The sequence below is a fragment of the Carboxylicivirga agarovorans genome (assembly GCF_050589845.1).
Lineage (GTDB): Bacteria > Bacteroidota > Bacteroidia > Bacteroidales > Marinilabiliaceae > Carboxylicivirga > Carboxylicivirga agarovorans.
This window is the reverse complement of record NZ_JBNGPA010000004.1, coordinates 1-115,343: the sequence shown is the minus strand read 5'-3', so window position 1 is coordinate 115,343 and position 115,343 is coordinate 1. Positions and strand designations below refer to the sequence as shown.

Below are 115,343 nucleotides of genomic sequence, written 5' to 3'. Positions count from 1 at the left end.
GGCCTCGTCGGGTACTGCTTTAACATCGGATCAGATACGATTGATCGCTCGCTTTACCAAAAACATTACTATCATCTATGACGGTGACCCTGCAGGATTAAAGGCCTCTCTAAGAGGTATTGACCTGGTTCTGGCTGAGGGTATGAATGTTAAGATCCTGCTTTTACCTGACGGTGAAGACCCCGATACCTTTGCCAAAGAGCGAAGTGAAGAGCAGCTCACCGATTATATTGAAAAGCATCAGCAGGATTTTATCAAGTTTAAAACATCCCTGTTGCTGGCCGACGCTCAAAATGATCCGATCAAAAAGGCCCAGCTTATTCAGGATATTGTACGAAGCATTTCGATCATTCCCGATACAATAACACGCTCGGTATATGTAAAAGAGTGCAGCACACTGCTTAAGGTTGATGAGCGGGTTCTGATGCAGGAAACCGGAAAGCTTCAACAGAAGAAACAGGAAGAAGATTTCAGACGTAATACGCCCCGTCCCGGAACACCACCACCGCAGCAGGCGCCGGTCAGCGCAGGAGCACAGCAATCTCCGACACAGGTGGCAGGACAAAGCACACCATCAAACCCTCTTGAGCTTGAAGAACGTGAAATCCTGCGTTTTATGGTCAAGTTTGGCGAACGTCCTGTAAATCCGCAGGAAGAAGAGTCGGTGACAGTGGGACAGTATATTTTACACGAGTTAAAGCAGGATGACCTGTTAAGCGCCAATCCGCTTTATAATAAAATGATGGAGGCATATGATGCTTCAGGAGCCAATGCCCAAACACCTGCTCTGAAGTTTTTTGTCAATAACTCCGATCCTGATCTGAGTAAACTGGCATCTGACCTTATCGGAAAGGAACACGATCTAAGTCGTATCCATAATAAGTTTGGGGTAGTAACACATGCCGAAGAGAAGCTGGCCGAATTAGTGCCCAAAATAGTGATGGAGCTTAAATGGAAGAAGGTAAAATTCGTTATCAGAGAAAAACGCCAGCAGTTGCAGCAATTAGAAGTCTCAGGCAATATGGAAGAAATGATGGAAGTAATGCAGGAGCTCACTACATGGCAGCAGGTACTGGCACACATATCTAAAGAGTTGGGTGGACGAACAATTGTATAACAACTAGAACTAAACATATGCAAACATTAAATCACACTGATAAAGAGGTTATTGAAGCTATCATATTAAAAGCCAATATTTGTTTTGTTGGCGTGGTTGACCCTGATAACAAGCCCTATGTACTTCCAATGAACTATGGATACAAAGACAATGTTATCTATCTTCATTCGGCTCCTGAAGGGCGATTAATTGATATCGTGAATAACAATCCTCATATCTGTATCACCTTCTCAATTGATAATGAGCTGGTATTTCAACACCCGGAAGTGGCATGCAGTTACCGCATGACATCAAAAAGTGTGGTTGCCATGGGAAAGGTTCAGTGGATAGAAGATATGGATGAGAAGCGTGAAGCCCTTGATATTTTGATGAAGACCTATAGTGAAAAGGAATTCAAATATAGTGACCCGGCTGTGCGCAATGTGAAGATGTGGAAGGTGCCGATTGACGAAGTGACCTGTAAAGAATTTGGTGCTCCTCATGATGAGTACAAGTTAAAGCGAAACCTGGACGAACTAAAAAAGCATCCGGGTACAAAGTAAAGATGATTGTTTAGAAATAATTGTACCGGCATCTGTATAACCGGGAACTATTGTATATTAGTAACTGATTACTAAAACTTAACGAATAAAGAATGAGAATCTCACACTATCTTCTTCTTATTGTAATAGGATTTTCTACACTAGCTACTGCCCAAACTAATGAATTTAAAGACTATAAAGTAGTTTACAACCAGGGGTTTAGTAACAATAAGTCAACCAAGGACTTTAGTTTTTCTGATGATTCAAAATGGATCATCAGTAAGAATGGTAAACCTGGTAAATCATTAAAGTGCCTTGGTTCGGGAGACTATAAGAGCCCGCATGAGGGACCTGTTGTGGTTGCTGTACTAAATGACTTTGAACTAAGTGATTTTGTTATAGAAATGGATGTGGTACAGAATGGTAAGGATTTTAGCCTGCTCGACTTTTGTATCTTCTTTGGGATAAAGGACACGGAGCATTATTGCTATGCCCAGGTGGCCAGTAAAGCCGATAAAAAAAGTCATAACGTGTTTATGGTAAACGGTGAAAAACCAAAGCGGGTAGGTACGGTCAAAGATAAAGGTGTTATCTGGAAGATGAAGGAATGGCAACACATTCGTATGGAACGTACGCTGGCCGATAAGCAGGTGAAAGTTTACTTTAATGGCGAATTAGTGCTGCAATGTACCGATGAGGCTTTTGAATCAGGTCATATTGGTTTCGGTTCATCAAACAGTGCACTTAAGATTGACAACCTTAAAGTAAGTGCTAAAACCTTTGAAACAAGTTCTAAATCATTCTTCGAATAAATACTAAACTATGGCCCTCAATTATCTTTGGATAGCGTTTTTTCTGATCGCCTTTATTGTCGGGCTGGTTCGGCTGATCTTTTTCGGCGATGTCGATGTGTTTCCAGAGATGATGAATGCCACCTTTGATAGTGCCAAGACCGGTTTTAATATTTCACTGGGACTGACCGGCGCTTTAACGCTGTGGATGGGGCTCATGCGCATAGGTGAAAAAGGCGGGATGATCAATGTGATGTCACGGTTAATCGGACCTTTCTTCAGTCGCTTGTTTCCCGAATTACCGAAGAATCATCCGGCCTATGGGAGTATGATGATGAATATAGCTGCCAACATGCTGGGACTTGATAATGCCGCTACACCTGTTGGACTGAAAGCAATGCAGGAGCTTCAATCAACCAATAAAAGCAGTGATACGGCGTCCAATGCGCAGATAATGTTCCTGGTGCTTAATACCAGCGGTCTGACAGTTATACCCATTAGTGTGATGGCAATTCGTGCCAGCGAATTGGCCGTTAATCCATCTGACATATTTTTACCCATATTATTAGCTACCTTTTTTAGTACAATAGTTGGAATCGTTGCCGTTTCAGTTGTGCAACGTATTAACTTGTTTGATAAGGTGATATTAGCTTATTTGGGAAGTTTTTGTTTGCTTATAGGGGGATTTATCTACTACCTCACCAGTTTATCAAAAGATGAGGTAAATACCGTTTCCTTACTTGGTGCAAACCTTTTGTTGTTTTCTGTGATTATCACTTTTATCCTGATGGCCATCCGCAAAAAAGTAAATGTATATGATGCATTTATTGATGGGGCCAAGGAAGGATTTAATATTGCCATAAAGATCATTCCGTTCCTGGTTGCGATATTGGTTGCTGTAGGTGTTTTCAGGGCATCAGGAACAATGGATTTTCTATTGGAAGGATTTCGAATTATGGCCAATTTTATAGGTATTGATAATCGTTTTGTTGATGCTTTGCCAACGGCCTTTATGAAGCCATTAAGTGGTGGAGCAGCCCGTGGTATGATGGTAGAAGCGATTCATACGCACGGTGTTGATTCGTTTGCCGGGCGGATGGCAAGTACCATTCAGGGCTCTACAGATACAACATTCTATGTATTGGCTGTGTATTTTGGTTCCGTTGGCATCAAGAAAACCCGCCATGCCTTGTCTTGCGGTTTAATAGCTGACTTTGCCGGAATTATCGCGTCCATACTACTAGCTTACCTCTTCTTTGGTTAAGGTTTTCCAAATAGCATTTTCTCAGAATCCCCATCGGTCAATGGTGCTAACTTATTGATGAAACATAATATTGTCTTGATAGAGGATGACCTTCGTTGAATCTGATTAAAGTATTTTTGTTGCTTTAATAACAAAGCATGGACACAACTGATTACTTTAAATTACAGACTAAAAAGGACATTTTATACCTTAAACTTAAAAACCGCTGGAACAAGCAGGTGGCTGAGGCAATTGGAGACCGTTTTAAAGAGGAGTATGCCAAAGCAGTTGATTGATTCAACGGTTTACCTTTTTATTCTTTAATTGAACTGGCACCTGAGTTTAAACCTGTTGACGAAAAGGTTAAAGAGCTCATGAGTTTTGGGATGAAATATTCCAATACCCATAACCTGGTCCGCTCTGTACAAATAATGCCTGATGCCTTGCAGAGAATTGGTTTGCAAGATGCTGCCAAGAATGCCAATCATGACGGTTTTCGCATTGTTGTAGCTTCTTTGGAGGAAGGTCTGAAGAAGATTGAGGAACTAAAATCACAGTCCTAAGCTTTGTCAATAAGTGCTTAATGGTAGACATTGTCATGCCGCTGAAACAGTATAAGTGTGCAATGGGGCATGATCATTATAAGGTATTGCACCTGTCGCCAATTAACGACACCTGTTGTCGTCAGTTAGCGACTGTTCACGTCGTCAGTTAGCGACGCAGCAAAAGATAGTACTGTTATCACATGATAAATGGATAAGGATGATGACTGTTAGGCATGTTGACTTTAATGCAATGGAATAAATACAAATACACTAAGCCTGATACGATGAACAAAACACTTTTAACCCTGCTGATTTTCTTATTTTTGCACTGTTTATCCTATGCGCAGGATGAAACCAAAAGATTGAAAATAGTAAGTATTCATGCCGGACCTGCCATGAGCAGCTTTATAAATGCAGAAGCGCCTCATAAAACGTTTATTTTTAGTGAGGACTATACAATTCCGGCTATAAATCCTGAAAGCCTCGAACATGACTACGATGTTAACATGTGGCGCGATGCGAGGCTCAATTTAGTTGCTGGTATCTCATTTGAATATTTTATCAAAGAAAGGTTGTCTGTTGCTGCATCTCTTAACTACGAGGGTAAAGGCATTCATATTGAAGATACCAATACCGATGTTCTGACACAAGACACATACACACAGGTTCATAAAAGCGCTTATGACATTGAGATCAATAATCAGTACCTGACACTGCCGGTTTTTGCGAGATGGTATTTTGGGGGTAGTAACTTGTTTTATGTGCAGGGCGGTATGTATATGGGGTATCTGCTTAAATCGGAAATTGACATTAACATTCTTGAGGGCGTCGCGTCCAATTACTATTCTGATGGGTCACCGACTTTAACAAATGCAGATGAAATAAATGTAATGGAAATGCACGTTTATGGAGAAGATGAGGACAAGGATTATACTAATAACTTCGATGTTGGATTGAATCTTGGCGGTGGACTTAATTATCCGCTTGGTGAGCACTTTTACCTCAATGTTGATCTGTCAGTTTGCCTTGGACTCATACAGCTGGATAAAAAGAATGATAACGATTATGAAGTGACCCCATTACCCTGGGGCAGTGGTTATACCACAATGGTGCGTTCGGCTAATTATTACGGGCTTAATTCAAAAGCCAAAAATATAAGTGGTGCATTAACAGTTGGAATAGGCGTAAAACTATAAAATATGGGAACAGATTACTTTTATAACACCTATAACAAAAAAAATGACGAGGAGCTTAAGCAGCTCCTGGATAGTAATGATCATACTAATGATGCTAAGTTGTGTGCTATTAAGATCCTTGTTTCGAGAGGTCATGCTGAAGAAGAGTTATTGGTGAGGGAAAAGAGTATTAGAGACGAAATATTCGATAGGCGGAGCGATATAAATTACCGTGAACGCTATGATACCGGTGGAGCCAGGTTTGGAGCGTTAATATTGGACGGTATTGTATTAAGCGTTGCCGGATGGTTTATTGAGCTCTTTTATTTTGTTGATTCTGTGGTATTATTAACATTAATTGGAATTATTGAGGTTCTACTTCCTTATGCCTATTCAATTATTATGCATGGATATTGCGGGCAAACGATTGGAAAAATGGCTGCCAACGTAAAAATATACGACAAGTCGGAAGAAAAGAAGATTACATATAAACAAGCTCTGTACAGGGAGATTGTTCCACTGGGCTTGATTGGTTTGTTTCAGCTCATTTCGCTACTGGGCTTATTGGAAAATACTGAATATGTGTTGTATGCGGCGTTTTTTGTAATGGCAATAGCACTCACATGGTCAATCCTGGAAATAGTAACAATGCTGTTTGATTCGAAAAGACGTGCATTACATGATCATATTGCGGGAACAGTAGTTCTTAAAATCCATTCGCGATAAATGATAAAACAAAAGCCACCAAATTGGTGGCTTTTTAATATTTCTTAAGTCAACTTCAGGTTTATTTCTGTAATGCTTCTGCACCACCAACAATCTCCAGTATTTCGGTTGTAATAGCACCCTGACGTGCTTTGTTGTATTGTAACTGCAGTTCACTCAGCATTTCGGTAGCATTATCCGTGGCCTTGTGCATTGATGTCATGCGTGCACCGTGTTCAGAAGCCAAAGATTCAAGCATCACCCTGTAAAACATTGTTTTTAAGGCATCGGGTATAACCGTTTTGATAAACGTAGGTACATCCGGCTCAATAATATAGTCTGTTACCATTGCCTTGGCATCTTCGCCGCTTGGCAGCTCCATAGGCAAAAATTGTTCGGCCCGCATTATTTGTACAGCGGCATTTTTGTATTCGTTATAAACAAGCACCACCTTGTCATATTTCCTGCTTCTGAAAGCTTCCATTAATTCGCTGGCAATTTCACTTACGTTTTCAAAATTAACGTGCGAATACAGCTCATTATGGTCTTTGACCACGTTGTAGCCATGGGAATTAAGGAGTTTCTGCGCCTGTTTACCTATTGCTAATATATCAACGTTGTTGAGAGCGTTCTGAAGCTTAAAATCAACCTTGCAGAGTCTCTCGACTTCTTTGATGACATTAGCATTGAAAGCTCCGCAAAGACCCCTGTTAGATGAAATGGGAACGATCAGGATTTTATTCGGCTCACGTACTTGTGACCACTCCAACTCAAAATCCTCATCCAATGAACCAGACAGTTTATAGATGATGCCAGCCAAACGGTCAACATACGGACGTATGTATGAAATATCGTCCTGCGCCTTTTTGAACTTGGCAGCCGATACCATTTTCATGGCACTGGTAACCTGTCGGGTTGTTTTCACCGAATTAATGCGAATACGTATGTCCTTTAAACTTGGCATAAGCGCTTACTCTTCGATTAGATACTTGTGAGCCACATCGCTGGCTATTGCGTCCAGTTTTGCTGTTATATCTTCGTTATATCCACCTTTTTTAATGTCTTGCAGTAGCTCAGGGTGACCCATGGTCAGATTCTCTGTGAATTCTTTTTGCCACTCCTTCACTTTATCAGATGGTACATCTTTCAATAGTCCTTTTGTACCACAGTAGATAAGGGCTACCTGCTCTTCAACCTTTACCGGCTGATATTGAGGCTGCTTTAATAATTCAACATTCTTACGCCCCTTATCCAAAACCAGCATGGTTGCCGGGTCCAGGTCAGAACCAAACTTGGCAAAGGCTTCCAGTTCACGGTATTGAGCCTGGTCGAGTTTTAAGGTACCAGCTACTTTTTTCATTGGTTTGATCTGTGCACTACCACCAACACGCGATACTGATATACCCACGTTAATAGCCGGACGAACACCTGAGTTGAATAAATCACTCTCAAGGAATATCTGACCATCGGTAATGGAGATAACATTGGTTGGAATATACGCAGATACGTCGCCAGCCTGTGTTTCAATGATAGGGAGTGCTGTCAATGAACCACCACCTTTTACGAGGGGACGAAGAGACTCGGGTAAGTCGTTCATCTGCGCGGCGATTTCATCTGATTCAATGATCTTGGCAGCACGCTCCAATAAGCGGCTGTGCAGGTAAAAAACATCACCCGGATAGGCTTCACGCCCCGGTGGTCGGCGCAAGAGCAAACTCACCTCACGGTACGATACAGCCTGCTTTGACAGATCATCATAGATAATAAGAGCTGAACGGCCAGTATCGCGGAAATATTCACCAATAGCTGTTCCTGAGAATGGTGCGTAAAACTGCATGGCCGACGGATCGGCAGCAGGAGCAGACACTACTGTTGTGTACTCCATAGCACCATGTTTCTCAAGCGTATTAACAATCTGAGCAACGGTACTTCCCTTTTGACCTACTGCCACATAAATACAGTATACCGGTTCGCCGTCTTCGTAAAAAGAGCGCTGGTTAATGATGGTGTCAATGGCGATGGCAGTTTTACCTGTTTGTCGGTCACCAATGATCAGCTCTCGCTGGCCACGGCCAATTGGTGTCATGGCGTCGACAGCCAAAAGGCCGGTTTGTAATGGCTCTTTTACCGGCTGGCGATAAATTACCTGTGGAGCTTTACGTTCCAAAGGCATTTCATAGGTTTCGCCCTGTATTGGTCCTTTACCATCAATAGGTTCACCAATGGCGTTAATAACACGACCAACCATGCCTTCGCCTACATTAATAGAAGCAATACGCCCGGTACGTTTTACTAAATCGCCTTCTTTTACGGCCTGTGATGAGCCAAACAGCACTACCCCAACATTATCCTGTTCAAGGTTAAGCACCACGCCCATGCATGATTCTAACTCAACTAATTCGTTGGCTTTAACATTGTTGAGTCCAAAAACACGGGCAATACCATCACCCACCTGCAAAACAGTTCCTACTTCTTCCAGGTCAGTCGACGTTTGGAAGCCTGCAATCTGTTTTTTTAATAAATCCGATACTTCAGCCGGTTTTATCGTATCCATCCGAAAATCAATTTAGTACGTTTAACTAAGCAATTGCTTTTTTATTTGTTTCAACTTTGAGCTCATACTGGCATCAGCCATTTTACCATCTACTTTTAAGATGAATCCACCCAGTAGTTCTGGTTTAACTTTAATAGTAAGCTCAATGGGAGACTTAAACTGGTCTTTTAAAAATTGATTGAGCACCTCTGTTTGCTTATTATCAAACTCAATAGCTGTAAATACAGTTATTTCCTTGATGCCTTTCTCGTTTTTATACAACCAGATAAACCGCCTGTTGATATCTTCAAGCAGAACTTCGCGATTGTTGGCTATTAATAAGTCCAACAGGTTTAGCGTGCTTTTCGCTACTTTGTTGTCTAAGACAGAGTGAAAAGCGTGCTTCTTTTGCGCAGGTTTAATAACAGGACTGTTGAGTAAGTCTGTGAATCCTTCTGCATCTTTGCAATAGGACTGTATCAGGTTAACGTCCTCATAAATGCGCTCCAACTCTTTTTGCTCTTCAGCAAGTTTAAAAAGAGCCCTGGCATATCTGTCTGCTATTAAACTTCTGTTCATCCTCTTTTAATTCAGAATGTTGTTCAACTTGTTTTTAATAGTGAATATCACTAATTAAAATTCACTTCCTGCAGGTACTTGTCAATGATCGCCTGCTGCTTATCGGTTGATTGTAATTCTTCTTCCAACAGCTTGCTTGCAATGTCAACAGAGAACTCCGCAACTTTTTCTTTCAATTGAAGGATAGCCTCATTTTTTTCCCGCTCAATTTGAAGACGTGCAGATGCAATAATCTTATCTGCTTCTTCCTGGGCCTTGTGCCTGGCATCATCCAACATTGATTGTTTTAATTCCCGCGCTTGTTTGATCAGTGTGTCACGCTCTGCCTTGGCTTCGTTCATTATCTGAACTTTAGTAGCATTTAAATCTTCTACTTCAGCTTTGGCTTTATCGGCTGCTGCCAATGCAAACTCAATGGTCTCTTCACGAGACTTTACGGCTTGCAATATTGGTTTCCAGGCATATCGCCTTAGTATGAAAACCAGGAGCCCAAACGTTAGTGCTGACCAAAAGACTAAACCGGGATCTGGTGATAACAATCCCATAATCGTTTCGTTTTAACCTTTCATCAAAGCAACTACAATCGCAAATAGTGCAGCACCTTCAATAAGGGCAGCAGCAATAATCATCGCCGTTTGAATTTTAGAACTAATTTCTGGCTGACGTCCCATAGCTTCCATAGCACTTTGAGCAATTCGACCAATTCCATATCCGGCTCCAATAATGATCAAGCCTAATCCGATTGTGGTTAATGATAAACCTTCCATTGTATTACGTTTAAAAATATTAACTATTAATGTTCTTCACTGTGTACAGCCATGCCAATAAACAGAGCTGATAATAAGGTAAATATATAAGCCTGCAATACTGCAACTAATAATTCCAACATAAACATCATCAGTGACATCAGAACTGACACAGGAGCGATGGCAACTGATTTCATCACGAAGATGAGTGAGAATAAACTCAGGATAATGATATGACCTGCTGTAATGTTAGCCAATAAACGAATCATCAGGGCGAATGGTTTTGTGAACAAGCCAATAAATTCGATCACTGATAACAATAGCCTGATTGGCACCGGTACGCCCGGCATCCAGAATATATGCCCCCAATAGCTTTTGGAACCGCTAAAGTTGGTTACAAAAAAGGTAATTAATGCCAATACCAGGGTTAATGAAATATTACCGGTCAGGTTACTTCCTCCCGGAAAAAATGGTACCAGACCAATGAGATTATTTATCCAGATAAAAAAGAACAGGGTTAATAGAAATGGTAAAAACCTGTCTGCCTTATCCTTTTCAATCTGAGCATAGGCAATATCATCGCGAACAAATAAAATAAGGGGTTCAACAAATGACTGCACGCCTTTCGGAGCGGCAGGTCCACCTTTGTATCGTTTCGCTGCAGTGGTGAATAACCATATGATTATAATAATGCTTAACCACATGGACGCCACATTGCGCGTGATTGAAAAATCAAGGGGTTTCTCATTTAAAACAGCGTGATCATCATCGTACTTAATAGTTCCCGAGGCATCGGTTTTGTATATTTTTCCGTGATATAATTTGTAGTATGAATTACCTTTTTGAACCAGTTCTTCTCCATGATGAAAGGCAGATGACATAAAAACATGAAGACCTTCATCAATTAAAATAACGGGCAATGGAATAGTAATGTGTTTCTCTTCACCATCACTTTTATAGGAAATAACGTGCCACTCATGTGAATCAGCAATGTGGTGCATGATCATTTCCATGGGGTCGAACTCATTTTCAGAACTTTCGCCATGTTTGTCGGCGGCCAAAATGGTGTGAGTAAAAGCCCAAAAGGCCGTTAGTGCAATAATTATTCTGATATTCTGCATCAAGTGATTGTGTGCTGTTTTACTTTCTTATTTCATTAAGCGAATCTTAACGGTCATATCTACGACCAGAAGCGCGAAATAGTTCATTAAAAACAATAGTACTTCTCTTTTGTTTTCGCCGGAGGTTGGATTTAGAAAAAGAAATAAATATCCGAAAATAAAAAAGAGCTTTAACGACATTAAAATCAGGAATATAAAGCCGCTTTTATCGGGGTGTTTTTTTTGAATGAAAACAAATAGAAAATAAAAAAGAAGGTAAAGTCCGGTTAAAAATATAAGTCCGGAGCTTACCTTCTCGTATGTTATCTGCAGGCTATTACCTATTAAATACGTTCCACTTCCTAAAAGAAATGCCACTATTAAATAAACAAATGCCGATCGGATGATTGTAGTAGAAGTATTACTTTTTGGCATCAGTGCCACCAGCTATTGGTTGAGTTACTTTATCGTCCATTTTACATGTTCCTGTAAATATAGCTCCCGGCTCAATTGATAACTTACTGGTTTTAACGTCGCCATGTAACTTGCTCGATGCTTTAAGAGATAGAAGTTCTGTTACAGTTAACTTCCCATCGAAGGCACCATAAATGTCACAATTGGTACATTTTACCTCACCAGTAACCTGGCCGTTTTGCCCAATCAGAACTTTTCCTTTAGAGATAATATTACCTTCAATGGATCCATCGATTTTAATATCGCCATTCGTTTCAATATCTCCTTTGATCTTAGTACCCGGACCGATCATGTTGGGTAACTTATTTTCAGGTTCGAAATTTTTAGCCATTTTCCAATTGTTAGTTTTAAGAATAAAGCAAATATACAATAGTTCATTAGTTTTTAGGCAGAAGTGCTTAGTTAAATTTAAAGTCAGGCATCAGAAGTTTCGCTTTTATTTGTAATGTCAATAGGTATATTGTGAGTATAATCAGAAGGATAGTGTTTAATGACTGATTAGAATTGGCCAGAAATTTTAGCTATTAACCAGTACTTTAAGCTTTTGAAGTTGCCGCTCTTTATTTACCTGTCTAAGGTTGCGCGCTGTTGCTGTATAGTAGGTGTGTTGTTCAATAAAATCATGTTGCAGTCTGTTCCATTCATCAATGGTCATTTTTCCATTGTGCAGGTTAAGTTCTTTGAACAGGTTGTCTGATATAGATATAAAGTCGGCTCTGCCCAGATAATCAAGGTCAGCGTCTTTCATTATTTTCTCCAAATAGTTTTTAGGTCGTTGACCAACTCTGGTCACATTAATGAGTTCAACTATTTGATCGATCTGGTAGTCGTGGTAATGGAAATTGGGAAGAAGCTCCTTGCTGAAGCGAATACTATTATCTTCATGATTGTGGTATTCAACAATAAAACCGATGTCGTGCAGCAGTGCAGCGGTTTTCAGAAGTAATAGGTCTTCAGAGCTGACCTTTTCACCGCGGGCTATGATTTCGATCTGGGTTAAGACGTCCTGCGTGTGAGCTTTGTTGTGGTAGAACATGCTCTCTTCCAGTTCGGTTTCCAGTTTGTTCAGAACAAACTCCTCAAGATCACCAAAGCGAATGTGTTGTAACTTGACCTCAAATTTTTTGTTAGGGAAAATGCCGTGTTCATCTGTACATAACTCCGATTTAATTCTCTTTACAAAATACATATCTGTTTCCCCTTTATATTTAATTGGCATCTTTCCACGATAATCACAGTCGAAAAAGTCTTTTATCAGTTCATAGGTTACACCTGTAATGTTTATCATGCCTGCCGTTCCCGAACTTTCCATTCGCGATGCAATATTAACAGTGTCCCCCCAAATATCGAACGATACATTTTTGCGACCTATTTCACCCGAGATAACCGGTCCGGTATGAATGCCTATCCTTAATTCCCAAAAACCAACCTCACTGTTTTGTTGAGCTTTACTGTCTTGCATAAACTTCTGCATTTCAAGCCCTGCCAAAACCACTTCAACAGGATTGGTGCGATTAATGTTTGGTATACCACCTGCACACATGTATGCATCACCAATCGTCTTTATTTTTTCAATATTGTACTTTTCAACCACGCCATCAAAAAAGAAAAAGAAGCGGTCAAGCTCATCGATTAATGTTTCAGGGTTAATGTGTTCAACGATTTTGGTAAAACCCTGTATGTCTGCAAAAAGAACAGTCACCTTCTTGTATTTTCTTGACCGGATACGAGCTTGCGCTTTCACTGTTTTGGCATTTACGCCTACGGTTTTCTCCCTGGCTTTCTGCTTTATCTTAAATGCTTTTTTAAACTCCTCTTCTATGTTGTGTGTAATTTTCCGTATGCGCTGCCTGAACAGGATGACGAACAACATGAATCCAATAAAACTAAGTATGACAATGCCTGTAATATAAAACAAGGGGTGTTTCCATACAGGGAGATCAATTTGTATGCTTGCTTCTTTTATTTGACCATCGGGCAATTCAAGTAAAAATAAATAGTTGCCCTCTTTTAAGTTGAAAAAAGCAGCTGAGTTACGCGCAGTCCATGGACTCCATTCTTTAGAATACGGAACCAGGCGATACCTTGTTTTTGATAAATTAATGCTGTCGCTGTACCAGTGAAAGGCAAAGGATCTGTTTTGTATCTGTATAAAATTATTTTCAACAGCGACTTGCTCATTATTTGGTGTTTCAGCCATTATTTTGATGGAGTGTGCTTGTCCGAGGCTATTTTTTGGGAACAAAAATAAGGGGAGTACGTATACAACCGCGAATAATAGATTTTTTTTGAAAAGTAAGAAATATGATTCTTTTATGTTGATGTCTCCCTTCAGCATAATTTATTAGGTATCAATGCTTGCTTGAAATTAGAATCAAAAGTACTATATTTATTCCGTTAATAAAGAACATTCAGGAGAGCTTTTTATGGACACATCAAAGAACACAATTCTGGTTCCTTACGATTTTACCGAGGTAGCAAACAATGCTGTTCAGCATGCTATTAAGGTTGCCGGTGAGCTGGATGCAAACATTCATTTGCTTCATATTGCAAAAAAAGAAGAACAAATAGCTGAACTTGAAGAGAAATTAGCTAATGACGCTGCGGAAATTAAAGAAAAGTGGGGAGTGCTACCTTCTACTTCGGTAAAGGAAGGTACTATCTTTAAAACGATTAATTCCGTAGTTGAAGAATTGGAGTGTTTGCTTGTAGTTATGGGAACGCATGGAATGAAAGGCTTGCAAAAACTGACAGGTAGCTGGGCGCTTAAAGTGATCGTAGGGTCAAAAATTCCTTATTTGGTTGTACAGTCGGCACCAAAGCGTGAAGATTATCAAAAAATAGTTTTCCCAGTTGATTATAAGTCTGAAAACAAAGAAAAGCTGAAGTGGATACAATTTATGTATCAGTTCTCAAAACCTAAGGTTTACATTTATGCTTCGGCAACCAAGGAAGGTATTATTGATAGCCGAACGAAAGCAAATGTTGTTTTCTCTAAGAAATATCTGGAAGAGAAAGGTATAGATTATGAGTTAGTATTGTCTGAAGGTGATGCTTCTTTTTCACAGGAGACCATTCAATTCTCTGAAAAGATCGATGCTGACCTGGTTTTGGTAATGACAACGCGCGACATTGCGTTCCACGATTATGTGCTTGGAGCCTATGAGCAATACATTATTGCCAACAGCGCCAAAATGCCGGTTTTGGTCATTAATCCGAGAACCGATTTAATGAAATACGGTTACGGAGGTTTTAGTTAATGATAAACTATTAGTTATATATCAAAAGACGATCTTAGCAGGTCGTCTTTTTTTGTTTTCATGTTTTTTTGATACAATTAAAATACTTTTGTGTATAACTCGTTTAATGTAAAAAAGTAATTGTCCATGGATTTGGTTTTTGCAACAAATAATCAGCACAAGCTGGAAGAAATACAAGCATTGCTTGGTGATACAATTAAAGTGTTAAGTTTGAAGGACATTAATTGTACTGATGATATACCTGAAACAGGAACTACCCTTGAAGCTAATGCTTTGCAGAAATCAGACTATATTTATTCGCGGTATAAAATCAGTTGCTTTGCTGACGATACAGGCCTTGAGATAGAGGCACTTGATGGTGAACCAGGGGTTTATTCAGCCCGTTATGCCGGCACTGACAAAGATGCCGAAGCAAACATGCAAAAAGTATTGGAAAAGCTGGAGGGTGTTAAAAACAGGAATGCCCGTTTTCGAACTGTAATCTCTTTAATAATGGATGGTAAGGAGTTTCAGTTTGAAGGTTATGTGGATGGAGAGATTTTAAAAGAGAAGTCGGGTAGTGAGGGATTTGGTTACGATCCGATTTTTAAACCTGAAGGCTTTGATGTTTCTTTTGCAGAGATGGATTTGGAGGAGAAGAATAAGATTAGTCATCGTGGAAGAGCAGTTGTTAAATTGATAGAGTTTTTAAGGTGAGGTTTGTTAAGTTACTGATAAGGAATGACTATGTGATAATTGCTATTGCGGTTATATTAACCTATTGGCCCATAAGTTTATGTGTTGCCTCTGTAAAATGGGATGCAATTAATATCTCAATTCCCTGGCGATATTATATAGCTGGATCGTTACAGGATTTTAGTTTGCCTTTATGGTATCCCAATCAGAATTTAGGATTTGCTCAATATATTGACCCGCAATCTTGGTATTGGCCATCTTGGATCTTAAGTATATTTGGGTATACAAACTTAACATTTCACCTTGAGTATGTCATTCATCTTGTAGTGGCGGCAGTAGGTGTTTATCATTTTTCATTATATAAAAGAATTTCTAGGAGTTCGAGTATAACAATCGCTATTGTATATAGTTTAACAGGTTTTTTTATAGGTCATGCACAGCATTTGGGGTGGATCGTTAGTGCAGCCTGGACTCCAATAGTAATATTACAATTTATTAAATTTACTAATACATTCTCTTATAAGCATCTTCTAGGGACAAGCTTGTCATTGTACTTATTAACAACAGGTGGTTATTGGGGATTCATAGTGAGTGTTTATTACTTTCTTGTTATTGTTTTTCTATATAGGTTATATTTACTACTTACCGTTGAAACAGATTATCAAGCTAAGGTTGGGATTTTTATAAAGCGTTCATTACTTCTTGTATTTCTAAATGTTCTTACAACAAGTCTCGTTCTTTATTCTGTTCTTTCAAACATTAATTTAATAGAGAGGGGGCAATTAGATCTTGAGCAACTTCTGTATGGATCTCTTTACCCCGTTGACTTCTTGTCTTTTTTTGCTCCAATAGCGACCTATGTTGAAAGTTTTTCTTTTTGGAAGGGTGATATATCGCTTATTAATGTTTTTATTGGAACTTTTTCAATACTGATTATTATATATAGTCTACTGTTTAATTTTAAGTTATTTAAGAAGCATTGGAAACTTACCTTGTTAATCGCATTTAGTTTTGTTTTGGCAATGGGAGAGTCATTGCCAATAAGAAAAGTGTTTGCATTGTATGTGCCATTATTCGATTTTTTTAGATTTCCTTCATTATACAGGATGTTTGCAATAATAGGCATTTCATTATTGTTGGGACATTGTATCGATCATATCACATCATGGAGACTGTTTTCAAAGTTTCTTATTTACGCGGTTGGCAGTTATGTTATTGGTATAATTACCATAGTTGCGATTCATTATGAAGAACTTATAACCTTTATTTCTCAAATAACTCTAAAACCAAGTGAGATGTCACTTGAGTTTTTGTTTATTATTCAGTTCTTTATGTCCATTGCTTTATTGTTGCTTTATTTGTTAGTGACAAAAATGGCTGGAACAATTAATAAATCTACTCTGTTGAAAGCTTTTCTGCTAGCTGAGATCATGTTTGTTTCTCAATTGATGTTTCCTCATACCGTTGTTGATATTAGACAAAATCCTCTTGATATTTTTTCTAAGATTAAAATAATTGAGTATGACAATACGAAGAATCGTCTTGATAAGATTACTTTAAATGATGTTGAGAAATTGAGTAGAGAACATGTTAAATATGGATTAAATAAGGCGACATACATGGGTGTAGTTTCTTATTGGGCATATACTCCATATCAATTCAAAGGTTATACAGAACTAGAGAATGATTCTTTAATAGAATATATAAAGAATAAGCCATTCGTATATGTTAGTGACGATAATGAGGCTGTACAATCTGATTATTATAGTATTGAGACCACTGTTGATTCCAATCGATTTGGATTTATTGTTCAGAATATGCGTGATAAACCATTAAAATTGAATCTTTCACAGAATTATCATTTTGGATGGCATTGCTATGTAAATAATGAAAGAGTTTGTATAAGCAGGAGTAATATAAGTTTGATGAGTATTGAACTACCTTCGGGAAGAAGTGACGTGCAATTTATATTCAAACCCGATTATATTCATATTCTTTTTGTTCTATCTGTACTATGTTTCTTGTTTCAATTGTTTTTCTACTTTAAAATTTAAGATTAATGATTCGTTTAATTACTATTCTATTTCTGTTTTGTATCTGCTACATAACGTTAGATGCACAAGTATGGAAAAATCATCAGGCAATGAATTCAGCAACATCGATAGCTTCAAGTGAAAGTAGGGTGGTTGTTGGAACTTCATCGGGCATTTATATATATTCCTTTCAGTCTAATGAAATGATAACCTTAAATAAGGCATTGCCATTGAATGATGAAAAAGTGACTTCTGTTGCATATGCAGACGAGTTTGACTACTTTATCATAGGATATTCTACTGGTAATATTGATTTGTTAATTGATGACTCTATTTATAATGTACCTGAGCTATCATTGTACCCCTCATCAGGTTCAAAACAAATAAACGACATCTTAGTGAATGGCTTATATGCCTATTTGTCATCTGATTTAGGACTAATTAGGTTTGACTTGGAAAAGCAAGAAATATACGAAGTTTACCCTATTGTAGATCAAAATGTGCTATCCTTAAATGAGGCTGTAATATTTAATGATAAGATATATGTTGCAAGTGATGATGGAGTGTTTTATGCTGATGAATTTCATCATAATCTAATTGATTCTAAATCATGGAAACAACTGGTGCTTCCTGAAACAAAAAGTAATTCTTACAATACAATTGAAAATATAGGTGATAATTACTTTCTGGTTAATTGTCAGTTAACCAATGGTAAGGACGCTACATTTAAGGTAAATGATTCTGGGTATGAGATATTTGAGACAAATATTACTGATATTGCTAATATTGTATCAAATGAAAGTGTTTATGTGATTGGTGACAGTAAATTGCAGGTATTTGACCAAGATTTAAACCTGAAGGATACAATTGTTACATATGTTACTGAAACTGGTATTATTGAGAATATTTATCCGTTTGATATAACTGTATCCGATGGATATTCATTTATATGTGATAATAATTATGGACTTATATGGAAAAATGATATTGATAAAGTTATCATGCCCGATAGGCCGGAAGCAAACTTTAATATTCATATGTACTATGATGAAAGATTAATTGTCTCAACAGGCAGTTTTGATGGAAAGACTGATATCCCTGCGCATTGGTATTTTTATTCTGAAAGCTGGAATACCACCAAAACCGAGTCTAAAGTTTACGATGTTATTAAAACAACTGTTGATAAAGATAATAAATCAAAGATATATGGAGCGAGCTGGGGTTATGGACTTATAGAATTTGGTAATGAAGAGATTGTTTACAATGAAAGTAATAGTCCTCTTCGAAAATTTGATGACTACCTTATTTGGGTCGGAGGACCAGCTATGGATAGTGAGAATAATCTATGGATGACAAATTCCTTAGTAGATCGTCCTATTCATGTCAAATTGGCTGAAAAGAGTTTAGATGAAAATAATAAAAATGCTGAATACCCGGGGTGGTTAACTCTTGACTATCCAGGAATTGTGACAAATATAAATGGAGGAGAAGGTAATTTTCTTCCTGATATTTTTGTGGATAGTAGGGATTACAAATGGATTAATGTATCGAATAATGGCTTATTCGTGTTCGATACAAATAATACTCTTTTTGATTTTCAGGATGATCAATATCGTGGACCACTCAATAATTATGTAGATAAAGATTCTCGTAATAAAGGACAACTTATGCTTTGGGATGAAAATCGTACTGTGATTACAAAAGTTGTTACATGTATAGTAGAAGATAAAAACGGATATATCTGGTTGGGTACGGATGTTGGTGTATTATTGTATTACCGTCCATGGGCTATTTTTTCTGAACAATATCCAGTAGCAAGCCGGATAAAAGTGCCTCGAAATGATGGAAGTAATCTGGCCGATTATTTGTTAGATGGTGAACGTGTTACTTGTATTGCAGTAGATGGTGCCAACCGAAAATGGATTGGAACTGCTAATTCAGGAATTTACCTTGTTTCAGAAGATGGACTAAAAACTTATAATACGTTTAATGTGGATAATAGTCCTTTACCTTCAAATTCAATAACCAGTATCGCTATTTCCCCAAATTCGGGTGAAGTTTTTATAGGAACTGAAAATGGGATAGTATCATATAGGGCAAAAGCCACGGAAGGAGATAGCTCATTCAAAAAGGTCTATGCCTACCCTAATCCTGTCCGTCCTGATTATTCAGGTGAGATAACAATAACTGGCCTAATGCAGAATAGTATTGTTAAAATTACAACTGTAAGCGGTAAACTGGTTCATGAAACCACTTCGTTGGGAGGCAATGCATACTGGGATGGAACCAACTTTTCTGGTGAGAAAGTTAAAACAGGTGTTTATCTGATTTATGTTAGTTCAAGTGATGGAACCGATTCAGATGTGATAAAATTATTGATTGTGCGATAGAATTAGGTGGTTTTTCTTGCCCAATTAACCATACAAAACTAGTTTTGTAACACGGTATTAAACCTTACATCACATCATTTTTTTTAACCTATCTAACGTATCGGTATGAAGAAGGGCTGGGTTATTGCAACCATTTTTATTAGTTGTGCACTTTTAGTTTACATTTTATTCCAGGTTAATCGTGTAAAAAGCTACAACAACGATCTGTCGTTAGCGGCGTTGCCCTCAGATGCTGCGCTTATAGTCAAGGCTAACAGTCTTGGCTATATACATCAATCATTGTTTCACACGGTAGAATTCAAGGAAGAATTGAAACAATCCAATTTAGTTGCAAAACTATTTGGGATTTTTGCCAATTTAGACTCGCTCTCAACAACCGACGGAGATGCAATTTTAAAGCATTTAAGCAAATTACCGTTTTATTTTTCAGTTCATGCTCAGGGGAAAGAAAGCGTGAATCCTTTCTATATGTTTGAAATACCTAACAGGAAGGAAGAGGCAAAAATAAAGCGCTTTATAAAGCAACTTAATGATTCAGGTTATGATCTCAACGAGCGAAAATATAATTCAAAAATCATTTATGAGATAGGAAGTGGCAGGAAACAACTTTTTATTCATGTTGATAATGGCTTGTTATTGATTAGTTCGTCTAATTTGTTAATTGAGTCATCCATACGTCAACAGCAAAGGACCGAGAGTTGGGTTGATAGTGACGATTTTAAACAGATTTACAAAACAATAGGAGCAGGTTCAAAGCTAAATGTGTTTGTTAATTTTAAGGAACTACCTGCAGTTATTAAACCGGTCGTTGAGAAAGTAGGCCGAAAAAGGGTTAATCAATTGCATGAGCAAAGTTATTGGGCCGAATTAGATGTTGAGATCGAAGAACAGGCCATACTACTCAATGGGTTTATGAGTTCAACTAATAAAGGGCTTGTAAGTCAGCTTTTGGCCGATGCTCAACCGCAGCGTTCAAGGATGCATGATGTTATACCAGGTCATACAAGGGCTTATATTACCGTTTCTGTTGGTAGCGGGAAGGAGCTTAAGCAAAGGATAAGTAAATTTCATCTTGACAATAACGTGGGAGCTTCTCTTGACAGGCTGAATGCCAGCTACCAGAAAGAATTTGGGTTTAATTTTAAAGATGAACTATTCAGTCAGCTGACCGGTGAACTCGGGCTGGCTTATAGCGATTATAACCACCTTCAACCCAAAGCCAATGGAGCACTTATTTTAAAGATGAAAAGCCGGTCCACAGGTCAAGAGTTGCTATTGGAAATGCTCAGAAAGCTACACAGGCAAGGCAACTCTCCAAAACTGTTAAAAACCTACAGGCCTGATGCAGAGATGAAATTTAACATTTATCATGGATTTCCCGATGATATCATGAAACATCTGTTTGGGGATATGCTACCCAAGGTGCCACAAGAATTTATTTCCTTTTACGATGATAATATCATATTGGCCGATGCACCTGTATTAATAGAACAATTTATCTATAGCAATATGCTCAATAAGACCCTGAGTAAGAGTCGAGCTCATCAGACTTTTTTGAGTAATTTCTCAAGCAGGGAGAATGTATTTATCTTTTGCGAAACAGCTCACCTGGCACCTTTGTTGGGTAAATTCTTCAATCCTGTATTAGGTGATGTTAGTGAATCTCAAAAAGAAGCATTTGGTAATTTCTATGGAATTGGGGTGCAATTAAGCGGAACAGGTCAGATGATTTATACTACTTCTTACCTGCAATACATGCCTATGCGTGAATCAGAACCGCGCACCGTTTGGCAAAGCTTACTTGATTCAACAGTAATCATGAAGCCAACGCTGGTTAAAAATCACTACACAAAAGAGCGTGAGGTAATGGTACAGGATGAAGCAAACAATCTTTATTTACTTAGCAACAGTGGTCGTGTTTTATGGAAAAGGCCTCTTGATAGTCCTGTTATGAGTGAAATTGTTCAGGTAGATTATTATCGGAATAATAAGCTTCAGTACCTCTTCAATACCCGTAACTCGATCTTTTTAATAGATAGAAATGGTAATAATGTTGCTAAGTTCCCCGTAAGGTTACCTTCCGCGGCAACGAACGGAGTGGCTGTGTGTGATTACGATAACAACCGGAAGTATCGCTTGTTTGTAGCTTGTGAAAACCGCCGTATATACCTGTATGATGGTCAGGGAAATAAAGTGTCAGGTTGGAAATTTGGAAAAACAGATGGAGAAGTGACTTTACCTGTTCAACATTTTCGTTCAAATGGAAAAGACTATATCGCTTTTGCCGACAATAAAAGGAACTACATCTGTGATAGAAAGGGTAATGTAAGGGTCAAATTAAGTAAACAGTTTGTCAGAAATTCAAATTCGGCGTATTTTATAGAGAACGGAAATAAAAGCAATGATTGTTTGGTGACAACCGATAATAGCGGAGTTGTTAAAAAGATCATGTTGAGTAATGGTGTAGTTAAGGATTTTGATGTGTTTGATGTTGAAAATGAGCATTGCTTTAATTTATTTTCAATGAATGGCAAAAACCATTATTTACTATCAGAACCAAACAGCTTGGAAATTAAGACAGCTGACGGCAGTAAGGTCTTTGATAAGGATTTTGATGAGGAAATTAACCTGAATATTGACAGGTATCAATTCTCATCTCATAATATCAAGTTTGGAATATCTGAAAAAGACAATGGCAATATTTATTTATTGAATAATGATGGTAAAATGTATAAAGGCTTCCCGTTAAAGGGTAATTCGCGCTTTAGTATTGGATTTTTAAAGTCTTCAGCCTCAAGATTCAATCTTATCGTAGGAGGTTCTGAAAACTACATTTACAATTACCAGGTTGATTAATTATTAAAGGCATGAAGAAGTTAAGTTTAGGCGTATTGGGATGTTCAAATCACTTTGTTAAACGAGTGGTTTTGCCTGTTATGGCATTGGATAGTGTTGAGGTGTATGCCATAGCATCCCGCAATATTAAAAAGTCGGCCGAGCTGGCACGTCAGTTCAATATACCAAAGTATTATGGCGATTACGAGGCCTTGCTGGAAGACAAGTCGATAGATGCTGTATATATTCCCCTACCTAATCATATGCATTTCGAATGGGCCAAAAAAGCTGCTTTGGCTGGTAAGCACATTTTGTGTGAGAAACCAATGTGTATGAATGCTGAAGAAGTTCAGGAGCTGGTAGAGTGCTGCCAGAAAAACAATGTTATCCTGACAGAGGCCTTTATGTATAAATTCCATCCTCAATGGATCAAGGTGAAAGACATAATCAGGACCAATAATATTGGTAAGATCCAATACATCAATACTGCATTTTCTTACAATAATCCTGCTGCATCTAATATCAGAAATATCAAGGAATATGGGGGAGGGGCATTACGTGATATTGGATGTTATGCTATTTCAGTCCCTCGTTTTTTACTTGATAAGGAACCGCAAAAGGTCGTCAGTCTGGTAAGTCGTCATCCCGATTTTGACACAGATATGCTCACATCCGCCATTCTTGATTTTGGTTCAGTCAGAGCTACGTTTAATGTTTCTACATGTGCCAATGCCTTTCAAAGGGTCGACATTGTTGGGGCGGCAGGAATGATAACTGTGCATCTTCCATTCAATACTTATACTGATGTACCTGCGAAAGTAACTGTTGAAACAGCGATTGGAACGCGAATCGTCGAAATCGAGGCTGTTGACCAATATGGTCTGATGGTTGATGGGTTTGCCCACAATATTATTGAAAAGGTAACGCCGTCTAATGATGAAGATGACGCCATTTGCAACCAAAGAGTGCTTGATGCCATCATTCGTTCATCAGAAACAGGAAAATGGGAAACAGTCAGCTAAACAGATTTTTTCACATTTTTTAAAGAACCTTGGCACGAAAAATGCGTAACACCACCTGGATGTAAATTAGGGTGTTATGAAGAAAAGGGTCAACTATAATATTCTGGAGCTTAGCAGCAGAACACAGTTTATTCCTGCAAAGGGTTACGATAAAAAGATTGAACTGATTAAAATTAAAAAGAGTTCAGACTTTGACTATAGCTTTCCGGTGTCGGGTCAGATGGCCAATGACTGGTGGGAACAGCTTTCGTGGAATAAAGATATTCTAAAGAGCTTCCTGGCCTATCCTGAGGTACATTTCTTTGTTGCCATGCACGAAGGACAAATAGTAGGTTCCTTTGATCTTATCGTGTTGCCTGATCGTCAGGTTGAGATCAAAAATTTCGGTATTATTAACGAATTCATTGACTTCGAAATAAGGGCTATGTTTCTTTCCAAAGCCGTTGACTATTGCTTTCAGTTTGAGCCTAAACGCATATTTTTTCATGCAAGTGATTTTGAAAAAATGGCTGCTATCTCTAATTATTTATCACAAGGATTTATCATAAGCACCTTTGATAAGGAGTTGTGTGAGGAATGTAAGGTGAATGAGCAAACTAATTTGCAATCGAATTTTCTTATTAACCTCAATTAGCATTCATTGGTAATTCTAACCATTTGATAATGGTTGGTTTAATGCCATTATTCTTGATAATCTGGCATCGAATATACCTTCCATGCATACACCTGTCAAATACGCTCATTAATGAAGGCTTAAATGGGCATATTTTTCTAGGTTAAACTGTTGCTACAATGTTGTTAAAGGTTGTTTTATCACAAAATAATGACCTTTAAGTGATGCTATCTTGCAATTAACGTAAAATAACAAAACAATTCTCTGTTTTTTCCGTACTAGCACTGACGTGTGACGTTAGAATTATTTCTATCTTGTCAAAGTTTAAGAAGTATGCTTAGGCGCTTCAGGCAAGAAGTGTGAAAATCGTTGGAGAGATGTGGGAAAAATTTCCATGTTCTTTCTACTTTTGCATTTCTTTATTTAGTTTAGAAAAATTGATTAAGTAGTAAGTTTAACACACTACACAGTATGGATAAGAATAAAGAAAATCATGGTTTTTTAGACTTTGCATATCAAATGTATAAGACTATGAAAACCAATGAAATTAATTTGGTTTACGAAGGAGAAGTAACACAGGAAATTACTAAGACCTTTACGTCAATAACTGAAAAAAGTCTTGAGAAGAGTCAAGAGTCCAATTCGGTACAGCGTAAAGTTTTTAATGTAATGGTGGAGTGTCTTCAGAACATTAGCAAACATGCCGATTCTCTTGATGAAAACGAAAGTGAACGTCGGGGAATAGTGATGGTAAGTCATGGCGAAACGAGTTATAACATTATAACTGGTAATGTTATTAAAAATGAGAAAGTGCCTGAGCTGCAAGCAAGTCTTGAGCAAGTTAACAGCTTGGACAAAAAAGGCTTATCTGAGCTTTATAAAAAGCAGATGCGCGAAGGTAAGATCTCTGATAAAGGTGGTGCCGGACTTGGTTTTATCGACATTGCTAAAAAAACCGGTAGTAAACTAACTTACGAGTTTAAAAAACTAAACGAAGAAGTGAGCTTTTTTATCTTAACATCAACAGTAAAACGAAACTAATCTGACAAAAAAATGGAAGTAATTAATATTGCGGGAACAGACGATACACCTAATGTAATTCTGGATAAAGACAATGCCAAGTTTGAGATCTCAGGACGATCATTACCTGAGGATGTTAACATGTTTTATGAGCCAATCCTTGAATGGATTGATGGTTACGCTGAAGCACCGGCAGATAAAACAGAGTTTCATTTTAAACTGGAGTATTTCAACACTGCTTCTTCGAAAGTGATTCTTGATATATTATTGAAGTTTGAAGAAATCGTTGAAAATGACCACGATGTTGTGATCAAGTGGCATTATCACGAGGAGGAAGAAGACATGCTTGAAGCAGGTGAAGAATATGCTGATATTGTTGAAATACCTTTCGACTATATTTCATACACCGACTAAGACCCCAATACCCAAACATACTTTGAAATTTAATTTATGAGTGAAGAGATTCTGAAAGCACTGATGCAGCTGTTTGGTTTAATCGCCAAACAGGATGGAGGTGTTGAAGCGAATGAGACAGAATATGTAAAAACATTCCTGAAACAACAGCTAAATGCTGAGGACGTTGAAGAATACTATTCGCTCTTTCTTAAATTTTCGAAAGATTCAAAACTTGGTAAAGAAGAACCTGAAGGTAAGGTTAAGTTGACTTCAATGAAGGATTCCGTGAAAATCCTCGGAATTTGTAAGAAGATCAACAAGAAATTGAATAAAGAGCAGAAGGTTGTTGTACTTCTACGTCTTTATGAGTTGGTTAATGCCGACCGTAAATTTACCGAGCAACGGATGGCCATTATTAATACTGTGGCCGATGTATTTAAATTGCCCAAAGAAGAGATTGAAGCCATTGAAACCTATACGGTAAATAATGAACTCGCTCAACTCGATTTGGACGATGTGTTAGTCGTTAATCATCAGGTGCCTGAACTAACTCATGCCAAGCATATTCAAACCGGCGAACTCGACAGGAATGTGCTGATATTAAGGGTGAAAAGTGCTGGCCTGTATTTTGTCAGATATACAGGTGAGCAGGATATTTTCCTTAATGGCCTGCTGATTAACAATCGACGTATTTATCTTTTCCCTAAAGGTAGTTTTGTAAAACTACCAAAGGGACAACCGGTTTATTATACTGATGTTGTATCGCACTTTATGTCGGACTCATCGGTCTCAAAGATTTCCTATGAAGTTAAAGGGGTAGGATTCCAGTTTAAAACCGGGGGTATTGGCTTACGCGATGTCAATATTTCAGAAGAACAAGGCAAGCTGATCGGAATTATGGGTGCCAGTGGTGCCGGTAAAACAACTTTGCTAAATGTGTTGTGTGGTAACGAAACACCAACAAGCGGCGAAGTACTGATCAATAGCTTTAACCTGCATCATGAGCGTGACAAAGTAGAAGGTGTTATCGGTTATATTCCTCAGGATGATCTATTGATTGAGGAACTGACAGTATACGAAAACCTATACTATAACGCCAAGTTGTGCTTTAAAGACAAGGATGAAAAAGAGATTGAGGAGATGGTTAATAACACCCTCATGAGCCTTGGATTGTATGAGCGTAGAAACCTGAAAGTTGGTTCGCCGCTTAACAAAATGATCAGTGGCGGGCAGCGTAAGCGATTGAATATTGCCCTGGAATTAATTCGTGAACCCGGGATCCTGTTCGTTGATGAACCAACATCGGGATTGTCTTCACGTGATTCTGAAAACGTAATGAATTTGTTACGTGAATTAGCGCTTAAGGGCAAGTTAATATTCGTTGTGATCCACCAGCCATCATCTGATATCTACAAGATGTTTGATAAGATGTATATTCTTGATACAGGTGGTTATCCGGTATACTATGGTAACCCAAGTGAATCATTGATATACTTTAAACGACTTGATGCTCAGATCAACAGTGATCAGGGGGAGTGCGGGACATGTGGTAACCTCAACCCTGAGCTTATATTCAATATTATCGATGCCAATGTCATTGACGAGTACGGTAATTACACTAACAAGCGTAAAACATCGCCGGAAGAATGGCATGACCATTATAAAGAAAATATAGAATTGCCACAGGTAGAGCAGGTGACGTCAACGCCTCCCAAATCCTTAAATATCCCGTCGTGGTTTAAGCAGTTTTTCATTTATACACTTCGTGATTTCAAATCGAAAATAAGCAATACGCAGTATATTCTGTTAAACCTTCTTGAAGCGCCGTTCTTAGGATTTATACTGGCATATCTTATTCGATATATTGTTGATCCTGAGTCTGATATTTATATTTTCCGTGACAATGAAAATATAGCCCCTTATATCTTTATGGGTATTATTGTGGCTCTGTTTTTTGGTTTGATCATCAGTGCTGAAGAAATATTCAAGGACGCTAAAATATTGAAGCGCGAAAAGTTTCTGAACCTGAGCCGCTCCAGTTACCTGGCATCTAAAATTCTGATATTATTTACAATGTCAGCCATTCAAATGACACTGTTTGTGTTTGTGGCCAATAGTATTCTGGGTATTAAAGGCATGAATTTCGAGTTTTGGCTGGCTCTGTTCTCAGTATCTGCTTTTGCCAATATACTTGGCCTTATCCTGTCAGCGTCTTTTAACTCGATTGTTACCATTTATATACTTATTCCACTGGTAATGATTCCGCAGATGGTGTTGGGTGGAGCCATGTTTACTTTTGATAAGCTGAATAAAGATTTTACAAGCGTCGATAAAGTACCATTAGTGGCCGAGGTAATGCCTTCCCGTTATATCTATGAAGGACTAATTGTGCACCAATACAAGCATAACAATTATAAAAAGAACATTTTTGATGTAGAGTTACAGCACAGTAGTTCTGACTTTAAAAATGTCTATTACCTGCCCGAGCTTGAAGAGGTTATTGATGCTTGTCGTATAGGAGACAAAGAGAGTGCAGCGTATGCAAATGATCTTGGCTTATTGCATAACGAATTATCAAAGGAGATGGAACGCGTTCCATCAATCACCTTTAAGGCGCTTGACAAACTAACGGTTGAAAACTTCAATGAAGATGTTGCCCTGGAAACTAAGAACTACATCCAGGAGTTAAAGAATCATTACAGAGATATATTTAATACGGCCGATAATACGATTGACCGTTTCTTATCAGAGAATATCAGAAATAACAGAGAGCGTTTCAACGCCATAAAAGATGCCTATTACAATGAGAGTATCTCTGATATTGTGCGTAAAACCTTTGATAAAAATAAGTTATTACGCGATGGAAATAAACTTATTCAGGTAGTAGACCCAATTTACCAAATACCTGAACCCGAAACAGCTGTTTCGTTCCGTACGCACTTTTTTGCACCGCAAAAACATTTCGCAGGTGTTTTCTATGATACATTATGGTTCAATATTACCGTAGTCTGGTTATTGACTATTATGATGTATGTCGTGCTGTATTTTGATTTGCTAAAGAAAGGAATGGACTTCTTTGGGGAATTAAAACTGATTAAAAAGTAACCTTTTACTAAATAATTGAGTATAATTGCTTCAATCGAAATTAAAAACGTACTAAAATGTTGAGAAAATTTAGTTACCTAACCTTGATGGTTGCCGGAATTTGTTTAATGTCAGCATGTTCTGGGTCATCAAAAAAGAGCAGTGAATCTGATGAGTTAACACTTTCTGCACCAGCTGAAAGCGGAGCTCTTGAATTATCAGAAGAAGTAATGAGTGATGTAATTCAGAATATTTCATCACCGGTTGAGATGGCTTCAATAATTAAGGCTACAGGAGTTGATTTCTCTCAAAAAATATTAAATAGCACCGACAAGGTTGATGATTACAACACCAGCTACAAGCGTGCGCTTAACCTGGGTGTTTATAGTGCTGACCTTGGTTATATCAATACCTTTGACAAAAACAACATTGTTGTTTCATACCTGGTATCTATTAAGTCTTTGGCTGAAGGTATTAAGGTTGGTCAGTTCTTCGATTTCAATTCATTGAAACGAATGGCTACTAACAATAATAACCTGGATTCGTTGATGCAGATTTCTATCTCAAGCTTCAACCAAATGGACTCATACCTACGTAGCCAGAAGCGTAGCAACGTATCGTCTTTGATTGTTACAGGTGCATGGATTGAAGGTTTGTACATTACAGCCAGTGTGATTGAGGAAACCAATGATGAGAACTTGATTAATCGTGTTGCTGAGCAGAAAGATATTATCGACATCATCGAAATTATTTTAAAGAACTATAGCGGAGATCCTGATTTCGCACAGTTGGCGGAACACATTGGTAAACTTAAGCAAGCATACAGCGGCGTAAGCATTACGACTGAAATGGGTGAGGCTAAAACAATAGAGCAGGATGGTAAATTAATTATCGTACAGGATGAAGTAAGCCATGTGGAAATATCTCCTGAAGATGTAAATGCTATTGTTGCTGAAATCAAGTCATTAAGAGAATTCATTGTGTCGTAAGTCAGAGTATTTGAAAAAACCTTATTTTTGCAAATGTTCTTGGGGACCAATTAAACTGAAAAAGATGAAAAAATTAATTTATAGCTTCCTGGTTCTTTTTTTAATGAGTGCTTTTAGTGCATCGGCGCAATGTGGCGATGACTTGCTTAAGCAGGCGTTGAAAGAAATGGGTTCAAGCCAGTATATAAAAGATTTTACCGTTGAAATGGTAAAAGAAAAGAAAGATACTAAAACCGGATACGTTAAATTTTCTGTTGTACTAAACAGTAACACTCAATACAAGTTTAACATTGTTAACGGGGCTTCAAATGCTGAAAAGATGATCATGCAATTAAAGCAAAATGAAAAGCTTATCAGTAGTAACTTCCACAATGGTAAAATGTATGATGAGTTTCAGTTTGTTTGTCGTAAAACAGGTGTTTACCACTTGTATTTCTCATTTAAAGGCGGACAAGAAGGGTGTGCAAAGTCGGTTCTTTCGCTTGTGAAGCAACTCTAGGATACTAATTACCTTATATAGTAAAGCCGTTCATTAATGAGCGGCTTTTTTGTGTAATGATCTTTCCTGCTGTCATGTCATCAATATGACCTGTTCGTTTGTGTCAATCATTAGCCTGCTTTGATTGATGTTCCATGATTTTACAGAAATGGCCCCCTGATAAATATCAAAAAAGAACCCGAAAGAGAACAGAAATGCTCGCGAAGAGAAACAAAAATGCTCGCGAAGAGAAATGAAAATGCTCCCGATGATATTTGTAACAGGTCCTGATGTTTTTATAAAGAAAAAAACCGCCCCGTAGATAAGGGCGGTATATCACTTTAATTTGATGGTATACGAATGAAATGAACATCCGCGTTTGTTGTAGAAGTGGATATTACTAAAATAATGAATAAATAACTGTTAAGCCAGACATTACAACAGAAACCATTGTCATTAGCTTGATCAGGATGTTTAACGACGGACCTGAAGTATCTTTAAACGGATCACCAACAGTATCGCCAACCACACCTGCATGATGCGCCTCACTACCTTTTCCGCCATAGTGACCTTTCTCAATATATTTCTTGGCATTGTCCCAGGCACCGCCAGAGTTGTTTAGCATTACAGCCAGTGTAAAACCGGTTACCAAGCCACCCATTAACAGGCCAATAACGCCCGCTACGCCTAGAAATAGACCAACAATGATAGGAACAGCAATGGCTAAAATTGAAGGAACCAGCATTTCACGTTGAGCACCTTTGGTAGATATAGCTACGCATTTGGCATATTCAGGCTTACCTGTACCTTCCAGTATTCCAGGTATCTCTCTGAACTGACGGCGTACCTCTTCTACCATTGCACCTGCTGCACGACCTACAGCTTTCATGGTCATGGCGCAAAATACAAAGGCCATCATCGCACCAATAAATAAACCGGCTAACAGTAGCGGGTTGAACATGTTAAGCTCATAAAAATCAACAAAGTCCTTGATAGATGCAGATGTTAAACTCTCTGCCCCGGTTACTTCAAGGAATTTATTACCAAGCTCAGGCACTTTCTTAAGCCATATTCTTACCTCTTCCATATATGCCACCAATAAAGCCATAGCAGTTAATGCGGCCGAACCAATAGCAAAGCCTTTACCTGTTGCGGCTGTGGTGTTACCCAGCATATCAAGGGCATCAGTACGTTCGCGCACTTCTTTTGGCAGCTCGGCCATCTCAGCATTACCACCCGCATTATCAGCAATAGGTCCAAAAGCATCTGTTGCAAGAGTAATCCCTAAAGTTGATAACATTCCCACGGCGGCAAATCCAATACCATATACTCCTTCGCTAAAGTCAGTGAATCCGCCTGCAAAACCAAAGGCTGCGATAATACCTGCAACAATAGTTACAACAGGAATCCATGTTGAGTACATGCCAACAGCAATACCATCGATAATGGTTGTAGCCGGTCCTTGCAGTGCCTGTTTTGCAATACCCTGCGTTGGTTTGTATCCGTCAGAAGTGTAGTATTCAGTTCCCTGGCCTATAATAATTCCTGCAATCAAACCGGCAACAACAGAGCCAAATATACCCCATCCAAACCATCCAAGATAGGCCATTACTCCAATGGCAATTAATATCAGTACCGATGATCCGGCAGTACCCACTAGCAATGAGTTAAGTAGATTCTTGGCAGAAGCATCTTCTTTGGTACGAACCATAAACACACCCAAAATGGAGAATATAATACCTATAGCTGCCACGATCATTGGAGCAATAATGGCTTTCTCGTTAAACTGGCCTGAATTCATTGATATGGCAGCTCCCAAAGCGGCAGTGGCCAGTATTGAACCACAATACGATTCGTAAAGGTCGGCACCCATTCCGGCAACATCACCCACGTTATCACCCACGTTATCGGCAATGGTTGCAGGATTACGTGGATCATCTTCAGGAATTCCTGCCTCTACCTTACCCACAAGGTCAGCACCAACATCGGCTGCTTTGGTGTAAATACCTCCACCAACACGTGCGAATAATGCCTGTGTAGAGGCTCCCATACCAAAGGTTAGCATGGTGGTCGTAATATGAACCATTTTAGCATGTATCCATTCGGGGTTGGATATAAAATCTGTTGTCCAGCCACCTGTAAGGCTTACTTCTTCGGCTATTGCCAAACCAAGGCCAAAGACATTATGATCGTATATATAATTCAGCACCCAATACCATAATGCGATATCTATTAATCCAAAACCAACTACAACCAGGCCCATTACAGCGCCGCTTCTAAAGGCTACTTTAAGTCCTCTGTTCAATGATTTAGATGCACCATGAGCAGTACGTGCCGATGCAAAGGTGGCTGTTTTCATACCCAGGAAACCACAGAGCCCGGAAAAGAAACCCCCGGTTAAAAAGGCAATTGGGACAAAAGGATTTTGAACACCAATAACAGCCAGTATGGTAAGAATTATTAACAGCACAAGAAAAACGATACCGACAACTTTATATTGTCTCGAAAGATATGCCATAGCCCCATCTCTGACATGCTGAGCGATTTCTTTCATTTTGTCTGTGCCTTCCGATTCTTTCATCATTGATTTGAAGAAAATCCAGGCAAAAACCAATGCCAATACTGAGGCAAAGGGGATAAACCAAAAAATTGAATTCATAGATGTTTTGTTTTAGTTAGTAAATGAGTTAGATACTGAGTGGGTATTGACAGGGCGACATGATAATGCTGTCGGAAAGTAGATTTTTTTCGACCTGATAGTATCCAATAAGAAGTCGGTTGGTTCCGGCTTGGATATTGCATGAGTTATCTTTTTTCAGGTTACACTCCTGGTGATTCCTCTCAATTCTTATCTGTCCCCGCAATGACAAGATAATGATTAACCCACATTATTCATAACTTTTTTGAAATGAATAGTATTGTGGCGTGATCACGATCTGGAAGAACTCATTTTACACCACAGAATTAGTACGCTTGGTTCCGTGAATTATTGGTTGGCATTACCAACCTGCGAATATATTAATGCCGAATTCGCCCTTTTTAATACGGTTCTGATGAAAAGGGAAGCCATAGTAAGGCTCAAGTATCATGGCTCCGAATAGGTTGATCCGGTAGGCTAAGCCACCGCTAAAGACCGGTATACGTTGAGACAGGTTATTCGTAGTCAATCGTGCAACCGGATAGGAATTTTTGTTCCAGCTAACACCAGCATCAACGAACAAGGCCAGTTCGCTGAATAGAAAATTGGATGAAAACCAGGCTATCTCTTTAGGTCCCGTAAATGGTATACGCCATTCAATGTTTGAAACCAAAAGACGGGTTCCTATTAACTGGTTCATACTAATAGTATTGGCGTCAACTGATTCATCACCGTATAGGTTACCCATTTCATAGCCTCTTACAAACCATGGAGAACCGAGGAAAAGCTCTGACATACGATCGCTGTCTGAGTCTTTACCGTACCTGCCGTAATGATACAGACGGAAGGCTATGCTATATGGCTTAACAAAGAAATAGCGCCTGAAGTCGACCAGCAATGTCTGCATCTGCATCTTGTGCAGGTAATGCTCCATCTGTATTCTAAGTCGTTTACCCTCAACCGGAGAGGCCAGTCCCATTTTGGCATTGTCTATCACAAAAGCAGCATCGAGTATAGCTGTGCTGAAGCCGTCAGGAGCCGGCATTTTTTCTTTCTCCGATGAATAGATCTGCGAGAAAGAATTGATGTTTTTTATCTTTTCGATTCGGTAATTATAAAAGGCATATGAGGCACCTAACTCAAAGCGACGTGTTTTATTAATGGGGATAAATGTAAACACCGACAGTTTATCTTCAAAGGTACGCCTGTAAAGATAGTTGAGTGTACGTGCAGTACTGCCGTCGGCCAGTGAGTCCATTTCGTATTGATAGGTGCCTGTCCGATAGGGAATGTGTGAAAGGGCCACGCCTACTTTAACCCGCTTCCGCTGGTTGATATATGCAATTTGGCCGCCAAAATCATATATTTCACCATTGATGCTCAAGGCAGTGTAAAGCATGTTTTTGCCCAATATGTCGCTGAACATGGCCTCGATGCTTCCTGCCATACCTGTGCCGAAGCGGCCTGTCATCACGCCGGCTGAAGCATTGCCAATATAATCAAGCTTAAAATTATTTCTTATTTCATCTGTGAAAAAGCTATCGGCTTTTAACGAATAGGGCTGTCGGTTAAAGTACAGGTTGGTTTCAATTTGTGATGGAATGGATGAGTAAGGAACTATTCTCGATGCACTCATGTTATACTCATTATCAGAAACAGGGAGAGCATTTTGCTTTAATTGATCCAATGAGCTGCGGTAGATCGTATATTCCCCGTTCCAAAGCATGGTATATAGCAGGGTGTCGCCCGATGTGCTTAATGCCGGCGAATAATCTGTCATGCCGGTTATGCCGGTCGGATATTGGGTTATTTGCTTATAGCTGCCATCGCTGGTGTTTAAGAGGTATAAATTGCGCCGTCCATCCCGGTTTGACAGGAACAGTACTTCATTATGATGTTGCGTTGTGGTGGGATTCAGATTCTTAGCCCCGTTAAAAGTGGGGAAGAAGTAGTGTTGATCGCCATCGGCTGAAATACGTGCAATGTTAAGGCCGTTTTTATAGTCTGTTTTATTGGACAGATTCTTGTCGCTCACATAGTATATGAATCGACCATCATTAGTCCAGGTGGGCTGGATGCATGAAAAGGAATTGTTGGTTATATTCTCAACCGACAAATCATCCAGGTTGTATGTGACAATATCAGATACGCCTTCTTTTAAGGCTGAAAAAGCGATTACATTATCAGTAGGGCTCCATGCGGGCCAACATATTTCATCGTAATCGTCAATAGTTATTTCCTGAACGGTTGATTTCTTCTTAACATCAAAAATCTGGCAGGTGGCTTGTCCCTGCTTAAAAGCAATAAAAGCGAAATACCGACTGTCGGCCGACCAGCTTCCTGCTGTTTCCAGGTAGTTGAGGGCATCAATCTCATCATGACTGGTAGCTGTGTACAAACGGGACACCAACTCACCTGTTTTAGCATCGGCAAGAAACAGGTCTATATCGTATAAGTCACGTTCCGATAAGTAGACAAGGTATTTGCCGTTGGGACTAAGAGCAGGATTAAGGTTATAGCGTCCGCTGTTTTTCTTTGAAATAATGCGATCACCTATAATGGAAAAGGTCGAATCGATCGATGAACTCAGTAAATGATCCTTCAGTGCATTTTGCCATATCACGGATAAGGAATCATCAGACAGCATCAATACATCACCTATGGCTTGCTCATATCCATCGCGGGCAGCAGCCTTAAACAAACGGGGAATATATTGTTCGCCATATTGATAGGCAATAAAAGCCCAAAAAGCATGACCATAACGATACGGTGAGTAACGATAGCTCCGTGTCATCTGCTCAAGGGTGGGGAAGTTATTATTAATTAAAGCATCGCGCATCCACAGAGCGGTATGACTGTTGGTGCTTCCCAAAGACAGGTATTCGGCCATTCCTTCAATCATCCACAGGGGCACATTATTGATAGCCATCAGGTTGATCTCCTCATCATGGGTGAGCATGTGATATTGGAAGGCGTGCACCAATTCATGGCCCAGTACATGGTCGGTTTGTTGCCTTGTATAGTTAACAGGCATGACAACCCGCCGCTTCATACCTTCGGTAACTCCTCCCGTACCTACATCAATGCGGCTGCTGACTGCTGTTGTTTGTTGAAAGTCGGCATGATTGGAATAGAAGATAATAGGGCTTTTAACATGAAAGGTGTCAAGAAGCACCTGTTGATGATAAAAATACCATTTTTCAGCCTGACGTGCCAGTTGCTCTATCTGCTCGTCATCTTTGAAGTAATGGTAGAGTTCAAAATTAGGTGTTTTATAAAGTTGAAAATCAAAATCATCATACGAGGGTTTGTTCTGCCCAAAGTACTGCGCATGAAGTGAAAAGACACTCCATCCAACCAATAACGATATGGTGAATATGATGCGCATGATGTCTGTGTAACAAGAGGTGCATTTAATCTACGTAATACAAACGTTTATGTTTGTAATTTATGACATTATGGAAGTTTTGGAAAGCATTTTTTAGTCGCTTTTTTTACGTAAGAGGCGTAAACTGCCAAAACCTGCTATGACAGACATGTAAAAACCAAAATCGTACCACCAGCCAGTGTTAAATGATTCGTAAATGGTAATATCTTTATTAAATAACCCAAGAATAAGCGAAAACGGGGCAATCCATCCGTGCCATATACCCGAGAAAAAACCGGCCGGTTCAATAGGCGAATAGTTCCCACCACCTGGAAGACAAGATGTAATTATTAGTGCTAATGTGATCAGGGATAAAATAAAATAGCTTCTTTGATTCTTTTTCATTGGAAAATATTTTTTGTGTATGACTCTAAATTACAGAAGGCTACTCAATATTACAATTGAATTGTTAAGATAAATCCTTCTGAAAGTCCTTAAAATATTGGTTTTTCTATTTGATTATATGAAATTGTTAACTATTTTTGCATCCGCTGAAAAGGTCATACGACCTGAAAAGCCGGGCCTATAGCTCAGTTGGTTAGAGCACCTGACTCATAATCAGGGGGTCCCTGGTTCAAGCCCAGGTGGGCCCACTTAATTATCAAGAGGTTACAAACATTGTTTGTAACCTCTTTTTTGTATAAGGGAAAAATACATTCTATCTGGAAATCTAATGGAACAACACTAAATCCCTTAATTGTGGATTCTAGAGAACCGCTAGTAATGCATCTCGCATTTCAACTGGATCAATGACCATTACATTATGATGTCCGTCCACATCAGTCTGTGTAAAACGATTGTCCTTTTTTGTTTTGTCTGAAAAAGAATCAAACAGTGGATTTTTATTTTGAATGCAACGCATATATGTTCTGCGGATATCACTTTTGAAAGGATCCCCCTGAACTACTTCAGTGAAACACCGGGCAGACATGGGTCTCATTCTGGGTGCAGACCATAAGGCATCCTCTCCTTTTAGTCCCCATACCTTTTCCCAGGTTTCAGGTGCACGTGGAGGTACCATCTTCCCTGCCTCTGCTGCTGCTTTAAAATGATTTTGAGTTTCTTGATCCTGAAAACCGGCAACCGACTCGCCTTCCCCGGGTAAGAAAGCATCAAGGTAAATGGCATGGGAAATTCGTTCTTCCTTATCACCCGCCACAGCTTGTGATAACACTGCTCCACCATAGGAATGGGCTACTACCACTGCGTCTCGAATGTCATTGAAAAAAAGATGGTTAAGTACATCCAGTCCATGTATGTGTAGTCCTATTTCAGGACTCTGTCGATGGGAATTAGCACCAAGGCCCGACAGATCAAGGGTAGTTACCGAGTAGCCGGCTCCTTGCAGCAATGGAATTAACTTCACCCACGCCCAGGCTCCGTGCCATGCACCATGTACCAGTACGATAGGTTGGTGTTTCACGTTTGACGTGCTTTCATTTCTTGCATATCCTTGAATAGATGGAATCATTGATGCTGTTACAGCTCCGATGCCAGTGATAATTGCTTTGCGACGTGTTAATTTGACCATATTCTTGTTGTTTAAAATGGGATATTAAACGGATAATTATTTTGGCTTAACTCGTTGAAATTTCACTATTAAAGCGCGCTTTTACATCTCTAAAGCACTTGGCGAACGTGTAATAAACGTGGAGAAAGGAATCGTAGGGGAAGAGCGATATATTAGCGATTACAAAACTTGCCATTAAGTAATGGGCGAAACACGCACCCTGCACTATCCATTTTACCTAGCCCTTTACAAAATACACCAGATTAAACCATTCTTTCGCATCAGAGTATAGACCTCCAATTCGCATGCCTCCCATCTCTCCGATCTGCTTAAGCTTATCAATCGTGTATTTGTAGGAGTTCTCGGTATGGATGGTTTCTCCCTTACCCAATGTAATACTTAACTGATTATTATTGAGCATAATGGTTTGTGGAATAGTTGATTGCAGGTGCATCTCTATTCGCTGCTGCTCATCGTTATAATAGGCCAGGTGCTCAAAATTATCAGGGTTGAAGTCCGACTGTGTATGATGATTGATCACATTCAGGATATTCTTATTGAATTGAGCAGTAATACCTTTGCTGTCATTATATGCGGCATTGATCACCCTCGTGTCCTTCACCATGTCAACACCCAGTAAAAAGCCGTCGCCCTTGTTCATTGAAGCGCCCAGTTCAGTCATAAAGTTGTCCACCTCTCGTTTGGAGAAATTACCAATGGTGCTGCCCAAAAAGCAAAAAAGCCGTTTATCCTTATTGGGTATCAGATCCAGCTGGTGATGGAAATCGGCCACAATACCGGTAATCTTCCTGAGTTCAAAACGCTCGGTAATACCCTGAATAGCATTGCTGATGGCCGACTGACTGATATCTACCGGGTAATAGGTGATGGTGGATAAAATATCAGGTGCTATCTGTCTGAAGATAGACGAAATCTTTGACGAATCACCACTGCCCAACTCAATAATATCGATGTTTCGAAGGTCAATATTTAATCGGCTTACAATGCTTGATAATATCTCTTTCTCACAATTAGTGGGATAATATTCCTTGAGCTGCGTGATTGCATTAAACAGCTCAGAGCCCTTTTTATCATAGAAAAATTTGGGGGATATGTATTTCTGAGGAGATGTTAAGCCCGCTAAGATCTCTTGTTTGACATTGTTAATGCCCCGCCTGGGAAGAAAATTCAATACTTCTGTTTCGCCAACCTTTATAACTCGCTCATCGATAAAATTCATAGTACATGTTTTAGTTAGGAATGCCCGTTTCAAAATGATTATTGGGGTCGTTGCTCCACTCAAACCAGCCGCCATCGTAAACCGATACATTGGGCCAGCCCATTAACCAGGCATTGTAAAACGCTTCACTGCCACGCCAGCCTGTACCGCAGTAAAAAGCCAGGTGTTTATCAGGAGTGATACCTCCCTCATTCCATATATCCATTACCTCACGGGCCTCTCTGATGGTATGATCCAGATTGCGGTAGTTCTCCATGTGGTAAGCATCAGAGCCGCAGTTACCAAATACTGAGCCGGGGATACGTCCCTTCTTTTCAATGTAGTTGTAACCACTCACATTGCCGATGTATTCTTCCCAGCTGCGCACCGAAATGATATCCGCATCAGTAGCTTCGATCATCTCTTTGGCCTGGGGCGTATCCACAAAGATTTCAGGCATCGCAGGTATTGTGGCACCAAATTCTTTAACCGGCACCTTAGGCACATCATCGGTGCTGATGTCATACCCTGCATCTTTCCACGACTGAAAACCGCCATTCATCACGCGTACGTCCTTAACACCTGCATAAAGCATGATGGCATTATTACGGATGGCCCCCAGGTGACCTGCTGCACTTCCCGGAAACTCATCACGGTTATCAGGCCACATAAACTTACCGTATAATATAACCGTCGTATCTGCTGTGATGCCATGTTGCTCAAGGGCACGTTTTAGTTCTTCGGGAGAACGACGGTTCCATGTTTCAGGTGATTCCAATGCCAGGGTATCCATGTCAATGGCACCCGGAATATGACCCGAGAGGTAAGCATGGCGGTTGCGGTAATGAGCATGTACAATAACAATATCTCTGCCCTCCAGTTCAGGTGGACGCTTTCCATCCACTATGTTTTTCACCCACGACGCCGGCACCAGGCGGTCATAGCGAGGCAGAAACTCCATAGGAAGACTTTCGTCGTTGCACCATTCATCCTTAAAATGATGATAGATGCTGGTCTTGCCATAACCAGCTTTATTCAGCAACTTAGCTACCTGCAGGCTGTCCTTCCGGTTATTGCCATAAACAACCACTCTGTTTTCTGGAAGAATGGATTTTGACCTGACAATCTCGATCCAGTCAATGTAAGACGTCCATTTAAGGGGTAATGATTTGGCGCCTTTAATATGCCCACCACGCTGCTCATTGTTCAGTTTCCAGCCGTTGTAAGCATCTGCCTCGCGTACATCGATAATATGAATAGTGGGCTCTGTTAGTAATTCTGACAATTCCTTCGTCGTAATCTCGGGGTAATCGTTCATATTCTATAGTTAAAAGTTTATTATTTCACACTACTCCCCTGATAGCCATCGGGTTCTCACGCCTTATTTCACACTACCAGTCTATAATCACCGATCATCTCATCCAGTGTTTTGTGGCTTCTGCTGGCCACCTTTTCAAAGTCAGATCTTCCATCGAATTTCCCGGTTCTGATACCTTCATAGATGCCGCCGATCACGGTACCCAGAAAGTCTCCAAGGGCGTCCTGACGATTGGCAATGTATTCATCAACTGAAATGTTTTTAAAGGCCAGATTTGTGTTGTAGTGCCTGTTAATAGCTTCAGCCAGCTGTTGCTGGGTGATTGTTTCTCCAAATAGATTGTAGGTGCCGCCTTGAAGGGAATCTTCAGTAAGCAACTTAAAATAAGCATAAGCCAGCTCGTCGCGGGAGGTATAGCCACACTTGCCTTCAGCTGCACAATTGATAATGCCACCTTCAGCTATGTAGGTATCAATGTATTCAAGGTCAGGTTCAATGTAAATACCATTCCTGCCAATGGCCCATTTCAAACCAGATTGCCTGATGTCCGCCTCCGTCTGCCGGTTGCTGGCAACTATAGGGCTGAATGCATTGCCTTCTTCAGCGCCGTATATACTTGTGTAAACGATCTTTTGAACGCCGTTGGCTTGTGCTGCTTCAATAACATGACGATGCTGCTGTATGCGATTATCAGGATGGTCCATGCCCGAAACCAGTAAAACGGCGTCAATACCCTCAAGGGCGGATATAAAATCAGCCTTACTGTTGTAATCCCCTTTTCGAATTTCTACCCCTAAGTGTTTGGCTTTATCCGGCGTTCGGGCAATGCCTATTGTATTTTCCTTACCTATAGTTGCCTTCAGCCTGTTAATGATGGAAGAACCCAGGTGCCCGCTGGCGGTGGTTACTGCTATTTTCATACCTCACAATTTTCGAACTCCATACAAGTTAAGTAATTAAAACAAAGAGTTAAAGTGTTGGAATGTTAAGAAGAGATTAAATGGGTAATTGTATGTGGGGACAACAGGCCTGTAGAATGGTGAATGTATTTTTTTTCTTGATTTATAACATTATCACCTCACCTCAATCCTCTCCACCCGGAGAGGAAGTGTGAACGATCGCACATTTCAGCGTTTATAAAATGATAAGAATTACCATGTTGCGCAGCTCCTTCTCCTGATAGGAGAAGGTCGGGATGAGGTGTAATTGTTGTCAGGGTGGTTGATTAAATATGCTCTTTCATTTTAATCACCTCACCTCAATCCTCTCCATCTGGAGAGGACGTGTGAACGATCGCACATCTCAGCGTTTATAAAATGATCTGAATTACCATGTTGCTCAGCTCCTTCTCCTATAAGGAGAAGGCCGGGATGAGGTGTAATTGCTGCAAATAGAGTTAAATAAAATATTCATTGAATTACAGGATGAATTTATGGACAACTCTTTATCTGAAGGATTAATTATTATTTTTATTTAACTGAAATATTAGAGTATGAGCCAGGTACATTTCGATAATCTTTTCTATGGTGCTTCTTATAAAATCAGACAGCGAGCAAAGCTCCTTCGTAATCAAATGACAGCGGTCGAAAAAAAGCTGTGGACCAGATTATGCAATAGAAAACTTGGAGGATTGAAATTTAGGCGCCAACATCCAATTGATATATTCATTGTCGATTTTTATTGTCATGAAAAAAAACTAGTGATCGAACTGGATGGTAAAATTCATTCTTTTAATAAAGAATATGACAGTGGAAGAACAGCAGAATTAAATCAATATGGTATAGTGGTCATTCGATTCACAAATGAAGAGGTTAAAAACAATATACGACTAGTGTGTAAAAAAATATATAAGGTTTGCAGTAATTTGTAATGCTCGTTATCGATCGTTTTTAACTTAATTACATAATAATTCCTTTTCCGGTAGAATATATTTTTATTATCACCTCACCTCACTCTCCACCCGGAGAGGACGTGTAAACGATCGCAAAGCTTATTGCTTTTTCAATCAATCCTTTGCGAACTTTGCGCACTTTCTTTTTTGCGGTCTTTGCGAGAAAACTTTTTATTTATAGACAGCCTCAGTGTGAACGACGGTCAACCCCTCCGCTACTCTGCGTTAAATTAAACACCTCAAGGCATGATCTGTAAAAGATAACTAAGCATTGGCAGGTATTCTTTCAGTTCACTGCGAAAATGCTTCAGGGCTTTGCTTATGTGCTTCTCCACTGCTTTTTCACTGATACCAAGTTTGGCCGCTATTTCTTTGTTTTTCATTTCCTCTTGTCGGCTCATCAAAAACACTTCAAGGCACTTAGGCGGCAGTTTGCGCATGGCGTCCTGGTATTTGTCGCTTAGTTCCTGCTCAATAAGACTGTCAATGGTATCGGCATTACTTTGATAGTATTCGGCCTCTTTGATAGCAAGGTGATCTGCGTCGCCATGGTGTTGACGCAGCACTTTCAGGCATTTGTTTCGGGTCACTCCAAAAAGATAACTGCTAAGTGAAGTGTTTATGCTTATCTTTTCCCTTTGTTGCCATAACGCCAGAAATACCTCCTGAACCACATCCCGCGCTTCATCAGCTGAAACAAACTTAGCGGCATAATAAAAAAGTGAGGTCGAGTACCTGGAGAATAATTCTCTGTATATACCCGCATCACCACTTTGTATGGCCTGTAGTATTATTTTTTCAGATGGATTCATGGATTCTCTCTTGGCCTCAAATATACGGAATCATACCAGAAAATAAACTGAGAAAAGTTTTTTGAAAAAAAATGATATCAAAGGGTAGGGTAAAACCTTTTTTTTGGAACATATTAAAAAAGGCCAAAATGGAATTGACAGAAGATACACTGATTAAATATATTAAGGAAGAACTGCCGGAAGAGGAACGATTGCTAGTTGAGCTTCAGTTAAAGGATAACGAAGAGGCGTTCCGTAAGTATATGCAATTAAAAGATACATGGGATTATGCTGCCCTAAAAACAAATGTAAACGATTATAATGTATCAGAAGAATGGACGCAGCTGGCATCAACTATATCTTTTAAAAGGAGCAGGCTGATCAGGTTCAGACAAGTAGCTGGAGTTATTGGGATAGCTGCTTCATTAATGCTTGCCTTTTTTATCGGGAACCTGTTTAATAGTATCAATCAAACAGAACTGGACCTAACGAGTGCACACATATTTACAGCTCCCGAAGGACAGATAACAACGATCACCCTGGCTGACGGTTCTGAAATTACCTTGAACGAAGGGTCGCAACTTAGTGTTCCCATTGAATTTGGTAAAACAAACCGAAAAGTAAACCTGAATGGAGAAGGATATTTTAAAGTCAGTAAAAACAAGGACCTGGTATTCTCCGTCATTTCAGGTAAGCAGGAAGTAAAGGTGCTTGGAACCATATTTAACATCAGGGCTTATGCCAATGAAAGCAGGATGATCACAAGCCTTGAAGAAGGAGTTGTTCGCTGGGAACTGGAAGATAAGCATATCACATTAAAACCGGGTATGCAGGTTGTATATGACTCTGAGAATAGCAGTATTGAGCAAAATCAGGTTGATGTTAACAGTGTCAGACAATGGGCTTTAGGAAGGTATATGTACCAGGATGCTCCATTCGAAGAAATTATATCGGTTATTGAGAAATGGTATGGTGTTCAGGTCAGATGGAATGCAAAAGAGTTTGAAGGCAAGCATTTCAATGGTGTTATTAAACGGTCTTCGTCACTGGAGGAAACCTTAAGCCTTATCAGCTTAATGACACCAATAGATTATACAGTAAAAGGGGAAATAGTAACTATTAAACGCATGAGATAAACAAAAAAATCGGGAGATGCTACCAACATTTCCCGATCAACTAATGATGTCTTGCAGGACATCACAATAGTAATTTAACAATACAAATTTATGAAAAAAAAGTGGAACTGTTGTTTTCTCTTCAAAGAGAGAACGACAACTAAAATCGTCAAGGTTATGAGATTAACCATGGTAATGCTTATCGTTACGTTGATGAATTTATCGGCCAGTACTTATTCTCAGAATAAGAATGTGTCGTTAAAACTTAAGAATGCAACGATTGAAGAAGCCCTAAAACAGATTCAAACGAACTTGGGAATTGATATCTATTTCCAAACCGAGATGATTCCTCAGGGAAGTACAGTCGATTTTGAAACACAATCAGCAACTGTAGCTGAAGTTATGGATGCCGTGTTAAAAGACACTGGCTTAACCTATCGGATGATTGATGATAACATGGTGATTGTGCCACGACAGTCGTCAGTAAATACAAAAGCACAGCAAGGAGTAACAGTTTCAGGTACGGTAACCGATGTTAACGGAGAGCCTTTACCAGGAGTAACTGTTACAATTGAAGGAACAACTACTGGAACAATAACAGGTATTGACGGAACTTATACCTTACAAAATGTAGAGGAAGGATCCGTTTTATTATACTCTTTTATTGGATTTGAAACACAGAATATTTCAGTTGCGGGACGGACGACTATTGATGTTACTTTGGTAGAAGAAGTAACCGATTTAAATGAAGTGGTAGTAGTAGGTTATGGCACTCAAAAGAAAGCCAACTTAACAGGAGCTGTTTCTGCTGTAAAAGGTGAAGAGCTTGCTAAAAGAACTGTTACTGATACGCGTTTAGCTTTGCAGGGAGCAGCAACAGGTGTGACGGTTATCGACCGTGGTGGAGTTCCAGGATCTGAAGATGTTAGTATTAAAATTCGTGGTAACACGTCTTTGTCTGCAGGTAGTAACCCGCTGGTTTTGGTTGACGGAATTGAAATGCCGATAAAAGAAGTTAATCCAACAGACATTGAAAGCGTATCTGTATTGAAGGATGCTGCATCAAGCTCTATTTATGGTTCACGTGCCGCCAATGGTGTAATTTTAATTACGACCAAACGTGGTAAGGAAGGTGATTTTAAAGTAACCTATGATGGTCATATGGGCTGGCAAACACCAGCTACTTTACCTGAATCAGTGAGTGCTGCTGATTACCTGATGTTGGTTAATGAAGCAAAAGTAAATGCAGGTCTTCAACCAAAATATTCTCAAGATTATATTGATCGAACAGTAGCGGGTGATGATCCGGTAAATTATCCATACACGAATTTATTTGAAGAACTTTACGAAACGGCTCCAATGCAAAACCACGCCCTGCGTGTGAGTGGTGGCACTGAAAAAGCCCGTATTTCATTGTCGATGAACTACCTGGATCAGGATGGTATGTTGAAGAATATTAACACAAAACGCTATGGTTTACGTTTGAACACCGACTTTATTGTTAATGATCGATTAAACCTTCGTGCTGACATTAGCTTCAATCGTCGTGATAATGACAAACCTTCTCGCGTGAATGATGCCATCAGTAATATCGTTGGCACTTCTCCTGTGTTCGTATCTAAATATCCAAACGGATTATATGGTTTGAATAAAGATAATCGTAGCCCTTTAGCCGCATTGGAAGTAGGCGGAGAAACTGAAGAACAAAGCGAACTGCTTAATATGAAGGCTGGTTTCGATTACAAAATACTAAATGGATTAAAGTGGACTACTGATGTTTCATATAAAACATTGAGCAATCGCACGCACCGTTTCTTAGCTGAGTACCAATTTATGGATCCTTTTGATGAAACCCGACAGGTGACACAATGGTATCCAAGTGAGTTGTTTGATAACCGCTGGCATGAGCAGGAGACGAATTTCCGTTCGTTAGTAAACTACAATAAATCATTTGGAAACCATGGTTTTAAAGCCTTGGCTGGTTTCGAAGCCATTGAGCATAAAGAGTATTGGTTAGAAGGAGCCCGTAAAAATATTTACAGCCCTGACTATGCTGAACTAAATACTGGTGACCCTGAAACGATTGACAATAGTGGTTATCGAAAAGACTGGGCTTTGGTTTCTTATTTTGGTCGTGTGAACTACGATTATAACCAGAAATATTTGTTAGAAGCTAACTTCCGTTATGATGGTTCATCACGTTTTGCCGAAGGTAACAAGTGGGGATTCTTCCCTTCATTCTCAGCTGGGTGGCGTGTGTCTGAAGAAGATTTCTTAGCAGGAACCGACTTCCTTGATAATTTGAAATTACGTGCTTCGTGGGGTGAATTAGGTAATCAGGACATTGGTTACTACAAATTTACGTCTCCTGTATTTGCAGGTTATGACTATTCATTCAATGATAAAGAAGCTAGTGGTTATTCACAATGGTATTATGCCAATGAAGATGTGACCTGGGAAACAACTCAAATTTTAGATCTTGGATTTGACTTAACCATGTGGCAGGGAAAATTAGGTGTTGTTGCCGACTGGTTCCAAAAAGATACGCACGATGTATTAATGACTTTACCTATTTCAACCATGGTTGGCTTAGCTCCTTCTGAGTCCAACGTAGGTAATATTCGTAATACAGGATGGGAAGTATCCATTACTCATCAAAACCGCATTGGCGAATTTGAATATGGTGTAGGCTTTAACTTATCCGATATCAAAAACGAAGTGGTGAGTTTAGCCGGTCAGGAAGCTGTGATTAAAGGTTGGAACATCCTAAAAGAAGGTGAAGCTGTGTGGGCCTTGTATGGTTATAAATCAGATGGTTTATTCCAGTCTCAACAAGAAATTGACGACGCTGCTCAACAACCGAATCACGCTGACTTAAAACCTGGTGACATCAAGTTGGTCGACCTGAATGGTGATGAGGTAATTGATGATGAAGATCGAACAATCATTGGTTCGGACATCCCTCGTTATACATACAGCATCGATTTGAACATGCGTTACAAGGGATTTGATTTAAATGCGATGTTCCAAGGTGTGGCACAGGCAGAGAACTATTTCTATGGCGCGCCTAATGAAGGGCCTAACTTTGAGATTTTCACCACAACACGAGCTTTAGATCGTTGGACGCCGGATAACCCAAATGCTTCTTTCCCTCGTTTGGAAGATGCATCGAATAAGAACAATTACCTGTACAATGATTTCTGGATTAGAGATGCTTCTTACTTCCGTATGAAGAACCTGCAAATAGGTTATTCATTTAAGCAAAACGTGCTTGAGAAGCTTCAGATTGAGCGCTTGCGACTATATGTTGGTGGTACCAACTTGTTTACCGTTACGGACGTAGAGAGTGGACTGGACCCGGAAACATATGATGGACGACCTTCATATTACCCACCGGTATCGACTTATTTAGTTGGTATGCAAGTAACATTTTAATGGTTTAAATTGAGAAAATTGAGACACATGAAAACATTAAAAATATATTTCTTCGCTCTGTTGATACTAATGGGAGCGAGTAATTGTAGCGACGAATTCTTAGAGAGGACACCAAGTGATCAGGTTTCTTCGGCTACATTTTTTCAACAAGAAAAAGACATCGAATACGCTTTAAATGCTGTTTATGACCTGATTGGCTTTAATAGCTGGAATCGTTCTTATGGTAGTGGAACAGACTTGTTACGCATCGAAGTTTTAACCGATAATGCAGTAGACCATCACTCGTGGAATGCTTGTTATGAATTAGGTAATGGTACGGCCAATGCTTATGACTGGTATGTGCAGTATCGCTGGCAAGAGCGTTATCGAGGCATTATGCGTGCCAATCGTTTATTGGAAGGTGCGCCTAATGTGGAAGACATGGACATGGATTACCGAAACCGCTTAGTTGCTGAAGCTACCGTACTACGTGCCTATTTCTACTTCGATTTGGTATACCTGTTTGGTGATGTGCCTTTCTTAACGTCAAGCATTATTCCGGATGATTGTGAACCGATGATTGATGCTGAAGGCAATGTAACGCCAAATCCAATGTGTACACGCACAGACAAAAATACCATCATGGATGCCTTAGTGGCCGATCTGGAAACAGTGGTTAATCACCTTCCTAAATCATACGACAGTGACGATAAGGGGCGAGTGACTCAAGGAACTGCTTTGACTTTGCAAGCTCGAATCCATTTGTATCGCGAAGAGTGGACGCAAGCAGCGGCGGCGTCAAAAGCAGTGATGGACTTAAATGTGTATTCCATTTATCCTACGTATGCCAATATGTTTGATTACCAGGGTGTAGATAATGAAGAAGTGATCTTTGATATCCAGGTGATGAAAGACGTTTGGGAAGGTGAGTTCTGGTTGCCTAACTACGGGCCTAACTCAGTAGGCGGATGGAGCTGTTCATGTCCATTACAGTCATTAATTGACACCTATGAAACAACTGATGGTAAAACCATAGATGATCCTACATCTATTTATGATCCGGCAATGCCATACGCTAACCGCGATCCGCGCTTACACCATTCTATCTTATACCCTGGTCGCGAATGGCAGTGGGGTGTTTACAATACGATTCCTGGAGCTACTTATCCTGGAGAAGAAATTGTTGCCGGTGATGATTTAACTGATGGAACAGGTGGCCAGTGGAACAAGTCGGCTACCGGTTATAACTGGATCAAGTATATCTCGCAGCAAGATATTGATGATGGAAACTATTGGGATAGCGGTATACATTTCATCATAATGCGTTATGCCGAAGTATTATTAATGTATGCTGAGGCGAAGATTGAAGCAGGCGATGTTGACCAATCGGTTTATGATGCTATCAATGATGTTCGTCAGCGAGGTGATGTCATGATGCCAGCTATTACAGCCGGGAAGTCGATTGATGAATTACGCGAAATTGTTCGTCGTGAGCGTCGTGTTGAATTAACATTTGAAGGCATTCGCTTGTATGATATTCGTCGTTGGAAAATTGCTGAACAGGTAATGCCTGGCGAGTCAGAAGGACTAACATATACCGATCCGGATAGTGGTGAACAAGTAACACTTTCAGGTGGTAACAGAAACTTTGATCCGGCTAAACATTACTTATGGCCGATTCCACAAGCTGAAATTGATGTTTCAGGCATCACTCAGAATAACAATTGGTAATATGAAATAACAGTTATGTAGCCTTGTTTTGGCAGGGCTGCATAACTTTCTTCATCTTACTTCGATACAAAACTGCTTTTATCTCTGCCTTCTCATCTCACAAACCATTAGGATATCACTAAAATCAGTCAAATAACCACTATGAAATTACTCTTGATTACTCTGGCGGCTCTGATTGTAGGAACAGGATGTACAACTGTTCAAAAAGAAAAAAAAACAGTACAAACTATTGTCAATAAGGAACTCTCGCTTCAATCTGACAACCAGTTGTTACAGGATGGTTTTAACTGGGCTGTTCAAAAAACTGGTCAGTTTGTGATGACCGGTAAAACAGGGTTGGTAAATAAAGATGAACGTACGCCGAATGGAACCGACTCGGCCAACTATATTCCATCTTATTGGGCAGGCTATTACGATAGAACAGCATTCTATGGAAGAGATTTTGTTCATCAGGCCGTTGGTGCTCAAATTGTGGGCTTATGGGATGAGAATTACTCCATGTTCAAAACCTTTGCCCAAAATGCTACTGAAGCAAGAGATTGGTGGACCCTTTGGGCTTTTAATTTTGATGGCACACCGCATCATATTGACTACAGAGGTGATGAGAAATTTGTGAAGGAGGTGCCGGCACAATTCGAACTGGTAGAGAAAGCTTACAAACAATACCTTTGGAGTGGTGATGAACGCTATATTAATGATTCAACCCTTTGGCATTTCTACACCAAAACCCTGACTGATTTCATTAAACTGCACGATACCAATGATAATGGTATTGCTGAGGGTAAGGGAGGAATTTGGGCAGGTAGCTGCACCTATAACGAACGAGGCGAATATCCCATTGAAGCCGGCGATGGCATCGCATGCCAGTATCAGGCTACTTTAGCTTATGCGCATATGCTAAAAGCTCGCGGCGAAGAGGAAAAAGCACAATTGTGGTATACCAAAGCAAGCGAAATTAAAGACTACTTTAACAATGAATGGAGTGTATTAGAAAACAATTCAGATATCTACACACGTGGCATTAACAGAGAAGGTGAGAAGTTAACCGGCTTTGGTAAAGAGAATTCCTGGTTTATGCCTTTGAAACTAATTACTGAGCCAGGAAAACGCAATAATGATTATCTCCAATTCATTTCTGAAAACCTGGGTGAAGGCATTGGCACTACACCAACTGCACCCAAGAACATTGAAGCATACACCTATCTGCCTGATATGTACTTCCATTACAACTGCAATGATGAGGCATGGTTTTGGATGAAATACATCCTGTCTGTTAAGGACCTTCCGCACGAACGTCCGTCTCAGGGAACCAATGGTGATTATCCTGAAATATCTTATACCATTATTTCACAACTGGTGGAGGGGATGATGGGAATTACGCCAAATGCCAATACAGGATATATTGAAACGGCTGCCAGGTTACCTCAGGAGGTTGGTTTGGTTAAAATATACAATGTACGTTTTGGTGACTACTGTGTTGATGTTGACCATGAGGGCCTTCAGAAAACTCATCTTACAAATAGATCTGCTAAAAAAATAAACTGGAATGCGTGTTTTTATGGTGACTATAGCACTATAATGGTCAATGGAAAGAAAATAAGCGCCAGTCAAAAGGAAGTTAATGGTGTCCTGGTTAGTTATGTTAATATAGACGTACAAGCTGCAAGTACAGTTAAGGCAGAAGTATAAGGCATCACTTGTTCACCTTATCCAATTATTAATCTTATTAATACAGCTTGCAACAAAGAAAAGGCAAGCACGCAAAATGGCACACCGAGGTGGCCTTAATATAAAACAACCTATAATCAGAAATAATGAAATCAAAATATATCGTATTACTGCTTGTTTTAGTATGCTTGTGCGCAAATAACATAAGCGCAAAGGAAGCTCGGGTAAGTTCTCCTGATAAGTGTATTCAGGTAACCATTAAGACTGAAAAAGGCATCACCTATTCAGTTGACTTTAAAGGACAGAAATTAATTGCACCCTCTTCCATATCAATGGATTTGGGGTTTGGAGATGTGCTGGGCTTAAATCCAAAATTGACTGGTAGCAAGGCCAAAGTTGTTAATGAAATTCTGAAGCCCGTTGTCAGAGAAAAGCGAGCCGAAGTGCTTAATCATTATAATGAATTAACTCTTAGCTTTAGAGGGGGTTACCAGCTGGCGTTTCGTGTGTTTAATGACGGCATGGCTTATCGTTGGATAACATCAAAACCTGGTGAAATAACTGTATATAATGAAGAGGCTAACTTTGCTTTTGCCACCAATCAGATGGTGTACTTTCCAGAGACAAAGGGTTATATTACCGCTTTTCAACACACCTATAAATATCTGCCTTTAGACAGTATCACAAATGAAAGAATGTGTATTACACCAGCACTTGTAGATGTGGATCATGGTCCAAAAGTTGCCATTACGGAAGCTGACTTAAGGGACTATCCGGGTATGTTTTTAGTCGGTAACAGCAATAATACTTTGTCTGGACAATATGCTCCATACATTTTAAAAGGTGACCGATTGGTGAAGAAAAAGGATATTAAACGAGCCGATTATCTGGCAAGAACAACAGGGACACGTTCATTCCCATGGCGCGTTATAACCATTGTTGACAATGACGCAGACCTGCTCAATACTGAAATCGTTTACCGTCTTGGAGAGCCTTCAAAAATCAAGAATACCTCATGGATTAAATCGGGCAAGATTGCATGGGACTGGTACAATGCCAACAATATCTATAACGTCGATTTCCGCGCTGGCTTAAACTATGATACTTACAAATATTACATCGATTTTGCGGCTGACAACAATATTGAGTATGTGGTATTAGACGAAGGTTGGTCAAATACTTACGATATCTGGGATCTGAATGAAGATATGCGCATGGATGAACTGACGGCTTATGCTCTTGAAAAAGGTGTAGGCTTGATTCTTTGGGTCGAGTGGAGCACTTTTTCTGAAGATATGGAGGCATTGACCGATCAGTTTGTTGAATGGGGAGTTGTTGGTATTAAAATGGACTTTATGAACCGCGATGATCAGTACATGGTACGCTTGTATGAAAGAGTTGCTGAAACCTGTGCCCGTAAGCAGTTAATGGTTGATTTCCATGGAGCATTCAAACCTACAGGCATTCGCCGTACCTACCCCAATATCATGACCTATGAGGGAGTTGCCGGTCTTGAAAACTGTAAATGGGCCGATTATGCCGATCCTGAATACGATGTGACCTTCCCGTTTATTCGCATGCTGGCTGGACCGGCTGATTATACACCGGGGGCCATGAATACAGCGCAAAAGAAGAATTTTAAACCAATTTTTAATCGTCCGATGGGATTAGGTACACGAGCACACCAATTAGCGATGTACGTGGTTTTTGAAAGTCCTTTGCAAATGCTGGCTGACTCGCCAACGGCCTATATGAAAGAAACCGAATGTATGGCATTTCTTTCTGAAGTTCCCGTTGAATGGGACGAAACAATTGTGCTTGATGCCAAGCTTGGAGAATACATTGTTATCGCTCGTAAAAGAGGCAATGATTGGTATTTAGCTGCCATGACAGATTGGAATAAGCGAAACGTATCGGTTGATCTTTCAAAGTTCACCAATGGAACCTTCACTTTGGAAGAGTATGCAGATGGCATGAATGCTGATCGTAACGGAAATGATTACAAGAAAAATATCAGAACCGTTTCAACTGATGAAAAGGTAGAAGTGAAAATGGCACCCGGAGGTGGATGGGCTGCTATATTACGTAACTCAGCTAATTAAATAGGATTGATTATCTTGTATCTTATCCCTATTAGGTGTCAATAAAAACAATAACGCGTAAATCAAAATCATATGGAGCACCCATGTAAATTTTAATCTTAAAAATTACACACTGGGTAATGAAATACAAAGTATTCATGAATGCCTTTGAGGGTCTAATTTTTATGAATAATAAAGTTACTTGAAAGTTCCATGTGACAATGAAAAATAAAATTTGAACACATGAAAAATATTTTCCTAATTGTTCTGTTGCTAATCTCTGCACAGGCTATAGCGCAAACCAATTCTAGTATCTGGGAAATTAATAATGATGGTAGTATCAAATGGTCGGTAAAGGATTCAGGTTTGCCTCATCATGATGACATCGAGATGAGTGGTAAATTTATTTCGGCTGTGGTAAAGTATGGTGTTGAAGCTGATAAGAGCTTCAGTATTGGCCGTGAGATTGTTTGGCCTATGCTGCGAATCATTCCAAATCAAACTCGTGGCGGATTGCTTCGTACCATTAATGATGATGTAACGAAAGGTATACACATTGAAGGGCGCCGTCCAAAACAGGAGGTAGTACTCCAGGTACAGCACGATGGTACACTACAGACCAAAAGAGAACTGCAGTTTAGCTACTTCAGAACCAAGCCGGTTTTGAAACTGGACTTGGAAAGTACCTACTTTGTGTCCTACGATCAAGCTGCTTTTTGCGAAAAACATGTTCTTCATAATCCAGGTGATAAAGATGTGTTTGTTGAAATTCCTGAAACGAATAAACAATGGGTAGCCCATGAGGAGAGAACAGTAGATGGGCCGCATGTGGTGCAATATCAGAGCATTAATGGAGGATCAAGAAAGATTGGTGCCGGCGAAACCATTGTATTTTACGTCACCATTTCTGCACATCGTCAAAGCGATCAGGCCCTGGCCATTGATGTGGAGCAAGAACTTGTAAAAAGAGCTTCCTTCATTAGCATGCTATGGAATAATCTGATATTAGATACGCCTGACAGAACACTGAATACGGCTTTTGCCTTTGCTAAAATTCGTGCCAACGAAAGCATTTATCAAACCAAAGGTGGCCCAATGCATGGTCCTGGCGGATTGAATTATTATGCGGCTATCTGGGCCAACGATCAGGCCGAATACATCAACCCTTTCTTCCCATTCCAGGGCTATGATTATGGTAATGAATCGGCCATTAATTCTTATCGTCATTTTGCTCAATTTATGAATGATGCGTACGAACCAATTCCTTCCTCAATCATTGCAGAAGGCATTAGCTATTGGAATGGTGCCGGTGACAGGGGTGATGCTGCTATGATTGCCTATGGTGCGGCCCGATTCGCATTAACTTATGGTGATAAAAAAGTGGCCAGTGAACTATGGCCCTTGATTGAGTGGTGTTTAGAGTTTAGTCGTCGAAAAATTAATGATGCGGGTGTGGTTAATTCCGATTCTGATGAACTGGAAGGACGGTTCCCGGCAGGTGATGCCAATCTGTGCACTTCTTCGCTATATTACGATGCCTTGGTTTCAAGTTCTTACTTATGTCGTGAGTTAGGTATGGATGATGAATTGGCCAACAGTTATGCACAACAGGCTTCAAGCTTAAAGATGAATATTGAAAAACACTTCGGTGCCAATGTAATGGGTTTTGATACTTACCGCTATTACGAAGGAAATGATATTCTTCGTGCCTGGATATGTATACCGTTAACGGTTGGTATTTACGAACGTAAAGATGCGACCATTAAAGCCTTATTTTCACCTGACTTATGGACTGAAGATGGCCTGGCTACAGAGTCTGGAGATAAAACGTTCTGGGACCGTTCAACACTGTATGGATTACGAGGCGTATTTGCAGCAGGAGAAACAACACGTGGGCTTGAATTTCTGAAGTATTATTCCAATCGTCGTTTGTTAGGTGATCGTGTGCCATATCCGGTTGAGGCATATCCTGAAAATAACCAACGTCATCTTTCTGCCGAAAGCGCCTTGTATTGTCGTGTTTTCATCGAAGGACTATTTGGTATTCGCCCCATTTCTTTTAATTCATTTACCATCACTCCTCAATTGCCTGAAGAGTGGGATTACATGAACATCAAAAAAGTGCATGGTTTCGGTGAGCAGTTTGATTTGGAAATCAGTAGAAAGAATAAGAAAATTGAGGTGTTGATTAAGGATGCTAAGGGAAAAACCTTATATAAAAAGTCGGTAGTCAATGGTGGCTCTCTTACGGTTGAATTATAATCCAGTAATTTTATAACTATGAAAAGAATCGCAAAGTACTTATTCAGCTTGTTGTTTTGTGTTGGTTTGATGAACCATACTCTTGCAGAGGAATTTAAGGTAAGTTCACTGGATGGAAACACGGTGCTGACTGTTCAAATCGATGAGCAGATTAGCTGGTCGGTTAAGAAATATAATCGTACTATTTTGCCAAAGGCCACGATTGACATGACTGTAAATGGGAGGCAGCTGGCAGATGCACCAAAACTGAAATCAAATAAGGAAGTTGAGGTAGACGAATCCTTCGACGTGATAGTTCCTCTAAAGAATCGCCAGGTTACCAATGTATACAAGGAGTTACAACTTGCTTTTAAGGGTGGATTTGGTCTTCATTTCAGGGTGTATAACGAAGGCGTAGCTTATCGTTTTAATACATCAATGCGTGGTGATGTTGAAATCAATAGTGAGTTATTAGATATTGCTTTTCCTGATGGCTCCAACTCTTTTTTTCCTAAGGAAGTATCTACTTACTCACATTATGAGCGCAATTATCTTAAGATAGATGTCGATTCCATTCCTGTAGGTGATTTTTGTTCGCTGCCCGTCTTGTTTAATCAGGATAACGAACAGTTTCGCATACTTTTTTCAGAAGCTAATTTGTATGATTACCCAAATATGTTTCTGGAGTCTGTGGGACAAAACCACTTGAAATCAAAATTTCCAAAGGCGGTTAAAACAACCGTTCCTCAGCCTGGAGCGAGGGTTGACCGCAATGTCATCATCACCGAAGAGCACGATTACATTGCTAAAACGAAAGGTAAAAGAACCTATCCCTGGCGAATGTTTATCATCACCAACAATGATAAAACATTGTTGGAACAAGACATGGTTATGCAATTATCAGATCCTTTAAAGCTTACTGATACAGACTGGATTAAACCCGGTAAGGTGGCTTGGGACTGGTGGAATGATAATAACATCTATGGGGTTGATTTCGAATCAGGATTGAACACAGCAACCTATAAGTATTTTATTGATTTTGCCTCAGAGTATGGAGTTGAATATGTCATACTTGATGAGGGATGGACTAAATCCACTACTGAAATTCTGGACTTTAATCCGGACATGGATGTTAAGGAAATTATCCGCTATGGTAATGAAAAAGGTGTAGGTATCATCCTGTGGTGTTTGTGGAAACCATTAGATGAAAACATGCAGGAGATTCTGGATACTTATGCTTCATGGGGTGCCAAAGGTATTAAGGTTGATTTTATGCAACGAGCCGATCAATACATGGTTAATTCCTATGAGCAGATTGCCAAAGAATGTGCTAAACGTCAATTACTGGTTGATTATCATGGTTCGTATAAGCCTAACGGACTGCGTAAAGCTTATCCGAACGTTATTAGCTATGAAGGGGTTAAAGGCAATGAGAATCATAAATGGAGTGATGAGATTACTCCTGTTCATAACACAACTTTACCTTTTATTAGGATGGCAGTTGGTCCAATGGATTATACGCCTGGAGCCATGATTAATATGCAGGAAGAAAACTTTAACATCTCATTCAGTCGTCCAATGAGTATGGGTACTCGTTGTCACCAACTGGCCATGTATGTGGTATTTGAAAGTGGTTTGCAAATGATGTGTGATAATCCGTCCAATTACTATAAAGAAGAGGAATGTACACGTTTCATCTCTAAAATGCCAAGCACTTGGGATAAATCCATTGCTTTGGAAGCCAGTATTGGGCAATTTGTGACCATGGCACGTCAGAAAGGCAAAAACTGGTACATTGGAGGTATGACCAACTGGGATGAGCGCAGTATGGAACTGGACTTATCATTCTTGCCCGAAGGAACATATGAAATAGAACTTTTTAAGGATGGTGTCAATGCCAATAAATATGCGCAGGACTACAAGGTTGAAGTAATCAAGGTTACTCAAAACGATAGGCTAAACGTTCATTTGGCCAAAGGAGGTGGTTTTGCTGCCATTCTCCGTCCTGTACAATAAATAAGAAAATACATAGGTAAATCAAGTTTGGGCTGGGTGCGGTGTATACCGTTACCGATAGTCCGAACCGGGTATTAACATCTAAATTTCTAACAATACAACCTTATCAAACACATTGAAAATGAAAAAAATAACAGTATTATTTCTGGCTATTGCTTTTGGTATAATGGCCTGTGACACAAATACAGATAAACAAACTTCATCGCATTTGCTAAAAGTCACTGCCGAAGAGCAAGGACACATCTATTTAGATGGGCAGTATACCGGGTATACCACACCAGCTAAGTTTAAAGTGAGCAAAGGAGAACATGTGATTTCAGTCACTGCTGAAGCCTCAAAACAATACCTGCGTCAGGAGCTTACCATCAGTGAAGATACAGAACTGCACCTCACAATGCAGGATGTGCCAGAACCTAAAGTATGGAAGGCACTCTGGGTTGGTGTTCAGGAAGTCACCGGCAATAGTGTCGATGGTCAGTGCAGTTCTTCTTTTAGCCAGGAAGAGTTAGATGCCGGGTTTGATTTTTTCCAATGGAGCATCGATAATCAGTTTCACCCATTTTCCTACAATACCACTAAATGGGAGGTAGAGCGCGTTGATATTACCACACCTATTGAATTACACAAGGCCAGCAATACCTGGTTTACCCTCGAACCGGAATCTATTACCGAACTTTTGCCAGAAGTAAAACCTGGTAATTATGATGCTGTTTTTGTGTTTTGGCGTGAGTCTGATGGCGATTGCAGTTTTAAGAGTTCCTACTTTGGATTAGCCTGGACCGATCCTATAAATGACCCGATAAAAACAGGGTATATCACCATCAAATTTGATGCTGGCGACGACATTAATAAAAACATTAATTGGTACAAAGAGAATGATCCGGGCGTATGGGTTCACGAGTGGTTACACACTGTTGGTGAGAATTATTTCCAGGACTGTGGCGAACGATTGCCCGAGAAAGGTGGCGATGGACTGGTTTTGCATGCTGCTGAAAAATATAAATATACATACCCATGGATGGACTGGTATGCTGACTTTATGAGTGGACGCGTAAAAGACCTTGGTGCAGGAAATACTTATTGCGGTATTGGCCCCGAAGCCTTTTTGAAATACACAGTTCGTGAAAGTGCCTTAAGCCAGTAATATTGGTATAAGCCCAAAAATGAATCTAATAATTCAGCTATGAATAAACTACAATCGTTGTTGATATTGGGGATTTGCTTTTTAGCTTTATCCTGTTCGCATAAGAAACCCGATAGACCTAATATACTGTGGATTTATGTTGAAGATTTAAGTCCTGATTTTGCGTGTTATGGCAATAAATTGGTAAGTACTCCCAATGTGGATAACCTGGCTGAAAATGGCATATTATTTACCAATATACACATGCCAGCCAGTGTCTGCTCTTCTGTACGCTCAGGTATCATTACCGGACTGATGCCTACCACATTGGGATTGCATAATCACCATAGCAGTCGCGATTTGGCTTCAGCCATTTTTCTGCCTGATACCATTCAAACAATTCCTGAGTTATTTAAAGAAGCGGGCTATTTCACCTTCAACCATGGTAAAGATGATTATAACTTCTGGTATGACCGTAGGAATATCTATGAAGGTGCATTTCGTTCAATTGGCATGTATGGCATGCAGGGCTTAAAAATCGACTGGAATGCCCGTGACGAAGGACAACCATTTTTTGGTCAGATTCAATTATATGGCAACAAGCACATTTATAACCGCAAGTTTAAAGAGAAGGTAATTAGACCTATAGATCCGAGTTCGATTGAAGTACCGCCATATTATCCGGATTCAGCCTTTATACGTCAGGAACTGGCTGATCATCTCGCATGTGTAGAGCTTACAGATGATGAAGTAGGGCAGATAATTGAACGATTGAAATCCGATGGTTTACTGGAAAATACCTACATCTTTTTCTTTTCCGATCATGGCATGCGCCTGTGGCGTCATAAGCAATTTTTGTATGATGCAGGTACCAATGTGCCATTTGTGCTAGCCTATTTTGGCAAAGATGGTGTCATTAAAAAAGGCTCTGTTAATGATGACTTAATTAGTGGCCTGGATATCGGAATAACGAGTCTTGGTTTAGCTCAAATTGACATCCCTTTATATACCGAAGGCATCGATTTTTTATCGACTGATTATTCGCCGCGAGAATATGTTATATCTACGCGTGACCGCTGCGATTTTACCATCGATCGCATTCGTACGGTTCGAACAAAAGAGTTTCGATACATTAAAAACTACTTTCCTGAGCGTCCTTATATGCAGGCTAACTATCGCGATGAATGGGACATTACCCAAAGGATGCGTGCCTTAGCAAGTGAAAATATGCTGGACGATATTTCAGGGATGTTCTGGTCTGATGAACGGCCATCAGAAGAACTGTATCATATCAATACCGATCCTCATATGATTCATAACTTGGCGGCTGACAAGGCCTATGAAACTCAATTGCTACAAATGCGATCCATATTAAATGCATGGGAGCAGGAAACCGATGATAAAGGGCAGTACCCTGAAGGTGCTGATGGTTTACGCTTCATGTTTAACCGATGGGGCGAGCAGTGTATCAATCCCGAATATGACCAATTTAAATAATAAACAAAATAGTACTCACAAAGCATGTTCGTTAACTGAAAATACTACAAAATGAAACAAATTATATTTTTTGCACTTTCCTGCATGGTAATTCTCAATGCTTGTACAGTTCACTATGAAAACAGGGTTCCACAGGAAATCAAGCTGAGCGACGGCGATTGGTTTTTTGCCGAAAAGAACAGTTCTGATTTTCTGCCGGCCAAAGTCCCCGGTTCAGTTCATATGGACTTATTCACTAATCAAATTATTGAAGAACCCTACTACCGTAATAATGAAAAAGAACTGCAATGGATTGGCGAGCGCGACTGGGTATATAAAACGACCTTTAATGTTACTGAAAAGTTGTTGAGGCATGATGCAGTTGAGTTGTGTTTTGAAGGTCTGGATACCTATGCAGAAGTGTATTTAAATGAAAATCATATTTTGTCGGCCGATAATTATTTTCGCCGATGGCAGTTGAACGCAAAGGAGTATTTAGTGCCGGGCGAAAATTCCTTGCAGATTACTTTTCAAAATGCCGTTCAGGTCAATAAAGATAAGCGTCTGGCAGACAGTGTTCCTCTATTTGATGATTATGCCTATTCGCGTAAACCGGCCTTTCATTTTGGTTGGGACTGGGGGCCTGTTTTTATCACAGCAGGTGTATGGCGCCCCGTGTATCTCAAAGCATGGTCAGATGCGGTAATTACTGATGCACACATTATTCAGAAAAGTGTCGATAAGAAGCTGGCTGAGCTGAGTGCCAGTATTTCAGTTGAAGCGTCGGAATTGCTGGAAGCTGCTTTAATTGTTGAGGTAGAGGGCGCAGGTATAAAAGAACAAATAGATGTTTCCCTTAAGAAGGGACTTAACCAACTGGCTTGCGATTTCCAGATAGAAAATCCTGAATTATGGTGGTCAAACGGACTAGGAGAAGCCAACTTATACGAAGTCAAAACAAGTTTGGTGTGTAAAAGCCAATTGTTAGATAGTAAAGAAACAAATGTTGGTATTCGTGATATTAAACTGGTACAGAATCCCGATGATCTGGGCTCATCATTTCACTTTGAGTTAAATGGTGTTCCTGTATTTGCAAAAGGTGCCAACTACATTCCCCAGGAAAGTTTTCAGAGCAAGGTCGACTCTGCCGATTATCGTCGTGTCATCCAACATGCACTGGATGCCAACATGAATATGATACGTGTTTGGGGTGGCGGCTTTTATGAAGAAGATTACTTCTATGATTTATGCGATGAGCATGGGATATTGGTTTGGCAGGATTTTATGTTTGCTTGTAGCATGTACCCGGGTGAAGCTGATTATCTTGAGAATGTTAAGCAAGAAGCTATTGATAATGTGAAGCGCTTGCGCAACCATGCATCTTTAGCGCTATGGTGCGGAAACAACGAAAACTACATAGGCTGGAGAGATTGGCGCTGGCCAAGCAAATTCAAGAAAGAAGATTCTGCAAAAGTCTGGAATGACTATTTACTTCTATTTGAAGAATTATTACCCGAAGTGATTGAAGAATATGACACTGGGAAAGATTACTGGCCATCATCGCCAAAGTACGGCTGGGGTTATCCGGTAAATAGTGATGGGGATTCGCACCTTTGGGCCGTGTGGCATGCTCAGGATCCCTTTGAGGTGTTTCTTGAAAAAGAAAACATTCCTCGCTTTATGAGTGAGTATGGTTTTCAGTCATTACCTGAAATGAAAACCATTGAGGCGTTTACCTTGCCCGAAGATAGAAGCATCGATACTGAAGTGATGAAGAATCATCAAAAGCATCGTATCGGTTATCCGGTTATTGACACTTACCTTAAGCGCGATTATCAATGGCCTAAAGATTTTGAGTCATATGTGTATGTGAGCCAGGTATTGCAGGCTAAAGGAATAAAGATGGCCATTGAAGCACATCGCCGTTCCATGCCTTTCTGCATGGGCACACTATACTGGCAGCTTAATGATTGTTGGCCGGTAGCTTCATGGTCATCGGTGGATTATTATAACCGATGGAAAGCTCTTCATTACAAAGTGCGGGATGCCTATGCTCCTGTCCTGTTGTCGCCGGTAATTGAAAAGGATAGTGTTAACATTTACCTTGTTTCAGATAGGTTTAAGGAAGAGAAAGGTGAATTATTGATCACTTTAATGGATTTTAAAGGGGAAATAATAGAGGAGCTTAGGCATAAAGTGACGGTTCCGGCAAATACAAGCCAACGAATGCTCAGCATGCCCCTTGGCAGTATACTGAAAGGGCATCAAACAAGTGAGGTGGTGTTGAGCGCAAAGCTGATGGAAGATGGATCGGCAACGGCTCAGAACAATCTTTATTTCGAGGCACCAAAAGATCTGAATTTAGAGAAGCCGGAGATAAGCTACACCATTGAAAAACTGAATGATAAAACGCTTCAGATAACACTGGGTGCTAAGTCACTGGCAAAAGATGTTTGTCTTACTTTTCCTGAACTGGAGGGATCTCTCTCGGATAATTACTTTGATCTGATCCCTGGTGAAAATAGAATAATCAGCTTTACCTGCAATGAATCTGTAGATAAGGTAAAAAGGCAGGTGGTGCAGATAAAGTCACTGATAGATAGTTATTAACGCATAGTATAAAATGATGAATAATTATATGAAAACAGGGCTGAGACTGATGTTCATCCTGCTGATCGTCTTTTTAAACTTAACAGTAAACAAGGCTCAGACGCTTAAACTTGATATATCAGAATCACCGGGCTCCAATACCTTTCCTCTGGTTAAAGAAGGGACTTGTGCAGGCCTGTATTTTGAAGCAACAGATCACACTGTTGTTGCTAAGGTGACGGAGCATTTAGCTGACGACCTTGAGCTGGTAACAGGAAAACGACCGCTTATTGCCAATGGTGTTCCCGATGTTGACGGACCGGTTGTTTTAATAGGTACCATTGGGCGAAGTCAGTTGATTGATAAACTGATAGAAGAGAAAAAGCTGGATGTGAGCACTGTTAAAGGAAAGTGGGAATCATTTGTTATGGCCACAATTGAGCAACCCATGAGTGGTGTTGATCAGGCCCTGGTTATTGCAGGAAGTGATCGGCGGGGTACTGCCTTCGGTGTCTTTACTCTTTCTGAAAGTATGGGTGTTTCACCCTGGTACTGGTGGGCAGATATTGTTCCTGAGAAAAGGAAGGAGCTGTATATCAAAAAAGGGAAGTACGTCCAGGGTCCGCCATCTGTGAAATATCGAGGTATATTCATTAATGATGAAGGATTTGGGGGACTGAATGTATGGGCGCGTAAAACCTATGAAACAAACATTGGAGATATAGGACCCAAAACCTATACCCGTGTCTTTGAATTAATGTTACGGCTCAAGGCCAACTATTGCTGGCCTGCCATGCACGCCTGTACAAAGCCGTTTTATTATTATGACGAAAATCCGGTCGTAGCCGATAATTATGCCATTGTCATCGGTACCTCACATTGCGAGCAGATGCACTGCAATACCATGACCGAATGGAATGAGGATCAGCAAGGACCATGGAATTATAAAGTCAATGCCGATAGGATCAATTCTTTCTGGAAAGAAAGGATTGACCGAACCAAACATTATGAGAATATTTTCACGCTTGGGATGAGGGGCACCGAAGATATTGAGATGCAGGGTGCAGAAAGCATTGAAGAGATGGTGGATATTACGAGGCAGTCCATCACTGACCAGCGACAGATATTGCAAGATGCAGTGGGGCAAAACGCAGAAGATATTCCACAGGTTTTATGCACCTATAAAGAAGTGCTGGTGACCTATCAGAACGGTCTTGAGGTTCCCGACGATGTGACCCTCTTATGGGCTGATGATAACCATGGTTATACGCGTCAGTTGTGCACCCCTGATGAACAGAAACGTAGTGGAGGCTCAGGCGTGTATTACCACCTTTCACTTTTAGGAACGCCTGAAGGTTACCTTTGGCTTAATACCATCTCTCCAATGCTTGTGGCTTATGAAATGACAAAGGCATATGAATATGGTGCTGATAGAATATGGATGTTTAACGTGGGAGATATTAAGCCGCATGAAAAAGAGTTAACCTTTGCGCTTCAAATGGCTTATGATATAAACCGCTGGACACCTTCAAACGCGCATCTGTTCAACAGGGAGTGGGCCGGACTGACTTTTGGTAATGCAATGGCAGAAAGTATCGCCGATCTTATGTCGGACTATTACCGCTTAGCCGAATCAGGTAAGCCGGAACATTGCTATCGACTGGATTATTCCCCGGAAGAACTGAATCAGCGAATTCAGGAGTACAGAGATTTGGCTGGACGCGCCAGCAGACTTATGGAGCAGGTGCCGGATAACTTAAAGCCGGCATTCTATCAATTGGTCGAGTACCCGGTACTGGGCTGCCACTATATGAATGAGCGTAACCTGCTGGCAAGAAGAAGCCTTCAAAAGGCCGCGATAGGTGATATAAGCGCGCTGGAGGACGCCAGTCAGGCATTGTCATGCCATATGCAATTGGATTCGATTACCCACTTTTACAATGCTGTAAACAGCGGTGGCAAGTGGAACCATATCATGAGCTGGCATCCATGGATGAGTGATAAAATGCCCGAAGTGGCAACAAGGGAATTGGTAATGGCAGCCCGTAAGTCACCACAGGCACACACCGTTGTTTTAAACAATGTCAAATGTGATGAACCTCTTATTTTCAAAGATGGGGTATTGCGGCAGGCTGATGGTGACAACAGTCCTGTTCAAACTTTATTGCCTGGTCATTACAGCTGGAAGTCGGATAAGGATGGAGAAATGCCTGTATGGATCTTTGCAAGCATACCAACAAGCTATACACCATCATACAGGCTTTTTGTGAATGAGGATAGTCTTGGTTGCGAGTTGAAGCATATTGGTAACATCTGGCATACCAGGGCAGCAGCTCCTGTTTGGTACAAGCTGGGAATGGCTAAGCTTAGAAAAGGCCGGAATACATTAAGCCTTACTTTACCTGATTCACTGCTTCACATCGGAAACATACACATTGGATGGTATCCGCCGTCACGCCCTGACTATAAGCAACAACTATTGGCGGGTGAATTTGTGGCGCATCAGAATACAAAAGAATCAACTGTTACTGTTACCCCGGGCATGGGAATGGGAAGTGGTGTTTCAATCATGCCGTTTACATCGCCATCACTAAACCCGGATCAGTGGAATAAAGCGGCCTGGATAGAATACGCTATAGCTGTTGAAAAAGATTGTTCTGAGATAGAGATCAGAACCTTGCCGACGCAGCGTGTACACGATGGCAGGACGCTGAGTTATGCAGTTTCGGTGAATGGCGCGAAACCGCAGATTTTTGATGTGCAGGCAGATGAATTTACACCTGAATGGCAGGATAATGTAATAAGGGGATTTACATCGCGTAAGATCACTTCCCCCGCAAAGAAAGGTGAGAAGATTGATCTGAAAATTTACTTTTTAGATCCGGGTCTGGTAATTCGCGATATTGTGATGTATTAACCTGTTTTCAATATCGGCCTCATGATTTTGGTAACTCAGTGATTTAAACGATTCATAGTACCTTGTTTAAGGTTATTAATTAGTGTGATAAATGTGGAGGAGTCTTGCCGTAATGGCAAGGCTCTTTTTTTTACGATGCAAACCTGAATCTTTATTAGTTATTTATCTGAATGAAATGAATTGATCCAAACTAAAAACCTGAGGTTCGTTCAATGTTCGTTCAATGTTCGTTCAATGATAATAGAAGAAAAAATGACGATAATAGGAATGAATTATAAAGTATAACAGGTTGAATAGCGAGTATGCAGTTACGAAAACTCTTTTGAGGTATGATAAGTTTACTCATGCAAATCACTAATTTATTAAACAAAAAAAGCCTCAGTTATTTCTAACTGAGGCTTTTGGGTGGAAGACCGGTTTCGAACCGGCGACCTCTGGAACCACAATCCAGCGCTCTAACCAGCTGAGCTACAACCACCATTTTTGTTTTTGCGATTGCAAAGATAGTATTTGTGATTTAATATTTGCAAGAACAATCAAAAAAAAACAAAAAAAACTTTTCCTTTGTATACGTTTATAAATGGGAGATATGAGGTTTTTTATTGAGAATCAGAAGGTAGAAAAGGAATTGGAGTGGGTGCTTAATCAACTTAAATTGCACATGAATGGAGCCACTACTTCTCAAATGGAAGAAAGTGGAATACATTATCGCATTAATTATGGCGTTGGAATACCCCATTTAAAGCAATTGGCCAAACGAACTCCGGCAAGTTATGAACTGGCCGAGCGTATGTGGTATTCTGAGGTCAGGGAAATGATGTTATTGGCTGCTTTGATTGTTCCAGCCGAAAAAATGACAGAAGATATTTGCAGAGAATGGTCTAAACAAATCAGTAATAAGGATCTGGTTGAGCGAACAGCAATGTTCTTATGGGCGCGTATTGATATAGGAAAAGAGCTGCTGATAGAGTGGGTTAATTGTGATAATAATTACCTGAAAGCGACAGCATTATATACCATTGGTCGGCAGCTTCAGGTAGATGCGAAAATTGACACGCCTCACTCATCAATCCTGATGGAGTCATTTGACCATGCACAGGACTTATTTATCGTTAAAGCGTTATCATTTGCATTAAGAATGAAGTTACGTTATTGCGTACAGGAGACTGCGGAAATTGTTGAATTTGCCAGCTTATTAAGTAAAGAAAATGATAGGAATAAACAGGTTTTAGGCCAGGAACTGCTTACTGAGATTGATTTTATTAATGGCAAATAAGTGAATATATACAGGTTTGAAAGTGAGTGTCTTGGGTGAAAGTCATGTTTGAGTAATCACTTAATTATATATATTTGTGAGGAAGCAGGTATAACGTTTTCTCTTGTCCGATTATTTCATGTGTGCTCGTCAGAGGGATGTGGTATGCGCGAATGAGAGACATTAAACATGCGTGTAGTCGGAACAGCAGGCTGTTTTAATAGCTGAGAAATCTAATATTGTCTGTAGTAGGTAGTAAATTTAAATCAGGTTTTCATGAGTACATTGGAGCGATATTTTGAGAAATACAGAAAGAATACCATAGGGTGTGACGCCGTTATAGAAACGCCTTATGGTAAAAAACCTTTGATTTATGCCGATTGGATTGCCAGTGGTCGATTATATGAGCCAATTGAAGAATTGATGAAGGATAAAATTGGTCCAATGGTGGCTAATACACATTCAGAATCAAGCGATACAGGCTTGATAATGACAAACATTTATAAGCAGTCTCATAATGTCATAAAAGAACATGTCAATGCCGGGCCTGAAGATATAATTATTACAGCTGGTTTTGGAATGACCAATGTAATTAACAAACTACAGCGGATATTGGGAATGCGTGTTCCGGAGCAGGCCCAACGTTTTTGTTCGGTGCCTGTTGATGAGCGCCCTGTTGTCTTTTTGACTCACCTCGAGCACCACTCTAACCATACTTCATGGCTTGAAACCAATGCCGATGTAGTGGTTATTGAGCCTGATGATCAATTATTGGTTGATCCGGATGCTTTACGTCGCGAGGTTCAAAAATATAGTAACAGAACTTTAAAGATCGGATCTTTTAGCGCGTGTTCCAATGTGACTGGTGTGCGAACACCTTATTATGAATTAGCACGTATCATGCACGAAAACGGTGGATTCTGTTTTGTTGATTTTGCCGCATCAGCTCCCTATGACAAAATTAATATGCACCCGGGTGATCCAATGGAGAGTCTGGATGCCATCTTTTTCTCTCCTCATAAGTTTTTGGGAGGCCCCGGAAGTTCCGGTGTAATGGTGTTTAACCGCGCTTTGTACCATAATTCAGCACCTGATAACTCTGGTGGAGGAACGGTTGACTGGACCAATCGCTGGGGTAAATACCGGTATATAGATGATATTGAAGCTCGTGAAGATGGAGGTACCCCTGGTTTCCTTCAATCCATCAAGGCTGCACTGGTTATTAAGCTAAAGGAGGAAATGGGTGTTGAAAACATTCATGCTCGAGAAGATGAAATAATAGAAAAAATTTTCAGGGAATTTCGTCAGATACCAGGTATGAACATACTGGCAGACAATGTTGAAAAGCGTTTGGGAGCCATGTCCTTTTATATTGATGATCTCCACTTTAACCTGGCTGTCCGCTTGTTAAATGATCACTATGGTATTCAGGTCCGTGGTGGTTGTTCATGTGCCGGAACCTATGGGCATTATTTATTACACGTTGATTATTATACATCAAATAAAATTACCAGTAAGATTAATAAAGGCGACTTATCTGAAAAACCTGGATGGATTCGTATGTCTGTCCATCCAACCATGACCGATAAGGATGTAGATTATTTAATTAATGCGGTTAGAGACATCGCTCAGAACTGGCGCGAAATGGAAGGCGATTACGAATATGTAGCTGCCCGTAATGAGTATTTTCATAAAGCTGTTCCATGCAAATCGCCTGAAGACTATGGTTCATGGTTTTCTTTTTAAACCACCTTATATAGATATATGGAAAAGCGAATCGTAATGATTCGCTTTTTTTTATGGTATTTATGCATACGCTTCTGTATTTCTAGGATAATTCATTAAATCGTATATTTTTGTAGTGAGCCCTTAGGTTCACCATTTTTTTTAATCGTCTGTTGAATGAGAATACTTGAAGTAAACGATAAGAGAAGCGAGCGATTGTTTTTAGATGTTGTTGAAGATATTTATAAAAACGATACGGCCTATGTGCGTCCGCTTGATGGGATGATAAACGAAGTTTTTGATGCTTCTCAAAATAGCTTTTGGGAACATGGTAAGGCTACACGTTATATCCTGCTGGCAGATGATGATAAAGTCATAGGGCGAATCGCTGCTTTTATAAACTATAAGAAAGCCGATGGATTTGAGCAGCCAACGGGAGGAATGGGATTTTTTGAATGTATTAATGATCAGAAGGCCGCCTTTTTATTATTTGATACAGCACAGGCCTGGTTAAAAGAGAATAAAATGGAGGCCATGGATGGCCCCATTAACTTTGGCGAGAACGATAACTTTTGGGGTTGCCTCGTCGAAGGATTCACTCAGCCCGGTTTCGGTATGCAATACAATCCCCCTTATTACAAAGACCTTTTTGAGGCTTATGGCTTCTCAACCTATTTTGAGCAAATAACCAACCATTTGGATTTGACGACGCCTTTCCCTGAGCGTTTCTGGAAAATTGCCGGCTGGGTGGTCAAAAAGGAAGGATTCAGTTTCAGGCATTTTAAAATAAGTGAGGCCGATCGCTTTATTGACGATTTCGAAACGGTTTATAATGATGCATGGCGGTTTCATGAAAACTTTACGCCAATTGATAAAAAGGGATTGAAGGCAACCATGATGAAAGCAAAGGCTTTTATGAAGGAAGAATTGATCTGGTATGCCTATCATGAGGGTAAACCCATCGGATTTTTAGTACTATTTCCCGATGTTAATCAAATTCTGAAACATTTTAACGGGAAAATGAATTTATGGAACAAACTTCGCTTTTTATATATGAAGCGTAATAAATACATGACGCGAGCGCGCGTGGTTATCCTTGGTGTCATTCCTAAATTTCAACGTTCAGGTATTGAGTCAGGATTATTCTGGCATTTGCAGGGAGCTGTGGATAAAAACCCGCACCTCAAAGAGTTAGAGTTGTCGTGGGTGGGTGATTTTAACCCTAAAATGCGTGTTTTACAAGAGTCTATGGGTGCTTCATTCGGTAAAAAACACATTACCTACCGATATGTTTTTAATCAGTCAGGACAAGAAAAAGTTAGAGCTTCTGCCATCCCTGTAGATACGAAGTATAATGCACAAAGTGAAAAAGAATTATAAATTTCAGAGATTAAATGCATTAAAAGCTTTGCAGGTTAAAATTTATAATTTACCTTTGCAGCCCGATACGAATAAGAAAAATAAAGAATTAAATTATATAGCAATGAAACAGGGCATTCATCCAGACAATTACAGATTGGTAGCTTTTACCGACATGTCAAATGGGGATACGTTCATCACTCGTTCTACTGTTAACACTAAAGATACTGTTGAAATCGACGGAGTTGAATATCCTCAGGTTAAATTAGAAATCTCAAGTACTTCTCACCCATTTTATACAGGTAAGATGAAACTTGTTGATACTGCAGGACGTGTAGATAAGTTCATGAGCAGATACCAAAAGCACTTCGATAAGCGCAAATAATTTACGCTTGGAGACAAAAATATAAAGCTTCGGATTTTCCGGAGCTTTTTTTTTACAATAATCGTAAATTGCTTTTGTAATTAATCGTTGTCCTATGAATTTAATACTCTTTGATAATCAATATCGTGGCGGTATGTTACCGCTATGCTTCACTCGTCCGCAGGCTGCCATACGCATTGGTATACTAACCATAAAAGAAAAATGGGAATTGTGGCTCAATGGTAAGGGCAGTTATTTGTCGACTGATCTGCTGAACACTAAGTTTGAGTTAAATCTGACTGATGATAATATCTACATATCGGCATCGGTCCTGCCTAATGAGGCGCTTGTTGATCAGGTAAAAAATCTGGATAAGGGTGAGGCCTTATTTCAGAAGGGCGAACTATTGGCTGCTCGGGGCAGTGCCGATCTGAAAACAGTTATTGAATCAGGTGATTACTCTCCTGTTGCTGTCATTGAATACGAGGGTGAATATACATTGATTGATAAGATCTTTAAGCTGATTCCTCATAACCAGGAAGAGATAAAAAGGGATTTTAAGTGCTTAACGGCTGGTCGTCGATCGCAGGCAATAGATGAAACTGTTACTGTTGTTGGAGCTAATAAAAATCCTGAAATAGCAGAGCAGATTTTTATTGAAGAAGGTGCACAGGTTGAATATTGTTACCTGAATCCGCAGGATGGACCAATCTATATCGGTAAAAATGCGAAAATACTTGAAGGAGCTATGCTACGCGGACCAATTGCTCTGTGTGAGTCAGCCCAGATAAGCATGGGTGCCAAGATTTTGCAGGGTGCAACCATTGGTCCCTGGTCTAAGGTAGGTGGTGAAGTAAGTAACTCTGTCATTACAGGTTACTCCAATAAAGTACACGACGGGTATTTGGGTGATTCGGTGTTAGGAGAATGGTGCAACCTGGGGGCGGATACGAATACCTCAAATCTGAAGAATGATTTTGCCATGGTTAAGTTATGGGATTATTCAACGGAGAGGTTTGGAAGAACAAACCTGCAATTCTGTGGTTTGGTTATGGGTGACTACTCGCGCTGCGCCATTAATACTTCTTTTAACTCAGGAACAGTGGTTGGTGTTGGCAGTAACATATTTGGCAGTGGTTTTCCCCGAAACTTTGTGCCATCATTCGTGATAGGCGGACCACAGGGCTATAAGGTTAATCACTTAAAAGCGGTTGAAAAGACAGGGCGTATGGCTATGGCGCGACGTAATGTGGAAATGAAGGAAGAGGATGTGAAAGTACTGGAAGATGTATTTGATTTCACACAAAAGTACCGAACGTCATTGCGCTGATTTTTGGCACGCCAATTGACATTAAGGGAAGAGGTATGTTTATTGTATAACTGCCGACAAATTGTCATTTATTGACATTGATTTAGAGAATTAAGATATGGATAATAATAAATTTGGTTTAAGTAAGGTGCTTATGTCTGATGTTTTTGAGTCTGATGCTGAGTTTATTCCGATTGTAACGGATGAAGATGAACAAAATGTCAGTGCTTTCGAAGTGCCTGACATCTTGCCAATATTACCGCTGCGAAATACGGTGTTGTTTCCGGGAGTAATCATTCCCATTTCTATTGGTCGTGAGAAATCTCTGAAGTTGATTCGTGAAATTCAGAAGTCAAAGGGCGTATTTGGTGCCATCGCACAGAAAGACGTGAAGGTTGATAATCCGGAAAGAGACGACTTGTTTGAAGTTGGTACTGTAGCGAAAGTCATTAAGGTATTGGAAATGCCTGACAATTCTACTTCTGTCATTATCCAGGGTAAGAAACGTTTTCAGCTGGAAGAGATGATTACTGATGAGCCATACCATATGGCCAAGGTAAAGGGACTGGAAGATGAAAAAGATGAGGAACAACATAATGAGTTTGAAGCGGTTGTTAGCTCAATAAAAGATTTATCGCTTCGTGTGATAAAGGCTAATTCAAATGTGCCACCCGAAGCGTCTTTTGCTGTTAAAAATATTGAGAACGATGGTTTTCTGATAAATTTCGTATGCTCTAATTCGGAAATTAGTGTAGATGAAAAGCAGGAATTATTAGCTAAAAATAGTTTATTCGACCGTGGTATGCTACTGCTCGAACATTTAGCACGTGAGGTGCAGATGCAAGAGCTCAAGTCTGATATCCAGAGTAAGGTGAAACTTGATATTGACCAGCAACAGCGCGAATACATGTTGCAGCAGCAGATCAAGACTATCCAGGATGAATTGGGTTCAAGCCCGATTGAGCAGGAGATAAGGGACCTGAAAGAGAAGGCGAAGAAAAAGAAGTGGAGCAAAGAGGTGAAGGATTTATTCAAGAAAGAATTGGATAAGTTACAACGCCTTAACCCTGCGGCAGGTGAATACTCGGTGCAGCATAACTACCTGCAAACACTTATTGATCTGCCATGGAATGAATACACAAAGGATAATTACGATTTAAATCGTGCCGAACGTATATTAGACCGTGATCACTACGGATTGGATAAAGTGAAAGAGCGTATCCTTGAACACCTGGCTGTATTAAAGCTGAAAGGCGAGCTGAAATCGCCGATCATTTGTTTATATGGCCCTCCGGGAGTTGGTAAAACATCATTGGGTAAATCCATTGCCGAATCACTGGGGCGTAAATATGTGCGTATGTCACTGGGTGGTGTGCACGACGAGGCCGAAATACGCGGACACAGAAAAACCTATATTGGCGCAATGCCGGGACGCATTATACAGAGTATAAAAAAGGCCGGAGCAGCCAACCCTGTATTTATACTTGATGAGATTGATAAAGTGAATGCAAGTGCACATGGTGATCCGTCGGCAGCATTGCTGGAAGTGCTGGATCCTGAACAGAATGAGCACTTTCACGATAACTTCCTGGAAGTGGATTTTGACCTGTCAAAGACCATGTTTGTAGCTACGGCTAATACACTTGGAAGCATTTCACAGCCGCTGCTTGACCGTATGGAGCTGATCAATGTTAGTGGATATATCCTTGAGGAAAAAACCGAAATCGCCAAGCGCCATTTGTTACCAAAGCAGATGGAGAATCACGGTATTTCAAAAGGAACCATATCCGTCAGCAAAAAAGTACTATCATACATTGTAGAGGCCTACACAAGAGAGTCGGGTGTTCGTGAGCTGGATAAAGTACTGGCTAAGTTGTGTCGTAAAATAGCTTTAAAGATCGCTAAGAACGAGGAAGTAAAGAAGACGATAGCTGTTAAGGATGTTTCGGTCCATTTGGGAGTAGAACGTTTCTCAAAAGATAAATGGCAGGATAATTCAACGGCTGGTGTAGTGACCGGATTGGCATGGACGGCTGTTGGCGGTGAGATTCTTTTTGTAGAGACAAGCTTAAGTAAAGGGAAAGGAAAATTAACCTTGACGGGTAACCTCGGTGATGTCATGAAGGAGTCGGCTCTATTGGCGCTTGAATACCTGCGTGCCAATGCTGAAGCACTTAATATTAAAACGGAGGCTTTTGATGAATGGAATGTACATGTTCACGTACCGGAAGGAGCAATTCCTAAAGATGGTCCATCTGCAGGTGTAACCATGGTCACTTCACTGGCGTCGGCATTTACACAACGAAAAGTACGTGCACGCCTGGCCATGACAGGTGAGATCACATTACGTGGGAAAGTATTGCCTGTGGGAGGTATCAAAGAAAAGATCCTGGCAGCGAAACGTGCCGGTATCACTGATATAATTCTTTCGCAGGAAAACCAAAAGGATATCCATGAAATCAATGATATCTACCTGGAAGGACTGGAATTCCACTTCGTAAAAGAAGTGTCTGATGTACTCAAGCTCGCATTGCTGGATGAAAAAGTAAAGAAACCATTACAGATATAATATGAAAATGGCCGGTAGTTTTACCGGCCATTTTTATTTTTGATTGAGGAAGCGAATATGTTTTCAGACGCCTTTCCTCAAAGGTATCTCCTAATGAAAATTAAATTGTATTTCCTTTTTGTCGATGATCAGTCGGGAGCAGTATTTTTCTTCAAACCGGCTTAAGGTTGTATCCAGATCATCAGATAGTCGCGATAAAGATTTGCGAATAATGGATTTTGGTATGTGTTTGAAATAAGCCTGTGCCACAGCTCCGGTAATGCTTCCCAGAGTGTTGCTGGGTCCATCAAGCCAAATGGCACGCCGTATTGATTCCTCAAAACTGTCAGAGTTAAGGACAGCCATTATTGCGCATGGAACTGGAGATTGATACTGCTGTTTAAATTTTTCAGTACAATCTTTCGTTAAAGTATCAGGTAGCTTATAACCCATGTCATGAATAAGGAATTCTTTAATGGTTGTCTTATTATGACCTGTTTTAGCTAAATAAATTGTTCCGCATAATGCCTGGCTGGCTTGCACTTTCGCTTCATCCTTGTGAGTGACTACCGTTGCTTTTTTGGCCTCAAGTAAAGCCTCATCCAATGAAAGTGCCGAATAACCAATGGGACTGACACGACGTGCAGCACCATCGCCCGAACTGTGGTACGCCTCATCTTCATTATTGGATAAAGCCCATTCAAGAAACTTTGACTGGTAACCGGCTGTGGGATATGCACGTGTCCACTCCTTTAAAGCCTCCTTGTACGACTTGCCTGATAGAATAGCATCAGCCGTTGAGATCGTTAATACAGTATCATCGGTGTATGCCGAGAATGGTTTTAATAGTTGAAATTTAACTGCTGGTTGTGGCGAATCAATAAATGCCGAGCCAATGATATCGCCTACAATTGCTCCTCTCATATATAACTTGTTAGGTGTTGGAGCCATAAAAATAGTGTTTACATGCGAGGCATTTCACTGTAATCATCAGTGCTTGTGGTTAATGACTGAATATTTGTGATAAACACAATGAATTATTTGACTAACAGGCATATTATTTCTGCCGTTGACCTTGATTTTGGACGATTATTTCACGTGCTTATATAGTGTATTAAGTGCTTATGAAATGGGAGAACGGCTTAAATATATCATCTGGCTGATAGTTGCGATTTTGTCAATTATGCTGATTTGGTATTTCCGTGCTGTTGTTTCATTTTTAATTGTTTCGGCTGTTCTTTCACTGGTTGCCCGTCCTATCTTTGACCTGATAAAAAAAGTAAGAATCAGATCATGGCGACCTTCCAACGCGCTTGGAGCACTGCTGACGGTTCTTACCCTCTGGGTGTTTATTCTCATCTTCTTTCGTATCAGTGTGCCCTTCATCGTTAAAGAAGTGCACTTTTTGTCAAGCGTTGATCTGGATGCCGTGTTTGAAACAGCTGACCGCCTGCTTGGCTCGCTTGCTGAACCCTTAAAAGAAACTGATTTTGGTAAAGCCGGATTACAGGTCATTCAGGATCAGATAAAAGAAACAGCCCTTACTTTTTTCGACTTTTCAAGACTGCGTGGTATTGCCGCAACTCTTGTAAGCTTCCTGGGGGGTGTTTTTATTTTCGCCTTCAGTGTATCGTTTATCACCTTTTTCTTTTTAAAAGAAGAATGGTTGATCGTGCAGGGTCTCCTGCTTTTTATTCCCAGCCATCACGAAGAAGGAATCAAACATGTCCTTTCCTCCATTAAAACACTGCTGAGGCGCTACTTTATTGGTATCATTATTCAAATAACACTGATCAGCCTGTTTGTAACATTAGGATTAGTTGTTGTTGGTATTGAAATGCAGCATGCAGTGATCATTGGCATGTTTGCCGGCTTTGTGAATGTTATACCATATATGGGACCACTTATCGGGGCGTTTTTCGGATTCCTTGTGGCCCTTGTTGTTTATGTTCAGGCCGCTGTACCACCCGACTTTGTGCCATATATGTTTGGTGTATTCATCGTTTTCTTAATGGTTCAGTTGTTAGACAATATTATTTTCCAGCCTTTTATTTTCTCCGCTAGTGTAAGGGCGCATCCACTTGAAATATTTATTCTTATTCTCGCAGCCGGTTATATGTCAGGTATTATAGGCATGTTTTTAGCCATACCTGTTTATACCATTATCAGGGTGATAGCCAAGGAATTCTTCTTTAATTATAAGTTAGTGCAAAAACTAACGGAGAAAATAAGAGAATAAAAGGTCTGAAAAGTTATATTTGTCCTGCTAAACAATTTAATCATTGATTCGTTATCAATGTTTGAAAGTTTAAGTGTTAAAAAATAACAATAAAATATAAAAAGAATTTGAGGGTTTACAGGGGTTGCAGAGCAATCGAAACTCACCTCGAAACGTTAATAATTGACAAATTATGGTAGAGACTTTATCCAGGTCCCTTTGTCATGGGAAAAAAATCTTAAAATTTTTCGCGTTGTTTTTTATATTGCTGCATTTTGCCGGCATAACAACACTGCATGCAAAGAGTAACGGGCCTGAACCTGATGTTAAAGTTGGAGAGCGACTTTTTTACGGATTAATTTCAACGGGCGATGGATCAAATTCCTGTGTTTCGTGTCATACGATGCATTCTGCTGACACAATGAACTGGAATCCTTCAGCCTTTGAAATGGCTAAGGTGGCCGCAGAAATGGATCTGGCCACATTCAAGGAACATTTGCTGACGCCGTCGGGTGCCATGCGCGAAAAGGTGCATGTAAAGTATCAACTGGATGATGAACAGTTGTTTCATTTACAGGGGTATTTAAAAGAACTGGCAGATACGGGCGTTAAAGATCAACCTTTGTCCATTAATAAATTACTGATATTCCTCTTGTTAGGAGTTGTAATGGCCGTCGCATTGGTTGATATGTTCTTCACCAAAAAGATTCCGTATAAAGCTATACATGTATTAATCATCATTTTTGGTGTTGGTTACCAATTGAAAATTGTTGCGCACGAAGCCATTGATTTGGGGCGTAGTCAGGACTATATGCCTGATCAGCCGATAAAATTCTCGCATCAGGTGCATGCCGGCGATAATAAGATCGACTGCCTCTATTGTCACTCCAACGCTGATGAAGGCAAGTCAGCTGGGATCCCAAGTGCCGGCTTGTGTATGAACTGTCACCAGGTAGTGCGTAATGGATCTAACTCCGGGCAATTTGAGATTGCCAAGGTTGTAGATGCCTATGAGAATAATAAAGACATCGAATGGGTACGTATACACAACCTGCCTGATCATGTTTTCTTTAGTCATGCCCAACATGTTAATGTAGGACAACGTGAATGCCAGGAGTGTCATGGTGATGTTGAGAACATGCATATCCTTAAGCAGGAGAATGACTTGTCAATGAGCTGGTGTCTGGACTGTCATAAGGAAACCAATGTGAACTTTAAAGGAAACGACTATTACAAAACTTTCGAGGCTTTACATAAAGACTTAGCAGAAGGTGTTCGCGACTCTATTCAGGCAGCTGATATTGGCGCTAACGATTGTATGAAATGTCACCATTAATAAAGAAAATCAGATTAAACCCCGATAGCTATCGGGAGCAAGATAAAAGACACAAGACGGGAACTATCTTGATGCTTATGTTTTAACTCTTGATACTAAATAAAACAAATATGAAAGAATACTGGAGAAGCCTTGAAGATTTGTTGCCTGCTGAAGAAGCACCGCAAGAGAAAAAATCTTCGGTTGTACTTTCTGATACAGATTCGTCTAAAAATAGCCGTCGGGACTTTTTGAAGTATTTCGGTTTCAGTATTGCATCGGCTGCCGTATTAGCCGGTTGTGAACGACCTGTTAAGAAAGCAATACCATATTTAATACAACCAGAGGAAGTAAAGCCTGGTACAGCCAATTATTACGCATCTACTTTTTATGATGGGGCCGAAATGGTACCTGTTCTTGTGAAGGTGCGCGATGGTCGTCCCATAAAAATTGAGGGGAATGATCTTTGTCAAATGACCGGGGGTTCAGCTTCGGCACGCGTACAGGCTTCCTTGTTAAATTTATATGATGAGTCACGTCCGGCTCAACCTACATTAGATGGTAATCCTATACGCTGGGAAGATGTTGACGCTAAGTTGACTGAAACACTGGCTACCTGGGATGCATCAAAAGAATTTGTCATTGTAACACCGAGCATCATCAGTCCGTCAACTAAGAAACTGGTGGCTGATTTTATTGGCAGGTATCCGTTTGTGGTACATGAAACGTTTGACGGGTTCTCATATTCTGCTTTACGCGAAGCTTATAGTCAGAGTTTTGGTAAAGCAATGATACCATCATTCCGTTTTGATAAGGCAAAACTGGTTGTTGGGTTCAATGCCGATTTCCTTGGTACATGGTTACAACCAACTGCCTTTGGACGTCAGTACGCATCGGCGCGTAAATTAACAGAGGGACAGCGTGAAATGATGCGTCACATTCAGTTCGAGCCCATTATGACTTTAACGGGCTCCAATGCCGATGAAAGAGTTCCAATGCCTGCTGTTGATGAAGCTTATTATTTAGCGGCTCTTTATTCAGAGTTAGCCAAAAAGTCGGGTAATAATGCGCCTGCTGTAAAAGCCCCAGAAGCTATCGTTAAGGTGGCAAATGAACTGGCTGCCACCCGCGGAAAGTCATTGGTTGTTTCAGGTACCAATGATGTTGCTATTCAGACTTTAGTAGTAGAGATCAATCAGTTACTTCAAAATATTGGACAGACGGTATTGACCAGTATGCCGATTAACCTTTACCAGGGTGATGATAAAGCTTATGATGCTTTGTTAGGACGTATGGAACAAGACAAGGTGGGTGCGATCATGTTTTGGGAAACAAATCCTGTGTATCATGCTCCACTGAAAGGCCGAACGGAGGAAGCTATTAAAAAGGTACCTCTGCGACTGGCTGTTCAATCGCAGCAAACTGAAACATCGCTGTTATGTAATTATCAGTTGCCGGCTCCTCATTACCTGGAGCGCTGGGATGATACAGAACTGGTGAATGGTGTTTATACACTTACCCAGCCTGCAATCCGACCATTGTTTAAAACACGTCCTGCACAAGAGAATCTTATGGCGTGGGCCGGTTTTGACGGAAGCTATTATGATTTTATCAAGTTATACTGGAAAGATAATGTCTATAACTCAGCGATTGCAAAAGGTAAGCAGTTTGAAACATTCTGGAAGGTAAGTCTGCGTGATGGTATTGTTGCTGATGCCGGCAAAACCTCAGATAATCCTGTGTATAAAGGTGCTGATGTGGCATCAATTCTTAAAGCAAATAGTGCAGCCAGATCGGGTAATGACCTGGAGTTGGTGTTGTACAAGAATGTACCTGTTGGAGATGGAACATTGGCTAACAACCCATGGTTACAGGAGTTACCTGAGCCAGTGTCACGTGTATGCTGGGATAACTATGTGTCTGTTTCGCCTGCTTTTGCAGCACTCAGAGGATGGACGCAAGGTGACGTTGTGAATGTCAACGGAGTTGAGCTGCCAGTGTTGGTTCAGCCAGGTCAGGCCCGTAATACCTTGGCGGTAGCTGTTGGCTATGGCCGTTCAAATGCCGGTCGTGTAGCAAGTGATCTGGGTAAGGATGTATATCCGTTTGTGGTGATGAATAATGGTCATCGCTCGTATGTGGTGCCCAAAGTTGAAGCGACAGCAACCGGATCAACCTACGAGTTGGCTGCCACCCAGTCGCACCATTCGATGGAAGGGCGTGCACTGGTACGTGAGACAACCATTGCTGAATACCTTGAGAATCCGGCATCAGGAAACGAAATGCATGAAAAGGTTGAAAAGCTGCATACGACATTATATCACGAGCATGAATACAAAGGGCATCACTGGGGTATGGTGATCGACCTGAACTCATGTATTGGCTGTAATGCCTGTGTGGTGGCCTGCTCGGCCGAAAACAATGTGCCTGTGGTAGGTCGCAATGAAGTACGTCGATCACATGAGATGCACTGGATCCGTTTAGATAGATACTATTCAGGAGATACAGATAATCCTGAAGTGGTTCGACAGCCTGTTATGTGTCAGCATTGTGATAATGCACCATGTGAAAATGTTTGTCCGGTTGCAGCTACTAACCACAGTTCTGAAGGTATTAACCAGATGGCTTATAACCGTTGTATCGGTACCAGGTATTGTAATAACAACTGTCCGTATAAGGTACGCCGATTTAACTGGTATGATTATACAGGTGCTGATACCATCCCAAATAACCGTGTTGATCCGGCAGGTATGACGCTTGATCTGAAGCGCATGGTGTTAAACCCTGATGTAACAGTAAGGGCAAAGGGTGTTATTGAAAAATGTTCAATGTGTATACAGCGTATTCAGGATAAGAAACTGAATGCTAAAAAGGATGGCCGACAGCTGGCCGACGGGGAAATAAAAACAGCCTGTCAGCAAACATGTCCGGCCGATGCTATCACCTTTGGCGATATGAATGATCCTGACAGCAAAGTGTCTAAATTATTAAAAGACGCCCGCCAATATGGATTGCTGGAAGAACTTCACACGCTGCCATCAGTGGTATATCTATCGAAAGTAAGAAATAAAGACAAAAATAAAACGCTAAGCTAATGTACGTATCACCAGTAAGAGAGCCGCTCATTAGCGGAGAAAAGAGCTACACAAAAGTTACCGAGGATATATACGCCCCGATGACCGGTAAGCCAGGCAAACTGTGGTTTGGAGGCTTAACACTAGCATTGATTGCACTGGGATTCGGACTGTTCTCCATCTTTATCACCGTATGGGATGGAATAGGAACCTGGGGATTGGACCGAACCATTGGATGGGGATGGGGTATCACAAACTTTGTATGGTGGGTAGGTATTGGTCATGCCGGTACTTTTATCTCAGCCATCCTGTTATTATTCCGTCAAAAATGGCGTACCTCCATTAACCGGAGTGCAGAAGCGATGACCATCTTCGCTGTCATGTGTGCAGGTTTGTTCCCCTTGATTCACATGGGACGATTACCCTTGGGTTTTTTCATTTTTCCATATCCAAACACCCGTGATGTATGGGTGAACTTTAACTCGCCTTTATTATGGGATGTCTTCGCCATTTCAACATACCTGACAGTTTCACTATTGTTCTGGTACATGGGCTTAATTCCTGATATCGGTACCATTCGTGACCGCCTTAAAGAAGGGATCAAAAAGAAAGTGTATTGGTTTTTGAGTTTTGGATGGACAGGTTCAGCCCGTCATTGGGCCCGCCACGAATCAATGAGTTTGATATTGGCAGGTTTGGCTGCCCCTCTTGTATTATCAGTGCATACGATTGTAAGTTTTGACTTTGCGACTTCGGTCATACCAGGTTGGCATACCACCATCTTCCCGCCTTACTTTGTGTCGGGAGCTGTATTCTCAGGTTTTGCCATGGTATTAACCCTGATGATCATAACCCGAAAAGCCATTAACCTCGAAGATTATATTACCAAGGCTCACCTTGAGTCGATGAATAAGATTATTATAGCTACAGGTTCTATTGTAGGTATCGCCTACATTACCGAGCTTTTTATAGCCTGGTATTCCGGGGTTGTATATGAGCAATATGCCTTTGTTAACCGTGCTTTCGGACCATATTGGTGGGCATACTGGATCATGATGACCTGTAACGTTATTACACCACAGCTGTTCTGGATCAAGAAGATACGACGAAGCTTCGCCGCTACTTTCGTTATTTCAATATTTGTGAATATAGGTATGTGGTTTGAGCGATTTGTTATTATCGTTACATCGTTGCATCGCGACTTCCTGCCATCGAGCTGGAGTATGTATTCACCAACGTGGGTTGAGGTTGGTATCTATATCGGTACTTTCGGTTTATTCTTTACCCTGTTCTTCTTATTCATACGATTCTTCCCTGTGATTGCGATCGCAGAGGTGAAGAGTGTTTTAAAAACATCAACCGAAAAATTTATTAAGAAAGGAAAGTAATCATGGCAGAAAAAGCTTTTGTTTCAGGATATTATCTGGATGATAAGGATTTGGTTGATGGAATCAAGGCCTTACAGGAAAAAAATATTGAGATAGCAGATGTTCGCACGCCTTTCCCGGTTCACGGCTTGGACAAGGTGTTGAAAATGCGTCGATCGCGCCTACCCCGCGCCGGTTTCATTGCCGGTGTTATGGGTGCAACTATAGGATTTGGATTTCAGGCATGGGTCTTTACGGAGGCATGGCCATTAAACTTCGGTGGTAAACCGTTCTTGTCGGTGCCGTCGTTTATACCGGTAACCTTTGAGTTAACGGTATTGATGGCTGCTTTTGCACTGGTATTTGGCTTTCTGATCAGCAGTAAACTGGGGCCGGGAGCCGACAATGTGATATTTGATGAAGAAGTAACCAACGACCGCTTTCAGATCTTACTTGAAGTAAGTGGAGAAAATAGTGAAAAGCTTCAGTCTGAATTACAGGCAGCCGGTGCTGAGGGTGTTAAGCATCATGATGTTTAATCAGGTACGGCTAATGTGTCATCAGGCGGAAGTATTAAGCTTCGGTCTTTGATACAAATTGACAAATAAACGAATTATCAATTCGACAAATATAAACTATGTATAAGTCCTTTGAATTTTCAAAAAAGATAAAATCCTTTTTAATCGCTATGATAGTGATTGGTGCGGTACTGGCCGTAGCAGGCGTAGCGATGAATCTGGATCATACACATCGTATATGGGCAAATGTATTGCTAAACGGTTTCTACTTTACTGCAATCGCCATGAGTGCTGCCTTTTTTGTGATCGTTCACGTATTGGGTGAGTCAGGCTGGCACACGGCTGTTCAACGAATTCCGGAAGCTATGTCAATGTATGTGCCTGTTGGTGGTGTTTTTATGCTACTTGTGCTGGTCGGCATGCACGATATTTACCACTGGAGTCATACAGAACACCTGGATGAGATACTTCAGGGCAAGGCTCCATACCTGAATCCGATGTTCTTCAGTATCCGTACGGTTGCTTATATCATTATCTGGAGTATGTTGGTCATCTGGTTCAGAAAAACATCCCTTAAAACAGATAGTAACGACGATATAAAGCTATTTAATAAGCAACGCAGCATTGCCGGTATTTTTATCGTCATTTTTGCTGTTACCAGCTCAACATCTGCCTGGGACTGGATCATGTCTATTGATGCGCACTGGTTCAGTACGCTGTTTGGGTGGTATATTTTCGTTAGCACCTTTGTTTCAGCTGTATCAGTTATTATCATTCTTTTGTTTGTGTTAAGAAGAATGGGTTACATGGAGCATATTAACGATGAGCATTTGCATGATCTTGGTAAGTACCTGTTTGGTTTCAGTATTTTCTGGGCTTACCTGTGGGTTTCACAATACTTATTGATCTGGTATAGTAACATTCCTGAAGAAACAATTTATTACGTGAAGCGAATTCAGGATTTCGAAGGGGTTTTCTATGCCAATGTAATAATCAACTTCCTGGCACCATTCCTTATTTTGATGGCTCGCGGTACAAAGCGTCAGCTCAACTGGCTGATCGCGGCAGCGGTTATCGTTTTTATTGGTCACTGGATTGATATGTATCTGGCCATTATGCCGGGTTCCATAGGGCATCCCGATTTTGGTATCCTTGAAATAGGTATGACTGTATTTGTAGCGGGTATTTTCTTGTTTGTTTTCTTTACAAACTTTGCCAAAGCACCTGTTGTTCCTGAAAATCACCCATTCTTTAAAGAAAGTTTTGATTATGACAATATTCGATAGAAAGTACTTAACTGCCATCAAGTTGTTTGGCTTTACAGCATTGATACTCATCGGTGTGACAAGCTGCGATAAAGACCGTAACAAACCGGGTTATAGCTATTTCCCCGATATGGAACAGTCTCAGGCATATGAAACATATACGTCTAATCCCAATTGGGAAAATGGGCGTACTAATCAACTGCCTGTCGAGGGTACCGTGCCCCGTGAAATGATACCATTTGATTTTGAAAAAACAGATGTTAACCGAACATGGGCGGGGCAGGAGTTGGAAAACCCCTATACAGGAGATGCAGCGGTTTTAGATGAAGGAAAAAGACTGTATGATATCTATTGCCTGCACTGTCATGGTGATATGGGCGATGGAAAAGGGCATTTATATACTTCGCAAAAGTATTTGTATCTGCCGGCTGATCTGAATTCAGAAAAGATACGCACCAACCCTGATGGGGAGATCTTCCAGGTTATTACCGTTGGTTATGGCGTTATGGGAGCACATGGTGCCCAGATATTGCCTGATGAACGGTGGAAAATAGTTTCATACATTCGTGAAGAGTTACATCCAAAAGCAGATGAGGCTGCAAAGGCCGCTGCCGTTGCTGAGGCCGAAAAAGCTGAAAAGGATGTGCCCGCCGAAGCTGAAACAACGGAGGAAGCGGTAGCTGAGTAATGCCGCTATTCAATTAGTATTGCCAGCTGGTAAAGAGCTGTTATTATAAAGTTAGAAAGCCCGATTGAATGCATTCAACCGGGCTTTTCCTTTTCTCCTGTTACCCACATCTCCCTATTGAGCCATTAACTCGTAACGCTCATCATTGGCTTCAATAAATCCTTTGTCTGCTTCTTTATTAGTGGCTAATATCTTTTGTCTCATGGCTAAGGCATTTTCCAGTCGAATGCGGTAACCGTTCTTAAATGACATCATGTGTGCTTGTTCAAAGCCCATATTCTGAACGATGGTCAGGAACTTAAGAGCTTCTTCATACTCAATGAACTCACCCAGGGTAAACTGGTTAATGCTGTCATATGTATCTTGCTTCAACCCCAGCATGTTGTCTTTGTATTTGCTCAAATCCAAATCCTTGTAGGCACCAATTTGGATGGCAAAAAGAATACCGTCATAATCTTCCTTGGGCAAAGCTGCCCGATGAGTATTATACCTGATCTTCTCAAGAGAATCAATGTTTATGGCTTTTTCAATATATACAGTATCAATAAGGTGACTGACAGATGCGGGAGTCTGCTGACCGGGAATACTGATAAAGCCCTGCATGAGTAAAAAAGAGAATAGTGTGACTGAAAAAACCAGGGTGAAGTAAAACCACAGCCGAAGGTTACTTATCGTATTGGTTTGTTTTTTCGAAATTTCCCGTTGCCGGGATAATTCATCACTTAATGCCTCAACACGAAGCTGCAGCTTGTGCTCAGGTAATGTAGTTTCCGGTAAAGACATTATTTGGGTGTTTAATGTTATTATACCAATATCATGTTGAAACAAACAGTGTCATTTAGCCAGCTTCGGATCTAATCCCCGGATTAGCTATCTCAGAAGGAAAAGCGTTATGCCCTTCCTGCTCCTGATCAGGCATTTTATGTTCCGAAATTAGCAAAACAACTTAAAGCTCAGGTCAATATATTATTGATAACACTAATTTAGATGATAGAATTTACCTTGTAAAGAAAAAGGGGGTGGTATTAACTAACAAGATATTAACAATTTGATTTTTGCATATTGTGCAGGGATTCAAACTTTTCAAGGCTGATAAGGGACGCAGCATACCGCTGATAGGGTAATTTAGTATTTAAAGTTGATCGATGTGCTTGTCCCGTATAAGGTCATCACATCATCAAACCACTCCGGCTTTATGAAATACTTCCAATATTGAAGGGTAGGTGTTTTTATACACCTTGATAAGATCTTCTTTTTTTATCCATTCTGCTGATGCAATATTTTCTTCTGTTTGAGGAACAGGTTGATCAAAGCCAAAATAGTCCATAAAAAACCAAGCTGTCTCCTTCAGGTAATGCACCCCTTTTTGCTCATAAGTGTGATAGGTGGACAGAAGGGGATGACGGATAAGCAGGTTGTCTAAACCACATTCTTCCTCAACTTCGCGTAGGGCCGTTTTTCTGAATGTCTCGCCTTCTTCGCATTTGCCCTTTGGCAGGTCGTAAACGCCCAGCCGGTGAATAATGAGGTATTCATTACCAGGGTTTACTACCAGACCTCCCGCTGCCGTAATAAACTTGTAGCATTTCTTTAGGGCATCAAGCAAAAAATCTTTCTTACGACCATAAAGATAACCGGCCTTTAAATGTTCATTTTGCTCAAAGGTTTCGATAAATTGCTGCAGCTCGTGATGTGATGTATACTTATGCAGAGCATCAAAGTTTTCGGTGAGGTCTGAAGTCAGATTATCAGTCAAAAAAAGAGTTCTATCCTTGAAAAAAACTTTATACATTTGCGGTATGGAAAAATTAGCGGAAATTGTAGCCAAACAGCTGTTGCAAATTAAGGCAATTAAATTGCAACCTGCAAACCCGTTTACATGGGCATCGGGGTGGAACTCACCTATCTATTGTGATAATCGTAAAACGCTCTCGTACCCTGAAGTACGTGACTTTATCAAGTTGGAATTTGCACGTTTAGTGTTGGAAAAGTATCCTGAAGCAGATGTAGTTGCCGGTGTGGCAACAGGAGCCATTGCGCAAGGTGCTTTGGTGTCTGACTCTATCAACAAACCATTTATTTATGTGCGCTCTGCAGCTAAAGGTCATGGCTTAACTAACCTTATTGAAGGGGATTTAAAACCGGGGCAGAAAGTTGTGGTTATTGAAGATTTGATCTCAACAGGTGGTAGCAGCTTAAAAGCTGTTGAAGCCATTCGCGAAGCCGGTGCTGAAGTGTTGGGAATGCTTGCCATTTTTACTTATGGTTTCCCGGTAGCGACTGAAGCTTTTGAAAAAGCAGGTGTTGAATTAACAACTCTAAGCTCATACGAAGAGATGATTCCTTTTGCAAGTGAATCGGGTTATGTATCGGCTGAAGACGTTGCTACTCTTCAGGAATGGAGAAAAGACCCGGCTAGCTGGAATAAATAATTTTACATTAAAAAATACGAATGAGCAAGTCCTAATAAGGCTTGCTCTTTTTCTTAGTCTATTGTTAGCAGACTTGTATCTGTAGGTTAAGAGTCTAATATCCGTATTATTATGACAACATTTGAAAGCGATATAAAGAAAGCGGCTTACCCTGCCGAAACCATGTTTAACTTCTTATCTGATTTTGACCATTTTGGTGAGGTTATTCCCAAAGATAAGATCAATAACTGGCAATCATTTGGTGATAGCTGCCGTTTTTCCATAGATCCGGTTGGTGAGGTTGGCTTGCGCATAGTCGAAAAAGAGTCGCCTAAAGTGATTAAGTATACAGCTGAAGGTAAAACACCATTCAATTTCTTTTTATGGATTCAGCTCAAAGAAATGGCAGAGGATGATACACGTGTCAAGCTGACTATTAAGGCTGATATGAACCCGATGATTAAAATGGTCGCCAGTAAACCCATCAAAAAGTTTCTGGAAGTTTTAAGTGATGCCATTGCCAATCATCAATACTAAAAAATAGGTTGGTAGTTAACTTAAAATATTGATTTACTGATTTGTTAATTCGTTAACTGACGTATTGATAAATCAGTAAATTATGATTAAGAAATTGGTGAATTCGTTTTCCCGATGAAATGCCGGCTTTTTAAATGACTGTTCCCTCCATTTTAGTACTTCTTAGAAATAAGTCCAATCGGTAAAGAGTTTAAACGGCAGAGCACGCTCCTTAATTTTGCTTGTGTAAATCTAATTTTTGCCTAAAAAAACTCAAAATTCACAGAAAAGGTAGTTGTTTTCCCCATATAACTAATTTTTTGGCTCTATATCTTTACAACAGATTTTTTGTTATGAACGATGAAATACCTGTTGATTGAAAATAATTTATCCATTCGTCGGATAGATATTGCCGGCATACAATGCATTATTTTTCGTGATGGTCAGCTCGCCGTGCAAATGATAGATGGGGAGAAGTTATTGCATTGTGCAACATTAAATGAACTTCATAATCAATTGCCGGATACCTTTGTCAAGGTCAATCGTAATGTGATCATTAATATTGACTGTGTGGTTAGTATTCAAAAGCAGTTAAGAATCGTTACCCTCTATAATGGACAGGAGTTTTCAGTCTCTCGCCGTAAAATGTCGGTGCTGATTACCACCTTTAGTCAATTTCTTAAAGACATAAACAGGAATGTTGAGTGAAACGAAATTTCCATCATTGATGCTAACTCCCATTTTTACCACTCAATTTGATATAATTACCGCTCAATGTGATAAACTTACCAAAGTGATTTTCTGTATTGTTTTGTTAGTTAGATTTATAGGTGATAATAGGAATCGCTATACTATAAATCAGTTAATATGAATAAGCTTATTTTATATTTATCAATCTGGACCTTAGTAGGATGTAGTCAAGATGCGTTGGAGCATAATGAACAGCATATAAGATTTGATGAAACGTATTACGCGAATATTGGCAAGCTACATAATGAAGGATTAGATAATGTTTTAGAACAGCTCAAATCCCTGAAACAAAATCAACTTCAAAGTATCTCAAAAGAAAATCTGCAGGCTGAAATAGTTGACGCCTCGATTAATTTTATGAGGGAGAAAGAAGAAATAGACATTTCGCTAAAAGACTTAGTTACGAATGTTTGTGAACAAACGCTTTACTATAATGGAAGAGATAAAGATATTGTTACTAGATTAAAAAAATTGTTAGAGGGTGTAACCGAAACAGATATTCGAAGAAATCATTTTCGACAGTTTGGTAACGTATCTGATAGGCAGCTTGAATATATCCATCGAATGGAGACAATATTTAAAGATCAGAATCAGATGGGTATCATTAAAGCTCTTATTGATTTAAAGGATGAAGTAAATACTGCATTAACAGAAGATGATGCATATCCTATACTGTGCGGTATCTATACAGGTATTTATTCGTTAAAATACTGGAAGGTAAACGCCATTAAATGGCAGATGTCACTGATGGATTTAGAACAATTTGATGCAGAAGATATTGGCAGTTTAAAATCATCATTAAAAGGAAATCCAGTTATATTATCTCAGTTTGTTGATTTCCCTGATGGAGTATACCCTTGGCCAGGCGAACCCACTCTTGCTATTGTTGTTACAAATGGTAAGGTTGCTATTATAAGGGGACCTAAAGGCACTGTCTTTGACCCAGATTTGGGCGTTTTTGTGATGGAAGGATCTGTCAACTTCGATTTGAATAAGCTTTCAACAGCCGATTGGCAAGGTGCAATTGGCGGAGCAATCGGGGGAATGATTTCAGGTGCAGTAGCAGGAGGTGCCGGAGCTCTTCCTGGTGCCGGCATAGGATTTATCGCTGGTGGTATTGGTTCTAGTGCAGCAGAAGCTATTGGACAACTTATCTTTTACTAATTCACAATAAAAGAATCCACATGATAAAGAAAACAAAAAGTGTCATATTATCCGGCATGCTTGCAGGTTTAGCCTATTATATGATGCGATTACTGCTTGAAAAAATGGAATCTGGAAATATTATTTATGGATTTCTGTGTTTAGTTGTTTTGATAATTATGCTTGTGAAAGGTGGAAATGAAATTAATAACAACTACAAGAAAACAAAGACAAGGATTTTGTCAACCATTATCTTACTTTGTATTTCTGCAATGTTCATCTTATCTATTTTGCAGTCATACAATGTGTTGGTAATGCCTGCCTGGTTTATGTTGAGTGTATTTGGAATGGTTTCGGTTTTGTGTATTGTATTAATCTGGCATTTAAAACAATCCGGTCAACTTTTCCACTCATCAAATAGAAACGATAATTTTTTATAGTCTTTTAAGATTTGAAAGGAATGGTAGCTGTTGAAAAATATTTTGTATGTAATAAAAAGATGATAAAGGATGATTATCTCAACTTATTTAATTGGTAAGAATTTATAAGCTTTTTATATGAAACTTTTTGGCAAAATAAGTTCAAAATGGATATTCAATTCAATGGTGGCCATTAATAGTGCAATGTGTATAGCATACAATTTAGTTGCTAATGGGCGCAAGTTTTGTAGTAGATTGATAGATGAACTTAAGGATTTTCTATAGGATAGATATGTTTTTCTTTTACATTTTAGAGGATATTATCAATAGCTAATGCACGGCATGTCAAGCTTGTGATGAATTTATGATGATTATGAAAAAGTATATAAAAGGATTATTACAGTTGCTTTTAGTTTGGATAGTTATACATAGTCTAAATGTTTTAATATTATATTTAGAAACAGGAGGCATTGATTTTGTCAATGTATTAAACTGGAAACCATGGGCCGTTATAGCACTAATTTGGTTTGTATATATATACTTTAGCAACCGAGGTAACAAGGATTAGTATTACATAGCTTATTTGTCTGATATTTGTAATTATTATTTTAAAGGCTATTTTGATGGTAGAAATGACCGAGCCAACATTAAGAAATAAGCATTTGAGTTAAATATGCAATAATGGTTAAATAATCACATGTTTCAAATGATAATGTGTCTGTAAAATGATTAATCCCGGTCATACCGGTGGACGAAGTTTTAATCGCTAGTCTTTAACAAACCACGCAATCAAAATCCGGGTGGTTATATCTTTATTTTATGACTATTAATATGCTCAAAATCAACAGGATTATATTTCTGTTGACAGCTTTTGTTTTTAATATATTTATTGGGGTATTATTAAATTTTATAACTCCTGAAAATGCCATAACGAATCCCTTTGAATCAGAAAATATATATATGTTGCTATTTGGTGCTTTAATAGCTGCACCAATTGTTGAAACATTTATTTTTCAGGCCTTACCTTTTTATATTCTAACTCAAAAAAAATATAAAGTGCCTCGTTTCTGGCTTTATGTCTTCGTGTCATCCATCATTTTTGGAGTTGCACATTTCTATAGCTTATGGTATATAATACGGATCTTCTTTGTTGGAATCATCTTTGCGAGTGTTTTTTATTTGTCGAAACTGCGTCGGGAAAAAGCTATCGCAAATACAATTTTTATCCATCTGGCACATAATGCATTCGCTATTTTAATGTATTTAATATTTGAAGATATTGGCAATTAGTTGTTTATATAACAGCAAATGGAACTTAGATTCTCTTTTCTCTATCCTCCCACTATTCCTCACTTACACCACAAAACTAACCTCCTTAAACGCATACTCTCTTTTACCACCTTCTGTATCAATTAAGGTTATTAATCCCATTTCATTAATGGAATCAATGTGTGCATTAAACGCACCATTCTCATCATTAAAGGGGTGTATACCATTTTTACGGTACAAGGCATTGAAATATTCCTTATTGATGAGGTCCAGTCTGTTTACCTCCAGTTCATGATAGCGCTGTTGAATGTTTTCAAGCAATAGCTCAAGGGTTGTTTCAATGTGGTATTCTTTCCCTGTCAGTTGCTTTAAAGAAGCCGGATTTGGAGCACCTGAAATAAATTCCTCCTGGTTGATATTCAGCCCTATACCTGCTATGCAATAGTCTAACTGAGCGCCGAGAATGGAATTCTCAATTAAAATGCCACAAACCTTTTTATCGCCAACATAAATATCATTGGGCCACTTAATGCAAGCTTCCAGTCCTGCTACCTGTTTAATGGTGTCGACTATGGCCAGTGAAACAAATTTGGAAATGTAAAACTGCAGATGAGGTGCTAAAAAAGAAGGTCTTAGCAATAAACTAAAGGTCAGGTTCTTATTCAGTTCGCTCTCCCAGCCATTGCCCACCTGGCCCCGTCCTGCTGTTTGGTGAGGTGTGATCACAATACTGTGTTCGCTTAAATTACCTTGGTTTACAAGCTTTTTTAACTCGGTGTTGGTGGATGCCAGTTCAGGATAAATTAAAAACTCCGGAGCAGAATATGTCATCATTACAGTTTATTGTGAAAAATTGGCAGCTGATGCGGCTCTTTGTCTATTTGACAAAAATAGGTGTTTAAAATTTTTTAAAAGTAGTATCTTTGAGCAAAAGTATGCTTTCAGGTGTTTTCTTTATAATAACCATGCAGAGCTTTGCAGGCATGCTTTTGATCCAAACAATATAACTGCAAACAAAGCAACAGATAAGAGACGATTGCGAATGAATGAAGAGAATTATTCTGCCAAACAATTAGCAGAAGTCATTGTTGAAGGAATTCAGGAAAAGAAGGGCACAAATATTGCTATCTTGGATTTGTCAAAATTAGACAACACTATCTGTCAGTATTTTGTGATATGTGAAGGCGAAAGTACAACGCAGGTTGATGCAATTGCTGACGGAGTTGAAGATTATGTGCGAGAAAAACTTGGGGATAAACCAAACCATGTTGAAGGCAAAGAGAACGCGCTATGGGTGCTGCTCGATTATTTTGATGTGGTCGTACATGCTTTTCACAAAGATGAGAGAGGCTTTTATAATCTTGAAGGGTTATGGGCCGATGCTAAACGTACAGATATAGAAAACCTATTTTAATTAGAACATAAACAGATGTCAAACGAAAAACCAAATACACCGGGCAGCGATAAGGAAAAGTCGAAGTTCCCGAAGTTCAATCTTTATTGGGCCTATGGTTTAATTGCTGTTGCATTGATTTTGGTCAGCCGAATGGATTTTGGGCAAGGACCGCATAAAATCTCATACAGTGAGTTTAAAAAGGAAATACTTACCGGTGGAGACATTGATAATATTGTAGTTATTCGTAACGAAGGTGTTGCAGAGGTTACCATCAAAGAGGACCAACTTGATAAGTATAAGCATCTTTTTAACGAGAATCTGACTAATACAGGACCGTCAGCGGAGGGGCCGCACTTTACCTTTAACTTATCGACCATTGATAAGTTTGATGAGGCACTTGCTGTTGCCGAGTCTGAACTGGGAGAGAGCATACCGGTTGATTATGAAACAAGAACTGATTTTCTTGGAGAGTTCTTCACATTCATGTGGCCGCTTCTATTGTTAATAGCTATCTGGGTATTTATATTCCGACGCATGGGGGGCCAGGGAGGTGCCGGTGGTGCCGGAAATATATTCAACGTTGGTAAGTCAAAGGCTACCATGTTCGATAAGGAATCGGCCATTAGCGTTAATTTTAAAGATGTAGCCGGATTGGTTGAAGCAAAGCAGGAGCTTGAAGAGATCGTATCGTTCTTAAAGAAGCCGGAAAAGTATACTGAACTGGGAGGTAAGATACCTAAGGGAGCCCTTTTGGTTGGCCCTCCGGGAACAGGTAAAACCTTATTGGCAAAAGCCGTGGCAGGTGAAGCTAACGTGCCATTCTTCAGCATGTCGGGTTCCGATTTTGTGGAGATGTTCGTAGGTGTTGGTGCCAGCCGTGTGCGTGACTTGTTTAAAAAAGCCAAGGAAAAATCACCATGTATCGTCTTCATCGATGAGATTGATGCAATTGGTCGTGCACGTGGAAAGAGTCCTAACATGGGTGCTAACGACGAGCGAGAAAATACCCTTAACCAGCTTCTTACAGAAATGGATGGTTTCGGGACCAATAGTGGAGTGATCATTTTGGCGGCAACCAACCGTGCCGATATCCTTGACCGCGCCTTGATGCGTGCCGGTCGTTTCGATCGTCAGATACATGTTGAGTTACCTGATTTAAAGGAGCGTAAAGCTATTTTTGAAGTGCATTTGCGCCCGCTTAAGCTGCACGATGATGTGGAAAGCGACTTCCTGGCCAAGCAAACACCTGGTTTTTCTGGTGCCGACATAGCCAATGTTTGTAACGAGGCAGCCTTAATTGCTGCTCGTAACGATAAGAAAATTGTTGAGAAAGAAGATTTCCTAAGTGCCGTTGACCGTATAGTCGGCGGATTGGAAAAGAAGAATAAAATCATTTCAAAAGATGAGAAAAAGGCGATAGCCTATCACGAGGCTGGTCATGCAACCATCAGCTGGTTGCTGGAGCATGCTCACCCATTGGTAAAAGTAACCATTGTGCCACGCGGAAAAGCGCTTGGTGCTGCCTGGTACCTGCCGGAAGAGCGACAGTTAACGACAACCGAGCAGATTCTTGATGAGATGTGTTCAACACTTGGAGGTAGAGCTGCCGAAGAAATCATGTTTGGTAAGATTAGTACCGGTGCGCTAAATGACCTGGAGAAAGTAACCAAGCAGGCCTATGCCATGGTGTCATATTATGGTATGAGCAATAAGGTAGGAAATATTAGCTATTTCGATTCATCAGGTCAGTCTGACTATTCATTTAGCAAACCTTACAGTGAAAAAACTGCTGAGTTAATGGATCAGGAAGTTGGCTTAATTGTTGATGAGCAGTACAAGCGTGCCAAACAACTGCTTGTTGAGAATCATGAAAAGCACACCAAGTTGGCTGAATTATTACTTGAGCGAGAGGTGATCTTTAGTGAAGACCTTGAAAAGATCTTTGGTAAACGCAAATTATCTGGGCACGTGATTGAGGAGGATACAGATGAAGATACCAATGATGTAGCTACTGAAGGTCCTGAAATCGAAGAAACGAAAGCAAAAAAAGATAGTTCATCAGAAGAGAATGGACAAGAAGCTTAAAGATAGATCGGATACAGCACGTGAACGAATTCTTAATCGTCTTAAGGGTGCTAAGCAATATAATAACGGACCAACTGCAGATGCGAGTTGGTCCGTTCGTGTTTTTCCACAACCCGATAAGCTATTAGAAACTTTTACTGATGAGTTTAATAAAGTCAGTGGTCAGCTAATTGTCTGCGAATCTAAAACCGAGATCAGACAACACCTGGAAGGTTTGATTGTAAAGAAAGGGTGTCAAAAGATATTTTGTATTGATGATGAACTAAGGTCGATTGTTCCGCTAAATGCATCTTTGATTTCTCAAAGTGAATTTGCAGATGTTGAGGCCAGCATTACGCGCTGTGAGTTTTTAATTGCACGTTCCGGTTCCATAATGGTCAGCTCTGCACAGCAATCGGGTCGTTTGGTAAATGTTTTTCCGCCTGTTCACATTGTTGTGGCCAGCCAAAAGCAATTGGTTCTTTTCCTTGAGGATGCTGTTCGTGAATTAAAAAATAAGTATGGTGAAAACCTGCCATCTCAGGCTACTGTGATTACAGGACCTAGCCGTACAGCAGATATTGAAAAGACATTGGTAATGGGGGCTCACGGTCCTAAAGAATTGATTCTGTTCATTCATAAATAACGTTGATTTTCTTTTTTAGCAGGATATGTTAACTTTGCAGCACTAAAGACGATCAATGAATAATTTCTTACAGCGCACATTAACAGGCATCTTGTTTGTAGGAGCAGTTGCAGGCTCTATATTTGTACACCCAATTGCTTTTTTTCTGGTTTGTATCGTCGTAGCCGTTATCGGTATGCTGGAGCTGGGAAGATTACTGGAACGCAAGTATGGTAAGCTAAATATCTTTGCAGCTCTATTGCTTGGTATCACTTTCCAGGTTTTAGTTTTTCTGGATACACAGGGCTATATTGAACGAAGCTGGTATGTTGTATTAATGCCACTCGTATGGTTACCATTCGTTTATGAACTGTTTAAAGGCGGAGAAAATCCCTTTCAACGCATCGCACTTACACTTTTATTGCCGGTTTATGTGGCCCTGCCCTTATCATTCCTGTTCTTAACCGGATGTATCAATGGTACATTCCAGGCTGCCATATTGCTTGGTTTCTTCATTCTGGTATGGTGCAACGACAGTGGTGCATATGTTGTGGGAGTAACAATTGGGAAGCATAAATTGTATGAACGTATTTCGCCTAAAAAAACCTGGGAAGGATTTATTGGTGGAGTTGTTTTTACAATAATTGCCGGAATAGTTATTTATTCAATAACTAAAATTGCCTCACTTCCGGTTTGGATTGCAGCCGCACTGATAGTATCTGTTTTTGGAACCATTGGTGATTTGGTTGAGTCGATGTTGAAACGAAATGTTGATATTAAAGATTCTGGATCAATATTGCCGGGACACGGGGGTGTACTCGATCGTTTTGATGCAGTATTATTTGCAGCGCCTATGATATTTGCGCTTTTTGTTTTATTTGGATAATTAAGTTTTAAAATACAATGACAATACACAAAGAAGGATTCGGAACAATAATAGTAGTGCTTGCATTTTTGTTGGCAGTTAATACCGGAATTTATTTTTTAGCCGGTATAGAGCTAACTAAATTTACCACTTTAGCATCGTTTATTATTTTCGCTTTGGTACTTAACTTCTTTCGTAACCCAAAGCGTGATGCATTAATTCAGGATGGAGCTATTATTGCACCCGCCGATGGAAAAATTGTTGCCATTGAGGAGGTAGAAGAAGATGAGTATCTAAAGACTAAGTGTTTGCAGGTATCCATATTTATGTCGGTTTTTAATGTGCATATCAATTGGTTTCCGATCAAGGGTATAGTAAAATATTTCCGTCATCATAACGGTCGTTTTATGGCCGCTTATTTACCTAAGTCTTCTACCGAAAACGAACGCACAACGGTTGTGATTGAAAATGATAAAGGCACTCAAATATTGGTTAGACAGGTAGCCGGAGCTATGGCACGTCGCATTGTGTGTTATGCCAAAGAAGAAACGAATATTTCGCAGGGACAGCAAATGGGATTTATTAAGTTCGGTTCAAGAGTTGACCTTTATTTGCCACTTGACACCCGCGTTGATGTGAAGCTGGAGCAAAAGGTAACAGGTCGCCAGACCATTTTGGGCTGGTTTAAATAGAAATAATTTTCACTTATTATAGAGAGCTGTCAGAAATGGCAGCTCTTTTTTATTGTTATAACTCAAAACTTCTGAAAGCTTAGTTTGTTAATATGAGGCAAAGGCTAGATATAAAAAGGATATGTAAAAGATTTATTTGGACTAAATAGGTAATTAAATACTTTTATATATTTTTATCGCCATATTTATTAATGAAACAGAGTCGTTAACAAAATCGAAATACTATGAGTCAATCATTATCTATGACAGGAAATTTGTCTAAATCTAAAGAAGCCAGCTTAAGCGGGGTTTGGCTCTTTATCTTTATAGAGTTACTGCTTTTTGCAGGCTTGTTTCTGTTATACGGGGTTTATCGATATAAAAATGCCGTTGCATTTGACCTGGCAGCCACCGAATTAAGTGTAACATCAGGTGTTTTAAATACCATAATTATCCTTTCCGGAAGTCTTGTGATGGCATTTACTTCTATTGCCATTCGCAAAGGAAATAAGATGGCAGCCTTATTCTGGCTCCTGACTACTCTGTTCATTGGTTTTATGTTCTTGACAAACCGCTATTTTGAGTGGAAGGGACGTGTTGATTTTGGTTTGTTTCCAGGAAGTGAGGAGTTGGCTCGCTTAGGTCATGGTGATATTTTATTTTTTGGTCTTTACTTTTTCATGACCGGTTTACATGCTCTTCATCTTTTAGCCGGATTTGTTGTTCTGATTTATGTAACGTCACAGGTTAATAATAACACCTTAAATGCCAATAACTACTCAGCTCTGGAAAAGGCCGGGGTATACTGGCACCTGGCAACATTAATATGGGTATTAATTTTCCCTTTATTTTACTTATTGTAATTGATAATTAAAGCATATAGAAATGGATAATCAAAATACAGTTTCTTCAAAAACATATATATTCGTTTTTATCGGATTAGTTGTGCTAACACTTATTTCATCAGGTTTAAGTTCATTAAACCTGGGCTACTTAAATCCATTAATTGCCATTGGTCTGGCTGTGATTAGTGCGGGTGTTGTTCTGAATAAATTTATGAATATAAAACTGGATGGCAGTTTTGCCCGACTTCTAATAGCCGGTGTGCTGGTATTGGCCCTTCTGATTTTCTTTGTAGGGTTTGTTGGTTAGGTGAAAAACTTCTAATAACCTGAATCCATGTGTAATTCCCGATCTCAGGTTATAATAATATAAAGCCTCCTTGAAATTACTTTCAGGGAGGCTTTCTGATTTATATCTGGCAGATATTCTTATAAAATCTATTGCCCTGAATTCGGGATCACAACCAATTTTTGGGTCCAGGCGTAAATTTTACACAAACGATAGAGAAGAACTTCACATCTGTCACGCCTCTAAACTGCCATCTGTTTTTATTATATTAGGTTTGGGGTGATTAACTGAAATTTCAGTTTCTCCGTTGATGAAAAATTTAATAATATTATAGCTGTATGTCAGGCTGAAAGCCTGATACATCAAAACTTGGGGCAACGCCCCAAGCACATATATACAATGACAATCCAGGCTGTAGGTCTGGAACATTTATAATGCGCTTATCCATAAACTATGGGGCAATCATTATCACAACTTTATGTCCATCTGACATTTGGCACAAAAGAAAGATATCCTTTTATTTCTTCGGATTGGGAGAGAAAACTTCTGGCATTTATTGCAGGAATTTTAAAGAATCATGATTCTTCCTGTATTGTATCTAATTGTGTTGTAGATCATGTTCATATCCTGTTTTGCTTGTCAAAGAATTATGCATTATCTAAAGTAGTTGAAAATATTAAGAAAGAATCTTCTATATGGGTGAAAGATAATATTCCTTCCTGTCCTAATTTTTCATGGCAAACAGGTTACGGATGTTTTTCAGTAAGTAGTTCAAAAATAGAAATTATATCAAGAGGAGCTTGAGATGTTTTTTAAGGAGTATAACTTGGAATATAAGCTTGAATATTATTGGCGACAGTTTCAGACTTACAGCCTGATAATTAATCGATTAATCTTGCAAGGGGCGTTGCCCCTTGTTGTGATGTTTTAGGCTTTGACTGCGTCGATTTTCAATTCAGCCTAAGAAATACCTTATATACAAGCTGGACGTATTATGCTTACAGAAAAAAGCTGGTAACTTCCTCAATAAGCTCTTTAGTTTAATTCTAATTTACCACAAAATTAAACATTTCCAGATTAGACCCAGCTTTTGTATATGATCCTGAATTCGCCCTCAGGTTATCTGTAATGTTTGTGTAGTTGGCTTTTAGTTTTTCGTCTCAAATACCGAACAAATAATAGAAAAGCAGTCAGGCTTACAATTGTTCCTCCCATGGAAATAAATATCAACCATGTTTGTCTCAGTCCCTCGTAATGAGAAAAACAACCAAATTTGAATGTGTGCAAGCCCTGATATAGCCACCATTGCAACTGAGTTGAGTTATTCGTTACTTTCAGTAATTTGCCTGTATGATGGTCGATAAACAGGCGGGTATTAAATTGATCTTCCAAAGTTACTTCATATACAGGCAAAGGCATTAGACGTTTGGCATTGTACCGGTAAAACGAATTATAGTCACTCAACAGTTCTGTTTTGTAGTGTTTATCCGGAATCAGTGTCTTAAGATTTCTTTCCAACAAAGAATCTGAAACTTTCGGAAGCGACATTATCTTACCTTCTTTGATCGTGTAATAATCGGGCTTATTTGCCTTATTGGAATAAACACCGTAAAAACTCCGTCCTAAAATATTATTGAAACTTATTCGTTTGGCTGTGGCTGTCTCATTATGTTGTAACAATTGTGTAAATCCATGATGACAAGTGCTATCACTAATAATCTGCTTATTCCAGAGTTGGTAATAATTAACAGACTTTTCCCGCTTGACGACCCAGTCCGGTATATCGGCTAATGACATAAGGCCACTTAATATGAAGGTGAATACAAAGCAGCCAAATAGTAAGCCTCCTATATGATGCCATTTAAGCGTTTTCTTTTTATAGGGACTATGAAACTGTACCTTTTTTCTTTTTAGGCGTATACATCCGCTTATTATGCCTGATATGCATACAATACAACCAATAGCACTTAGCCAGATAATCACATCTGACCATAGTTTTGAATGTAAGCGTAAATTTTTGAAATACAACCAATGAGGAATGGCTCCCATCCATGCATAGACCCTTGACCTATGTGTTGTTTCCTGTACAATTTCGCCTTTTGTTGATGATACATAAACATGGGTTTTGTGCTTGTCATTTAATCTGTATTTATAAATGGGGAAATAAGCTTTGTAGTATGACCAGGGAATCCATTGGTCAAAATCATTCAATTCCTTGACCTCTATCATGTCTGCCGGGAAATTCGATTTCAAGATACGCCGGCATTCAGTTTCGCCTAAGCTTCGAAGCTGTTTTAAACTGCTGGCATTATATATTGCTGGCTTTCGACCTGGAAATCGATAAACGGGCTGTTCGTTTACAATTTCAAGTCTGATTTCAGATCCTGGATATTTATCTAAAAGATCTTTTGGTGATGATAAGGTTTCATGACCTGAGAATTTACTCAGGCCATGAAAATAGTTTTGTGGTCGCGGTTTGGGAAAGGAATGGTAGATCATTATAAAGCCGGAAATAAACCAGACCACGAATAATAAACCCATCACAAATCCTGTCCATTTATGAATGAGAAACAGGTATTTCTTTAATAGCTTTATCATTTATCTGTTCTAAAAATTTAAACTGATTGAGGCTTCATATGAGCGGCCCATGCCTGGAATATATTGGTTACTGAACACCGAATTATCGTAGTACTCTTCGTCAGCTATATTATTGGCATTAATGCGCAGTGTTACCTTATCAAATGAATAAGCCATGGTTGCATCGCATACCGTATATGATGGTAATACGTATGTATTGGAAGAACTGGTGAAAATATCATCTGTATAACGGGCGCCTAATCCCAGACTAAGCTTTTTGAATATACCACTTTGAACGGTATAATTAACCCAGGCGAACACTTGGTTTTCAGGGGCGTTCCGAAGGGTGTTCCCTTCTTTTGCTGAACCATCGGAATAAGGGTTGTCAGCAAATTCCTGATACTCTGCCTTGTTAAAACTGTATCCGGCATTGATAAACAGTCCCACTGCAGGACGAGCAATTGCATCTAATTCAAAACCTTTGGAGTCAACTTTGCCAACCTGTCCGTAAATTCGATGTTGATTCTCATCATTTGTTCTGCCCAGGTATTCAACTATGTTTTCCTTCTGTATATAGTAGAAACTACCGTTTACGCTTATTATATTTCCTAATTCCCACTTGAATCCAGCTTCAGCCTGATAGCCTTTTTCAGGTTCATAGAGTTCTTCTCCATCTTCCGGATAGAATTGCTCTCCTTCGGTATCCAGATAGATGTATGATTCATTGTAAGTAGTGCGTAAAGGGCGGAAGAAACTAGATGCAGATGCATATATGGATAGATCTTCATTAGGGAGATACACTAAGCCTGACCGGTACGAAAAGGCTTTATTGGTGATTGATTTCTCTGGTTTTTCCGGATCAAATTCATAATCGAGGCCATTTGTAATACCAGCGTCTCTTCGGGCATATCTGTAGTAATCGAAGCGCCCGGCAATCATGAACTTAAGTCGGTCTGAAATGTCCATTAAATCCTGAAAATACAATCCATGGGATTGATCATCCATTACTGCTGCAGCCGAGAATTGAGTTTTTAAATAGCCATGGTTAAGGATTGGATCTGATACCGCCATTTTAGCATATAAACCTTGTCCGTAAACATCGTATGACGAGTCATAAATCAAATCAGGGTTGTTTTCAACATCCCCTAAACCCGGAAGGTTGTATCCCTTATAGCTTATTCTGTCAACATACAAAAAAGAGTATCCGGCCACTACATTGTGCTTTATCGAACCGGTAGTAAACTGATTATAATAGTCGGCATTGTACTGGTATGTTTTGGTTTTATGTGAAAAGCGCAGAGGGAATGTTCGCTGCAGGCTGTCTATACAAATGTACTTTTTGCTATCTCCGTTCTTATAGTAATGGTCGTAAATAGCATTATCAGAACTCAGGTAACTTAGTGATTCAGTTGAGAAATAATCAATATCATCATTGTTGTATGATATGCTGTTGATCAACTTACTTTTTGAGTTAAAAGCATGCTCCCAGGATGCAGCAATATTACTGTTGGTGTGTTTTAGAAAGTCGGCAGGGTCATTATACCGTTGCTCACGCCTGAAGCCTGCAGGCAGGTCACCAATAGCGTATACCTGTTTACCTGAATTGGTTTCAAATACGTTTTGTGATAGTGCTGGTAATCCTGTTTCAGTTCCATAGAAGTCATCATTGGCACCGATCTTTAGCTTTATTACATCGCCATCCGATAACCGATAGTCAAAAGCCAGGTATACATTGGCGATTTCAGTATTATTATCACGCCAACCATCACTATCCGTAAAACCGGCATCAAAACGATAGTTTAGTTGTGAACCTAGTGCACCACCCGCTCCAATTTGCATCTGTTTATTATTCCAGGTGCCGTAGCTCAAACGAGCGTTATAGTTAGCCGTTGCGCTTGGTTGCCTTCGAACGATGTTAAGAATTCCACCCACTGCTGAGTGGCCATACATTACAGATGCAGGACCTTTTAGGTATTCGATGCTTTCAACGGCCGTAAGACTTGTAACAGGAGCACTGTTAGACCAGTTCATTCGTTCGTCGCGCATACCATCAACCATAATAACCGGACGTCCGAATCCTCTGAATGTAAAGGTTTGAAAACCTCCGTAATTAACCGATGATCTGACTCCTGTCGTGTAGCGCATGGCATCATTAATGTTGTTAATTCCCCTTATATCAATCATCTGCCTGCTAACGCTTGATGTTGCAATGGGAATGTGTTTGAGTGGAGCGATTGTTTTTAAGGCTGTCTGTTTTTTGGTGAATACCACATCGGCATCAATCTCAATTTCTTTGATCAGAAATGTATCCTGATCCATTGTTTGTGAAAATGCCAAATGGCATAAAAGTGCGAATATTGCACTGGTAACGATTTGTTTCATATGTATTTGTCTATTAAAAAAGTTCTTAACAGACAATATTCAACAGGGAAATAAAAATGTATGATACGCTAAAGCTATCAACCTGCTTTTATCCCGAAAGCAAAGAATACTGTCGCGCAAACAGGCAGGTCTTCTGGCTCACCCCATTCTGAAAAGCCTTCCCATTGAACATTGGTCAACAGTGGCATACAGATTTCAGAATACGAAGGGGCTTACAGCTGCGGGTACAGCTCCGGATTTACACCGGATTCCCTTTTCATTGCACTGGCCGGTTAAGCACAGCGCAAACCTAAATGCGGCGCAAAAGTAAATATTTTTTGTAAAGGAAAAAGGAATTATCGCCAAAATGTTCAATGATACTACAAATGTTTCAAACAAACCTAAGCGTAGTTCTTTTAATTCATATTGTCTATGTAGTCTTGTGCTTTTTCACTGTAGCCGCTTTTTCCTATCTTTCACCAAAATTTATTATTATGCACGACGACTTAAAACAGGCGCTCGAAGTATTAAGAAATGGCGGTGTTATTCTGTATCCTACCGATACTATCTGGGGAATAGGTTGTGATGCTACCAATGCAGAAGCGGTTGAACGTATTTACAAGCTAAAACAACGTTTAAACACAAAGGGCATGCTGGTTTTGTTAGATAATACTGCTAAACTTGGCGGCTACGTAAATGACATACCTGAAGTGGCTTATGATATGGCTGAGTTAACAACCAAACCATTAACTATCATATACGATGATGCCAAGAACCTGCCTTCTAACCTTTTGGGTGAAGATGGAAGCATAGGTATTCGTATCACCGAAGAAAAGTTCTCCAATCAGCTATGTGCTCGATTTAAAAAACCAATTGTGTCAACTTCTGCCAATATTAGTGGGGAATCATCACCGCTAAATTTTGGAGAAGTCAGTGATGTTATAAAAACAGGTGTAGATTACATTGTTAATTTTCGCCAGGAGGAAATAAATAATCCACAACCATCAAGTATTATCAAGCTGACAAAGGATGGTCAGGTGAAAATCATTCGCGAATAAACCTATGGAAGAAATTCAATTTAATCACCGTACCGCGGTTCAGGTTCGTTTCAACGATGTTGACGGACTGGGCCATGTCAATAATACCACAATTCAGGAGTATTTTGATTTAGGCCGCATGTATTACCTCAATGAAGTATTTGGAGATACTGTTTTTAAGGGCGATGAAACTGTAATAGTTGTCAATATTAACACTGACTTCTTTTCACCGGTATACCTTAAAGATGATCTGGAAGTTGAAACAGCTATAGTGGCCATTGGAACAAAGAGTTTAAAGATGGTGCAACAGGTTGTGTGTAAGCAAACTAAATCTGTTAAAGCCAGCTGTAAATCGGTAATGGTTGGCTTTAACAAGAGAACTGAAGAGTCATTGGAGCTATTGCCCGAATGGCGGGATGCCATATCACAATGGGAAAAAAGATCCTACTAAAAAACAAAAGACCTTGAGGTTTGATCAGCCTTAAGGTCTTACTATTCAACGTTTGATTTAATTTCAGGTTTACATATCAATTAAACCTTCAGGTAAATCAAATATTACCAACTGTTGCTCGTCATCTATTCCTGCAATGAAATGCTCAACAATTGGTATCAGAAGTTCTTCTCCGTCATTGTCAATTTCAAACAAAGGGTTTTTGGAAATGTCACGTATAGCAATGATTTCGCCAATGTGACCATGGCCAACAGCCTGACATTGATATCCAACCAGCTGATATGCTGAGAATGCCTCCGCAGCGTCTTCACCTGCACTTTCCTCACTTGTTTTATTGACGTATACAGGCGCATCCATTAAGCTCAAAGCTGCCTTATCACTTTGTACCTGTTCAAACTTTACCAACACATCAGACTGGTTTTTTTCGCGTGCTTCATTCAGGAAGAAGGGAACTAACCCACCATCTAAATCCAAAAACAGGAACTCCGTGTCCATGTCGTCGATAGAAAATTCGTCAAATAACCGAATAACCATTTCTCCGGCTATGCCATGCGTTTTTACTATCACGCCAATCTGGCGACAGGTATGCTTTTCAATCATCGCTAATAACTTTAGCTGACAAAGGTATAATAAAAAGCTTTGTGCTTACTTACCACGATTGTATAAAAAAGCTTTCCACCGTTCTTCGGGTAAATGAGCTTCTTCCATAGCCGCCCGCGATAAGCTAAAGAACAGGTCAGATAAACGATTAATAAATAGTAAGATGGGTCGTTCAACCGGATATTCACGATGTAATGCCGTCAGCTTTCGTTCGCCCCTGCGCAGTTGAGAACGAACCACATGACATAATGCTGAAACTTCATTTCCACCGGGTAAAATAAAATGATCTGATCGGCTGCTTAACTGTGATTCAATGTCATCAATCCATTGCTCGCAAAATTTATCCATATTATCGGGCAATGGCATTGTATTTTTCTCCTTCAACTCAGTTGGTGTTGCCAGGTGACTCATGGTATTCATCAGCTCAACCTGTATGTTATGCAATTTATCCTGCCATTCGTGTTTGGGCTCAAGTTTAGCTCTCAGTAATCCAATAAATGAATTGACTTCGTCAAATGTACCGTATGCATCAACCCTGATATCATCTTTGTTAACTCTTATTCCTCCTAAAAGATCAGTTTGTCCTCTATCTCCTGTTTTAGTATATATCTTCATGTTCAAAAGTATCATAACCCCGGCAAAGCCTGGGAAATTATCTGTTATCACTCTGAACAAACAGATGATAAAAAGGTTTGAAAATTAATTTATTGCTAAACCTTAGCTCAGGATGAAAAAATAGAGCCGGTGAATAATTGCTCTTTCTCTGATCAGTATATGCCTAAAAGGTATTTACGACTTTTCAATGGAGTTAATGAGTTTAAGGTTGAAAAATAAGATGGCAATAGAGTAGCCAAAAAGAACGCTGGATCTGATCCACCTTTCTTCAAATACCGCAAAGAAACCTAATATACTGCTTACCAGGAATAATAAAAGCAAGGTGATCGCTAATACTTTTTTTAGTGTCATTATGAATTCATTTATAGGTTTAACAATAGTTAAAACGAAACGAGTCTTCTATTATTAGCACCAAACATAATAAGATTAATATTTATTTCCATTAGGAAAATCAGGATTTGATAAAATTCAATGACTAAAACTACTGCATGGACTAAACCATTGCCATAAAAATCTTGTTTACCCAGATGATGAATCATTAATTATGAATTATGAACAAACTGGCCAATATACGCGAGCATTACCATAAGGGAGCTTTAAAAAGATCAGAGTTGCACAAGGACCCTTTTGAGCAATTTAATACGTGGATGGATGAAGCAATAAAAGCAGAGTGTAACTTACCAACAGCAGTGACACTTGCAACCGTTAGTAAGGATGGTATGCCCAATTGTCGCATCGTTCTGTTAAAGGAGGTATGCGATGGAGGCTTTGTTTTCTTTACCAATTACAACAGCGAAAAGGGAATGGAGTTGAATACCAGCAACAAAGCGGCTCTTAACTTCTTCTGGACTGAATTAGAGAGACAGGTGAGGATCAGGGGTACAGTTGAAAGGGTAGCCTCACAAAAGTCTGACGAATATTTTCAGTCAAGGCCACGTGAAAGCCAGCTTGGTGCCTGGGCATCCGATCAGAGTGAAGTTGTCAATGACAACCAGGAGTTAATGGAAAAATATTCACAACTGGAGTTAAAATATAAAGATGAGATGATACCGCGCCCAGAGCATTGGGGTGGTTATGTTGTAAAAGCTCAATCCATCGAGTTTTGGCAGGGAAGGGCCAATAGAATGCACGATCGATTTCAATACAAGCTTGAAAATGATAACTGGACCATAAGGCAGTTGGCTCCCTGATCAAAAATTAGGGAGCATGTTTTTACGCGCATTGGTTCAGCTTATTGGGTTAAACCGTGGAAAACGCTTTCCAGATTCTGTTCTTTGCGGGTCATGGTCAATATGCTGAAACCATTGTCAACTGCGTAATTGAAAATGGATTTACGTACATCTTCATCTGCATCAATATTAAATTCAGTGCTTGTAAGCTCCTCAACATTGAGGACGCCACTGATGTTTTTCATTGAAGTGATATCCGGTTCTTTATCAAATTCCACAAAAACAGTTGAACTGCCGCTTTTTTGTAATGCTGATAAATCTGTCGAAGGATGATCAACCAGAACTTCGCCACGATTTAAAATAATAACACGTTCGCAGATAGCTTCTACTTCCTGCATAATGTGCGTACTTAGCATCACGGTTTTCTCTTTACCAACTGTTTTAATGAGGTTTCTTATTTCCAGTATCTGGTTGGGATCAAGACCTGTGGTTGGTTCATCCAATATTAATACTTCCGGATCGTGAATCAGTGCCTGAGCCAGACCAACACGCTGTCGATACCCTTTTGATAGTGTGCCGATCTTCTTATTCTGTTCAAGAGTAAGGCCTGTTAACTCTACCATTTCAGCTACCCGTTGCTTTTTATGGGGTAGTTTATAAAGCTCAGCCACCATCAACAGGTATTCCTTAACATACATATCCAGATAAAGAGGATTGTGCTCGGGTAAATAACCTATTTTTCGTCTGAAAACATCCGTATAGTCACCATTGTTAATGCCACAAACTTCCACTTCACCATCCGATTGAGGCAAAAGACCCGAGATAATCTTCATCATGGTTGATTTGCCGGCCCCATTAGGTCCTAAAAAACCAACTATCTCGCCCGATGAGATGGAGAAAGAAACACCTTTTAAGGCTTTTTGTCGTCCAAATTCTTTGACAACATCTTTTACTACAATTGACATAACAGAACAGATTTAGAAATCAAAAGTATCAATTAACTCGGCCAAATAAAAGTAAAGGCAAAAAAGCTGTTATCAATAGTAAAAGCATGTAGCTTAAAATGAACATTAATATCTATTTTTGCATTTATTCCTTGAACTTAGAAAAAGAGCAATGTCAAAAGATCCATTATACTGCGAAGATTTATTCAACTATCATCGGAATCCTACTCGAAAAGTGAGTGTTGGTTCTACCGCTATTGGGGGTGATAGTCCTGTTCAAATTCAATCCATGACCACCACCAATTCTATGGATGCTGAAGCGACAGCAGCACAGGTGATGAGTATACTGGACGAAGGAGCGGATATTGTACGCATTACAACACAAGGGCGAAGTGAAGCACATAACCTGGAAAATGTTAAAAAGATCATTCGTGAAAAAGGTTATGATGCACCATTGGTGGCTGATATTCATTTTAACCCCAATGCGGCTAAGGTTGCAGCTTCAAATGTTGAAAAGGTTCGCATTAATCCTGGTAACTTTTCCGGTGGAGCAAAAAAGTTTATGCTCGACTATACCGGGGAGCAGTATGACGAAGAACTTAGGTTGGCGAAAGAGAAACTGAGTTCCTTTCTGAATGTTTGTAAACAATATGGAACAGCTATTCGAGTAGGTACCAACCATGGTTCATTGTCTGATCGTATCATGAGCCGTTATGGTGATACACCCAAGGGCATGGTGGAAGCCTGTATGGAATATCTTCGAATGTGTGAAGAGCTGGATTTTAAAGATATAGTCCTGAGTATTAAAGCAAGTAATACGCGTATTATGGTGCATACGGTGCGATTGCTTGTTGTTGCCATGAAAAAGGAAGGGATGAATTATCCACTGCATTTGGGAGTTACCGAAGCGGGTAGTGAAGATGAAGGACGGATAAAATCTGCGGTGGGAACCGGTGCATTGTTAGTAGATGGTTTAGGGGATACTATTCGTGTTTCTTTGACTGAAGATCCGGAAAAGGAAGTGCCTGTAGCAAGTAAATTGGTTAACTATATAAAAGCGCGTAAAGGGCATAAAAAGATAGAGAGTGCACAAACCGATGGTTTCACACCATTTGAATACAACAGGAGAAAATCGCACCCTGTCTTAAATATTGGTGGCGATAATACCGCAGTGGTTATTGCCGATGCTTCAGATCGTTTTGTAAAAGGGGAAAAGCTTAAAGCAGATTACTCATTTATCGAATTGCCTGAAGATGTTAAGAATCATTATCAAAACTACATCATACCATTTGCCGGCTGGAAGACCGGCAATACATCAGGTAAAACTTACCCTGTTTTGAATGCCACTGAATTTACGGAGACAGAGGAACTACCATCAACCTGTTTTCTATCAGTGTCTTATGAAGAGCTTTCTGCCGATGTTATTAGTAAGCTTAAGTGTGAGAAGAATGTTGTTATTCTTCTCCGGTCACAGCATATTAATGCACCCGTAGAGCAACGGGCTTTCTTTTTTAAGATGAATGAAAGCGGTCTAACACATCCGGTGGTTCTGCATAATTCATACAATGAAGATAAAGCCGAGGATTTTCAGATTAAAGCAGCTGCAGATGCCGGGATATTGTTTCTTGATGGTTTTGCAGACGGACTTTACCTGGAAAACGAAGGCCGTTTATCGAATGCTGATGTTATCACTACGGCTTTTGAGATTTTACAGTCATCAAGGGTTCGTTTTACTAAAACGGAGTTTATTTCTTGTCCGGGATGTGGCCGTACTTTATTTGACCTACAGGAAACAACAAAACAGGTTAAAGCCAGAACCTCTCATTTGAAGGGACTTAAAGTTGCAGTTATGGGTTGCGTGGTGAATGGAGTAGGTGAAATGGCCGACGCCGACTACGGATATATAGGTTCTGGGCCCTCAACCGTTAGCTTATTTAAAAAACGCGATTTGATCAAACGAAATCTGCCACGTGAAGAAGCAGTTGAAGAGTTAATTAAGCTAATTAAAGAGCATGGAGATTGGGTCGATCCTGCATAGAAATGATTTTTAATCAAAGAAATACAGCCAGTCATGGATTTTTTTGGCTGTTCGGAATGATTTTTTTGCTATGTGGGTCTAATTTTATAAATTGCGTTTCTCAAAAATTAACTAACTGAGTCTAGCCTAAATGAAACGGATATTTCTTTTATTCTTTGCCGCGGTTTTAACCATAACAAGTGCTCAAGCAGGTGAGATTGAGCTTAGAGGTACATTTCAGGGTGAAAACCTGTATGTAAAGAATCCTTTTGCCGCTTCTGGAGTGGGTTTTTGCGTTTACGAGGTGACAGTAAACGGACAAACGACCACTGATGAAATTAACTCCAGTGCTTTTGAAATTGATTTAGGTGTTTACCAGTTTATTATTGGTGAGGCACTGATCGTTGAAATTAAATACAAAGACGGGTGTGAGCCAAAAGTACTGAATCCTGAAGTATTGAATCCCAGAGCTACTTTCGTAGTTGGTAATATCAATGTTACTAATGATAAGCTTAGTTGGGAAACCTCCAAAGAATCAGGGGCATTACCATTTATCGTTGAGCAATACCGCTGGAATAAGTGGGTGAAAGTCGGTGAAGTTGAAGGGAAAGGTACTGTTCAATCCAATTCTTACGAAGTTACTGTAAGGTTACATAGCGGGGAGAACAAATTCCGTGTTAAGCAGATTGATTATCGCAATAAGCCACGTTACTCTGATGAGGTTAAGAGCATTTCTACAAAAGAAGAAGTATCATACGGACCAAATAAGGTGGTTGATAAGATTACTTTCACTTCTTCTACTCTATATGAAATATATGATGAGTACGGTGGAATTGTCTTTAAAGGATATGGTTCAGAAGTTAATGTAGCGGGAATTGAAAAAGGCCGTTACTATATTAATTATGACAATAAAATGGAGCGATTCACAAAAAAATAAACTGAGTTATTCAGAAATTAAAAGGTGATTCGCTACGAGTCACCTTTTTTTGTATAAAATTGATAGAAAAATAAGTAATTCACTTGCATTTAATCAATGAGTTAGTTGTCAATAAAAACAAATCATTAATTTTGCAATCCTGAAATTAAATAGAAATAAAAATGGAACAGATTCGTCGAACAAAAATTGTAGAGCTGTTGAAAAGTACCGAATATGGTGCTCAGGCTAATGTGAAAGGTTGGGTAAGAACCAAACGAGGTAATAAACAAGTTAATTTTATTGCTTTAAATGACGGGTCATGCATTCATAATATACAGATAGTAGTTGATGTGCCTAACTTTGATGAGGAATTACTGAAGCGCATCACTACCGGGGCAGCGGTATCTATCAATGGTGAAATAACAGAGTCAGCAGGTAGCGGACAGAGCGTTGAGATTCATGCCAAGGAAATTGAAGTGATGGGAGACTGTGATCCTGAAAAGTATCCTATTCAGCCTAAAAAGCACACGCTTGAGTTCTTACGTGAAAATGCTCACTTGCGTTATCGTACCAATACCTTTGGAGCTATCGCACGTATTCGTCACGCCATGATCTTTGCTGTACATGAATTCTACACCAAGAAAGGTTTTATCAATATTCATACGCCAATTATTACGGCTTCTGATGCTGAAGGAGCAGGTGAAATGTTTAAGGTGACCACCTTAGACTATGATAATATGCCGCGCACAGAAGAAGGAGAAATCGATTATACACAGGATTTCTTCGGCAAAGCAACGAACCTGACTGTTTCAGGACAGTTGGAAGGTGAGTTGGCTGCCCTGGCGATGGGTGAAATTTACACGTTCGGACCAACATTCAGAGCCGAAAACTCTAATACATCGCGCCACCTGGCTGAATTCTGGATGATTGAACCTGAGATGGCTTTCTATGATCTTGATGACAACATGGATTTAGCAGAGGAGTTTTTGAAATACCTGATCAAATATGCTCTTGATAACTGCATGGATGATCTGAAGTTCTTAAGTAAGCGTCTTCAGGACGAAGAAAAAAATAAGAAAGCTGACGAGCGTTCAATGGAGTTGATCGAAAAGCTTCAGTTTGTACTGGCTAATGATTTTATCCGTTTGCCATATACAGATGCGATTGAAGTATTGAAAAACTCTAAACCAAATAAAAAGGGTAAATTCAAATATCCGATAGATGGTTTTGGTAGTGATCTTCAATCAGAGCATGAGCGTTACCTGGTTGAGAAGCATTATAAGAAACCGGTTATCCTGACTGACTATCCAAAAGACATCAAAGCTTTCTATATGAAGCAAAACGATGATGGAAAAACAGTTCGTGCCATGGATGTACTATTCCCTCAGATTGGTGAGATCATTGGTGGTTCACAACGTGAAGAAGATTACGATAAACTGGTTACCCGCATGAAAGAAATGGATGTGCCTGCTGAAGAAATGTGGTGGTACCTTGATACGCGCCGTTTCGGGTCGGTGGTTCACAGTGGTTTTGGCTTAGGTTTCGAGCGATTGATGTTGTTTGTAACCGGGATGGGTAACATCCGTGACGTAATTCCTTTCCCTCGTGCACCAAAGACAGCTGAATTTTAAAAAAAGAATAAATTGTAAATATAGATGCCGGTTTTCATTGAAAGCCGGCATTTTTTTTATTAATCCATATTATTCATCAAAAATAACGCTGCTTCTTACTGTTTTGATTAATAAATCTTAATTTTGTTCGAGACGCACGATAGTTTCATAACGTGAAGTCGATACAGGAACGATAAGATTGAAGCGATAGGGATGTTAAAACAGAGTTTACAACAAAAGCTACTACAAAAGTTATCACCTCTTCAAATACAGGTGATCAAGCTGCTGGAGATACCAACAGCACAGTTGGAGCAGCGTATTAAAAAAGAGTTGGAAGAGAATCCGATCTTAGAGCTCGAACGTGAACAACCGGACCCGGACAAGGATGAGCCGGATACTCCTGAATCAGAAGTAGAACGTGATGAATTATCTATTGATGAATATATCAATAACGAAGATATCCCAGCATATAAGTTACAGGCACGTAACTTCTCCAAAGACGATAAACATGAAGACATACCGTTTTCAACAGGAGCTACTTTTCATGAACATTTAATCGGTCAGCTTGGCTTGCGCATACTCACCGACAGACAGCGTAATATTGCCGAGTACATCATTGGTAATGTTGATGAAGATGGATATCTGCGTCGGGAGGTGGATGAGATTATCGATGACCTGGCTTTCGCACAAAACATTGAAGTGGATGAGCGTGAAGCACTCGATGTACTTGAGATAGTGCAGGATTTTGATCCGGCAGGTGTTGCCGCACGTGATCTTCAGGAATGTTTACTATTGCAAATTCAACGTAAAGACAGATCTTTCCCCGATATTGAAAATGCCTTTCAGGTATTAAAACATCATTTTGAAGAGTTCACGCGCAAGCATTACGATAAAATAAGCAAACGCCTGCATATCGATGAAGATGAGTTGAAGGATGCACTGGGCGAAATCTTAAAATTAAACCCGAAACCAGGTAGCTCATACAGTAATCCTATGAGCAAGACGGTTCAGCATATTATACCAGATTTTATTCTTGAAATAGAAGATGAGCAGTTTCAGCTAAGCCTGAATAACCGTAATGTGCCCGAACTTCGTATCAGTAACACATATTCTGATATGCTGGAGGATTATAGTGCCAATAAAAAGAATCAGACTCAGGATAAGAAAGATGCAGTGATGTTTGTGAAACAAAAGCTCGATTCGGCCAAATGGTTCATCGATGCGATCAAACAACGGCAAAATACGCTGATGACTGTTATGAATTCTATTCTGGATTATCAGCACGATTATTTTATCGAGGGTGATGAAACCAAGATGAGACCAATGATCCTGAAAGATATTGCTGAACGAACGAATTTGGATATTTCAACAATTTCAAGGGTTTCAAACAGTAAATATATTCAAACGCACTTTGGTATTTTTCCATTGAAATATTTCTTCTCCGAGGGTATGCAAACCGAATCGGGAGAGGAAGTAAGTACGCGTGAGATCAAAAAGATATTGGAAGAATGTATTTCCAACGAAGATAAGCGTAAGCCGTTAACCGATGATAAACTGGCTGCTATCTTAAAGGAGAAGTCATACAATATTGCCCGACGTACAGTAGCGAAATACCGGGAGCAGTTAAATATTCCTGTAGCCAGGTTAAGAAAAGAACTTTAAATAACAGCCGGTTAGTAAGCCGGCTTTTTATTGAATCGTATGCAGATAGTTTCCAAAGTATTATCAACCCTTTTCCATCCAATGCTTATCCCTACGTTGGGCTTGTTTTTAATATTTAATATTGGAGGACATTTAACTTATCTGCCTATAGATCACCAACGGGTCGTTTACCTTATCGTCTTTCTCAGTACTTGTGTGTTGCCATTAACGCTTATGCCACTCTTTATGTTATTGGGGGTTATTAAAAGTGTATACATGAAAGAACGGCGCGAAAGGATCATTCCGACGGTATGTACCGGTTTCTTCTATTTACTGGGCTTTTTCCTGTTAAACCGTATTCCTGTGGTTCCCTCTTTTGTTAAAGGGTTTATGTTGGCCACCATCCTCGTTATTGCCATTGCATTGGGTATTACATTCTTTTGGAAAATAAGTATGCACATGATTGGAATAGGTGGTTTAACAGGCGCCATTCTTGCTGTTTCCATTCGTTTCGGAATTGATGCCTGGATGATTTTTACATTTATCTTACTTATCTCGGGAGCACTGGGAAGCTCGCGCCTGTATCTTAATGCTCATACACCTGCCCAGGTGCATTGTGGTTATTTACTGGGAGGGGTGGTAGTGTTTTGGGGCGTTTTGATGTAGATGCCAACGCACAACATATCGTAATCACTGAAATTCATGCCGGTAAAAGGTAGCAACCTGTTCATACCCATTGTTCATTTTACAAAATTTATCAGAAAGCAAGGAGGTAAGATCATGCTCCCCAAACGCTGATGTCTTATTAACAATAATTCATCTCAGTGAGTGGATAAGGTGAGTGTATTGACAATTTTGCCCCGAAAAATGGCTTCGGTAACGGTTTAGTACTATTTCTGTTGCGCCTTAATGTTTCTTCGGTAATCCTTCGGGGCCGCTTCGGTATTTCTTCGGAACACCTTCGGATCAACCTCGCTGCCAGCGAGGTTGATCCCGAAGCAGAGCCCTGACAGACCACAAGAAGGGACTTTTGTGATGGCTGCCGTAATGAGGGTTAAATATTAATATTCTGATAAACAAGAGTTGTGTGGAGAGCCTTTTTCAAGGGCTTACAATGGATCATATACAAAAGCTGGGTCTAATCTGGAAATGTTTAATTTTCTGGCGAATTAGAAATAAACTAAAGAGGCTATTAAGGAAGTTACCAGCTTTTCTAAATGCATAATGGATCCAGTTTGTAAATAAGATATTTCTTAGGCTGAAGGCCTAAAACATCACAACAAGGGGCAACGCCCACGAGTGTTCGAAAAGATTCAAACATTCACATATATAGTGTTTTGCAAGCTGTAAATCAGCTCTCCTCCTGGCAAGGAGGAGTACCTCGACGAAGGAGAGGGGAGGTGGTTTTAAGTCTTTTTTATAAATTAGTTTTCAACAATATAAGAAAGATATGAAAAGTAACCGGCCAGAAATGATTTATAGGAGAAAACTAATGAAACAGAGCAACTCCAGCGGAATGTGAACTTTGGAATTACCTTAAAGGAAAAAGAATATGGGATCTGAAGTTTAGGCGACAACATTCTATTGGGCAATACATTCTGGATTTTTATTGTCCTCAATTAAAGCTAGCTATCGAATTAGATGGGGAATA

General features: G+C 39.8%; 93 protein-coding genes, 2 tRNA genes, 1 pseudogene and 1 riboswitch (1 of these 97 running past the window's edge). Of the genes and pseudogenes, 69 read left to right on the top strand and 27 right to left on the bottom strand.

What is annotated here, in order from left to right; all coding sequences use genetic code 11:
• From dnaG to ACRD69_RS06390, 8 genes are all read left to right on the top strand, one after another.
• Positions 1–1,117 carry the 3' portion of a DNA primase gene (dnaG, locus tag ACRD69_RS06425; protein ID WP_430814247.1) on the top strand. It extends 851 nt beyond the left edge of the window, so only the last 1,117 of its 1,968 coding nucleotides appear in the window; its start codon lies beyond the left edge, outside the window; its stop codon occupies positions 1,115–1,117.
• Between the two features lie 17 nt (positions 1,118–1,134).
• A complete protein-coding gene (locus ACRD69_RS06420) occupies positions 1,135–1,659 on the top strand; it encodes a pyridoxamine 5'-phosphate oxidase family protein (protein ID WP_430814246.1) in 525 nt (174 codons plus the stop codon).
• Positions 1,660–1,751: 92 nt separating this feature from the next.
• A complete protein-coding gene (locus ACRD69_RS06415; RefSeq protein ID WP_430814245.1) occupies positions 1,752–2,450 on the top strand; it encodes a LamG domain-containing protein in 699 nt (232 codons plus the stop codon).
• A 10-nt stretch (positions 2,451–2,460) separates the two neighbouring features.
• Entirely contained in the window at positions 2,461–3,693 is a 1,233-nt protein-coding gene (locus ACRD69_RS06410) for a nucleoside recognition domain-containing protein (RefSeq protein WP_430814244.1), read from the top strand.
• A gap of 137 nt (positions 3,694–3,830) precedes the next feature.
• Positions 3,831–3,968, top strand: coding sequence for a hypothetical protein (locus tag ACRD69_RS06405; protein ID WP_430814243.1), 138 nt, complete (start codon positions 3,831–3,833; stop codon positions 3,966–3,968).
• A 90-nt stretch (positions 3,969–4,058) separates the two neighbouring features.
• Positions 4,059–4,235 (top strand): hypothetical protein, encoded by a 177-nt coding sequence (locus tag ACRD69_RS06400; protein ID WP_430814242.1) that lies wholly within the window; start codon positions 4,059–4,061, stop codon positions 4,233–4,235.
• A 266-nt stretch (positions 4,236–4,501) separates the two neighbouring features.
• Positions 4,502–5,413: a porin family protein gene (locus ACRD69_RS06395; RefSeq protein WP_430814241.1), complete on the top strand. Its 912-nt coding sequence runs from the start codon at positions 4,502–4,504 to the stop codon at positions 5,411–5,413.
• A 3-nt stretch (positions 5,414–5,416) separates the two neighbouring features.
• Positions 5,417–6,118, top strand: coding sequence for an RDD family protein (locus ACRD69_RS06390; protein ID WP_430814240.1), 702 nt, complete (start codon positions 5,417–5,419; stop codon positions 6,116–6,118).
• A 61-nt stretch (positions 6,119–6,179) separates the two neighbouring features.
• Here the strand turns inward: ACRD69_RS06390 and atpG are convergent, their stop codons facing one another.
• From atpG to ACRD69_RS06350, 8 genes are all read right to left on the bottom strand, one after another.
• Positions 6,180–7,061, bottom strand: coding sequence for an ATP synthase F1 subunit gamma (atpG, locus tag ACRD69_RS06385; protein WP_430814239.1), 882 nt, complete (start codon positions 7,059–7,061; stop codon positions 6,180–6,182).
• 6 nt (positions 7,062–7,067) lie between these two features.
• Positions 7,068–8,651 carry a F0F1 ATP synthase subunit alpha gene (gene atpA, locus ACRD69_RS06380; RefSeq protein WP_430814238.1) on the bottom strand — a complete coding sequence of 528 codons (1,584 nt, stop codon included), beginning with the start codon at positions 8,649–8,651 and terminating at the stop codon, positions 7,068–7,070.
• Positions 8,652–8,672: 21 nt separating this feature from the next.
• Positions 8,673–9,209, bottom strand: a complete 537-nt coding sequence (gene atpH / locus ACRD69_RS06375; RefSeq protein ID WP_430814237.1) for an ATP synthase F1 subunit delta — start codon at positions 9,207–9,209, stop codon at positions 8,673–8,675.
• A gap of 50 nt (positions 9,210–9,259) precedes the next feature.
• On the bottom strand, positions 9,260–9,754 hold the full coding sequence (gene atpF / locus ACRD69_RS06370) for a F0F1 ATP synthase subunit B (protein WP_430814236.1): 495 nt from the start codon (positions 9,752–9,754) through the stop codon (positions 9,260–9,262).
• A 12-nt stretch (positions 9,755–9,766) separates the two neighbouring features.
• Positions 9,767–9,976, bottom strand: coding sequence for an ATP synthase F0 subunit C (gene atpE, locus ACRD69_RS06365; RefSeq protein ID WP_143301005.1), 210 nt, complete (start codon positions 9,974–9,976; stop codon positions 9,767–9,769).
• 26 nt (positions 9,977–10,002) lie between these two features.
• Positions 10,003–11,076, bottom strand: a complete 1,074-nt coding sequence (gene atpB / locus ACRD69_RS06360) for a F0F1 ATP synthase subunit A (protein ID WP_430814235.1) — start codon at positions 11,074–11,076, stop codon at positions 10,003–10,005.
• Positions 11,077–11,476: 400 nt separating this feature from the next.
• On the bottom strand, positions 11,477–11,860 hold the full coding sequence (locus ACRD69_RS06355; protein ID WP_430814234.1) for a bactofilin family protein: 384 nt from the start codon (positions 11,858–11,860) through the stop codon (positions 11,477–11,479).
• A gap of 186 nt (positions 11,861–12,046) precedes the next feature.
• Positions 12,047–13,729, bottom strand: coding sequence for an adenylate/guanylate cyclase domain-containing protein (locus ACRD69_RS06350; RefSeq protein WP_430814233.1), 1,683 nt, complete (start codon positions 13,727–13,729; stop codon positions 12,047–12,049).
• Positions 13,730–13,955: 226 nt separating this feature from the next.
• Here ACRD69_RS06350 and ACRD69_RS06345 point away from each other — a divergent pair, with 226 nt between their 5' ends.
• From ACRD69_RS06345 to ACRD69_RS06290, 12 genes are all read left to right on the top strand, one after another.
• Entirely contained in the window at positions 13,956–14,789 is an 834-nt protein-coding gene (locus tag ACRD69_RS06345) for a universal stress protein (RefSeq protein ID WP_430814232.1), read from the top strand.
• A gap of 126 nt (positions 14,790–14,915) precedes the next feature.
• Positions 14,916–15,485: a non-canonical purine NTP diphosphatase gene (locus tag ACRD69_RS06340; RefSeq protein ID WP_430814231.1), complete on the top strand. Its 570-nt coding sequence runs from the start codon at positions 14,916–14,918 to the stop codon at positions 15,483–15,485.
• 32 nt (positions 15,486–15,517) lie between these two features.
• A complete protein-coding gene (locus ACRD69_RS06335) occupies positions 15,518–17,518 on the top strand; it encodes a glycosyltransferase family protein (protein WP_430814230.1) in 2,001 nt (666 codons plus the stop codon).
• Between the two features lie 5 nt (positions 17,519–17,523).
• Positions 17,524–19,887, top strand: a complete 2,364-nt coding sequence (gene porZ / locus ACRD69_RS06330) for a type IX secretion system anionic LPS delivery protein PorZ (protein ID WP_430814229.1) — start codon at positions 17,524–17,526, stop codon at positions 19,885–19,887.
• Between the two features lie 105 nt (positions 19,888–19,992).
• Positions 19,993–22,743: a DUF3352 domain-containing protein gene (locus ACRD69_RS06325; RefSeq protein WP_430814228.1), complete on the top strand. Its 2,751-nt coding sequence runs from the start codon at positions 19,993–19,995 to the stop codon at positions 22,741–22,743.
• Between the two features lie 11 nt (positions 22,744–22,754).
• A complete protein-coding gene (locus tag ACRD69_RS06320) occupies positions 22,755–23,744 on the top strand; it encodes a Gfo/Idh/MocA family protein (protein WP_430814227.1) in 990 nt (329 codons plus the stop codon).
• Positions 23,745–23,820: 76 nt separating this feature from the next.
• A complete protein-coding gene (locus tag ACRD69_RS06315) occupies positions 23,821–24,378 on the top strand; it encodes a GNAT family N-acetyltransferase (RefSeq protein WP_430814226.1) in 558 nt (185 codons plus the stop codon).
• Between the two features lie 450 nt (positions 24,379–24,828).
• A complete protein-coding gene (locus ACRD69_RS06310) occupies positions 24,829–25,398 on the top strand; it encodes a SiaB family protein kinase (protein ID WP_430814225.1) in 570 nt (189 codons plus the stop codon).
• 12 nt (positions 25,399–25,410) lie between these two features.
• Complete coding sequence (locus ACRD69_RS06305; protein ID WP_430814224.1) at positions 25,411–25,791, top strand: DUF1987 domain-containing protein; 381 nt, start codon at positions 25,411–25,413, stop codon at positions 25,789–25,791.
• Positions 25,792–25,827: 36 nt separating this feature from the next.
• Positions 25,828–28,878, top strand: coding sequence for an ATP-binding cassette domain-containing protein (locus ACRD69_RS06300; RefSeq protein ID WP_430814223.1), 3,051 nt, complete (start codon positions 25,828–25,830; stop codon positions 28,876–28,878).
• Positions 28,879–28,934: 56 nt separating this feature from the next.
• The gene (locus ACRD69_RS06295; RefSeq protein WP_430814222.1) at positions 28,935–29,846 is read left to right on the top strand and encodes a hypothetical protein; all 912 of its coding nucleotides are present in this window, start codon (positions 28,935–28,937) and stop codon (positions 29,844–29,846) included.
• Positions 29,847–29,910: 64 nt separating this feature from the next.
• On the top strand, positions 29,911–30,345 hold the full coding sequence (locus tag ACRD69_RS06290) for a hypothetical protein (RefSeq protein ID WP_430814221.1): 435 nt from the start codon (positions 29,911–29,913) through the stop codon (positions 30,343–30,345).
• Positions 30,346–30,724: 379 nt separating this feature from the next.
• On the opposite strand, the gene ACRD69_RS06285 is transcribed toward ACRD69_RS06290, so the two are convergent.
• The 3 genes from ACRD69_RS06285 to ACRD69_RS06275 all read right to left on the bottom strand — a co-directional run bounded on the left by ACRD69_RS06285 (position 30,725) and on the right by ACRD69_RS06275 (position 36,734).
• A complete protein-coding gene (locus ACRD69_RS06285) occupies positions 30,725–32,983 on the bottom strand; it encodes a sodium-translocating pyrophosphatase (protein WP_430814220.1) in 2,259 nt (752 codons plus the stop codon).
• Positions 32,984–33,323: 340 nt separating this feature from the next.
• Positions 33,324–36,350: a TolB family protein gene (locus tag ACRD69_RS06280; RefSeq protein ID WP_430814219.1), complete on the bottom strand. Its 3,027-nt coding sequence runs from the start codon at positions 36,348–36,350 to the stop codon at positions 33,324–33,326.
• A gap of 93 nt (positions 36,351–36,443) precedes the next feature.
• Positions 36,444–36,734 carry a hypothetical protein gene (locus ACRD69_RS06275; protein ID WP_430814218.1) on the bottom strand — a complete coding sequence of 97 codons (291 nt, stop codon included), beginning with the start codon at positions 36,732–36,734 and terminating at the stop codon, positions 36,444–36,446.
• A 174-nt stretch (positions 36,735–36,908) separates the two neighbouring features.
• Here ACRD69_RS06275 and ACRD69_RS06270 point away from each other — a divergent pair.
• Positions 36,909–36,982: transfer RNA gene (locus ACRD69_RS06270), tRNA-Ile, on the top strand.
• 113 nt (positions 36,983–37,095) lie between these two features.
• On the opposite strand, the gene ACRD69_RS06265 is transcribed toward ACRD69_RS06270, so the two are convergent.
• From ACRD69_RS06265 to ACRD69_RS06250, 4 genes are all read right to left on the bottom strand, one after another.
• Positions 37,096–37,920 carry an alpha/beta fold hydrolase gene (locus tag ACRD69_RS06265; protein WP_430814217.1) on the bottom strand — a complete coding sequence of 275 codons (825 nt, stop codon included), beginning with the start codon at positions 37,918–37,920 and terminating at the stop codon, positions 37,096–37,098.
• A gap of 217 nt (positions 37,921–38,137) precedes the next feature.
• Positions 38,138–39,139: an L-histidine N(alpha)-methyltransferase gene (egtD, locus tag ACRD69_RS06260; RefSeq protein WP_430814216.1), complete on the bottom strand. Its 1,002-nt coding sequence runs from the start codon at positions 39,137–39,139 to the stop codon at positions 38,138–38,140.
• 10 nt (positions 39,140–39,149) lie between these two features.
• Positions 39,150–40,436, bottom strand: coding sequence for a rhodanese-like domain-containing protein (locus ACRD69_RS06255; RefSeq protein ID WP_430814215.1), 1,287 nt, complete (start codon positions 40,434–40,436; stop codon positions 39,150–39,152).
• Positions 40,437–40,504: 68 nt separating this feature from the next.
• Positions 40,505–41,356, bottom strand: a complete 852-nt coding sequence (locus ACRD69_RS06250; protein WP_430814214.1) for an NAD(P)H-binding protein — start codon at positions 41,354–41,356, stop codon at positions 40,505–40,507.
• A 572-nt stretch (positions 41,357–41,928) separates the two neighbouring features.
• Here ACRD69_RS06250 and ACRD69_RS06245 point away from each other — a divergent pair.
• Entirely contained in the window at positions 41,929–42,306 is a 378-nt protein-coding gene (locus ACRD69_RS06245) for an endonuclease domain-containing protein (RefSeq protein ID WP_430814213.1), read from the top strand.
• A 260-nt stretch (positions 42,307–42,566) separates the two neighbouring features.
• Here the strand turns inward: ACRD69_RS06245 and ACRD69_RS06240 are convergent, their stop codons facing one another.
• A complete protein-coding gene (locus tag ACRD69_RS06240; protein ID WP_430814212.1) occupies positions 42,567–43,139 on the bottom strand; it encodes an RNA polymerase sigma factor in 573 nt (190 codons plus the stop codon).
• Between the two features lie 128 nt (positions 43,140–43,267).
• Here ACRD69_RS06240 and ACRD69_RS06235 point away from each other — a divergent pair, with 128 nt between their 5' ends.
• The 11 genes from ACRD69_RS06235 to ACRD69_RS06185 all read left to right on the top strand — a co-directional run bounded on the left by ACRD69_RS06235 (position 43,268) and on the right by ACRD69_RS06185 (position 65,489).
• On the top strand, positions 43,268–44,254 hold the full coding sequence (locus tag ACRD69_RS06235) for a FecR family protein (RefSeq protein WP_430814211.1): 987 nt from the start codon (positions 43,268–43,270) through the stop codon (positions 44,252–44,254).
• A gap of 156 nt (positions 44,255–44,410) precedes the next feature.
• Positions 44,411–47,668 (top strand): SusC/RagA family TonB-linked outer membrane protein, encoded by a 3,258-nt coding sequence (locus tag ACRD69_RS06230; protein ID WP_430814210.1) that lies wholly within the window; start codon positions 44,411–44,413, stop codon positions 47,666–47,668.
• 27 nt (positions 47,669–47,695) lie between these two features.
• Positions 47,696–49,378: a RagB/SusD family nutrient uptake outer membrane protein gene (locus ACRD69_RS06225; RefSeq protein ID WP_430814209.1), complete on the top strand. Its 1,683-nt coding sequence runs from the start codon at positions 47,696–47,698 to the stop codon at positions 49,376–49,378.
• Positions 49,379–49,519: 141 nt separating this feature from the next.
• Positions 49,520–51,067 (top strand): hypothetical protein, encoded by a 1,548-nt coding sequence (locus ACRD69_RS06220; RefSeq protein WP_430814208.1) that lies wholly within the window; start codon positions 49,520–49,522, stop codon positions 51,065–51,067.
• A 125-nt stretch (positions 51,068–51,192) separates the two neighbouring features.
• Entirely contained in the window at positions 51,193–53,148 is a 1,956-nt protein-coding gene (locus tag ACRD69_RS06215) for a glycoside hydrolase family 97 protein (RefSeq protein WP_430814207.1), read from the top strand.
• Between the two features lie 222 nt (positions 53,149–53,370).
• Positions 53,371–55,389 carry a glucosidase family protein gene (locus ACRD69_RS06210; protein WP_430814206.1) on the top strand — a complete coding sequence of 673 codons (2,019 nt, stop codon included), beginning with the start codon at positions 53,371–53,373 and terminating at the stop codon, positions 55,387–55,389.
• 18 nt (positions 55,390–55,407) lie between these two features.
• Complete coding sequence (locus tag ACRD69_RS06205) at positions 55,408–57,384, top strand: glycoside hydrolase family 97 protein (RefSeq protein ID WP_430814205.1); 1,977 nt, start codon at positions 55,408–55,410, stop codon at positions 57,382–57,384.
• Between the two features lie 121 nt (positions 57,385–57,505).
• Positions 57,506–58,528: a PEGA domain-containing protein gene (locus ACRD69_RS06200; RefSeq protein WP_430814204.1), complete on the top strand. Its 1,023-nt coding sequence runs from the start codon at positions 57,506–57,508 to the stop codon at positions 58,526–58,528.
• 39 nt (positions 58,529–58,567) lie between these two features.
• Complete coding sequence (locus tag ACRD69_RS06195) at positions 58,568–60,004, top strand: sulfatase family protein (RefSeq protein ID WP_430814203.1); 1,437 nt, start codon at positions 58,568–58,570, stop codon at positions 60,002–60,004.
• Positions 60,005–60,055: 51 nt separating this feature from the next.
• Positions 60,056–62,593 carry a beta-mannosidase gene (locus ACRD69_RS06190; RefSeq protein WP_430814202.1) on the top strand — a complete coding sequence of 846 codons (2,538 nt, stop codon included), beginning with the start codon at positions 60,056–60,058 and terminating at the stop codon, positions 62,591–62,593.
• Between the two features lie 28 nt (positions 62,594–62,621).
• Entirely contained in the window at positions 62,622–65,489 is a 2,868-nt protein-coding gene (locus ACRD69_RS06185) for a glycosyl hydrolase 115 family protein (RefSeq protein ID WP_430814201.1), read from the top strand.
• A 403-nt stretch (positions 65,490–65,892) separates the two neighbouring features.
• Here the strand turns inward: ACRD69_RS06185 and ACRD69_RS06180 are convergent.
• A tRNA-His gene (locus ACRD69_RS06180) sits at positions 65,893–65,968 on the bottom strand.
• A 110-nt stretch (positions 65,969–66,078) separates the two neighbouring features.
• Here ACRD69_RS06180 and ACRD69_RS06175 point away from each other — a divergent pair.
• From ACRD69_RS06175 to lon, 6 genes are all read left to right on the top strand, one after another.
• Positions 66,079–66,765, top strand: a complete 687-nt coding sequence (locus tag ACRD69_RS06175; protein WP_430814200.1) for a DNA alkylation repair protein — start codon at positions 66,079–66,081, stop codon at positions 66,763–66,765.
• Between the two features lie 255 nt (positions 66,766–67,020).
• Positions 67,021–68,490, top strand: coding sequence for an aminotransferase class V-fold PLP-dependent enzyme (locus ACRD69_RS06170; RefSeq protein ID WP_430814199.1), 1,470 nt, complete (start codon positions 67,021–67,023; stop codon positions 68,488–68,490).
• 156 nt (positions 68,491–68,646) lie between these two features.
• Positions 68,647–69,849, top strand: a complete 1,203-nt coding sequence (locus tag ACRD69_RS06165) for a GNAT family N-acetyltransferase (protein ID WP_430814198.1) — start codon at positions 68,647–68,649, stop codon at positions 69,847–69,849.
• A 103-nt stretch (positions 69,850–69,952) separates the two neighbouring features.
• Entirely contained in the window at positions 69,953–70,213 is a 261-nt protein-coding gene (locus ACRD69_RS06160; protein ID WP_200464468.1) for a type B 50S ribosomal protein L31, read from the top strand.
• Between the two features lie 94 nt (positions 70,214–70,307).
• Positions 70,308–71,522, top strand: a complete 1,215-nt coding sequence (locus tag ACRD69_RS06155; protein WP_430814197.1) for a putative sugar nucleotidyl transferase — start codon at positions 70,308–70,310, stop codon at positions 71,520–71,522.
• Positions 71,523–71,619: 97 nt separating this feature from the next.
• Positions 71,620–74,070, top strand: a complete 2,451-nt coding sequence (gene lon, locus ACRD69_RS06150) for an endopeptidase La (RefSeq protein WP_430814196.1) — start codon at positions 71,620–71,622, stop codon at positions 74,068–74,070.
• Between the two features lie 90 nt (positions 74,071–74,160).
• Here lon and ACRD69_RS06145 read toward each other — a convergent pair whose 3' ends face one another.
• Entirely contained in the window at positions 74,161–74,973 is an 813-nt protein-coding gene (locus tag ACRD69_RS06145) for an ADP-ribosylglycohydrolase family protein (protein ID WP_430814195.1), read from the bottom strand.
• A gap of 205 nt (positions 74,974–75,178) precedes the next feature.
• Between ACRD69_RS06145 and ACRD69_RS06140 the strand changes: the two genes are divergently transcribed.
• From ACRD69_RS06140 to ACRD69_RS06110, 7 genes are all read left to right on the top strand, one after another.
• The gene (locus ACRD69_RS06140; RefSeq protein WP_430814194.1) at positions 75,179–76,288 is read left to right on the top strand and encodes an AI-2E family transporter; all 1,110 of its coding nucleotides are present in this window, start codon (positions 75,179–75,181) and stop codon (positions 76,286–76,288) included.
• A 232-nt stretch (positions 76,289–76,520) separates the two neighbouring features.
• A complete protein-coding gene (locus tag ACRD69_RS06135; RefSeq protein WP_430814193.1) occupies positions 76,521–77,603 on the top strand; it encodes a cytochrome c3 family protein in 1,083 nt (360 codons plus the stop codon).
• A 110-nt stretch (positions 77,604–77,713) separates the two neighbouring features.
• A complete protein-coding gene (locus tag ACRD69_RS06130) occupies positions 77,714–80,677 on the top strand; it encodes a Fe-S-cluster-containing hydrogenase (protein ID WP_430814192.1) in 2,964 nt (987 codons plus the stop codon).
• A complete protein-coding gene (gene nrfD / locus ACRD69_RS06125) occupies positions 80,677–82,044 on the top strand; it encodes an NrfD/PsrC family molybdoenzyme membrane anchor subunit (RefSeq protein ID WP_430814191.1) in 1,368 nt (455 codons plus the stop codon). The genes ACRD69_RS06130 and nrfD overlap by 1 nt, the downstream gene beginning before the upstream one ends.
• A gap of 2 nt (positions 82,045–82,046) precedes the next feature.
• Positions 82,047–82,562 (top strand): DUF3341 domain-containing protein, encoded by a 516-nt coding sequence (locus ACRD69_RS06120; protein ID WP_430814190.1) that lies wholly within the window; start codon positions 82,047–82,049, stop codon positions 82,560–82,562.
• Positions 82,563–82,660: 98 nt separating this feature from the next.
• Entirely contained in the window at positions 82,661–83,827 is a 1,167-nt protein-coding gene (locus ACRD69_RS06115) for a hypothetical protein (protein ID WP_430814189.1), read from the top strand.
• Positions 83,811–84,494, top strand: coding sequence for a c-type cytochrome (locus ACRD69_RS06110; protein WP_430814188.1), 684 nt, complete (start codon positions 83,811–83,813; stop codon positions 84,492–84,494). Before ACRD69_RS06115 ends, ACRD69_RS06110 begins: the two co-directional genes overlap by 17 nt.
• A 114-nt stretch (positions 84,495–84,608) precedes the next feature.
• On the opposite strand, the gene ACRD69_RS06105 is transcribed toward ACRD69_RS06110, so the two are convergent.
• Both ACRD69_RS06105 and ACRD69_RS06100 read right to left on the bottom strand, forming a co-directional pair.
• Complete coding sequence (locus tag ACRD69_RS06105) at positions 84,609–85,277, bottom strand: hypothetical protein (RefSeq protein WP_430814187.1); 669 nt, start codon at positions 85,275–85,277, stop codon at positions 84,609–84,611.
• 394 nt (positions 85,278–85,671) lie between these two features.
• Positions 85,672–86,250 carry an NUDIX hydrolase gene (locus ACRD69_RS06100; RefSeq protein WP_430814186.1) on the bottom strand — a complete coding sequence of 193 codons (579 nt, stop codon included), beginning with the start codon at positions 86,248–86,250 and terminating at the stop codon, positions 85,672–85,674.
• A 43-nt stretch (positions 86,251–86,293) separates the two neighbouring features.
• On the opposite strand from ACRD69_RS06100, the gene pyrE reads away from it, so the two are divergent.
• The 6 genes from pyrE to ACRD69_RS06070 all read left to right on the top strand — a co-directional run bounded on the left by pyrE (position 86,294) and on the right by ACRD69_RS06070 (position 91,023).
• Positions 86,294–86,926, top strand: a complete 633-nt coding sequence (pyrE, locus tag ACRD69_RS06095) for an orotate phosphoribosyltransferase (RefSeq protein ID WP_430814185.1) — start codon at positions 86,294–86,296, stop codon at positions 86,924–86,926.
• Positions 86,927–87,037: 111 nt separating this feature from the next.
• On the top strand, positions 87,038–87,442 hold the full coding sequence (locus ACRD69_RS06090) for an SRPBCC family protein (protein ID WP_430814184.1): 405 nt from the start codon (positions 87,038–87,040) through the stop codon (positions 87,440–87,442).
• A gap of 339 nt (positions 87,443–87,781) precedes the next feature.
• On the top strand, positions 87,782–88,129 hold the full coding sequence (locus ACRD69_RS06085; RefSeq protein ID WP_430814183.1) for a LytTR family DNA-binding domain-containing protein: 348 nt from the start codon (positions 87,782–87,784) through the stop codon (positions 88,127–88,129).
• Positions 88,130–88,288: 159 nt separating this feature from the next.
• Entirely contained in the window at positions 88,289–89,335 is a 1,047-nt protein-coding gene (locus tag ACRD69_RS06080) for a hypothetical protein (RefSeq protein WP_430814182.1), read from the top strand.
• A gap of 20 nt (positions 89,336–89,355) precedes the next feature.
• Positions 89,356–89,754: a hypothetical protein gene (locus ACRD69_RS06075; protein ID WP_430814181.1), complete on the top strand. Its 399-nt coding sequence runs from the start codon at positions 89,356–89,358 to the stop codon at positions 89,752–89,754.
• A 798-nt stretch (positions 89,755–90,552) separates the two neighbouring features.
• Entirely contained in the window at positions 90,553–91,023 is a 471-nt protein-coding gene (locus ACRD69_RS06070; RefSeq protein ID WP_430814180.1) for a CPBP family glutamic-type intramembrane protease, read from the top strand.
• A 63-nt stretch (positions 91,024–91,086) separates the two neighbouring features.
• Here the strand turns inward: ACRD69_RS06070 and ACRD69_RS06065 are convergent, their stop codons facing one another.
• On the bottom strand, positions 91,087–91,836 hold the full coding sequence (locus ACRD69_RS06065) for a biotin--[acetyl-CoA-carboxylase] ligase (RefSeq protein ID WP_430814179.1): 750 nt from the start codon (positions 91,834–91,836) through the stop codon (positions 91,087–91,089).
• Positions 91,837–92,044: 208 nt separating this feature from the next.
• On the opposite strand from ACRD69_RS06065, the gene rsfS reads away from it, so the two are divergent.
• From rsfS to ACRD69_RS06025, 8 genes are all read left to right on the top strand, one after another.
• On the top strand, positions 92,045–92,416 hold the full coding sequence (rsfS, locus tag ACRD69_RS06060; RefSeq protein ID WP_430814178.1) for a ribosome silencing factor: 372 nt from the start codon (positions 92,045–92,047) through the stop codon (positions 92,414–92,416).
• Positions 92,417–92,431: 15 nt separating this feature from the next.
• The gene (gene ftsH, locus ACRD69_RS06055; protein ID WP_430814177.1) at positions 92,432–94,483 is read left to right on the top strand and encodes an ATP-dependent zinc metalloprotease FtsH; all 2,052 of its coding nucleotides are present in this window, start codon (positions 92,432–92,434) and stop codon (positions 94,481–94,483) included.
• Positions 94,467–95,108, top strand: coding sequence for a LutC/YkgG family protein (locus ACRD69_RS06050; RefSeq protein WP_430814176.1), 642 nt, complete (start codon positions 94,467–94,469; stop codon positions 95,106–95,108). The genes ftsH and ACRD69_RS06050 overlap by 17 nt, the downstream gene beginning before the upstream one ends.
• A gap of 55 nt (positions 95,109–95,163) precedes the next feature.
• Positions 95,164–95,973, top strand: a complete 810-nt coding sequence (locus tag ACRD69_RS06045; RefSeq protein ID WP_430814175.1) for a phosphatidate cytidylyltransferase — start codon at positions 95,164–95,166, stop codon at positions 95,971–95,973.
• 17 nt (positions 95,974–95,990) lie between these two features.
• On the top strand, positions 95,991–96,644 hold the full coding sequence (locus ACRD69_RS06040) for a phosphatidylserine decarboxylase family protein (protein ID WP_430814174.1): 654 nt from the start codon (positions 95,991–95,993) through the stop codon (positions 96,642–96,644).
• 224 nt (positions 96,645–96,868) lie between these two features.
• Positions 96,869–97,486, top strand: a complete 618-nt coding sequence (locus ACRD69_RS06035) for a cytochrome c oxidase subunit 3 (RefSeq protein WP_430814173.1) — start codon at positions 96,869–96,871, stop codon at positions 97,484–97,486.
• Between the two features lie 22 nt (positions 97,487–97,508).
• Positions 97,509–97,775 carry a cytochrome C oxidase subunit IV family protein gene (locus ACRD69_RS06030; RefSeq protein WP_430814172.1) on the top strand — a complete coding sequence of 89 codons (267 nt, stop codon included), beginning with the start codon at positions 97,509–97,511 and terminating at the stop codon, positions 97,773–97,775.
• Positions 97,776–98,207: 432 nt separating this feature from the next.
• Positions 98,208–98,558, top strand: a complete 351-nt coding sequence (locus tag ACRD69_RS06025; RefSeq protein WP_430814171.1) for a transposase — start codon at positions 98,208–98,210, stop codon at positions 98,556–98,558.
• A 315-nt stretch (positions 98,559–98,873) separates the two neighbouring features.
• Here ACRD69_RS06025 and ACRD69_RS06020 read toward each other — a convergent pair whose 3' ends face one another.
• The gene (locus ACRD69_RS06020) at positions 98,874–100,352 is read right to left on the bottom strand and encodes a PepSY domain-containing protein (RefSeq protein ID WP_430814170.1); all 1,479 of its coding nucleotides are present in this window, start codon (positions 100,350–100,352) and stop codon (positions 98,874–98,876) included.
• A 9-nt stretch (positions 100,353–100,361) separates the two neighbouring features.
• Entirely contained in the window at positions 100,362–102,713 is a 2,352-nt protein-coding gene (locus tag ACRD69_RS06015; RefSeq protein WP_430814169.1) for a TonB-dependent receptor, read from the bottom strand.
• Positions 102,714–102,819: 106 nt separating this feature from the next.
• Positions 102,820–103,021: riboswitch (cobalamin riboswitch) on the bottom strand.
• 165 nt (positions 103,022–103,186) lie between these two features.
• On the opposite strand from ACRD69_RS06015, the gene ACRD69_RS06010 reads away from it, so the two are divergent.
• Together ACRD69_RS06010 and ACRD69_RS06005 are read left to right on the top strand one after the other, a co-directional pair.
• A complete protein-coding gene (locus ACRD69_RS06010; protein WP_430814168.1) occupies positions 103,187–103,750 on the top strand; it encodes an L-threonylcarbamoyladenylate synthase in 564 nt (187 codons plus the stop codon).
• 4 nt (positions 103,751–103,754) lie between these two features.
• Complete coding sequence (locus ACRD69_RS06005) at positions 103,755–104,180, top strand: acyl-CoA thioesterase (RefSeq protein ID WP_430814167.1); 426 nt, start codon at positions 103,755–103,757, stop codon at positions 104,178–104,180.
• Between the two features lie 69 nt (positions 104,181–104,249).
• Here the strand turns inward: ACRD69_RS06005 and rimM are convergent, their stop codons facing one another.
• The 3 genes from rimM to ACRD69_RS05990 form a co-directional block, all read right to left on the bottom strand.
• On the bottom strand, positions 104,250–104,780 hold the full coding sequence (gene rimM, locus ACRD69_RS06000; RefSeq protein WP_430814166.1) for a ribosome maturation factor RimM: 531 nt from the start codon (positions 104,778–104,780) through the stop codon (positions 104,250–104,252).
• A 45-nt stretch (positions 104,781–104,825) separates the two neighbouring features.
• Positions 104,826–105,395: a cob(I)yrinic acid a,c-diamide adenosyltransferase gene (locus tag ACRD69_RS05995; RefSeq protein WP_430814165.1), complete on the bottom strand. Its 570-nt coding sequence runs from the start codon at positions 105,393–105,395 to the stop codon at positions 104,826–104,828.
• A 174-nt stretch (positions 105,396–105,569) separates the two neighbouring features.
• Positions 105,570–105,746, bottom strand: a complete 177-nt coding sequence (locus tag ACRD69_RS05990; protein ID WP_430814164.1) for a hypothetical protein — start codon at positions 105,744–105,746, stop codon at positions 105,570–105,572.
• Between the two features lie 200 nt (positions 105,747–105,946).
• On the opposite strand from ACRD69_RS05990, the gene pdxH reads away from it, so the two are divergent.
• Positions 105,947–106,585, top strand: a complete 639-nt coding sequence (pdxH, locus tag ACRD69_RS05985) for a pyridoxamine 5'-phosphate oxidase (RefSeq protein ID WP_430814163.1) — start codon at positions 105,947–105,949, stop codon at positions 106,583–106,585.
• A 41-nt stretch (positions 106,586–106,626) separates the two neighbouring features.
• Here pdxH and gldA read toward each other — a convergent pair whose 3' ends face one another.
• Positions 106,627–107,529: a gliding motility-associated ABC transporter ATP-binding subunit GldA gene (gene gldA / locus ACRD69_RS05980; RefSeq protein WP_430814162.1), complete on the bottom strand. Its 903-nt coding sequence runs from the start codon at positions 107,527–107,529 to the stop codon at positions 106,627–106,629.
• A 151-nt stretch (positions 107,530–107,680) separates the two neighbouring features.
• On the opposite strand from gldA, the gene ispG reads away from it, so the two are divergent.
• The 6 genes and pseudogenes from ispG to ACRD69_RS05950 form a co-directional block, all read left to right on the top strand.
• On the top strand, positions 107,681–109,546 hold the full coding sequence (gene ispG, locus ACRD69_RS05975; RefSeq protein WP_430814161.1) for a (E)-4-hydroxy-3-methylbut-2-enyl-diphosphate synthase: 1,866 nt from the start codon (positions 107,681–107,683) through the stop codon (positions 109,544–109,546).
• Positions 109,547–109,676: 130 nt separating this feature from the next.
• Complete coding sequence (locus tag ACRD69_RS05970; RefSeq protein WP_430814160.1) at positions 109,677–110,462, top strand: hypothetical protein; 786 nt, start codon at positions 109,677–109,679, stop codon at positions 110,460–110,462.
• Between the two features lie 161 nt (positions 110,463–110,623).
• Positions 110,624–112,072 carry an asparagine--tRNA ligase gene (asnS, locus tag ACRD69_RS05965; protein WP_430814159.1) on the top strand — a complete coding sequence of 483 codons (1,449 nt, stop codon included), beginning with the start codon at positions 110,624–110,626 and terminating at the stop codon, positions 112,070–112,072.
• Between the two features lie 192 nt (positions 112,073–112,264).
• Positions 112,265–113,713, top strand: a complete 1,449-nt coding sequence (gene rpoN / locus ACRD69_RS05960; RefSeq protein ID WP_430814158.1) for an RNA polymerase factor sigma-54 — start codon at positions 112,265–112,267, stop codon at positions 113,711–113,713.
• Between the two features lie 255 nt (positions 113,714–113,968).
• Entirely contained in the window at positions 113,969–114,358 is a 390-nt protein-coding gene (locus tag ACRD69_RS05955; protein WP_430814157.1) for a hypothetical protein, read from the top strand.
• A gap of 848 nt (positions 114,359–115,206) precedes the next feature.
• Positions 115,207–115,343 (top strand): annotated as a pseudogene (locus tag ACRD69_RS05950) (endonuclease domain-containing protein); the annotation flags it as partial.

Coding starts and splice junctions, on each gene's coding strand:
- atpG (WP_430814239.1), bottom strand. CDS start 7,061: ATGCCAAGTTTAAAGGACATACGTATTCGCATTAATTCGGTGAAAACA.
- ACRD69_RS06390 (WP_430814240.1), top strand. CDS start 5,417: ATGGGAACAGATTACTTTTATAACACCTATAACAAAAAAAATGACGAG.
- ACRD69_RS06130 (WP_430814192.1), top strand. CDS start 77,714: ATGAAAGAATACTGGAGAAGCCTTGAAGATTTGTTGCCTGCTGAAGAA.
- ACRD69_RS06240 (WP_430814212.1), bottom strand. CDS start 43,139: ATGAATCCATCTGAAAAAATAATACTACAGGCCATACAAAGTGGTGAT.
- ACRD69_RS06345 (WP_430814232.1), top strand. CDS start 13,956: ATGGACACATCAAAGAACACAATTCTGGTTCCTTACGATTTTACCGAG.
- ACRD69_RS06400 (WP_430814242.1), top strand. CDS start 4,059: ATGAAATATTCCAATACCCATAACCTGGTCCGCTCTGTACAAATAATG.
- ACRD69_RS06355 (WP_430814234.1), bottom strand. CDS start 11,860: ATGGCTAAAAATTTCGAACCTGAAAATAAGTTACCCAACATGATCGGT.
- ACRD69_RS06350 (WP_430814233.1), bottom strand. CDS start 13,729: ATGGCTGAAACACCAAATAATGAGCAAGTCGCTGTTGAAAATAATTTT.
- ACRD69_RS06120 (WP_430814190.1), top strand. CDS start 82,047: ATGGCAGAAAAAGCTTTTGTTTCAGGATATTATCTGGATGATAAGGAT.
- ACRD69_RS06205 (WP_430814205.1), top strand. CDS start 55,408: ATGAAAAGAATCGCAAAGTACTTATTCAGCTTGTTGTTTTGTGTTGGT.
- pdxH (WP_430814163.1), top strand. CDS start 105,947: ATGAACAAACTGGCCAATATACGCGAGCATTACCATAAGGGAGCTTTA.
- ACRD69_RS06020 (WP_430814170.1), bottom strand. CDS start 100,352: ATGATAAAGCTATTAAAGAAATACCTGTTTCTCATTCATAAATGGACA.
- atpF (WP_430814236.1), bottom strand. CDS start 9,754: ATGGGATTGTTATCACCAGATCCCGGTTTAGTCTTTTGGTCAGCACTA.
- ACRD69_RS05955 (WP_430814157.1), top strand. CDS start 113,969: ATGAAAGAACGGCGCGAAAGGATCATTCCGACGGTATGTACCGGTTTC.
- ACRD69_RS06250 (WP_430814214.1), bottom strand. CDS start 41,356: ATGAAAATAGCAGTAACCACCGCCAGCGGGCACCTGGGTTCTTCCATC.
- ACRD69_RS06105 (WP_430814187.1), bottom strand. CDS start 85,277: ATGTCTTTACCGGAAACTACATTACCTGAGCACAAGCTGCAGCTTCGT.
- ACRD69_RS06245 (WP_430814213.1), top strand. CDS start 41,929: ATGAGCCAGGTACATTTCGATAATCTTTTCTATGGTGCTTCTTATAAA.
- ACRD69_RS06195 (WP_430814203.1), top strand. CDS start 58,568: ATGAATAAACTACAATCGTTGTTGATATTGGGGATTTGCTTTTTAGCT.
- ACRD69_RS06255 (WP_430814215.1), bottom strand. CDS start 40,436: ATGAACGATTACCCCGAGATTACGACGAAGGAATTGTCAGAATTACTA.
- ACRD69_RS06225 (WP_430814209.1), top strand. CDS start 47,696: ATGAAAACATTAAAAATATATTTCTTCGCTCTGTTGATACTAATGGGA.
- ACRD69_RS06035 (WP_430814173.1), top strand. CDS start 96,869: ATGAGTCAATCATTATCTATGACAGGAAATTTGTCTAAATCTAAAGAA.
- ACRD69_RS06320 (WP_430814227.1), top strand. CDS start 22,755: ATGAAGAAGTTAAGTTTAGGCGTATTGGGATGTTCAAATCACTTTGTT.
- ACRD69_RS06235 (WP_430814211.1), top strand. CDS start 43,268: ATGGAATTGACAGAAGATACACTGATTAAATATATTAAGGAAGAACTG.
- ACRD69_RS06025 (WP_430814171.1), top strand. CDS start 98,208: ATGGGGCAATCATTATCACAACTTTATGTCCATCTGACATTTGGCACA.
- ACRD69_RS06285 (WP_430814220.1), bottom strand. CDS start 32,983: ATGAATTCAATTTTTTGGTTTATCCCCTTTGCCTCAGTATTGGCATTG.
- gldA (WP_430814162.1), bottom strand. CDS start 107,529: ATGTCAATTGTAGTAAAAGATGTTGTCAAAGAATTTGGACGACAAAAA.
- asnS (WP_430814159.1), top strand. CDS start 110,624: ATGGAACAGATTCGTCGAACAAAAATTGTAGAGCTGTTGAAAAGTACC.
- ACRD69_RS06305 (WP_430814224.1), top strand. CDS start 25,411: ATGGAAGTAATTAATATTGCGGGAACAGACGATACACCTAATGTAATT.
- atpB (WP_430814235.1), bottom strand. CDS start 11,076: ATGCAGAATATCAGAATAATTATTGCACTAACGGCCTTTTGGGCTTTT.
- ACRD69_RS06175 (WP_430814200.1), top strand. CDS start 66,079: ATGAGGTTTTTTATTGAGAATCAGAAGGTAGAAAAGGAATTGGAGTGG.
- ACRD69_RS06145 (WP_430814195.1), bottom strand. CDS start 74,973: ATGAGAGGAGCAATTGTAGGCGATATCATTGGCTCGGCATTTATTGAT.
- ACRD69_RS06210 (WP_430814206.1), top strand. CDS start 53,371: ATGAAAAATATTTTCCTAATTGTTCTGTTGCTAATCTCTGCACAGGCT.
- ACRD69_RS06030 (WP_430814172.1), top strand. CDS start 97,509: ATGGATAATCAAAATACAGTTTCTTCAAAAACATATATATTCGTTTTT.
- rimM (WP_430814166.1), bottom strand. CDS start 104,780: ATGATTGAAAAGCATACCTGTCGCCAGATTGGCGTGATAGTAAAAACG.
- ACRD69_RS06165 (WP_430814198.1), top strand. CDS start 68,647: ATGAGAATACTTGAAGTAAACGATAAGAGAAGCGAGCGATTGTTTTTA.
- ACRD69_RS06405 (WP_430814243.1), top strand. CDS start 3,831: ATGGACACAACTGATTACTTTAAATTACAGACTAAAAAGGACATTTTA.
- ACRD69_RS06410 (WP_430814244.1), top strand. CDS start 2,461: ATGGCCCTCAATTATCTTTGGATAGCGTTTTTTCTGATCGCCTTTATT.
- ACRD69_RS06230 (WP_430814210.1), top strand. CDS start 44,411: ATGAGATTAACCATGGTAATGCTTATCGTTACGTTGATGAATTTATCG.
- ACRD69_RS06295 (WP_430814222.1), top strand. CDS start 28,935: ATGTTGAGAAAATTTAGTTACCTAACCTTGATGGTTGCCGGAATTTGT.
- ACRD69_RS06005 (WP_430814167.1), top strand. CDS start 103,755: ATGGAAGAAATTCAATTTAATCACCGTACCGCGGTTCAGGTTCGTTTC.
- ACRD69_RS06315 (WP_430814226.1), top strand. CDS start 23,821: ATGAAGAAAAGGGTCAACTATAATATTCTGGAGCTTAGCAGCAGAACA.
- ACRD69_RS06170 (WP_430814199.1), top strand. CDS start 67,021: ATGAGTACATTGGAGCGATATTTTGAGAAATACAGAAAGAATACCATA.
- ACRD69_RS06280 (WP_430814219.1), bottom strand. CDS start 36,350: ATGCGCATCATATTCACCATATCGTTATTGGTTGGATGGAGTGTCTTT.
- ftsH (WP_430814177.1), top strand. CDS start 92,432: ATGTCAAACGAAAAACCAAATACACCGGGCAGCGATAAGGAAAAGTCG.
- ACRD69_RS06200 (WP_430814204.1), top strand. CDS start 57,506: ATGAAAAAAATAACAGTATTATTTCTGGCTATTGCTTTTGGTATAATG.
- porZ (WP_430814229.1), top strand. CDS start 17,524: ATGATTCGTTTAATTACTATTCTATTTCTGTTTTGTATCTGCTACATA.
- nrfD (WP_430814191.1), top strand. CDS start 80,677: ATGTACGTATCACCAGTAAGAGAGCCGCTCATTAGCGGAGAAAAGAGC.
- atpH (WP_430814237.1), bottom strand. CDS start 9,209: ATGAACAGAAGTTTAATAGCAGACAGATATGCCAGGGCTCTTTTTAAA.
- ACRD69_RS06420 (WP_430814246.1), top strand. CDS start 1,135: ATGCAAACATTAAATCACACTGATAAAGAGGTTATTGAAGCTATCATA.
- ACRD69_RS06395 (WP_430814241.1), top strand. CDS start 4,502: ATGAACAAAACACTTTTAACCCTGCTGATTTTCTTATTTTTGCACTGT.
- ACRD69_RS06115 (WP_430814189.1), top strand. CDS start 82,661: ATGTATAAGTCCTTTGAATTTTCAAAAAAGATAAAATCCTTTTTAATC.
- ACRD69_RS06275 (WP_430814218.1), bottom strand. CDS start 36,734: ATGAAAAAGAATCAAAGAAGCTATTTTATTTTATCCCTGATCACATTA.
- rpoN (WP_430814158.1), top strand. CDS start 112,265: ATGTTAAAACAGAGTTTACAACAAAAGCTACTACAAAAGTTATCACCT.
- ACRD69_RS05990 (WP_430814164.1), bottom strand. CDS start 105,746: ATGACACTAAAAAAAGTATTAGCGATCACCTTGCTTTTATTATTCCTG.
- ACRD69_RS06415 (WP_430814245.1), top strand. CDS start 1,752: ATGAGAATCTCACACTATCTTCTTCTTATTGTAATAGGATTTTCTACA.
- ACRD69_RS06140 (WP_430814194.1), top strand. CDS start 75,179: ATGGGAGAACGGCTTAAATATATCATCTGGCTGATAGTTGCGATTTTG.
- egtD (WP_430814216.1), bottom strand. CDS start 39,139: ATGAATTTTATCGATGAGCGAGTTATAAAGGTTGGCGAAACAGAAGTA.
- lon (WP_430814196.1), top strand. CDS start 71,620: ATGGATAATAATAAATTTGGTTTAAGTAAGGTGCTTATGTCTGATGTT.
- ACRD69_RS06220 (WP_430814208.1), top strand. CDS start 49,520: ATGAAATTACTCTTGATTACTCTGGCGGCTCTGATTGTAGGAACAGGA.
- ACRD69_RS06265 (WP_430814217.1), bottom strand. CDS start 37,920: ATGGTCAAATTAACACGTCGCAAAGCAATTATCACTGGCATCGGAGCT.
- ACRD69_RS06070 (WP_430814180.1), top strand. CDS start 90,553: ATGACTATTAATATGCTCAAAATCAACAGGATTATATTTCTGTTGACA.
- ACRD69_RS06075 (WP_430814181.1), top strand. CDS start 89,356: ATGATAAAGAAAACAAAAAGTGTCATATTATCCGGCATGCTTGCAGGT.
- ACRD69_RS06185 (WP_430814201.1), top strand. CDS start 62,622: ATGAAAACAGGGCTGAGACTGATGTTCATCCTGCTGATCGTCTTTTTA.
- atpA (WP_430814238.1), bottom strand. CDS start 8,651: ATGGATACGATAAAACCGGCTGAAGTATCGGATTTATTAAAAAAACAG.
- ACRD69_RS05970 (WP_430814160.1), top strand. CDS start 109,677: ATGAAACGGATATTTCTTTTATTCTTTGCCGCGGTTTTAACCATAACA.
- ACRD69_RS06215 (WP_430814207.1), top strand. CDS start 51,193: ATGAAATCAAAATATATCGTATTACTGCTTGTTTTAGTATGCTTGTGC.
- ACRD69_RS06085 (WP_430814183.1), top strand. CDS start 87,782: ATGAAATACCTGTTGATTGAAAATAATTTATCCATTCGTCGGATAGAT.
- pyrE (WP_430814185.1), top strand. CDS start 86,294: ATGGAAAAATTAGCGGAAATTGTAGCCAAACAGCTGTTGCAAATTAAG.
- atpE (WP_143301005.1), bottom strand. CDS start 9,976: ATGGAAGGTTTATCATTAACCACAATCGGATTAGGCTTGATCATTATT.
- ACRD69_RS06190 (WP_430814202.1), top strand. CDS start 60,056: ATGAAACAAATTATATTTTTTGCACTTTCCTGCATGGTAATTCTCAAT.
- ACRD69_RS06010 (WP_430814168.1), top strand. CDS start 103,187: ATGCACGACGACTTAAAACAGGCGCTCGAAGTATTAAGAAATGGCGGT.
- ACRD69_RS06040 (WP_430814174.1), top strand. CDS start 95,991: ATGACAATACACAAAGAAGGATTCGGAACAATAATAGTAGTGCTTGCA.
- ACRD69_RS06110 (WP_430814188.1), top strand. CDS start 83,811: ATGACAATATTCGATAGAAAGTACTTAACTGCCATCAAGTTGTTTGGC.
- ACRD69_RS06300 (WP_430814223.1), top strand. CDS start 25,828: ATGAGTGAAGAGATTCTGAAAGCACTGATGCAGCTGTTTGGTTTAATC.
- ispG (WP_430814161.1), top strand. CDS start 107,681: ATGTCAAAAGATCCATTATACTGCGAAGATTTATTCAACTATCATCGG.
- ACRD69_RS06340 (WP_430814231.1), top strand. CDS start 14,916: ATGGATTTGGTTTTTGCAACAAATAATCAGCACAAGCTGGAAGAAATA.
- ACRD69_RS06325 (WP_430814228.1), top strand. CDS start 19,993: ATGAAGAAGGGCTGGGTTATTGCAACCATTTTTATTAGTTGTGCACTT.
- ACRD69_RS06090 (WP_430814184.1), top strand. CDS start 87,038: ATGACAACATTTGAAAGCGATATAAAGAAAGCGGCTTACCCTGCCGAA.
- ACRD69_RS06155 (WP_430814197.1), top strand. CDS start 70,308: ATGAATTTAATACTCTTTGATAATCAATATCGTGGCGGTATGTTACCG.
- rsfS (WP_430814178.1), top strand. CDS start 92,045: ATGAATGAAGAGAATTATTCTGCCAAACAATTAGCAGAAGTCATTGTT.
- ACRD69_RS06160 (WP_200464468.1), top strand. CDS start 69,953: ATGAAACAGGGCATTCATCCAGACAATTACAGATTGGTAGCTTTTACC.
- ACRD69_RS06080 (WP_430814182.1), top strand. CDS start 88,289: ATGAATAAGCTTATTTTATATTTATCAATCTGGACCTTAGTAGGATGT.
- ACRD69_RS06065 (WP_430814179.1), bottom strand. CDS start 91,836: ATGATGACATATTCTGCTCCGGAGTTTTTAATTTATCCTGAACTGGCA.
- ACRD69_RS06050 (WP_430814176.1), top strand. CDS start 94,467: ATGGACAAGAAGCTTAAAGATAGATCGGATACAGCACGTGAACGAATT.
- ACRD69_RS06015 (WP_430814169.1), bottom strand. CDS start 102,713: ATGAAACAAATCGTTACCAGTGCAATATTCGCACTTTTATGCCATTTG.
- ACRD69_RS06045 (WP_430814175.1), top strand. CDS start 95,164: ATGAATAATTTCTTACAGCGCACATTAACAGGCATCTTGTTTGTAGGA.
- ACRD69_RS05995 (WP_430814165.1), bottom strand. CDS start 105,395: ATGAAGATATATACTAAAACAGGAGATAGAGGACAAACTGATCTTTTA.
- ACRD69_RS06310 (WP_430814225.1), top strand. CDS start 24,829: ATGGATAAGAATAAAGAAAATCATGGTTTTTTAGACTTTGCATATCAA.
- ACRD69_RS06290 (WP_430814221.1), top strand. CDS start 29,911: ATGAAAAAATTAATTTATAGCTTCCTGGTTCTTTTTTTAATGAGTGCT.